The organism is Poseidonibacter ostreae, assembly GCF_009208075.1.
Taxonomy (GTDB): Bacteria; Campylobacterota; Campylobacteria; order Campylobacterales; family Arcobacteraceae; genus Poseidonibacter; species Poseidonibacter ostreae.
This window is the reverse complement of the sequence record NZ_WFKJ01000006.1, coordinates 1-84,004: the sequence shown is the minus strand read 5'-3', so window position 1 is coordinate 84,004 and position 84,004 is coordinate 1. Positions and strand designations below refer to the sequence as shown.

83 protein-coding genes and 4 tRNA genes are annotated in these 84,004 nt (G+C 27.4%); 46 read left to right on the top strand and 41 right to left on the bottom strand.

What is annotated here, in order from left to right:
* Window positions 1–167: 167 nt before the first annotated feature.
* The gene (locus GBG18_RS03565) at window positions 168–1,403 is read right to left on the bottom strand and encodes an argininosuccinate synthase (RefSeq protein ID WP_152188461.1); all 1,236 of its coding nucleotides are present in this window, start codon (window positions 1,401–1,403) and stop codon (window positions 168–170) included.
* Window positions 1,404–1,472: 69 nt separating this feature from the next.
* Between GBG18_RS03565 and GBG18_RS03560 the strand changes: the two genes are divergently transcribed.
* The 4 genes from GBG18_RS03560 to lptB are packed head-to-tail and all read left to right on the top strand — an operon-like array spanning window position 1,473 to window position 3,846.
* On the top strand, window positions 1,473–1,724 hold the full coding sequence (locus tag GBG18_RS03560; protein ID WP_152188465.1) for a S4 domain-containing protein: 252 nt from the start codon (window positions 1,473–1,475) through the stop codon (window positions 1,722–1,724).
* Window positions 1,725–1,728: 4 nt separating this feature from the next.
* Window positions 1,729–2,709, top strand: coding sequence for an anthranilate phosphoribosyltransferase (gene trpD / locus GBG18_RS03555; protein WP_152188460.1), 981 nt, complete (start codon window positions 1,729–1,731; stop codon window positions 2,707–2,709).
* An 8-nt stretch (window positions 2,710–2,717) separates the two neighbouring features.
* Window positions 2,718–3,131, top strand: a complete 414-nt coding sequence (gene tsaE / locus GBG18_RS03550) for a tRNA (adenosine(37)-N6)-threonylcarbamoyltransferase complex ATPase subunit type 1 TsaE (protein WP_152188459.1) — start codon at window positions 2,718–2,720, stop codon at window positions 3,129–3,131.
* Entirely contained in the window at window positions 3,124–3,846 is a 723-nt protein-coding gene (lptB, locus tag GBG18_RS03545) for an LPS export ABC transporter ATP-binding protein (RefSeq protein ID WP_152188458.1), read from the top strand. Before tsaE ends, lptB begins: the two co-directional genes overlap by 8 nt.
* 19 nt (window positions 3,847–3,865) lie before the next feature.
* On the opposite strand, the gene GBG18_RS03540 is transcribed toward lptB, so the two are convergent.
* The 3 genes from GBG18_RS03540 to kdsB form a co-directional block, all read right to left on the bottom strand.
* A complete protein-coding gene (locus tag GBG18_RS03540; RefSeq protein ID WP_152188457.1) occupies window positions 3,866–5,188 on the bottom strand; it encodes a GGDEF domain-containing response regulator in 1,323 nt (440 codons plus the stop codon).
* A complete protein-coding gene (locus GBG18_RS03535) occupies window positions 5,181–7,163 on the bottom strand; it encodes a GGDEF domain-containing phosphodiesterase (protein WP_152188456.1) in 1,983 nt (660 codons plus the stop codon). Before GBG18_RS03535 ends, GBG18_RS03540 begins: the two co-directional genes overlap by 8 nt.
* Before the next feature lie 101 nt (window positions 7,164–7,264).
* Window positions 7,265–7,990: a 3-deoxy-manno-octulosonate cytidylyltransferase gene (kdsB, locus tag GBG18_RS03530; protein WP_152188455.1), complete on the bottom strand. Its 726-nt coding sequence runs from the start codon at window positions 7,988–7,990 to the stop codon at window positions 7,265–7,267.
* Window positions 7,991–8,079: 89 nt separating this feature from the next.
* Here kdsB and polA point away from each other — a divergent pair, with 89 nt between their 5' ends.
* The 4 genes from polA to GBG18_RS03510 all read left to right on the top strand — a co-directional run bounded on the left by polA (window position 8,080) and on the right by GBG18_RS03510 (window position 12,063).
* Complete coding sequence (polA, locus tag GBG18_RS03525; RefSeq protein ID WP_152188454.1) at window positions 8,080–10,758, top strand: DNA polymerase I; 2,679 nt, start codon at window positions 8,080–8,082, stop codon at window positions 10,756–10,758.
* A gap of 103 nt (window positions 10,759–10,861) precedes the next feature.
* Window positions 10,862–11,566 (top strand): response regulator transcription factor, encoded by a 705-nt coding sequence (locus GBG18_RS03520; protein WP_152188452.1) that lies wholly within the window; start codon window positions 10,862–10,864, stop codon window positions 11,564–11,566.
* Window positions 11,567–11,605: 39 nt separating this feature from the next.
* Window positions 11,606–11,800 (top strand): hypothetical protein, encoded by a 195-nt coding sequence (locus GBG18_RS03515; RefSeq protein ID WP_152188450.1) that lies wholly within the window; start codon window positions 11,606–11,608, stop codon window positions 11,798–11,800.
* A 35-nt stretch (window positions 11,801–11,835) separates the two neighbouring features.
* Window positions 11,836–12,063 (top strand): hypothetical protein, encoded by a 228-nt coding sequence (locus tag GBG18_RS03510; RefSeq protein ID WP_444543867.1) that lies wholly within the window; start codon window positions 11,836–11,838, stop codon window positions 12,061–12,063.
* Between the two features lie 2 nt (window positions 12,064–12,065).
* Here GBG18_RS03510 and lgt read toward each other — a convergent pair whose 3' ends face one another.
* The 4 genes from lgt to argF form a co-directional block, all read right to left on the bottom strand.
* Window positions 12,066–12,902 (bottom strand): prolipoprotein diacylglyceryl transferase, encoded by an 837-nt coding sequence (lgt, locus tag GBG18_RS03505; RefSeq protein ID WP_152188446.1) that lies wholly within the window; start codon window positions 12,900–12,902, stop codon window positions 12,066–12,068.
* Between the two features lies 1 nt (window position 12,903).
* Window positions 12,904–14,199 (bottom strand): (Fe-S)-binding protein, encoded by a 1,296-nt coding sequence (locus tag GBG18_RS03500; RefSeq protein ID WP_152188444.1) that lies wholly within the window; start codon window positions 14,197–14,199, stop codon window positions 12,904–12,906.
* A 132-nt stretch (window positions 14,200–14,331) separates the two neighbouring features.
* Entirely contained in the window at window positions 14,332–15,699 is a 1,368-nt protein-coding gene (gene hemN / locus GBG18_RS03495) for an oxygen-independent coproporphyrinogen III oxidase (protein ID WP_152188443.1), read from the bottom strand.
* A 1-nt stretch (window position 15,700) separates the two neighbouring features.
* Window positions 15,701–16,627 carry an ornithine carbamoyltransferase gene (gene argF, locus GBG18_RS03490; RefSeq protein ID WP_152188441.1) on the bottom strand — a complete coding sequence of 309 codons (927 nt, stop codon included), beginning with the start codon at window positions 16,625–16,627 and terminating at the stop codon, window positions 15,701–15,703.
* Between the two features lie 211 nt (window positions 16,628–16,838).
* On the opposite strand from argF, the gene GBG18_RS03485 reads away from it, so the two are divergent.
* From GBG18_RS03485 to GBG18_RS03475, 3 genes are read left to right on the top strand one after another with little or no spacing between them, the layout of a single operon-like run.
* Window positions 16,839–18,905 carry a ribonucleoside triphosphate reductase gene (locus tag GBG18_RS03485; RefSeq protein WP_152188439.1) on the top strand — a complete coding sequence of 689 codons (2,067 nt, stop codon included), beginning with the start codon at window positions 16,839–16,841 and terminating at the stop codon, window positions 18,903–18,905.
* Window positions 18,883–19,047, top strand: a complete 165-nt coding sequence (gene nrdD / locus GBG18_RS15620; protein ID WP_152188437.1) for an anaerobic ribonucleoside-triphosphate reductase — start codon at window positions 18,883–18,885, stop codon at window positions 19,045–19,047. Before GBG18_RS03485 ends, nrdD begins: the two co-directional genes overlap by 23 nt.
* Window positions 19,025–19,702, top strand: coding sequence for an anaerobic ribonucleoside-triphosphate reductase activating protein (locus tag GBG18_RS03475; RefSeq protein WP_152188435.1), 678 nt, complete (start codon window positions 19,025–19,027; stop codon window positions 19,700–19,702). Before nrdD ends, GBG18_RS03475 begins: the two co-directional genes overlap by 23 nt.
* On the opposite strand, the gene GBG18_RS03470 is transcribed toward GBG18_RS03475, so the two are convergent.
* The 3 genes from GBG18_RS03470 to hemB are packed head-to-tail and all read right to left on the bottom strand — an operon-like array spanning window position 19,679 to window position 22,440.
* Window positions 19,679–20,359 (bottom strand): response regulator transcription factor, encoded by a 681-nt coding sequence (locus tag GBG18_RS03470; RefSeq protein ID WP_193311061.1) that lies wholly within the window; start codon window positions 20,357–20,359, stop codon window positions 19,679–19,681. The genes GBG18_RS03475 and GBG18_RS03470 overlap by 24 nt on opposite strands.
* Entirely contained in the window at window positions 20,356–21,453 is a 1,098-nt protein-coding gene (locus GBG18_RS03465) for a PAS domain-containing sensor histidine kinase (RefSeq protein ID WP_152188434.1), read from the bottom strand. The genes GBG18_RS03470 and GBG18_RS03465 overlap by 4 nt, the downstream gene beginning before the upstream one ends.
* Window positions 21,454–21,465: 12 nt before the next feature.
* Window positions 21,466–22,440, bottom strand: coding sequence for a porphobilinogen synthase (gene hemB, locus GBG18_RS03460; protein WP_152188432.1), 975 nt, complete (start codon window positions 22,438–22,440; stop codon window positions 21,466–21,468).
* Between the two features lie 59 nt (window positions 22,441–22,499).
* Between hemB and ribA the strand changes: the two genes are divergently transcribed.
* The 20 genes from ribA (at window position 22,500) to GBG18_RS03370 (ending at window position 39,977) form a co-directional block, all read left to right on the top strand.
* Window positions 22,500–23,075, top strand: a complete 576-nt coding sequence (gene ribA, locus GBG18_RS03455) for a GTP cyclohydrolase II (RefSeq protein WP_152188430.1) — start codon at window positions 22,500–22,502, stop codon at window positions 23,073–23,075.
* Window positions 23,075–23,662 carry a 16S rRNA (guanine(527)-N(7))-methyltransferase RsmG gene (gene rsmG / locus GBG18_RS03450; RefSeq protein ID WP_152188429.1) on the top strand — a complete coding sequence of 196 codons (588 nt, stop codon included), beginning with the start codon at window positions 23,075–23,077 and terminating at the stop codon, window positions 23,660–23,662. Before ribA ends, rsmG begins: the two co-directional genes overlap by 1 nt.
* Complete coding sequence (locus GBG18_RS03445) at window positions 23,662–23,880, top strand: PP0621 family protein (RefSeq protein ID WP_152188427.1); 219 nt, start codon at window positions 23,662–23,664, stop codon at window positions 23,878–23,880. The genes rsmG and GBG18_RS03445 overlap by 1 nt, the downstream gene beginning before the upstream one ends.
* A 9-nt stretch (window positions 23,881–23,889) precedes the next feature.
* Complete coding sequence (locus tag GBG18_RS03440; RefSeq protein ID WP_152188426.1) at window positions 23,890–24,261, top strand: hypothetical protein; 372 nt, start codon at window positions 23,890–23,892, stop codon at window positions 24,259–24,261.
* A 65-nt stretch (window positions 24,262–24,326) separates the two neighbouring features.
* Window positions 24,327–24,482: a hypothetical protein gene (locus GBG18_RS15285; RefSeq protein WP_193311060.1), complete on the top strand. Its 156-nt coding sequence runs from the start codon at window positions 24,327–24,329 to the stop codon at window positions 24,480–24,482.
* Window positions 24,475–26,490, top strand: coding sequence for a glycine--tRNA ligase subunit beta (gene glyS, locus GBG18_RS03435; protein WP_152188424.1), 2,016 nt, complete (start codon window positions 24,475–24,477; stop codon window positions 26,488–26,490). The genes GBG18_RS15285 and glyS overlap by 8 nt, the downstream gene beginning before the upstream one ends.
* A 166-nt stretch (window positions 26,491–26,656) precedes the next feature.
* Entirely contained in the window at window positions 26,657–28,129 is a 1,473-nt protein-coding gene (locus GBG18_RS03430; RefSeq protein ID WP_152188423.1) for a tyrosine-type recombinase/integrase, read from the top strand.
* The gene (locus GBG18_RS03425; protein WP_152188421.1) at window positions 28,126–29,046 is read left to right on the top strand and encodes a hypothetical protein; all 921 of its coding nucleotides are present in this window, start codon (window positions 28,126–28,128) and stop codon (window positions 29,044–29,046) included. Before GBG18_RS03430 ends, GBG18_RS03425 begins: the two co-directional genes overlap by 4 nt.
* 137 nt (window positions 29,047–29,183) lie before the next feature.
* Window positions 29,184–29,369: a MerR family transcriptional regulator gene (locus tag GBG18_RS03420; protein ID WP_152188419.1), complete on the top strand. Its 186-nt coding sequence runs from the start codon at window positions 29,184–29,186 to the stop codon at window positions 29,367–29,369.
* A 1-nt stretch (window position 29,370) separates the two neighbouring features.
* Entirely contained in the window at window positions 29,371–29,835 is a 465-nt protein-coding gene (locus tag GBG18_RS03415; protein WP_152188417.1) for a hypothetical protein, read from the top strand.
* On the top strand, window positions 29,825–31,810 hold the full coding sequence (locus GBG18_RS03410) for a P-loop NTPase family protein (protein ID WP_152188415.1): 1,986 nt from the start codon (window positions 29,825–29,827) through the stop codon (window positions 31,808–31,810). Before GBG18_RS03415 ends, GBG18_RS03410 begins: the two co-directional genes overlap by 11 nt.
* A gap of 295 nt (window positions 31,811–32,105) precedes the next feature.
* Entirely contained in the window at window positions 32,106–32,312 is a 207-nt protein-coding gene (locus tag GBG18_RS03405) for a hypothetical protein (RefSeq protein ID WP_152188414.1), read from the top strand.
* Window positions 32,309–32,812, top strand: a complete 504-nt coding sequence (locus tag GBG18_RS03400) for a hypothetical protein (protein ID WP_152188412.1) — start codon at window positions 32,309–32,311, stop codon at window positions 32,810–32,812. Before GBG18_RS03405 ends, GBG18_RS03400 begins: the two co-directional genes overlap by 4 nt.
* 127 nt (window positions 32,813–32,939) lie before the next feature.
* Window positions 32,940–33,524, top strand: coding sequence for a hypothetical protein (locus GBG18_RS03395; RefSeq protein ID WP_152188410.1), 585 nt, complete (start codon window positions 32,940–32,942; stop codon window positions 33,522–33,524).
* Between the two features lie 47 nt (window positions 33,525–33,571).
* Window positions 33,572–34,435 (top strand): hypothetical protein, encoded by an 864-nt coding sequence (locus GBG18_RS03390; RefSeq protein ID WP_152188408.1) that lies wholly within the window; start codon window positions 33,572–33,574, stop codon window positions 34,433–34,435.
* A complete protein-coding gene (locus GBG18_RS03385; protein ID WP_152188406.1) occupies window positions 34,432–35,367 on the top strand; it encodes a hypothetical protein in 936 nt (311 codons plus the stop codon). Before GBG18_RS03390 ends, GBG18_RS03385 begins: the two co-directional genes overlap by 4 nt.
* 724 nt (window positions 35,368–36,091) lie before the next feature.
* Complete coding sequence (locus GBG18_RS15280) at window positions 36,092–36,244, top strand: hypothetical protein (protein WP_193311059.1); 153 nt, start codon at window positions 36,092–36,094, stop codon at window positions 36,242–36,244.
* Between the two features lie 111 nt (window positions 36,245–36,355).
* A complete protein-coding gene (locus tag GBG18_RS15615; RefSeq protein ID WP_255467354.1) occupies window positions 36,356–36,481 on the top strand; it encodes a hypothetical protein in 126 nt (41 codons plus the stop codon).
* Complete coding sequence (locus GBG18_RS03375; RefSeq protein WP_152188404.1) at window positions 36,478–39,012, top strand: AAA domain-containing protein; 2,535 nt, start codon at window positions 36,478–36,480, stop codon at window positions 39,010–39,012. Before GBG18_RS15615 ends, GBG18_RS03375 begins: the two co-directional genes overlap by 4 nt.
* Window positions 39,013–39,038: 26 nt before the next feature.
* Window positions 39,039–39,977 (top strand): nuclease-related domain-containing protein, encoded by a 939-nt coding sequence (locus tag GBG18_RS03370; RefSeq protein ID WP_152188403.1) that lies wholly within the window; start codon window positions 39,039–39,041, stop codon window positions 39,975–39,977.
* A gap of 201 nt (window positions 39,978–40,178) precedes the next feature.
* Here GBG18_RS03370 and GBG18_RS03365 read toward each other — a convergent pair whose 3' ends face one another.
* Window positions 40,179–41,519: a DEAD/DEAH box helicase gene (locus tag GBG18_RS03365; RefSeq protein WP_152188401.1), complete on the bottom strand. Its 1,341-nt coding sequence runs from the start codon at window positions 41,517–41,519 to the stop codon at window positions 40,179–40,181.
* An 87-nt stretch (window positions 41,520–41,606) separates the two neighbouring features.
* Window positions 41,607–43,532 carry a hypothetical protein gene (locus tag GBG18_RS03360; RefSeq protein ID WP_193311058.1) on the bottom strand — a complete coding sequence of 642 codons (1,926 nt, stop codon included), beginning with the start codon at window positions 43,530–43,532 and terminating at the stop codon, window positions 41,607–41,609.
* 121 nt (window positions 43,533–43,653) lie between these two features.
* On the opposite strand from GBG18_RS03360, the gene GBG18_RS03355 reads away from it, so the two are divergent.
* The 4 genes from GBG18_RS03355 (at window position 43,654) to GBG18_RS03340 (ending at window position 47,747) form a co-directional block, all read left to right on the top strand.
* Window positions 43,654–45,375 (top strand): protein adenylyltransferase SelO, encoded by a 1,722-nt coding sequence (locus GBG18_RS03355; RefSeq protein WP_152188398.1) that lies wholly within the window; start codon window positions 43,654–43,656, stop codon window positions 45,373–45,375.
* Window positions 45,376–45,416: 41 nt separating this feature from the next.
* On the top strand, window positions 45,417–47,123 hold the full coding sequence (locus GBG18_RS03350) for an AAA family ATPase (protein WP_152188396.1): 1,707 nt from the start codon (window positions 45,417–45,419) through the stop codon (window positions 47,121–47,123).
* A 75-nt stretch (window positions 47,124–47,198) separates the two neighbouring features.
* A complete protein-coding gene (locus GBG18_RS03345; protein WP_152188394.1) occupies window positions 47,199–47,540 on the top strand; it encodes a hypothetical protein in 342 nt (113 codons plus the stop codon).
* A 9-nt stretch (window positions 47,541–47,549) separates the two neighbouring features.
* Window positions 47,550–47,747 (top strand): hypothetical protein, encoded by a 198-nt coding sequence (locus GBG18_RS03340; protein WP_152188392.1) that lies wholly within the window; start codon window positions 47,550–47,552, stop codon window positions 47,745–47,747.
* A gap of 42 nt (window positions 47,748–47,789) precedes the next feature.
* Here the strand turns inward: GBG18_RS03340 and GBG18_RS03335 are convergent.
* The 4 genes from GBG18_RS03335 to GBG18_RS03320 all read right to left on the bottom strand — a co-directional run bounded on the left by GBG18_RS03335 (window position 47,790) and on the right by GBG18_RS03320 (window position 48,189).
* Window positions 47,790–47,867, bottom strand: a tRNA-Thr gene (locus GBG18_RS03335).
* A 36-nt stretch (window positions 47,868–47,903) separates the two neighbouring features.
* A tRNA-Met gene (locus GBG18_RS03330) sits at window positions 47,904–47,980 on the bottom strand.
* A 15-nt stretch (window positions 47,981–47,995) separates the two neighbouring features.
* Window positions 47,996–48,072, bottom strand: a tRNA-Met gene (locus GBG18_RS03325).
* Between the two features lie 42 nt (window positions 48,073–48,114).
* A tRNA-Gln gene (locus tag GBG18_RS03320) sits at window positions 48,115–48,189 on the bottom strand.
* A gap of 119 nt (window positions 48,190–48,308) precedes the next feature.
* On the opposite strand from GBG18_RS03320, the gene GBG18_RS03315 reads away from it, so the two are divergent.
* The gene (locus tag GBG18_RS03315) at window positions 48,309–49,340 is read left to right on the top strand and encodes a bifunctional 3,4-dihydroxy-2-butanone 4-phosphate synthase/GTP cyclohydrolase II (protein WP_152188391.1); all 1,032 of its coding nucleotides are present in this window, start codon (window positions 48,309–48,311) and stop codon (window positions 49,338–49,340) included.
* A gap of 30 nt (window positions 49,341–49,370) precedes the next feature.
* On the opposite strand, the gene GBG18_RS03310 is transcribed toward GBG18_RS03315, so the two are convergent.
* The 5 genes from GBG18_RS03310 to GBG18_RS03290 all read right to left on the bottom strand — a co-directional run bounded on the left by GBG18_RS03310 (window position 49,371) and on the right by GBG18_RS03290 (window position 54,968).
* Entirely contained in the window at window positions 49,371–49,865 is a 495-nt protein-coding gene (locus GBG18_RS03310; RefSeq protein ID WP_152188390.1) for a hypothetical protein, read from the bottom strand.
* 84 nt (window positions 49,866–49,949) lie between these two features.
* Window positions 49,950–51,530 (bottom strand): phosphoenolpyruvate carboxykinase (ATP), encoded by a 1,581-nt coding sequence (gene pckA / locus GBG18_RS03305; RefSeq protein ID WP_152188388.1) that lies wholly within the window; start codon window positions 51,528–51,530, stop codon window positions 49,950–49,952.
* Between the two features lie 27 nt (window positions 51,531–51,557).
* Window positions 51,558–52,880 (bottom strand): sodium ion-translocating decarboxylase subunit beta, encoded by a 1,323-nt coding sequence (locus GBG18_RS03300; protein WP_152188386.1) that lies wholly within the window; start codon window positions 52,878–52,880, stop codon window positions 51,558–51,560.
* Window positions 52,881–52,899: 19 nt separating this feature from the next.
* Entirely contained in the window at window positions 52,900–54,720 is a 1,821-nt protein-coding gene (locus tag GBG18_RS03295) for a biotin/lipoyl-containing protein (RefSeq protein WP_152188385.1), read from the bottom strand.
* Between the two features lie 5 nt (window positions 54,721–54,725).
* Window positions 54,726–54,968, bottom strand: coding sequence for an OadG family protein (locus GBG18_RS03290; protein ID WP_152188383.1), 243 nt, complete (start codon window positions 54,966–54,968; stop codon window positions 54,726–54,728).
* Window positions 54,969–55,289: 321 nt separating this feature from the next.
* Here GBG18_RS03290 and GBG18_RS03285 point away from each other — a divergent pair, with 321 nt between their 5' ends.
* Entirely contained in the window at window positions 55,290–55,946 is a 657-nt protein-coding gene (locus GBG18_RS03285) for a S24 family peptidase (RefSeq protein ID WP_152188381.1), read from the top strand.
* A 16-nt stretch (window positions 55,947–55,962) separates the two neighbouring features.
* On the opposite strand, the gene GBG18_RS03280 is transcribed toward GBG18_RS03285, so the two are convergent.
* From GBG18_RS03280 to mobB, 5 genes are read right to left on the bottom strand one after another with little or no spacing between them, the layout of a single operon-like run.
* On the bottom strand, window positions 55,963–56,955 hold the full coding sequence (locus tag GBG18_RS03280; RefSeq protein ID WP_152188379.1) for a peptidoglycan synthetase: 993 nt from the start codon (window positions 56,953–56,955) through the stop codon (window positions 55,963–55,965).
* Window positions 56,955–58,910, bottom strand: coding sequence for a methionine--tRNA ligase (gene metG / locus GBG18_RS03275; RefSeq protein ID WP_152188365.1), 1,956 nt, complete (start codon window positions 58,908–58,910; stop codon window positions 56,955–56,957). The genes GBG18_RS03280 and metG overlap by 1 nt, the downstream gene beginning before the upstream one ends.
* Window positions 58,911–58,937: 27 nt before the next feature.
* Window positions 58,938–59,144 carry a hypothetical protein gene (locus GBG18_RS03270; protein WP_152188363.1) on the bottom strand — a complete coding sequence of 69 codons (207 nt, stop codon included), beginning with the start codon at window positions 59,142–59,144 and terminating at the stop codon, window positions 58,938–58,940.
* Window positions 59,137–59,979: a class 1 fructose-bisphosphatase gene (locus tag GBG18_RS03265; RefSeq protein WP_152188362.1), complete on the bottom strand. Its 843-nt coding sequence runs from the start codon at window positions 59,977–59,979 to the stop codon at window positions 59,137–59,139. The genes GBG18_RS03270 and GBG18_RS03265 overlap by 8 nt, the downstream gene beginning before the upstream one ends.
* A gap of 2 nt (window positions 59,980–59,981) precedes the next feature.
* Window positions 59,982–60,479: a molybdopterin-guanine dinucleotide biosynthesis protein B gene (mobB, locus tag GBG18_RS03260; protein WP_152188360.1), complete on the bottom strand. Its 498-nt coding sequence runs from the start codon at window positions 60,477–60,479 to the stop codon at window positions 59,982–59,984.
* A gap of 148 nt (window positions 60,480–60,627) precedes the next feature.
* Here mobB and GBG18_RS03255 point away from each other — a divergent pair, with 148 nt between their 5' ends.
* Together GBG18_RS03255 and GBG18_RS03250 are read left to right on the top strand one after the other, a co-directional pair.
* On the top strand, window positions 60,628–62,901 hold the full coding sequence (locus GBG18_RS03255) for a glutamine--tRNA ligase/YqeY domain fusion protein (RefSeq protein ID WP_152188359.1): 2,274 nt from the start codon (window positions 60,628–60,630) through the stop codon (window positions 62,899–62,901).
* Between the two features lie 19 nt (window positions 62,902–62,920).
* Window positions 62,921–63,400 (top strand): hypothetical protein, encoded by a 480-nt coding sequence (locus GBG18_RS03250; protein ID WP_152188357.1) that lies wholly within the window; start codon window positions 62,921–62,923, stop codon window positions 63,398–63,400.
* On the opposite strand, the gene GBG18_RS03245 is transcribed toward GBG18_RS03250, so the two are convergent.
* The 6 genes from GBG18_RS03245 to bamA all read right to left on the bottom strand — a co-directional run bounded on the left by GBG18_RS03245 (window position 63,369) and on the right by bamA (window position 71,186).
* Complete coding sequence (locus tag GBG18_RS03245) at window positions 63,369–65,021, bottom strand: lytic transglycosylase domain-containing protein (RefSeq protein WP_152188355.1); 1,653 nt, start codon at window positions 65,019–65,021, stop codon at window positions 63,369–63,371. The two genes, GBG18_RS03250 and GBG18_RS03245, sit on opposite strands and share 32 nt — an antisense overlap.
* A 9-nt stretch (window positions 65,022–65,030) precedes the next feature.
* Complete coding sequence (locus GBG18_RS03240) at window positions 65,031–65,303, bottom strand: YggT family protein (protein ID WP_152188354.1); 273 nt, start codon at window positions 65,301–65,303, stop codon at window positions 65,031–65,033.
* Entirely contained in the window at window positions 65,300–66,568 is a 1,269-nt protein-coding gene (gene gltX / locus GBG18_RS03235; RefSeq protein WP_152188352.1) for a glutamate--tRNA ligase, read from the bottom strand. Before gltX ends, GBG18_RS03240 begins: the two co-directional genes overlap by 4 nt.
* 1 nt (window position 66,569) lies before the next feature.
* Complete coding sequence (locus GBG18_RS03230) at window positions 66,570–67,808, bottom strand: M16 family metallopeptidase (RefSeq protein ID WP_152188350.1); 1,239 nt, start codon at window positions 67,806–67,808, stop codon at window positions 66,570–66,572.
* Between the two features lie 61 nt (window positions 67,809–67,869).
* A complete protein-coding gene (locus tag GBG18_RS03225) occupies window positions 67,870–68,940 on the bottom strand; it encodes a dehypoxanthine futalosine cyclase (protein WP_152188348.1) in 1,071 nt (356 codons plus the stop codon).
* A complete protein-coding gene (gene bamA, locus GBG18_RS03220) occupies window positions 68,940–71,186 on the bottom strand; it encodes an outer membrane protein assembly factor BamA (protein WP_226896373.1) in 2,247 nt (748 codons plus the stop codon). The genes GBG18_RS03225 and bamA overlap by 1 nt, the downstream gene beginning before the upstream one ends.
* Before the next feature lie 101 nt (window positions 71,187–71,287).
* Between bamA and GBG18_RS03215 the strand changes: the two genes are divergently transcribed.
* Window positions 71,288–72,118: a prephenate dehydrogenase gene (locus GBG18_RS03215; protein ID WP_152188345.1), complete on the top strand. Its 831-nt coding sequence runs from the start codon at window positions 71,288–71,290 to the stop codon at window positions 72,116–72,118.
* Between the two features lie 10 nt (window positions 72,119–72,128).
* On the opposite strand, the gene folP is transcribed toward GBG18_RS03215, so the two are convergent.
* The 5 genes from folP to GBG18_RS03190 are packed head-to-tail and all read right to left on the bottom strand — an operon-like array spanning window position 72,129 to window position 75,861.
* Window positions 72,129–72,932 carry a dihydropteroate synthase gene (gene folP, locus GBG18_RS03210; protein WP_152188343.1) on the bottom strand — a complete coding sequence of 268 codons (804 nt, stop codon included), beginning with the start codon at window positions 72,930–72,932 and terminating at the stop codon, window positions 72,129–72,131.
* Between the two features lie 16 nt (window positions 72,933–72,948).
* Window positions 72,949–73,581: a DNA polymerase III subunit delta' gene (locus GBG18_RS03205; RefSeq protein WP_152188341.1), complete on the bottom strand. Its 633-nt coding sequence runs from the start codon at window positions 73,579–73,581 to the stop codon at window positions 72,949–72,951.
* 2 nt (window positions 73,582–73,583) lie between these two features.
* The gene (locus GBG18_RS03200) at window positions 73,584–74,135 is read right to left on the bottom strand and encodes a HobA family DNA replication regulator (protein WP_152188339.1); all 552 of its coding nucleotides are present in this window, start codon (window positions 74,133–74,135) and stop codon (window positions 73,584–73,586) included.
* Between the two features lie 2 nt (window positions 74,136–74,137).
* Complete coding sequence (locus GBG18_RS03195) at window positions 74,138–75,349, bottom strand: aspartate kinase (RefSeq protein WP_152188337.1); 1,212 nt, start codon at window positions 75,347–75,349, stop codon at window positions 74,138–74,140.
* Window positions 75,350–75,366: 17 nt separating this feature from the next.
* Window positions 75,367–75,861, bottom strand: coding sequence for an RNA pyrophosphohydrolase (locus GBG18_RS03190; RefSeq protein ID WP_152188335.1), 495 nt, complete (start codon window positions 75,859–75,861; stop codon window positions 75,367–75,369).
* A gap of 55 nt (window positions 75,862–75,916) precedes the next feature.
* Here GBG18_RS03190 and hemW point away from each other — a divergent pair, with 55 nt between their 5' ends.
* The 6 genes from hemW (at window position 75,917) to GBG18_RS03160 (ending at window position 81,836) form a co-directional block, all read left to right on the top strand.
* A complete protein-coding gene (gene hemW / locus GBG18_RS03185; protein WP_152188333.1) occupies window positions 75,917–76,984 on the top strand; it encodes a radical SAM family heme chaperone HemW in 1,068 nt (355 codons plus the stop codon).
* Window positions 76,985–77,032: 48 nt separating this feature from the next.
* Entirely contained in the window at window positions 77,033–77,866 is an 834-nt protein-coding gene (gene prmC / locus GBG18_RS03180) for a peptide chain release factor N(5)-glutamine methyltransferase (protein WP_152188331.1), read from the top strand.
* 14 nt (window positions 77,867–77,880) lie between these two features.
* The gene (locus GBG18_RS03175) at window positions 77,881–79,848 is read left to right on the top strand and encodes a M3 family metallopeptidase (protein ID WP_152188329.1); all 1,968 of its coding nucleotides are present in this window, start codon (window positions 77,881–77,883) and stop codon (window positions 79,846–79,848) included.
* A 50-nt stretch (window positions 79,849–79,898) separates the two neighbouring features.
* Window positions 79,899–80,381 carry a hypothetical protein gene (locus tag GBG18_RS03170; protein ID WP_152188328.1) on the top strand — a complete coding sequence of 161 codons (483 nt, stop codon included), beginning with the start codon at window positions 79,899–79,901 and terminating at the stop codon, window positions 80,379–80,381.
* 11 nt (window positions 80,382–80,392) lie between these two features.
* Window positions 80,393–80,671, top strand: coding sequence for a hypothetical protein (locus GBG18_RS03165; protein ID WP_152188326.1), 279 nt, complete (start codon window positions 80,393–80,395; stop codon window positions 80,669–80,671).
* 112 nt (window positions 80,672–80,783) lie between these two features.
* Window positions 80,784–81,836: a tyrosine-type recombinase/integrase gene (locus GBG18_RS03160; protein ID WP_152188324.1), complete on the top strand. Its 1,053-nt coding sequence runs from the start codon at window positions 80,784–80,786 to the stop codon at window positions 81,834–81,836.
* 14 nt (window positions 81,837–81,850) lie between these two features.
* Here the strand turns inward: GBG18_RS03160 and GBG18_RS03155 are convergent, their stop codons facing one another.
* The 3 genes from GBG18_RS03155 to GBG18_RS03145 all read right to left on the bottom strand — a co-directional run.
* Window positions 81,851–82,504, bottom strand: coding sequence for a peroxiredoxin-like family protein (locus tag GBG18_RS03155; RefSeq protein WP_152188323.1), 654 nt, complete (start codon window positions 82,502–82,504; stop codon window positions 81,851–81,853).
* 103 nt (window positions 82,505–82,607) lie between these two features.
* Window positions 82,608–83,285 carry a haloacid dehalogenase type II gene (locus GBG18_RS03150; RefSeq protein ID WP_152188321.1) on the bottom strand — a complete coding sequence of 226 codons (678 nt, stop codon included), beginning with the start codon at window positions 83,283–83,285 and terminating at the stop codon, window positions 82,608–82,610.
* A 79-nt stretch (window positions 83,286–83,364) separates the two neighbouring features.
* Window positions 83,365–84,004, bottom strand: a 640-nt coding sequence (locus tag GBG18_RS03145) for a TetR/AcrR family transcriptional regulator (RefSeq protein WP_226898689.1), incomplete at its 5' end; no start/stop codon positions are given.

Genomic DNA, 84,004 nt, shown 5'->3' with positions numbered 1-84,004 from the left:
ATATTTAATCATATAAATATTTATTTTTTATTATAACGAAATAGTGGGATAAATGCAGAAGAAAAAAGACTAAAAAATGTCTTTTTTCTTAAGTTATATATAAGTTAGTGATTAATTGTATATTTTAATCGTAAATTAGTATTTTTTTATCATTTTATAAATGATATTTATTTTTTATTTTGTCCTGCAATTATAAATCTTAGTGCATTAAGTCTAATAAATCCTTCTGCATCTTTTTGATTATATACTTCATCTTCTTCAAAAGTTGAATGAGCTTCAGAGAATAATGATTTAGTAGATTCTCGTCCAACAACAATTACATTACCTTTATAAAGTTTAAGTCTTACATTTCCCTCAACATCTTTTTGAGTTGCATCAATTGCAGCTTGAAGCATTTCTCTTTCAGGTGAGAACCAGTAACCTTGGTAGATTAACTTAGCATATTTTGGCATCATCTCATCTTTTAAATGTGCAGCTTCTCTATCAAGTGTAATAGATTCAATTGCTCTGTGAGCTTTTAGCATAATAGTTCCACCTGGAGTTTCATAACAACCTCTAGCTTTCATACCTACATATCTATTTTCAACAATATCAATTCTTCCAATACCATGTTTATTACCATACTCATTAAGTGTTCTTAAAATTGTAGCAGGTGACATTTCTTTATCATTAATTGAGATTGGATCACCATTTTTATATCCAATTGTGATATATTCAGCCTTATCAGGTGCATTTTCAGGTGAAACTGACCATAACCACATAGACTCTTCAGGTTCTGCATTTGGATTTTCTAAACTTAAACCTTCATAAGAAATATGTAAAAGGTTAGCATCCATAGAATATGGACTAACTGCTGGGTTACCATCTTCATCTAGGTGTTTTTTATCAATTGTAATTCCATGTTCACTTGCATAAGAAAGTAATTTTTCTCTAGAATTTAAATCCCATTCTCTCCAAGGAGCAATAACAGTAATATCAGGATTTAATCCTAAATATCCTAGCTCAAATCTTACTTGGTCATTACCTTTTCCTGTAGCTCCATGTGATACAGCATCTGCACCCATTTTATTTGCAATTTCAATTTGTTTTTTTGAAATTAATGGACGAGCAATAGAAGTTCCTAATAAATATTCACCCTCATAAATTGCATTTGCTCTAAACATTGGGAATACATAATCTTTTACAAACTCTTCTTGTATATCTAATATAAAAATATTTTCAGGTTTAATACCCATTGCAAGTGCTTTTTCACGTGCAGGTTCAACTTCTTCACCTTGACCTAAATCAGCTGTAAATGTAATTACTTCTGCATTATATTCATCTTGAAGCCATTTTAAAATAACTGAAGTATCAAGCCCACCACTATAAGCTAGTACTACTTTTTTAACATCTTTTTTACTCATAAATTTATCCTATGATTATCATTATTTTTAAGGCTAATATTTTATCTAATGTTAGCTATAATCTTAATTATGAGAATAGATAAATTTTTAAACGCAGTTAATATTACAAAAAGAAGAGCAGTTGCTGAAGATATGTTAGAGCATAAAGTTGTTTTTATAAACAATCTTGCAGTTAAAAAAGCGAAAGAAGTAAAACTTGGAGATATTATAGAAATTAGATATCTTGAAAGAAGTGATAAGTTTAAAGTTTTACAAATACCAAACGTAAAATCTACACCAAAGTCCAAAATGGCTGAATATGTAGAAAAGATAGAAGGATAATTAAATGTTTAATACAGCAAAAATGAAATTTGATGATATCTTTGAAAATAGATTACCACAAGATGAAGTAAAAGAGTATTTAATAGAACTTTATGAAAGAGGTGAAACAGCTGCTGAAATCGCAGGAGCTGCAAGCGCTATGAGAGATCATTTAATTCCACTTCCAGTTCATTATGACTTAAAACAAAAGATTATTGATAATTGTGGAACAGGTGGAGATAAATCAAACTCTTTTAATATCTCAACAACAGTTTCAATTCTTTTATCAGCTTGTGGTTCGTATGTAGCTAAGCATGGAAATAGAAGTATTACAAGTAAATCAGGAAGTGCAGATATGCTTGAAGCTTTAGATATTAATCTTAATTTATCTTTAGCGAACTCTGCAAAAATGTTAGAAGAGACAGGTTTTACTTTTATGTTTGCACAAAATCATCATCCTGCAATGAAATATATTATGCCAATTAGAAAAAGTATACCACATAGAACTATTTTTAATATTTTAGGACCTTTGTCAAACCCTGCAACTGTTTCAAAACAATTAATTGGTGTATTTGATAAGTCATATATTAATAAAATTGCATCTGCTTTAGACTTGTTAGATACAAAAAGGTCTATAATCGTATCATCAAATGATGGTATGGATGAAATCTCTATATCAGATATCTCTTTTGGAACATCATTATTTAATGGTAAAATAGAAGATTTTGAAATCAATCCTGAAAATTATGGTTTAAAACTAGCACCTAAAGAGGAAGTAGTAGGTGGTGATGCTAAGTTTAATGCAAATATTACAAAAGAGCTTTTATCAAATAATATTACAGGAGCTAAACTAGATATTGTTTTAATAAATGCAGCAGCGGCTTTAATTGTTGATGAAAAAGCAAGAGATTTCCAAGATGGAATTGCAATGGCAAAAGAAGCAATCTTAAATGGAAAAGCAAAAGAAAAACTTGAACAAATTATAAAAGTTTCAAAACAATTATAGGTTTAATTTTGCAAAAAGAGTTTAATTTAGATTTAGAAAATATTAATATAGTTGTTGATGAATTAATAAATATTATAAATAAAGATACAATAATAATTTTAAGAGGGGATTTAGCAAGTGGTAAAACTACACTTGTTAAAAATTATGTAAAAACTTTAGGCTTAAATGATTTAGTTACCTCTCCTACATTTTCATTACAGTCAGTTTATTCAAACAATATTTATCATTATGATATATATAATAAGAGTTTAGATGAGTTTATAGCTCTTGGAATGCTTGAAGAGTTTGAACATAGTGGAACTCACTTTGTAGAGTGGGGTGATGAAAAATTACAAAATCTTTTGATTGAATATGGATATAATGTAATTTTAGTAGAAATAGAAAAAAGTGATAATAAAAGGTTGTATAAAATAAATGCATAAATTAAGAATAACAGATATAACAAAAGCAATCAAAAAAACACAAATATTACATGGAATTTCCCTAGAAGTTAATTCAGGTGAAATTGTTGGTCTATTAGGACCAAATGGTGCTGGAAAAACTACAACTTTTTATACAGTTTGTGGTTTAGTAAAACCAACATCTGGAGAGGTTTATTTTGATGATAAAGATATTACTAGTCTTCCTTTACATAAAAGAGCTTTAAGAGGAATAGGTTATTTACCACAAGAATCATCTATTTTTAAAGATTTATCAGTTGAAGACAATTTAATGTTAGCAGCTCAAATTGTAACAGATGATAAGGCTGAACAACATAAGCGTGTTGAAGAGTTACTTGAAGTTTTTAATATTGAACCAATACGTCAAAGAAAAGGTGTTTCTCTTTCAGGTGGTGAAAGACGTAGAACTGAAATAGCAAGAGCTTTAGTTTCTCATCCTAAGTTTTTACTACTTGATGAACCTTTTGCTGGAGTTGACCCAATTGCAGTTAAGGATATTCAAGAAATTATTGCACAATTAACAAAAATTAATATTGGAGTTTTAATTACAGATCATAATGTAAGAGAAACTTTAGAAATTTGTGATAGAGCTTATGTTATGAAAGCGGGAGCTTTACTTGCAAGTGGTACAAGTGAAGAAATTAGACAAGATAAAAAAGTAAGAGAACATTATTTAGGAGAAGATTTTAACTTCTAAAATAGACAAAAAGTAGTAATTATATTTTACTTACTACTTTATTTCTTCCTGTTCTTTTAGCTTCATATAAAGCTTCATCTGTTCTTGTAATAAAACTATCTTCATTATCATTTTGATTTAAAATAGATATTCCAAAACTTACTGTTATATTTAGATTCATTTTTGTTAATGAATTTTCATAAATTGTAGTTCTTATTTTTTCTGCAACAATACTAGCACCTTTAATATCTGTCTCAGGAAGTAAAATAAGGAATTCTTCACCACCCCATCTAACAACAGTATCATGCTCTCTTACACTTTTACTTACTATTGTAGAAATCTCTTTTAATACTTCATCTCCAATTTGATGCCCATATTTATCATTTACAACTTTAAATAAATCAATATCAAACAAAACTAAAGATAAACTAGTATTATACCGAAGGGCTCTTCTTATCTCTTTTCCAAATAAACTATTAAATTTATTTCTATTAAATAGACCCGTTAAGGTATCATGCGATGCTTGATATTCTAATAAATTAGATTTTTCTTTTAGTTCTGTAATATCAGTTAGTGATATCACATAAAAATCATTTATATCATCATAGTTATCAACATTTATTGTAAATATTCTTATTTCACCTTTAGAGTTTTTCATTTTGGTAACTCTATCAACTTCACGTAAATTTTTTATATATTCGTAATAGCATGTTTGCTTATCTAAAGTAGATTTTGAAATAAAACCATACTCTTCAATAAAATGATCAAAAATATTATCTGATAACTTAGTAAACTCTTCTATTGAATCTACCTCAAAAAACTCTAAAAACCTTTTATTTACATTTTTTATTGTTTCATTATTAGATAATATAACAATATTCTCTTGTGTATCAAGAATAGATTTTAATTTTTGTATTTCATTATCAACTCTTGTTTCTAAAGATATATTTAAATTTTCTAGTTTTCTTTTTAAATATATAGGTTCTATTGCTTTTATCATACTTTCAACAAGTTGATATAAATCTATTGGTTTCATGGCATAAGTATTAACACCAACACTAATAGCTTTTTTCAAAAAATTAGGGTCATTATGAGCACTAGTAATTACTATTGGTGTTTCTTTATTAATTTGTCTTATTTGTTCACACATTTCAAGACCATCCATTTTAGGCATATTAATATCAGAAACAATTAAATCAATAGTGTCTTTATTCTCTTTGAATTGCTTTAAACCTTCTAATCCATTTTCTGCTAAGTATACTTTTTTTACTAAAGAACTTAGTAGTTTTCCTGTAAATTCTCGTACATCCATTTCATCTTCTACATATAAAACAGAGATATTTTCTAATATTTCTTTATTCATAATTATCTCCCTTTATAAAGTGTGTTAACTTTGGATCAGCAATTGGTTCTGAGAAGTAATAGCCTTGTGAGAAATCAACTCCTAACTCTTTAGTTAATTCAAAAATCTCTTTATTCTCAACATATTCAGCAATAGTTTGTAAATTTAAATTTTTTGCAAACTCAACGATTGTTTTAGTAATCTTATATGAGTTTTCATCAGTTGCGATATTTTTAATTAAAGAGGCATCAATTTTTAAGTAATCAACATTCATTTTTAATAAGTGCTCAAAGTTTGAATATCCTGAACCAAAGTCATCAATTGCAACCTTACATCCTAAAGTTTTAATCTCATCAATAAAGGAAATTAGCAAACTGTAGTTTTTAACATTTTCATCTTCAAGTATTTCAAAAACTACTTTTTTAGCTATATCATATTCTGCTAACATCTCTTTAATAAATACTAAAAATTCAGGATCTTCAATATCTTCATATGAAATATTAACTGAAAATTCAAAAGGTAAATGTTCGAATTTTTTGAAAGATTTTTCTATAACAATTTTTGTTAATTTTGTATATTGATTAGATCTTTTTGATATATCTAAAAAGAAAAATGGTGCTACAACTTTTCCATCCTCATCTATTAATCTTACTAAACACTCATATTTATCAACTTTTAGCGTCTTATTATTTATCAAAGGTTGGAAATATACCTCAATATTATCCTTAACAAATGCAGATTTTAACTTTTTTGTCCATAGCATATTATTTTCATACTCTTGAAACTTATCTAGCTCATCATAGAAAATCATATAATCTTTGTGGTCTTTTTTAGCAGATTGTAAAGCAATATCAGCAGTAATTAGTTTATTGTTTTTATGAGAGAAAGACATACCAGCAGTTAATCTAACATCAATTTCATATTGATCAAAATTAAATACTGTTTTATAAGAAGTTTCTAATATTTTTTCTATTGTTTTTAAAAACTCTTCTTTATTGTTTTTTGTATTTGTAATACAATATGTATCAGATGGAAATTTATATAGTTTTAAATTTGAATACTCTTGCATATGCCTTTTTATAAGCTTTCCAAGTTCAATTAAAATTAAATCTCCAGCTTTATGACCATAAAAGTCATTTATCTCTTTAAAAGAGTTTATATCCAATATACATATTGAAGCTAGTATTAAATTCTTGTCATTTTGAAGCTCTTTAATTAACATTGACCTATTAGGTAAATCTGTTAAGTTATCCGTATAAAGAAGTCTATACAACTCTTTTTTGTGTTTTATTTCATGACTTATATCATTTAAAAGTATTATATCTGTGTTATTGTGAGTTAATGAAATTTTTTGTAATGCAAAAAAACTATTTTCATTTTCTTGATTTTCAATACATACATTTAAAGTTTGTAAAGAGCACTGTTCTAACCAGTTATTATTTAAATTAGTAAAACAGTTTTCATGTTCTATAAAGATGTTACCAATATCATTATATTTTTGATTAATCATATCTAAAGAGCTACAGTTTGTTAATTTATAAAAGTAGTCATTTGCAAAAAGTACTTTATTTCCATCTGTAGAAAAAATTGGATTTGTAATATTATTAATAATAGAGTTTGAAACTTCTTGTTCTTGCTTATAAATTATATCTTGTTTTAAGATATTTGTATATTCTTCTATTTTATATAATAATTCTGCATCATTTATTGGCTTATATACATAATCAATATATTTTGAATTTTTATTTAAATCAATGTTTTTATCTATTAATAAAATCACATAAATATTATTTTTCATACTATAGTTTACTATTTCGTTATAATTATCTAAATCTGTGTTTAGAACTATCAAGTCTAAATTTTCTATATCTTTTATTATTTTATCAGAGTCTATAGAAAAATTAATTGTTATATTTTTTAGTTTTTCATTTGAATAGCTTGTAAAATCATCCAAAGAGCTATAGTCTTCATCAGCTATTAATACATCAAAACGCATTTATTACCTTAATTATTTGTTATTTATAGATATAGTTTTACATAAATTTGCTTAAAATTAGTTGCTATAAAATATGTAGAGCTACATATTTAATAAATAAATTATTTATTAAATATTTTTAAAGCATTATTTAAATCTTCTTGAGTGTCAATTCCAAAAGATTTAGATTCTACTTTTACCATTGCAACTTTATATCCATTATCAATTGCTCTTAATTGTTCTAGTTTTTCAATGTTTTCTAATTTTGAAGCCTTTAAAGAACAAAATTTATTTAAAGATTTTTTTGTAAAACCATAAATTCCTAAATGTCCATTGTATAAAGAGTCCTCATAATGGTCTCTATGATAAGGAACTTTTGCCCGTGAGAAGTAAATTGCATTTGAATCTTCATCTAATATTACTTTTACATGATTTGGATCATCTGCTAATTCTGAAGAAATTTTCTTATGACAAGATACTATCATTGTTTCTTCATCATTTTCTTTTACTTTTTTCACACGATCAATTACAGCTTGAACAACTTGTGTTTCAATAAAAGGTTCATCAGCTTGTACATTTACAATTATTTCATTTTCATCTAAATTTAGCTTATTAACAGCCTCATTTATTCTATCTGTTCCACTATTATGTTCACTTGATGTCATAACAGCATCAAAGCCATGTTCTTTTGCTAAATCTATTACTTCTTGTGAATCTGTTGCAATTACAACTTTATCTAAAGAGCTTACTTGTTTTGCAGTTTTTATTACCATTGGTAAACCTAAAATATCAACTAATATTTTATTTGCAAATCTACTTGAATTTAATCTTGCTGGGATAATAATCATTATATATATTCCTTAGGTTATCAAACCTTGTTTTTAGTCATATTATTATATTATAAAATCTTTAAAGAAGAATATGAAAGAAGAATTTTATGAAAAAAACTATTACTGTTATTGATACCTTTGGCTTCTTATTTAGAAGTTTTTATGCCTTACCACCTTTAAAATCAAAAGATGGCTTCCCAACTGGACTTTTAACTGGATTTATGAATTTTATTTCAAATGTAGGAAAAGATTTCCAAACTGATTACATTGTATTTGCTCTTGATGCAAAAGGTCCTACATTTAGAAGTGATATATATACTGAATACAAATCTCATAGACCTGATGTGCCAGAAGATTTATTAAAACAACTTCCAATTGCTATTGATTGGATTGAAAAAATGGATTTTAAAACTGCAATTAGAACTGGTTTTGAAGCTGATGATATAGTTGCTTCAATTGCTAAAGATGCAAAAGAAAAAGGTTTAGAAGTTAGAATTGTTTCTCATGATAAAGATTTATATCAATTAATTGAAGAAGATATTTATTTATTTGACCCAATTAAAAAAAGTGTAATTGATGAAAAAACATGTTTTGACAAATATGGTGTTTATCCAAAACAATTTACAGATTATCAATCATTATTAGGTGATAGTGCTGATAATGTTCCAGGAGTTAAAGGAGTAGGGGCTAAAACTGCACAAGCTTTAATTGAACAATTTAATGACTTAGATAATATTTATGCAAATATTGACAATATTGAAAAGAAAAGATGGCAAACACTTTTAACTGAGGGTAAAGAGCTAGCTTATATTTCAAAAGAATTAGTAACTTTATCAAAAGATTGTCACTGTATTGATAATTTAGAAGAGTTTCATTTACCTGTAGAAAATCCAATACTAAGAATTTCTGATACTTTAATGGAGTATGGATTAAATAGGGTAATTGAAAGAGTTAATAAAGATGGATTAAACTATAAAACAGAACTTCCTAAACCAAAAGTTGAGTTAAAAACTGAATATATTTTGTTAAATGATGAAAAAGAGTTATTTAAGGTATTAAACCAAATTCCAAAAGATTCAATTGTAGCTTTTGATACAGAAACTACAAGTGTAGATACTATAAATGCACAAATTGTAGGTTTCTCTTTTTCTTATGAAGAAACAAAAGCATATTATGCACCAATTTCTCACTTTTACTTAGGAGCTCCAGAGCAAATATCAATAGATGCTGCTAAAAAAGCAATAAATATATTAAATGGATTTAAATTAGTTCTTCAAAACTTCAAATATGATTATGAAATCATAAAATTTAATTTAGATATTGAACTAAAATTATATGCTGATACTATGATTTTAGCTTGGCTTTTAAATACAAGTCAAAGAGTAGGTTTAGACTTTCAAATAGAAAAATATTTTGACCACAAAATGATAGCCTTTAAAGATGTAGTAAAAAAAGGTGAAAACTTTTCTAATGTAGAAGTAAGTAAAGCTTGTGAATATGCTGCAGAAGATGCATTAATGACATTAAAACTTTACAATAAACTTTTAGAAGAATTTAATGAAGAAGAAAACAAAATTTTATTAGATTTAGCAAAAAATGTAGAGTTTGATTTTATTTATGTATTAGCAAATATGTTTGAAAAGGGTATTAAAATTGATGTTAATAAACTAGAAGAGCTAAAAATATCAAATAATAAAACTATTCAAGAGTTAATATCAAAAATATATGAAGCAGCAGGAACTGAGTTTAATATTAATTCGCCTAAGCAATTAGGTATAGTTTTATTTGAACAGTTAAAACTACCACCATCAAAGAAAACAAAAACAGGATATAGTACAAATGAAGTTGTATTACACAAATTATATGACTCTCATGAAATTATTCCTTTATTACTAAAGTATAGAGAAGCTTTTAAACTACAATCAACATATATAGAGCCATTATTAGAGTTAGGACTTAAAAATGATGAGAATAGAATTTATACATCATTTTTACAAACAGGAACAGCAACAGGAAGATTAAGTTCTAAAAATCCTAATTTACAAAATATTCCAGTAAGAACTCAAGCAGGTGCAGAGATAAGATCAGCTTTTATACCAAAAGATGGTTATAAACTTGTGGGAATTGATTACTCTCAAATTGAGTTAAGACTTCTTGCTCATTTTAGTGAAGATAAAGCTTTAGTTGATGCTTTTAATTCTGGTGAAGATATACATTATCAAACTTCTGTAAAAATATTCGGAGAAGAACTTGCAAAAGAAAAAAGATCTGTTGCTAAATCTATAAACTTTGGTTTATTATATGGAATGGGTAGTAAAAAGCTTGCAGATACTTTAGGAATTACTACAAAAGAAGCAAAAACTTATATTGAATCTTATTTTGAAGCATTTGTTAGTGTAAAAGATTATTTAAAGTCAATTGAAGAGTATGCTTTTGAAAATGGGTATGTAGAAACTTTATTAAAAAGAAAAAGATTATTTGATTTTGACTCAGCAAATGGAATGCAAAAAGCTGCATATTTAAGAGAATCAGTTAATACTTTATTTCAAGGAAGCGCAGCTGATTTAATTAAATTATCAATGATAGAAATATACAAAAAATATAAAAATAATAATAAAATGAGTATGTTATTACAGATTCATGATGAACTTATTTTTGAAATTGAAGAAAATGAAGTAGAAAAAATAACGAAAGATTTAATTGAAATAATGGAAGGGGTTTATTCTCTAAATGTCCCATTAAAGGTCTCTAGCACCGTAGGTGAGTCATGGCAAGACTTAAAATAGTCTTAAGAATAGCTTAATATTGTAAAATATCTACAAATATTTTGACATATTAAGTTTTTTTTGTTATTATTATGTCTTAAATCAATATTTAAAGAGTCTAAAAATGTTAAAAACAGTAAGAAATATAAGAAAGCTATATAACGCAAAATTACTTTTTATTAGTAGTGATGAGACAATTCACGAAACAATAGAAAAAGAGTTTGATGATTATTTTAAAGAATTAAAAATTGCAACTAATATAAATGATGCTATGGATTTAGCATGTTCAAATACATATGATATGGTAATAATTGATACAAATATAAAAGGAGTTAGTTTTTCTGAATTATGTTCAGAGTTAGCTAACCTAGCTCCAACATTACCAAAAATTATTATTTCAGATTCTGATGATAATGAAGATATTGTTACAGCTATTAATTATAGTGCATATACTTTTTTATCAAAACCATTAAGAGCTAAAGATATTAAGCTATCAGTTATAATGTGTCTTAATCAGACAAAAAGAGGTGATAAGATTGAATTCCAAGGTGGAATTTACTTTGATGAGTATAGAGATCAGTTCTTTAAAGCAGGTGGTTTTTTAGTTGATTTTACAAGACTAGAAAAAGCCTTCTTAAAACTACTTATTTCAAAAAGAAGTGATGTTGTTGATTATGATTTAATCAAAGAAGTAGTATGGAAAGGTAAGGACATGTCAATTTATACAATGAGAAATATTGTTAATAAAATTAGACAAAAAACTTACTATGAAATTATTAGAAATCATTCTAATAAAGGTTATACTATTGATAATTTTAAGAACTCTTAATATTATCCATTTGCAATATGTCAATAAAAAAGTTATAATATGGAAGAATTGATCGTTTCAAAAGAAGAACTTATCCAAATGTTTGAAACTGAAGAGTTGAAAGACAGTGGAAAAGGCTGGATTATGAATGATGAAGAGATAGATATTATAGCTTTACATGACGTAGATCCTAAATTTCTTCAAGATATCACAAATGCGAAATTCTATAAACTAACATCAAAAGGTATTAAATAATGTCCCATTGTCCTTTTTGTAAAAAAAAGATAGCCATGAGTAAAGCATTTTGCTCTAGAAGTTGTAAAGAAAACTACTTTCAATTAATTGCAATTCAAGTGCCAAAACCATTCTTAAAAAGAATTTTTGTGTTTTGTACACCAGAACAAAGAGAAGTAGAAATTGAAAACTTTGCGAATAGACATGGTTGGAGATTAGATTTACTAAAAAATAAGATTAATGAATTAGCTATTGGAGCTGGATTTATAGAAGAAAATAGCTAATATTACTTAGCTATTTTTTTATCTTTACCTTTTTTTTCTTTTAAAATCACATATACAATCAAACTTATTAATAATACAACTGAAGATTGTAGTATTCCCATAGTTAACCAATCACTATAAATAAATCCTAATTGAATATCTGGTTGTCTAAAGAATTCAGCAATTATTCTCATAGCAGAATATAACACTCCATACATAAGTGCTAGTTGTCCATCAAAAGTTTTTCTTTTTCTGAAATATACTAAAATAGCAAAGACTACTAAACCCTCAAGTATTGCTTCATAAAGCTGTGAAGGATGTCTTAAACTCTCACCTACATAAATTCCCCAAGGAACATCAGTAACTCGTCCTATAAGCTCTTGATTAAAGAAGTTTCCAATTCTACCGAATACATAAGCTGCTGAAATACCAAGTATTGCAATATCTGTTATAAACCAAAAAGAAATTTTGTTTTTTCTGCAAAATAGAATAGATGCTATTATAAATCCAATAAATGCTCCATGATAACTCATTCCAGAAATTCCAGTATAAACACCATCTACATAAGGATTAAAAATTTGCCATGGTTTTGTAAGATAATACATTGCGTTAGTATCATAAAAAATGATATAGCCAAGTCTTGCACCTAAAATTACACCAATTTCAGCCCACCAAATATATGAATCAAATAAATCATTTGAAATATTTAGTTTATCATGTTTAATAAACCATTTAGCAATAAAAATAGCAGAGATTAAAGCAAGAGCATACATAATCCCGTACCAATGAACTGATACAGGACCTAAATTAAAAGCAACTGGTTCAAAATTAGAGTATATATTTTGCCAATACTCTTGCATTCTAATCTAGTGCCTCTGCAATTAGTTCAATTGGGTTTTTAAATTTAACATCTACATCTGATAGATATAAGGAGTTTGTAATTTGCATTCTACATGCAGAACACTCAGCACTTACAACTTGTGCTTTTGTTTCTTTTATCATTGCAGCTTTTGGAAGTCCAGCAGCTTTTGCAAAATCATATTTTTCAGTTTGCATTGTAACTCCACCAAAACCACAACATCTATTTGAATCACTCATTTCTGTTAAAACATAGTTTTGTTTTAATAAATTTCGTGGCTCTTTCCAAACACCTTGCATTTTTTTAGCATGACAAGGATCATGATATGTAACTGTTGTATCAATAGTTTTTTTACTTTGTGCTAATAATTCTCTTAATTGTGTATTATCATCAAGCCATTTTGTAGCCATAAATATTTTCTTAGATAACTTAACAGCTCTTAGCTGCCACTGGGGTTGATCATGTAAGAAATGCTCCCAATCTTGATTAATCATTGCTGAACATGTAGCTTCTGGAATAATTACAGCATCTACATCATCAATCCATGTTTCAAAATACTCAATATTTTTCTTTGTTAAGTAATCAACCGTATCAAAAGCACCAGTAAAATATGCAGGTGCTCCACAACATAGTTGTTTCTTAGGAATCATAATATCAAGTTCTAATTTCTTTAGAATTTTAACAAGAGAATCCCCTGTATTTGTATATGTATAATTACTCATACATCCAATAAAAATTGCAACTTTGTTTTTCTTATTCTCTTCAACTTTCTTGTTTTTTGCAAAAATATTTTGAGGATATTTATTTAGAAAACTTCTCATATCAGCAAATGGTAAAACTCTATCTTTTTTTACAATAGGAAGAGAAAATCTAGGTTCTGCTGATTGTTTATTACTATCAAGTTTTAATGCACATGTTTGAAACATCCATCCCATTCTTGATAACATATCCATAGTCTTTCTATGTCTTAAAAGCCAGAAAAATAGTCTTTTATACCAAGCAATACCATATTTTTTTGCAATATCTGCTCTTACTTGTTCAATTACCATATCAGTTGGTAAATCTATAGGACACTCTTCAACACAGTTTGTACATAAAAAACATGATTCAAAAATATCTTTTGCATTTTGATCTAGTTCTAATTCATCTCTTTCATAAGCCCCAAGTAAATCAATAAATCCTCTTGGACTTGTTGTTTCATCTTGATTTATATTAAAGATTGTACATACAGGTTTACATTTTCCACATTTTACACAGGCATCAGATACAGCTGTATAATTAAATTTATTTATTGACACTTATATAACCTTTTGTTAAAAAATTTTAATATTTATAATAAAAAGAAAATATACTGAAAAGTTGGTTAATAGTTGATAAAAAGGAGTTTAGATTCCTAAAAATAGGAAGGAGGGGAAGAGAAGGGACTAAGACTAAATAGTCTTAGAAAATCTTCTTTTATCTTCAGGTATTTTATTTAAATATGCATCAAAAGGCATACAAATATTTCTAATAAGCATTGTTCCAGTTTGTGAAACTTCTATTTTTTTATCAGATATTTCTACAAGTTGCGCTTCAACGAATTCTTGTAATGATTCAATTGCATCAGCGAAATACTCTTTAAAGTTTACATTAAATTCCTCTTCAACTCTTATTATATTTAATGAAAAGTTACTCATAAGTTCCATAATAACAAATTGTCTTAATTGGTCATCATCACTTAACCTATAACCTTTAAATGTAGGTAAATCACCATTATCTAAAGCTTTTTCATAAGTTGGAATATCTTTAAAGTTTTGAGCATAGTAATCAACTCCATTTCCAATAGATGTTAAACCAATTCCTATTAAATCAGCACCACCTTTTGTTGTATAACCTTGGAAGTTTCTATGTAATTCACCTTTTTCAATAGCTTTAAATAACTCATCTTCAGGTTTTGCGAAGTGATCCATTCCAACCATTTTATAGCCATTAGATGTAAAGAAATCAATTGTATCTTTTAGCATTTCTAATTTTTCTTCTGGTTTTGGGAAAGTTGATTCATCAAATTTTCTCATAGTTTTCATAAGCCATGGAACATGAGCATAATTAAATACAGCAAATCTGTCTGTATCTAAGGTAATCATTTTTTCTAAAGTCTTTTTAAAACTCTCTTTTGTTTGATGAGGAAGACCATAAATTAAATCTGTATTAACAGAATGAATTCCAGCATCACGTGCAATTTTAATTACATTTTGTGTTAATTCAAAAGGCTGAATTCTATGAATTGTTTTTTGTACTTGCTCATCTAAATCTTGCACACCAAAACTTAATCTATTACAACCACCTGCTTTTAAAACGTCCATATGCTCTTTTGTAAAGAATCTTGGATCAACTTCACATGAAACTTCAGCTTCTGGTGAAAAGTTAGGGAATACTTCTTTTACAGAATTAATTACATCTTCAAGTTGTTCTGGAGAGAAAAATGTTGGCGTTCCTCCTCCAAAGTGCATTTGAGTTACAATTCTATTAGTATTTAAATGATTTTTTAATATATTCAACTCTTTTTTTAAGTATGTGATATATTCAACTTTCTTTTCTTCTTTTGAAGTAAAAATTGTATTACATCCACAAAAATAACAAGCACTTCTACAAAATGGCATATGAATATAAATAGAAATAGCTCTATCATCACTTTGAGCTTTATAATAAGCTTTTAAATCATCTTGTGTAAATTCTTCGCTAAACTCTGGAGCTGTTGGGTAAGATGTATATCTAGGACCTGGTCTTGAATACTTTTCAAATTTTTTAAAATCAATCATATTATGAGTTTCTCTTTCTATCTAACCAAACCATTACACCTTTTTGTGCATGTAGTCTGTTTTCTGCTTCTTCAAAAATTAAACTTTGAGAGCCTTCCATTACTTCTTCACTAACTTCATAACCTCTGTAAGCTGGTAAACAGTGTAAGAAAATGGCATTACTTTGAGCTAAACTCATCATATTTTGATCAACTATATATCCATCGAAATCTTTAAGTCTTTGTTCTTTTTCATCTTCTTGTCCCATTGAAACCCATGTATCAGTTGTAACTACTGTTGAGCCTTGAACTGCCACTTTAGGATCATTACCAATTGAAATTTTTGCACCTGAAAGTTTAGCCATCTCTAAAGCACGATCAAGGATATTAGAATTTACCTCATAACCTTTTGGTGTTGCGATTCTTAGCTCAAAACCTAATTTTGCACATAAGTTTAGCCATGAATGAGCAAGATTATTTCCATCACCTACATATGCTACTACTAAGTCTTTATCTAGACCTGCTTCTTGAATTGTCATATAGTCAGCCATTAATTGAACAGGGTGATATTCAGTTGTTAAACCATTTATTACAGGAACTTTTGAATACTTTGTAAATTCTTCAATTTTTTCATGTCCGAAAGTTCTAATCATTACCATATCTACCATACTTGATATTACTCTTGAAGTATCACTTAAAGGTTCACCACGTCCAAGTTGAATATCATTTGAAGAAAGAAATAATCCTACTCCACCTAATTGATAAATACCTGTTTCAAAAGAGACTCTAGTTCTTGTAGAACTCTTTTCAAAAATCATTCCTAAAGTTTGCTTAGGCATATACTCTTTGAACTCTTTATTTTTAGTCTCTTTTTTGATTTGAGAAGCAAGTTCTAATATCTCAAGAATTTCTTCTTTTGTATAGTCTGCTAATGTTAAGAAATGTCTCATTTAATTTCCTCAGTAATTAATAAAAGCTGATATTCTATAGGATTTCGTATTATTACTAACTTAAATTTGACTTTACAAGACTAAAATATTTAAACTTTTTCTTTTCAAAAGAGGCTTTAAAGCCCTATATAATGACACTTTAGTGACACTATTCGTTATTTTGTATTAAGAAAATCTTACTTATACTTACGAATATTTTTAAGGAAAATGAATGATTGAAGAAATATTAAAAAGAGATGGTTTAAAACAGAAGTTTGAGTCATATAAGATTGAAGATGTAATTAAAAAAGCTTTTAAAAGTGTAAATATTGTTTATAGCCAAGCAGTTTTTTTTAATGTTATTGAAGCTTTAAAACAAAAAAGAGTCGTTGCAGTTGAAGATATACAAGATTTAATTGAAAAAGAGCTGTATAAAGCTAGATATTTTGAAGTTATGAAATCTTTTATGATGTATAGACATTTGCATAAAATTCAAAGAGAACAAATATTACAAATTGATTCTGATACAACATATATAAATTCAACACAAACTATTCAAGAGTATATAAATGGTAGTGATTGGCGTATAAAGGCTAATTCAAATACTGGATATTCTCATGCAGGTCTTATTAACAATAGTGCAGGAAAAGTGATTGCGAACTATTGGTTAGATAAGGTTTATTCAAAAGAAGAAGGATATGCTCACAGAAATGCTGATTATCATATTCATGATTTAGATTGTTTAAGTGGATATTGTGCAGGTTGGAGTTTAAGAGTTTTACTTGATGAGGGATTTAATGGAGTTAGAGGAAGAGTTGAAAGTGTTGCCCCTAATCATTTTAGAGAAGCATTAGGGCAAATGGCAAATTTCTTAGGAATATTACAAAGTGAATGGGCAGGAGCACAAGCTTTTTCATCTTTTGATACATATTTAGCACCTTATGTTTATAAAGATAAACTCTCATATAGTGAAATTAAAAAAGCTATTAGGTCTTTTATTTATAATTTAAATGTTCCAGCACGTTGGGGACAAAGTCCTTTTACAAATATTACGATAGATTGGACGGTTCCAGAGGATTTAAAAGATCAAATTCCAACAAGAAATCAAGAACATTTATTAAAAGATATAGATGAAACACTTACATATAAAGATTTTCAAAAAGAGATGAATCTAATAAACAAAGCTTATTATGAAGTAATGACAGAAGGTGATAAAACAGGTCAACCCTTTACTTTTCCAATTCCTACAGTAAATATAACAGAAGATTTTGATTGGTATGGCGAAAATACAGATGTGTTATTTGAAAATACAGCAAAAATTGGAAGCTCTTATTTCCAAAATTTTATAGGTAGTCAATATATAAAAGATGAAAATGGAAAACTAATACCTAATGATAAAGCGTATAAACCAGGGCATGTAAGATCAATGTGTTGTAGATTACAACTTGATTTAAGAGAGTTATTAAAGCGTGGTGGTGGTCTTTTTGGAAGTGCTGAAATGACTGGAAGTATTGGGGTTGTTACTATTAATATGGCAAGACTAGGCTTTTTGTATAAAAATGATGTAAATGCTTTATTAAAAAGATTAGAAGAGTTAATGGTTTTAGCTAAATCTACATTAGAGAAAAAAAGAGTTTTTGTGCAAGATATGTATGATAGAGGACTTTTCCCTTATACACAAAGATATTTACCAGGTTTTAACAATCATTTTTCAACTATTGGTGTAAATGGAATGAATGAAATGATTAAAAACTATTTTGGAGAAAATATTGATTTATCAAGTGAAATTGGAAATACTTTTTGTAATGAAATTTTAGATTTCATGAGAGATAAGATGGTTGAATTTCAAGAAGAAACAGGAAATCTTTATAACCTAGAAGCAACACCAGCTGAGGGTACTACATATAGGTTTGCTAAAGAAGATAAGAAAAGATTTAAAAATATTATTCAAGCTGGATTTGATGATAATATTTATTATACAAACTCATCACAATTACCTGTAGATTTCACAAATGATCCTTTTGAAGCTTTAGAACTTCAAGATGAGTTACAGTGTAAATATACAGGTGGTACTGTTTTACATCTTTATATGAGTGAGAGATTATCCTCTACTGATGCTTGTAGAAAGTTTGTAAAAAATAGTATCACAAACTTTAAATTGCCATATATAACTGTAACACCACTATTTTCAGTATGTGAAGTTCATGGATATTTAAACGGAGAACATGAATTCTGTCCAAAATGTGATGAAGAAATCTTAGAAAAGGAGTTGAAAAATGAAGAAACAAGAATTGCTTGAAAAAAACCATGATAGTAGAACAAGATGTATTGTTTATACAAGAGTTATGGGTTATCACAGACCAGTTGAGAGTTTTAATGTTGGGAAAAAAGCAGAACACAATCAAAGAGTAAAATTTGTTGAATCAAAAGATTGTATATAATCTTACAAAATTTACAAGTACAGATTACGTAGGACACTTGTCTTGCGTAGTTTGGTTTATTAAATGTAACTTTAGATGCCTTTATTGTTATAACGATGATTTAGTTTATTCAAAAGAGGGTAATTATTCATTAAATGAATGCTTAGAGTTTTTAAAAACAAGAGTAGGCTTATTAGATTCTGTTGTATTATCAGGTGGAGAAGCAACTATTCATGATTTAATACCTTTTTGCAATGAGATTAAAAAACTTGGATTTAAAATCAAATTAGATACAAATGCAACAAATCAAAAACAAATTAAAGAGTTAATAGAGTTAAATCTTATTGATTATATGGCTATAGATTTCAAAGCACCAAAAGATAAATTTTATGAAATTACAAAGAGTAAAAAATATGATGAATATATACAAACAATCAAGTATTTAATTGATATAGATTTTGATTTTGAGATTAGAACTACAATTCATTCAAAACTTTTAAGCTCAAAAGATATAAATAGCATGATAAGAACATTAGAAGAATTAGAGTATAAAAACACTTATTATTTACAAAATTATTTGCAAACCTCATCAAATATTGGGAATATTAATGAACAAAGTATTATAAATAAAGAGGATATAACTTCAAATAATTTAAATATAAGTTGGAGAAATTAAATATCCTTGCCCTGAAGCATTTTCAATTAAATCTTTAGAGGTTTTTAAACGTAATCTTTTAATAAACGTCCTTAATCTCTCATCATTTACTTCTTCTTCCCAAATTGTTTCTTTTATAAGTGAAGTTTCAACAACCTTATTTTGGTGTTTTAAAAGTAAGTAAAAAAACTCTTTCTCTCTTTTTGTAAGCTTTAACAAAATGCCATCCTTGTATAGCGATGTAGAATTATTATCAAAAACAAATCCATCTTTTAATTTAATTTTTTTTCTTTTATTTAATGTTGGAGCAATCTTATTTATATGCTCTAAAACCTCATCTGGATCAAAAGGTTTTATAAAGTATTTATTTATACCTATATCTATAGCTTCTAATAGTTTATCTTTATCAGAGTATGCACTTAATACTATAATAGGAACTAATTCATCTACTTCTTTAATATTCTTTGTCATTTCTAAGCCATTAGTTTTAGGCATCATAATATCAGTAATGATAATATCTGGTTTATTTGCTTTAAAACGTTTAAATCCTTCTTCTCCATCTTTAGCAATAACAACTGAGTGAAAATACTCTCCTATTGCTTCTTTTAGTAAAGAGGCTAATTTTGATTCATCTTCAACAATTAAAATTTTTAGAGTTTTTAATAAATTTATATTCATTTACTCTCCATAGATTTTGGTATAGAAATAGTAAACATTGAACCATTATCAATATTTTTATGGCTAATTTCTCCATCTAAACTTTTTTCTATAATCATTTTTGACATAAATAATCCTAAGCCTGTACCTTGCGATTTATGTTTAGTTGTAAAATAAGGTTCAAATATCTTATCTATACTCTCTTTATTTACACCTAGGGCATTATCTTTTATATAAATTGTTGCATACTCTTTATTCTCTATTATTTCATCTTTTAAAACAATTTCAATACTTCTATTTGTAAGATTATTTATTATAAAAGCATCTTTTGCATTTTGAACTAAGTTTATAATAACTTGAGATAATTCATTTGAAACACCTAAGACTTCAATATGACTATCAATGCTTAGGTTTAATTTTATCTCTTCTTTTTCAAGAACTTTTTTTAAAATTATTAATGCTTCTTCTACTGCATCTTTTAATAAAAAAAGTTTTTCTTCTTTTTGAGGATTAAAAAAGTTTGTAAAATCTTCAATAGTATTAGACATATTTAAAATTATATTCTTACTATCTTTATATAATTCATCAATCTTTTCATCATCATTATTTTTATGAGCTTTTTTCATATTAAATATAGTTAAGTTAAGCTCTGTAAGAGGTTGCCTCCACTGATGTGCAATATTACCAAGCATTTGTCCTAATGAGGCCATTCGTGATTGTAAGAAAAGTATTTTTTGTTTTTCTTCAAGTGTTTTTTGAAGTTCAATCTCTTTTGTAACATCATAACGAATAGCTATAAACTCTTTTATCTTTCCATTATCGTCTAGTATAGGAGTAATTGTAGTATTAAGATAAACTGTATTACCATTTTTAGAAAGATTTTTAACTGTAGATTTATATGGTTTTTTAGAAAGAATTGTATCCCATAAAGTTTTAAAATTTGAAGAAAGTGCATCTGGATGTCTTACGATATTATGGTTTTGACCCACAAGCTCATTGCGACTATATCCAGAGATTTTGCAAAACTCATCATTTACAAAAGTAATAATTCCATTTATATCTGTTTTAGATACTATATTAGAGTTTTCAATTGCTTCTTGATAAGTATTGCCCATTTTTAATTTAGCTTATGCTTTTCTCATTAATTCACAAGCTTCTTTAGCATGATATGTGATAATAATATTTGCACCAGCTCTTTTAAAGCCCATTAGTGTTTCCATCATTACTCTTTCATAATCAATAAGTCCTGCAGCACCTGCATTTTTAAGCATTGCATATTCACCACTTACGTTATATACACAAAGTGGTAATTTTGAAGCATTTCTAATATCTCTAATTACGTCTAAAAATGCTAAAGCTGGTTTAACCATTAAGATATCAGCTCCTTCTGCCTCATCTGCTAATGACTCTTCTATAGCTTCAAGTCTATTTGCTGGATTCATCTGATATGTTCTTCTATCTCCAAAAGATGGTGTTGATTCAGCAACATCTCTAAATGGTCCATAATATCCACTTGCAAATTTAGTAGAATATGCCATAATTGGTAAATTTTCATATCCATTCTCATCTAATGCAGTTCTAAGCGTTGTGATAATTCCATCCATCATTCCAGATGGTGCAATCATATCAGCACCAGCTTGTGCATGAATAATAGCTTGTTGTGCAGAAATTTCTAATGTTTTGTCATTATCAACTGTTTGTGTTTTAGGATCTAAGATTCCACAATGTCCGTGATCTGTATATTCACAAAAACATAAATCAGTAACAACAAACATTTGTGGGAACTTTTCTTTTATAGCTCTAATTGTTCTAGAAATTATACTTTCATTACATAAGCATTCACTACCAACTGAATCTTTTACATCAGGAATTGCAAAAAGAATAATTGATTTTAAATCAATACTTATTAAATATTCACACTCTTTTAGTATTTCATCAATACTCATTTGGAATACTCCAGGCATTGAAGAAACCTCGTTTTTAATTCCTTTTCCTTCACGTACAAACAATGGATATATAAAGTCATCTGGTGTTACCGTAGTCTCTTGCACTAGATTTCTTAAAGTTTCATTTATTCTTAGTCTTCTAAATCGTTTAAACATTCTATTTACCTCTTTTGGTTATAATCTGCGAATTATAACAATAATAAGGTTTAAAGACAATGAATATAATACAATCAAATATTGCAAACCTACCTACAAAACATGGAAATTTTAAAATAAAAGCTTATACACAGGACAATCAAGAACATTTAGCAATTATGAGTGAGGATTTTGAAAATATACAAATACCTTATGTAAGAGTTCACTCAGAATGCTTAACAGGTGATGCACTAGGAAGTTTAAAGTGTGATTGCCAGAATCAATTAAATTTGTCATTAGATTTTATTGCAAAAGAAGGTGGTTTAGTTATATACCATAGACAAGAAGGAAGAAATATAGGTTTACTTAATAAAGTAAATGCATATTGCTTACAAGATAAAGGCAGAAACACTATTGAAGCCAATTTAGAATTAGGCTTTAAAGAGGATGAGAGAAATTATAAAATAGTAAAACATATATTTAATGATTTAAATATTAAAAAAATTAAACTAATTACAAATAACCCTCATAAAATAGATTATATAAATAGTATTGGTGTTGAAATAGTTGAAAGAATTCCAGCTGTTACAGAGGTTAATGAACACAATATTGATTATCTAAATACAAAAAAAGACCAAATGGGGCATATGCTGTAATGAATTTACAAGAACTTCTAGAAGAAAACAATTTCGAATTTGATAAAAACTTTTATAAAGATTGTACAGTCTTTACAAAACTTTTACAGCAGTGGGGAAAGATACATAATTTAAGTGGAAGGTTAACTTTAGAAGATATAAACGAAAATATTTTAGATTCAATTTATCCTTTAAATTTTATTGATTCTTATGAAAGTTTTGCAGATATAGGAACAGGTGCTGGTTATCCTGGACTTTTACTTGCAATTGCTAGAAAAGATATGAAAGCATATCTAATAGAACCAAGAGTTAAAAGAGTAGCTTTTTTGAACTTTGTAAAAGCCTCGTTAAAACTTGATAATTTGACTATAATCTGTGATAGAGTTGAAAAAGTTAATGATTTAAAAGTTGATTTAGTAACTTCACGAGCTGTTACAAATACTTCATTGCTTTTAGATATTACAAAAGATATAGTTAATGAAAATGCTTCTTACTTATTTTATAAAGGTAGTATGCTAAACGAAGAACTAGAAGCAGTAAAAGTAAATAAAAACTATAAAATTGTAAATAGAAATGATAGAAACTATTTATATATAAAAGGTAAATAATGATTTTAAAAACTTTAGCAATAGCAGTAGTACTATTTATAGTATATATAGTCTTTTTTAAAAAGAATAGAGAAAAAAATATTGTAAAAAAGAAAGATATAAAATACGAAGACGAAATGGTTGAGTGTCCTACATGTCAAACTTATATTTCAACAAAAGAATCTGTTTTAAGCAATGGTAAATATTATTGCTCAAAAGATTGTTTAAAAAATAAATAAGGGTTTTGTATGATACTTATTGGGGATAAACTTATACCATATACAGATATTTGTAGTATTTCTACTGTTGAAGATATTAAAAATACAAAAGCAAATAGTTTTATTTCATTTGGTTACAACGAAAAGTTATTAACTTATTGCTTTGAAAATGACTTAGATTATGTAGTAATTGTTACTTCAATAAAAGAAGCAATTTATGCAAATAGTTTAAATGCAAGATATATAGTTTGTGAAAAAATATTAGCTAAAAGCATTCAAAAAATTGCTGATAACTATATGTTTGATTCAAAAGTTTTAGCGCTAATAGAATCAAGTGATGAGATAGAAGAGATAGCACTAAATGAAATAGATGGAATAATATATAAAAATGTACTTAATTAGTTTACGTAATAATAAGAGATTTTTAGATATTATAACTACTTTTATAAGAAAATATTAGGATAAATGTGAAAGATATATTAGATACAGTTATATTAATTATGTTCGTGATTATGGTTGCAATGTTTATTATTAATTTTAATAGACAGCAGATTAAAAAACATACAGATAAAGTGGCAAAGAACGAAGAGAAGAATAAAGCTAAGGATACGATAAATGAATAAACCATTATTAATTGAAATAGGTGTTGAAGAATTACCAGCAATTCCATTTTTAAAAGAGTTACCAAATATTGAAAAAAAATGGAGTGATATTCTAGAAAAGAATAGATTATTATGTGATTTTGAATTTTATTATACACCAAGAAGATTAGTATTATGGCACAAAAACTTCCAAGTTTCTCAAGAAGACTCTATTGTAGAACAATTTGGAGCTCCAGTTAAAATAGCATTTAAAGATGGAGAACCAACAGGTGCAGCTTTAGGATTTGCAAAGAAGTGTGGTGTTGATGTATCTGAACTTGATAAAATAGATCAAGGAAGAGGAGAGGTTCTTTACTTTAAAAAAGAAGTAAAAGGAAGTGATTCTTCTGATTTATTAAATGATATGGTAAATGAGTTTATGAACTCACTTAACTTTGGAAAGTCAATGAGATGGGGAGATAGAACTGATAGTTTTATTAGACCTATTAGATCTTTATCTATTATTTTAGGTGAGCAAATAGTTGAGGGTGAACTATTTGGTGTTAAATCATCTAACTTCTCATTTGCACATAGAATGGTTTCTTATGAGCCATTTACTTATAACTTTGCTGGTGATTACTTTGCAAAACTTGATAACAATGGTGTAATTTTATATCCAGATGAAAGAAGAGAAAGAATTCTTTCTCAGATGAAAGAAATTGAGCAAAGACATAGTGTTAAAATTGATATTGATATAGAGTTACTTGATGAAGTAGTTGCAATCACTGAATATCCAACTGCTTTAATTGGTCAATTTGATGTTGAATTCTTAGAGTTACCAGAAGAAGTTATTGTTACATCTATGAAAGAACATCAAAGATACTTTGCAGTATATAAAGATGGTGTTTTAACTAACAACTTTATCGTTGTATCAAACTCTAAAACAGATGATTTTGGTTTTATTATTTCAGGAAATGAGAAAGTATTAAGACCAAGACTTGCTGATGGTATGTTTTTCTATAAAAATGATATTGCAAATGGCCTTAGCAATGAAGGATTAAAGAAACTTACTTTCGTAGAAGGTTTAGGTTCTATGGATGAAAAGTCGGAACGTGAAGCAAAAATAGCAGCTCATTTAGCAGATATTTTTGATGTACCTAAAAAAGAATTAGTAGAAAAAGCTGTAATGCTTTCTAAAGCAGACTTAATGTCTGAAATGGTGTTTGAATTTACTGAACTTCAAGGTCTAATGGGATATTACTACGCAAAATTAGCTAAAGAAGACGAATTAGTTTATACAGCACTAAAAGAGCAGTATTTACCAGATGGTGAAGATTCTGAATTACCATCAAATACATTTTCATCTGTAATTGCTTTATCATATAAACTTGATAACTTAATGGGATTATTCTCTGTAGGAAAAATTCCAACTGGTTCAAAAGATCCATTTGGTCTAAGACGTGCAGCAGCTGGTATTGTAAAAATTGCAATGGAACATAAATTAGCAATTGATTTACCTAAAATAATAGATGCTTTAGAGTCAAACTATAAAGGTTTAGATAAAAAACAATTAATAGAATTCTTTAATGAAAGATTATTCAAAATATTTGATGTTAATCCATCAGTATTAAAAGCAGTATTAGGAAGTGGCGAAACTGATATTTATAAAATATCTCAAAAGCTATGTGCTTTAAACCCTATCGTTCAAAGTGATAACTTCAAAGAATCAGCAGCTACATTTAAAAGAGTTGCAAATATCATCAAAGACTTAGATATCAACTCTACTTTAACTATTGATGAGTCTTTACTTGAAGAGGATGCAGAAAAAGAACTAGTAAGTAAATACAATGAAGTAACTTCAAAGTCATATGCTACTTATGATGAAGAATTAGAAGCTTTATTTGCTATGAAGCCACAACTTGATAACTTCTTTGAAAAAGTTTTTGTAAATCATGAAGATGAAAAAATCAAAACAAACAGAAAAAATACAATCGGACTTGTATATCAAGCATTTAGAAAAATCGCTGATATTAAAGAAATCACGATATAATACAAATACAACTTACTACAAATACTTATAAAATCCCTTAACTAGGGGTTTTATAATCTTCATATAACTACATTTTAGATACAATAATATATAAATAAATACAACTATCCCTACTTATAAGCTAAAAAATACATAAAAGTAGGGATTTACTTCAAGGGTAGTAATTATGGGTACTTCAGAAGATAAACGATTAGATACAGTTCAAACTGGTTTTAATGTAATAGATGCTTTAACAGATGGTTCTGCTAAAGCTAATGATGCAAGTGTAAAAGAGGCAATAGTAGCTATTAAAGAACAGAACTATAAACAAAGAAAAATAGTACCATCTAAGATTAACTCTAACAGCAAAACTAAACCATATAAAATAAAATTAGCTGCAGGTGACAAGCGTTCACAAGGGATGTATTTACTCTTAGAACCAAAAGAAGTGAAATATACTTCTAAAGGTATCACAGCACCACCTAATAGAACTTATCAAATACAAGTAGCAGTTGAAGTTATGTACAACAATAAAAGATGTAGAGGGAAAAGAACTTTCAATATTCCAAAAGGTACTAGTATTACAAAAGCTGTAGAATCAATAATACCTAAAAAAAGTAATATGATTGAAGCACTAAAAACTAAAGGTACTTTAAAAATTGAAAAGATTACCAAAGTAGAATCTAAACCAGATGGTGATTTAGATTACTGTTTTGAAAAGTATATCAATAAACTGAAAGCACAAGGTAGAAAACCTAACACACTTAGAGTATATGGATTAAACTACAGAAACTATATATCAATAGCTATTGGTTCAAAGAAACCATCAGAAGTAACTGAGGATGATGTACAAGCAATAATTACTGATGCAAAAAATGCTGCTAAAGCCAACAATACTATTGCTGGTATTAAACGAATACTAAAACCACTACTGGAACAAAATGATAGGGTATTGAACTGGAAAAAGATAGGAATGCCTAAGGTTGAAACTGGTAATAGAAAATACAATAAACCAGTAGAAGTAACTGCAAAGATTGTTGAAGCATTAATAAATTATCAACATAAGAAAGCCAATGGAGTTTTTAGGTTTTTACTAACCGGTAGAAGAGTGAATGAAGTATTGTATTTGGAACATGAACAAATTAATTATGAAAAAGGTACATATACCATACTTTCAAAATATGCTAAAACCAATAGAAATTTTACATTTAAACTAACTCCAGCACTTATAACTGCAATAAAAGCACAAGATACGAAGAGTGGTAGAATCTTTAGAATTGAAAGTAGACAGATGCTAGAACACTTTAAGAATGCAATGAGGAGTATAGGCATCTATGATATGGTTTTGCATGATATTCGTTCTATGGTAGCACAAACAGCACTTGATGCCGGTGCAGATATTTATGAAGTTTCCAAGATGCTATCACATCAAAAGGTCTCTACTACAGAGGCATCTTATGCAGAAGGTGGTGCTAATCAAGCTATTAAAGCACAACAAAAGTTTGAACAAACATTATTGATACAAGATGATATTATTGACTTAGATGTTCTAGAACAAACTAAAGCCAATACTACAAGACTTAAAGAAATGTATCCTAAAGCTAGTAATGAGGTTATAGCATATGCAATAGATGTTTTAGAAGGGAGAAAATTAAAATGACAATAATGCAGATTGAAGAGATACTTTTAGAACCTAATGATTTTATTTATGAACTTGAAGCAAAAATAATAGATACACAATATCATGATTGGAATAGTAAAGAGGGATTAACTGTATATGAAATAGCATTTATTGATTTCTTTGATTTAATGCAAGTTGAAACATATAGTTTAGAAGATTTACTTAATAGTCCATATCAAATTAAATTAAAATCAATTAATAATCCAAATAGAAAAAAAGGAATTGAAAAAGCAATAGAAAAAATTAACTCTATTTATAAAAAACTATATGAAAAAGACCTAATTCGCAATACTTTAGACGCAATGATTCCAGAATGTCCTAATATGGAATATCAGGATATGGATTTTAAAGATGAACTTATAAATAAACTCACTAGAAGAACTGCTATCACTAACATTTTGGAAGTTTATCTCCTATACCATTACGTAGATTATGAAAGTATAGTATCAACAATAAGAGATGATTTAAAAACATTTAGATTTTTGGATGTTAAAAATCATTCAAGAGATGCTAAAAAGGCAATAGAGAAAATGAATATTGATGATGTATGCTTAAAAGGTGTGGAAATAAAGATTGGTTCATTACCCTTTAAGAAATATATTCAATCTTATTCTTTGTATATAACATATTTAAGTGATGGTTCATTAAGACTCACACGATACAAAATACCATTAGTAAGAAGTTTAAAATATTTTGAGTGTAACGATAAGTATATTTTTAACCTCAACAATAGTAAAATATTCATAAATAGACCACTTAGTAAAGAAAAAAGGATATTCGAACCGTTAAGAGATGAGATAGAAAATAGACTTGTATTAATTGGAACTAAACTGTCAAATGCGAAAGAAATTGCAGGGATACTTCTTCAAACCTATAAAAAACTTCTAAAAAACTAAATATAACCTTGCCTGAGGGTATATTTTCTACAATTCTACATACTCCAACTTTTTATAATTAGTCATATCAAAAGATAAACCAGACAAGCTAGTTATCTTGATTGATACTAATAATACCATGATATAAAGGAGTTATTATGGAAAATAAAATTCGTCCAATCAAAGAACAATCTGAAAGAAAAGGTATCAGTGTACCTATGATTAAAAAATTAATATTCAATAAGAAACTTGAATATGTAAAAGTCGGTGCAAAAGTATTTATCAGTGATGCTGTTATTGAGGATTATATTCAATCTAATACAGTGAAAGTAGAAGAGGTGTAAGATGAGTAATAAATTAGAATTCACAAATTACATCACAAGTATGAGTGATTGGGAATTTAAAGTATTTGATGCTTTTAGACCTAGAATAAGATTTGGAACAATCAAAATTAACTCTAACACTTATAATGCACTTCAAATGTTCTACAATAATCCAGATGATGCCGTTGCACAACTGCTTGTTTCAAACGAAATGTTTAAATGGAGACCTTGTGGATTAGATAAATTTGCAAAACTAGTTGAACTAAGTTTAGATGGTAGAAGTGATGAGATTGTTGCCGCAATTCATAAAGCCTCTACCATTAATAAGAAAGCATTTAGACAAGAATATCCAACAGTTAGTAATATTACTCCATTAAGTATTCTAGAGACAATCTTATTTGTGGATTATAGCATATCTTTAAAAATAGAACCAACAGATACAGTTAAAGCTTATGATGGTTTAAGAGAACATAGTGATGAGTTTTAATAACTTTATAGATATTTGGTCAGAGGAATATCCTCCGACCATTGTAGCAATTCATTCAAAAGAAAAAAAAGGTACTCCTGTAATTGATGTAACAAACATTGAGAAATACAACAACAAAGATTACAACATATACTTTAGTGTTAATGCAGTTGTTAATGAAGTAAAGCAAAAACCTAAAAAATCTGATATTGTTGAGATACTATATGCACATCTTGATTTAGACCCAGTTGCTGATGGTAAATTTTCACAAGAAATGAGACGCAAATTACTTGAATTAGCAGATGATATTGATTGTACTTTTGCAATTGATAGTGGCAATGGTATTGGATTGTTTTGGAGACTTAGTGAACAGTTAAACCAAGAAGAAGTAGAAACAATAAATAAAGGTTTGATAAACTATTTTAGGGAGTATGGTGCTGATAAAGGTACTCATAATGTTGATAGAATAATGAGATTACCAAATACTTTTAACTATCCAACACTAAAAAAACTAGCAAAAGGTTATTCTAAAGAACCAACCAAGGCAAAACTAATTAAAAATACTGATTCAAAATACAATGCAGAATATTTTAATAATGAATTTGGAATTGATATTTATGGTGAAGAAGATGATATTTTTTCAAATGTAGATTTTCCACAAGTGAATAATAGTATTGCTACGAATGAGATTAAAACAATTGTTGATAACATTGAACTAATTGATACTGATGATATGAGTTCAATTGATTTTGCATTTATATCTGATTTTATCCAAGAAACTAGAACTAATACTAAAAATCTTGATTGTGTTCCTACAATAGAAGAAGTTAGAACTGCTATTAAGCTAAAAGGTTTACATGAAATAAGAGTTTCAAAAAGTACAGATAATCCTAATAAATATGATAGAGATGATTACATCAAAAGAACTATTAAAAAAGCAGTTGAAAAACTATTTAATGTTAATGATTTTGATGTTGCAAATAATAGCAAACCATTTGTTAACAGTATTTCTTCATTGATTAATAAATACAGTATGAGTAAGGAAAGACTAAAAAATATGGAAAAAAATGAAATAAATATTGTGGATGAAATTTTATTTAAAGGTCATATTACTGTAATTGTTGCAAGACCGAATGGTGGTAAAACTCTACTTGCTAAACATTGGGCAAAGCAAATTGCACAAAATGGATATCAATTATTATATATCTTCGAAGATGCAAATATGAACAACTATAAAGATATGTCAGAAACTGGTTTTAAATGCGGCTTTGATGTAATGGCATCATTTGCCAATGTTGGAGTTTCAGCAGAAGACATATTAAAAGATATCAGTAACTTAGCAGATACAGAAGAAAATCTGTCTAAATTAGTATTAGTAGTAGATACCTTTAAAAAGTTTGTTGATGTTCTTGGTAAGGACTCTGTAAAAAGATTTTACAACATCATGAGAAAGATTACAGCAAAAGGTGGAACAGTACTAACTTTAGCACACGCAAATAAACATCTAAATGAAGATGGTAATTTAGTTTATGATGGTACTAATGATGTAAAAGCTGATTGTGACACACTCTACTACTTGTATGATGATGGAGATATTCATGCTTCCACAAGATATGCAACATTAGAGGGAGATAAAGTAAGGGCAGTTAATGGTGCTAAAATATTGAGTTTTAAGTTTGATAGAGATAACTATACTGCTGAAAAAATTGATAATGTTATTGATACAAGATTATTATTAAAAAGAAATATCTTAGTACAAGCAAATCAAACTTTAGTAGAAGATGTTAATGATGCAATTATGAATGGAACAACATCACAAAAGGCATTAGTTGAATTTATACAAGATAATTCATCTATGGGTAGAGACAAGGCTAGAGGTTTCTTAGTTACTCTAATAAATCACTGTTGGCAAAGAACTAAAATCACAAGTTCAGATGGGAAAAACCAATACAGTTACAGTTTAATTCCACAAGAAGATTTTAGCTTCTTAGACTAATTATTGAGTAAGTGTATTTTTTATACTTACTCCCCTAAATATCTGTATTTTTAGATTTTTAAGTATTTATAGTATCTTTAGTATTTTCAGCACTTTACCTATTTGTGGTACTTGTGGAACTTATTGTGTAAATATTAGCGGTACTTTATCTATTGAAATATTTTAAAAGTCTGAAAAATCTAAAACTTACTAAGAATACTAAAAAAACAGATTTACAGCCCACTAAAAATGCTATTACAAACCACTTAAATACATATAAAATATGTTATAATACTATATTATATGGAGACTTAAAATGATTGAATATAGATACTTTAAAGCACTTAATGAACAGAACAAAAAGAAAGTGGTTGACTTATTAAACTATCAACTTAAAAACTTACTAGATAGCGATGTAGTAGATAGTGAAGATTACTTTTATTTAGAAGATGATTTTCATCATCTAATTTGTGAGTTACTTCAAGAACAATCAACAGTCAATAATAAGTTTAAGAAACATTGAGTATTTACACTGCACCATTTAGACAACCTAGTTATATCCTACTTAACCAAAAAGAACATGACCTAATTAATGCTAATAAACAGCAAGGATGCAAAACACTCTCCTATGGTTATTGTAAGGTATGCCAAAAGCCTTTAAACTTTAGATATAAAGAATTATGTTCCCCTTGCAGAAATCATCTTATTAGAGGTACTTTATTCACACAATATACTGGTGACTTAAGAGTTATAGGTGATGAATGGAAAAAGTTCTATCCACTTGTTACAGAACACTTAGTTAATCAAATTGACCTTATCATGAATGGCAAATTTAAAACTAAAAGATATAAAGCAAAAACTGCAAAACTTTTATATATAATGGATAAATACATTAAAGCTAATGGTGATATTTATTCTGATGTTTGCTACAGAAGATTGAGGTATTATGCAGATAGTTCAAGTCGTGATAACCTACAGCTGACGTTAAAAATTGGGAAAAAAATATTTGAAAAAATAATATAAAATAAATTGAGTGTTAATATATTCTATTACCATACTTAGTTAATAATCACTAGTAAAGAAATAATATTATAGAATATGAAAATAAAATCAATTAGAAATTAACATGAATAATTATTAGGATGTTGTAATGAAGAAATTTTTTTTATTTTTAATTTTAATTAATTTAGTTTATGGAAGTGAATATCCTAATGATGTATTAGGTGTGAAACTAAGTGAAAAAGCTAAAATCTGGAATAGCATGGAACAAAGGTATGGTTTCTCCGATGCAGATACTGTAGATACTTATTTATTAAAACCTATTACTTATAACAAAATGTTTGAGAGTTTGATATTTGATGTTTCAAAAAAAAGTAATAAAGTATTTAGAATTAAAGCATTTAGTATTAAATTTAATAGCATAGAAGAATGTTCTAGTGCAAATAAAATGATAGAAAATACTTTAATGCAAAAATATAAAAAACTTAAACGCGTAAAGTCTCTACCCTATGTGAGATTTGAATTTAAAACTAAAAATAAACATATACAAGTCTACACAGGTTGTTCGGGTCACAAAAATACTTTTAATGAAGAGTATAATTTTACCTATGGTCTTATTGATAAAAATTTAGAAAAAGAAGTTAAAATTTTTGAGAAAGAACTAAAGCAGAAAAAGCTAGAAGAAAAAAACAAAGAAAACAAAGAGAAATTAAAAGGTTTTCTAAATAAAATATGATTAAACTCATTAATTTTACTTAGCATATTTAAAATAAGGAATAAATTATGGGGAAAAAAGTAAAAATAAGTATTGGACTACTTCTATTATTAGTTATATTAAGTGTCCTAATAATTAATAATATTGGTGAAAATATTGCACTTCTTTTCTCCATTGTTACATTTACAATTTGTTGTTTATTTTTTCTTTTTGATTTATTATTAAATAAAATGGGCTATTTCAATCTAGACAATAACTCAAGTATTCCAAACTCTAAAACAAGAATAAAGTATTATTTATCAATATTATTTATATTGTTTATTATTCCTTCAAATTTGTATCTTTTATTAAAATACTACATGACAAAAATAGATAAAGACTATTCATACATAGAAAATAGTAAAAATTTGTTTAATAAATTAATTACTGTTTCAATTGCATTAATTGGATTGGCCTATATTATAATATATTTTGTAGAGACTGATAGATACTACATGTATGAAAAAGAAAGGTATACATTTACCGAGAGATGTCTTGTTTATGATATAGATAAATTTGATAAGTATAACTATAGTTATCAGAAAAGAAATACAGATTGCGATTATGGCAAAAAAGAACTTTATGAAAATGAAAATCTTTTTTGGCAATTTCGTAATAGTTTAAATTTTGTAAGTATTTTTTACCCTGAAATAACGAATAAACTTTATGATTATGAAAGTAAAAATATTAACAGAAAAGAGTTATATTTATTACAATTATTATCAGAGAAAGTTAACTATACAATTTATTACTTTAGTATTTTTTCATTAATATTATCAATGATTTTAAGTACAATTATTTTAAGTTATTATGTTAAAAAAATAGTTTCTACATACTTTAAAATACAAGAAAAATATTTTGATTTCTATTTTGAAAAAAAGAAATTATCATGAAATATATAACTATAGAAAAATTAAAAATTCTTAAATATATATTTTTATTTTGTTTGATTTCAAATAATCTATTATATGCATATGACAAATACCAAATGACCAAAGACTTTAGTTTAAGTTTCCAAAAAATGTTGCCATTACAACTTACACCAAATTTATCTATTACAAGAGTTTTTGCAATAAAAGATACTCTTAATATCGTCGCTGCAACTTCTTTAAATTTAAATAGCTATGAAGAACAGCAGAAGCTTGGTAATGAAATGGTCATAAATAATTATAAAAAATTAAAAAATTTAGCAAAAGTACAAATGTTAAAAACTAATTGTCTTAAAACTGACACAAGAGAACTTTTATATTTGGGTATGAAGCAAAATATACAATATATTTCGAATGATAAATTTCCTTTATTTTCTTTTATATTAGAAGAAAAAGATTGTGTAAAGAATAGTTTTAATCCAAAAGAAAAGATGCTATCAAAACCATTCTTATTTCAACTAAAAGAATTCAATCTAAATGTTGTTGAGAAAGTTTTAAGTATGTCTGATAATGATAATAGAAGATTTGTATATGGGTTAAAAAATTCTATTATATCAGAGGCACTTAAAAATATGAAAAAAATAAAAAATAGGAAAGAAAGAGATTTACTATTAGATAATTTGACGATGTCTATTCTTTTATTGGAAAAGCTTGCAAAAGAAGATAAAGTTAAGCAACAATATAAAGAACTATATGAAAATTATCTTGATATAAAATTTGATGTTATAGATACAAAAAAACTAATAGAAGAAGAAACTAAAATAAATGAAAACTTACGAAAGTTCAAAAAAGATATTTCAGATGAACAATTTTTTAAAATTTATGGAAAAGACATGTATTACACATATAATTTGATTGAAAAGATTAGTAGGGAAAGTAATAAAAATAAATATTAATACTTAAAATATCAAAAATTCTTAGAAAAATTGAGTCTTTGTATTATGTATATTTAGTTTACTACTTTTCCAATATAAGTAAAAACAAATTCTAAACTTAATGTTACCTAAGGTGCTTAAATTTATTGTGTAAAACTACGGGGTTATCTATCACTATGAAGATTTTCAATTCCCCCCCCCATAGGGTTCTAGCAGTAATATAGCTTTAATTGTATAGGGATGAAAATATCATTGCTAGTATGTGATAAGCTTATCTTGTACAGCTTTTGATGGAATAGTTCACTTTAAATTATCCCTACTTTTATTTCTAAATTCTATTAAAAGTAGGGTATATATTAGTTTTATAACATCGATATAGTGGCTATCTTGATACTATTAATACTGATATTAAAGAAATCACTATATAAACTAACTAATATTCATTTAAAGTACCATTTTTTGGTACTTTAAAGTTTCCTCCTCAACTTTATTCTTACAATCTATAAAATTTAGACAATCATAAATAAATATACTAATTGTTGATTATTCATAGCCTTTAGATATAAGTAAATGTACATATTACATATACTAATATTTTCAATTTTTTAACACTATACAAACTACTAAAAATATTCTAATTCGATATTATTTTTTAATAATTAAAAGAGTAAACTTATATAAATAATATAATAATTCAAAATATTTAGAAATATTATAAAAACTCATAAATTTATTTAAGGTTATAATGAAAGTATTACATACGTCTGACTGGCATTTTGGTCAAAAGTTTATGGGAAAGAGCAGAGAAGAAGAACACAAAGCTTTTCTATCTTGGGTTTATGAAATAATAAAAAAAGAAAATAATCTTAAATACAATGACTACAAAACTAATAGATGATAATACTAGGTAACTCAATATATGAATAGAATTTATTCTATCAAGTATGTAGTACCAGAGTTAGGAAAAGTATACAAAGAACTAAGTGGTGTATAAAATGGAAACCAAGCCATGAATGCCTTTGCAAATATGAGTAAGATGGAAGATGGTAAGAAAAGTAAAATGAGAGCATCGCTTATTGAGTATTGTAAGCAGGATACTTTAACAATTGTGAATATATTGGAAAAGTTAAAATGAAGTTACATGGAAATCTAATATTTATAAATGGTTTAAATAAAACAGATGAGATTGAAAGTATCTCATCTTTAGAAGAAGAAAAAGTAAAAATCAAATTTTATAAAAATAATACTGTATATAGTTATACAAGAAGAAACGTTACGATAGAAAAAAATATATTAAATAATAAGAATGCAAGTAATGTATTGGAATATTTAAAACGACTAGCTCAGAATATTGACACTGAGAATGATTTTTTATTTAATCAATACGAAAAAATGACACAACTGAGTGAAAAGAGTGCTCTCTCTAAGTATCTAAATCAAGCTAAAATAGATTCATTTGAAAACAAATCTCCAATTATATTTCCTTTTGGTTTTAATTTGAGTCAAGAATTTGCTATTTCAAAAGCTTTAACAAATCAAGTTAGTATAATAGAAGGGCCTCCTGGTACGGGTAAAACTCAGACTATACTTAACATAATAGCAAATGTTTCCATGCAAAATAAAACTGTTGCCATTGTTTCCAATAACAATGCAGCAACGATGAATGTCTTTGATAAACTAACAAAATATGATTTATCATTTATATCTGCTTTTTTAGGAAATAATAAAAATAAAGATGAGTTCTTTGCTAATCAAAATCTTACTTATCCACAATTTGATGAATTAAATAATAGTAATATTACGTTTGAAGATTTAGAAAAAGAAGTTATAAAGGATACTCATTCTTTAAAAGAAATGTTATCTGCACAAAACGAAGTAGCATTATTAAAGCAAGAATTTGAAGAATTAGAACTTGAGAAAAAATATTTTTCAGAATTCTATGAAAAGAGGGAAATCAAAGCTAAGAAATATGCAAATTTAGAAAAATTTGATTATTCTAAAATATTATCTTTATGGGCTGATTTTGAGTATCTTCAAACTAGAAATAAAAAAATATCATTTTTTTTTAAATTGAAAAATATATTTAAATATGGAATATTATCTTTTTCATTTTATAATTATTCTATTGACACCATAATTGCATTGTTACAAAGTACATTCTACATAGTAAAAGAAAAAGCATTAAAAAAACAAATAACAATTTTAGAGAAGAAGTTACAAGAGTTTAATTTTGAAACTAACATGGATTTACATAGTAAGAAATCAATGCACTTATTTAAATCATATTTATCAAAACGATATAAATTGTCTAATAAACGAAAAAGATTTGATAAAGATATTTTATGGAAAGACTTTAAAACTTTTATTGAAGAGTATCCAATTATACTTAGTACAACTCATTCTTTGCGAAATAGTACGGGTAAAGGTTTTCTATATGATTATTTGATAATAGATGAATCATCTCAAGTTGATATTGTTGCTGGTTCTTTAGCCTTATCATGTGCTAAAAATGTTGTTATTGTGGGTGATTTAAAACAATTACCTCATATTGTAAGTAGTGAAACATCAGTAATAATAAATTCAATCTATAATAAATATAAGTTAAATCCATTTTATCATTATAATAATAATCTATTATTATCTATTACAAATATTTTAAAAGATGCTCCAAAAACTTTATTGAAAGAACATTATCGTTGTCATCCAAAAATTATAGGTTTTTGTAACAAGAAGTTTTATAATAATGAATTGATAATATTAACAAAAGCTAGGATAGAAAATGATATTCCATTAGTTTTATATAATACTGTTGTAGGAAATCATGCAAGAGGAACATATAATCAGAGACAAATCGATGTAATTACAAATGAAATTTTACCTTATATTGGCAACAATAACGTTGGAATTGTATCTCCTTTTAGAAAACAAGTTAACGAGCTAATTAAAGAAGTTAATAAGAATTCAGGGATTGAAGTTGATACAGTACATAAATTTCAAGGACGAGAAAAAAATACTATTATTATTACAACTGTTGTTGATGGTAAAAATGAATTTGCAGATGATTTAAACCTTCTTAATGTTGCTATTTCAAGAGCAATTGATAAGCTTTATGTTGTATTATCAGATAATGAAGAGAATAAAAATATGAAAGATCTAATAGATTATATTAAATATAACAATTTTGATATTAAAGAAAGTAGAATATATTCTATATTTGATTTACTTTATAAAAATTATGCTCCATATTTAAACAATTATTTAGAAAAAATGAAACATGTCTCAGCCTATAAATCAGAAAACCTAATGAATATTGTGATTGAAAATATTTTAAAGAAGATAGAGTTTCAACACCTTCGGTTTGTATTGAATATTTCATTAAATAGAATAATTAAGGATACTAGTTTATTAAATGAAGAAGAGTTAACTTTTGTAAAAAATCCATGGTCACATATTGATTTTATAATATATAGTACAATCACTAAACTACCTATACTAGCTATTGAAGTTGATGGATATGCTTTTCATGAAAACAATTCAAAGCAACTAAAGAGAGATAAAATAAAAAATTGTATTTTAAGAAAAAGTAATATACCTTTAATTAGATTTCCAACAAATGGAAGTCAAGAAGAAGAAAAATTATTTAAACTTCTAAAAGAATTAGTTTAGATGAATAGAGTAAAAAGGAAACCAAAGTGTTATTAAAAGAGATTGATAAAAGAAAAGAAGAAGATATCAAATGCTTAAAGAAAAAGCTTGAACTTTCAGATAATGAAAAACAAAAATATATAATTAGACAAGAGTTAACAAAATTAGAATCAGGATTAAGAGGAGAAAAAGAAACGGCTTATTTTATAGATTTTAATTTAAAGGATAGTGAAAACTATATGATACTACATGATTTAAGATTTGAACTAGATGGACTAACTGCTCAGATTGACCACTTATTAATAAATGTAGCAGTAGGTGTCATATTGGTTGAAACAAAAAATACAAAAGCTGAAGTAACAATAAATGATGATGGAACGATGTTATACTCTTATCCTAAAGAGTCACACAATCTTCCAAATCCTTTAGCTCAATCACACAGACATGCTTTAGTATTAGAAGAAATTTTTAAAAAATACAATATGAAAATGGATATTATGTCTTATGTTGTTTTTTTACCAGATGTTAAGATTAAAAATAAAGTTCTTCCTAAAAAGTTTTGTCGCGCAGATACATTTATTGAAGATATTAGAACTAACTTTATAAGAAGCCCTTTAAAAATTTTATCTGCTGCTACAAAAATGATAACTAATAACTTACCAAGCACTAAAAATATAGAAAATATTGGAAAGATTCTTATAAATGAGCATAAACCTATTTTAATTGATTATGATAAAAAATACAGAATAAAAGGTGTAAGGACTAAAGAGAGTATTCTAGATATACCTAGTAAAGAAGAAAAAATTGATATTATTTCAAAGTTAAATCCAAAGAATTTAAATAAATTTAAAGATATTCAATCTTCAAAAAAATATATGGGACATGAAATGCTAAGTTTTATCTGTATAAACTGTAATACCATACAAAGAAAAGGTTTAAATACATTTACACAAAAAGAAGTTTTTTGTAAAAGTTGTGGAAATTAAAAAGAGATTATAGTTGAGGAAAAGTATTAACATTTTTAAAGAAAATAAAAAAGTTTTTTAAATACTTAGAAGTACATAAAGTCATATATAAAAAGCTTGACTAGTAGTTATAATCCATTTTTACTCTTTTGTCTAAAATATTATACATTATAATATTAATATTAAATAATGTCAAATATATTAGTCACTAAAAATTACTTTTTAATTTATAATTGGTTTAACATTATTAACCACAATATCAAAAACTTCATTTTTCTTTTTATTTATCCAGCCTGTTGTTTCATCATTATAGATAATTATATTTGCTGTATTTTTATCTTTAAACGGTCTCATGGCTCTTCCTATGATTTGTTGTAAACGTGCTGTATCTTCAAAAGGAGGGTAAGCTGGACTTGCACAAAATACATTTTTAATAGAAGGAATATCAGTACCTTCTCCTAGAAGTTTTGAAGTTCCTATTAATACGTAATCAGTGATTTTATTTTCAGTCAAGTCAGAAAATATTTCATTTCTTTCTTTTGCTTTTGTACTTGCATCAATATATAATACATTATATAAAGTTGATAACTCTTCTTTTAAAGTCAGTCCTAATTCAAGGGTATTTACTAAAATAACCGATTGATTAGCCTTAAACTTGTTTCTTTCAAGCTCTAGAGCTTTTTTAATATCATTTAGTATTAATAATTTTCTCTTTTTTGATTTATCAATATTTTTCTTAAGCATTCCTAGTTTTATATTAAAATCTAATGTTCGCAAGTATTCTTGTTCTATATCGATTTTATAATTTGTATTTTTAAATCTTATATTGGGTTGTACTAAAAAGCCATTTTTATATAAATCAGATATATCAACACTTGCCCTCTCTTCTCCAACTAAATCATAAAGTCTTTGCTCATTTTTAATATTATTTCTATATGGTGTTGCAGTAAGACCGTGTTTATACATGGCTGGAATTGAAGACACAACGTCATAATAAACACTTGCACTAGCTTTATGCATCTCATCACAAATAATCTGTGAGTATTTATCTTCTTTAACTCTTTGTAATGTTGCTTTATTGTTTAATGATTGCCATGTAGTGATTAATATAGGAGCTCCAAACTCTTTTTTTGAAGAGCTAAGTTCACCTATCATTGATGGATCAATATCTAAAATATCTTGAAATCTTTTTTTTGTTTGTTTTACTAAGTCATACTTAGGAACAATAAAAAGTGTTCTTATGTTTCTTTTTGCAATTAAATATGCAGCTATATTTGTCTTTCCAGAACCTGTAGGAGCGTAAATATAACCCGTAAGTGTAGTTCGTGTAAATTTATCAATACAAACTTGTTGAAAATCTCGTGCTTTAAAATTTTTAATATTAATCGTTTCTTGATTTTCTATAATTTTACACTTATCTCTTGCAGGAACATTTACATTCCATTTTATATCACTACAAATATTCTTAAATTTACTTAGCAATTGCAAAACTTCTCCATAAGGAAAGATTTTTTCAATAGTTCCATCTATAAGTTTAACTTGTGATCCTATTATTAATTGCATTATATCTCCTAAGAATATTTAATTTCTGTAAGAGTATATATAAAGATTTTCTAATATTCTAAATTGATGACAATTTGTAATGTTTTTTTAGAAATCAAAAAGAGATTCTTGTTTTTGATTAAATGGTTCTATGAGTTTATAAGCCTCTTTTACATAATAATCAAAGTCTAAAAACTCATAAGAAAAGTCTTCTATATTATTGCAAAGCTCTACTTTGTATCCTACGTTTATTCCTATTACTCTTTGCTGCGAATCTTTATTTAAAGCTGGAAGAATCTTTTTTAGAGGATATCCATTTCTACTTATAAAATATCTAATAGTATTAGGTAATGGCATATAGGATTTTTGTAGTGAGTAAATTTTTTCAAGAACTAAATCTATATTTTTTGTAGCTTTGAAGTTTAATAAAAAGTCATATTTATTTCTATGATTATATATAAAATCTTCAATTTTAATACCTTTTATTAGATATGCTTCAACTGCTTTTTGAACAACAAGTGAAGAATGATTTTGATTCCATGCAAGATTGTATTTATATGCACCTATTTTTTTAGCTTCACCATTTTCCTTCAAAGCTATATAATTGTTTACATCTCTAATCCAAAGCTTTTCATATATTATCTCTTCTAGTTCTAATCCTGTAAAATCTTGCCATTTTTTTGAGATATCTTCATATCTTGACTTGTCTTTTTTAGCAATTCTAAAAGTAAGACCATCAGTATTTGCTTGAATTAAAGATACCGTTTTTATTTGCATAAGTTTTTCAGCAAGCATACACAACATCAACTGTCCATTTATAGTAATATCCAAAGTCATCTTGAAGTCATAAAAAGGACTAAATTGATTGTTTGTATCTCCATAAGTTGAGTTTAGAGCTAGTTTTAGCATTTTGTTTTGAGAAGTACCTTTTTTATAAGAAAATCTCAAATCTCGAATCTCTTTATATATATCAACAAACTCAATTCCTAGGTGTTCAGGATAAAGATTATTTTGAATTACAATTGATGGATAATAGCTAGCCACATCAACATCTATGATTAAAAAATCTTCATTTTTATCATAAAACTTGCTTTCAACACTTCCATGTAAACCACCAGTTCCTAGATAAAAAGTAAAATCTTTGTAGTTTAAATGTAAAGATTGAGCTTCATTTTTAGAGTTTAGTGTGCAATATGAACCGAGTTCCTCTAAGTTTTCTTTACTGATATTTGAAAAAACTTCATTCATAGAGTTTGAATATTGCTTTTTAAGATACTTAAGTAGGCTTTGAAACTCTACTGTTTCAAAATTAATATAGTCAAAAATAATTTTGTTAAAGTCCAAAAAGTTTCTAATGGTTTGTTTGGGTTTGCCATTTAAATAACATATATCTTTTCCAAGCTTTTCTTCAAGATTACGTATAAAGTACCTTTTACCTATTTTTGTATCACTGTAATTGAGCATATTTTCATTGTATTTTAAACTTAAATCTTCTCTAAACTCTATTGCTTCCTTTGAATGCTCAAAGAATAATAAAGTAGCTTCAACATCGTGTTTATTGTATTTAATTAGATTGCCAAACTGCTCTGTTTTTATATTTTCGCCTATTTTAAAATCCAAATCTTCAATAGAATCCATACACATATTTACTTCTAAAACTTTTAGACTTACTCTTGTAGCTTTATAATCAAAGTTGTAAATTTTCATAAGGTCAAGTTGACTTATTTTTAAAGTATTTTTATCTTCTTTATAAATGATATTATTTTTTATAAGTCCATCTGCAAAAAGAAATATTTGATAAACTAGTTCTTTTAGTTCATAGTTTTTTGCATTCTTGTAAATAAATTGTAGTACTGCATAATCAAAGTTTAGATTATTATATCCTACTAATATTTTTTCATTTTTACTTAGCCATTCAAGTGTTTTTAGAAACTTTGTTAAGTCATTTTCTCTTGTGCTTAATTCAAATACTCTTAACTCTTTACTTTTGGTATTTTGTATAACACAAGTAAATATATTGGGAAAGGTTTCCAAATCGTAGATATAATATTTCATAGTCTTGAATTATATTTAATATGTACTGTAGAGTTTCTTTATAAATAGTTTAATTTAAATACTTTTAGGTAAGATTGCAGTATAAATATAAAGGCACAAAATGGAAGGTATCCCTAAAACAGGAATTGAAAATAAACAAAACTCAAAATCTATAGAAACGCTGAATGATTTAGCAAAACTCGTAGATTACTCGTTTATGAATACTCTTAATAAAGACTTACAATCAACAGCAGATGGAATAGACCACAATCCTCGACAAGTTTTTTCAGGTCATTATGTTCCTGTAAAACCAACACCAATTAAAAATCCAAAATACATTGCACATAGCAAGAACTTATTTAAAGAATTAGGCTTTGCGAATAGTTTAGTAAAATCACCTGACTTTGTTAGTATGTTTTCAGGAGATATATCAAATGTACCAGAACCTATGAGCAAAGTAGGTTGGGCGTGTGGATATGCACTTTCTATTTATGGTAATGAGTATTATCAACAATGTCCTTTTGGTACTGGAAATGGATATGGAGATGGTAGAGCAGTTTCAGTATTAGAAGCTGTAATAAATGGTAAACGTTGGGAAATGCAATTAAAAGGTGGAGGGCGAACGCCATATTGTAGAGGTGCTGATGGAAGAGCAGTTTTAAGATCAAGTATACGTGAGTTTTTAGCACAAGAACATATGCACTCTCTTGGCGTTGCAACATCACGCTCTTTAAGTCTGTTTACTTCAAACTCTGAAAAAGTTGATAGACCATGGTATTCACATGGTTCACATTCAAAAGATCCTGACATGATGATTTCAGAAGATATTGCTATTTCAACACGTGTTGCACCATCATTTATTCGTGTTGGTCAAATAGAACTTTTTGCACGTCGTGCTCGAAAAAACGAACATTCAAAAGCTATGGAAGAGCTAGAAAAGATTGTCTTACATTTAATTGAGCGTGAATATAGTGATGTTATTGATGAAAAGTTAAGTATAGAAGAAAAAGTAATATTATTAGCAAATGAGTTTCGTTCACGTCTTACAAAACTTGTAGCGAATTGGATTCGTGTAGGATTTTGTCAAGGTAACTTCAACAGTGATAACTGTGCAGCTGGTGGCTACACATTAGATTATGGGCCTTTTGGTTTCTTGGATTTATTTGACCCTTATTATCAACCATGGAGTAGTAGTGGAGATCATTTTTCTTTTTTAAATCAACCAATAGCAGCAGAACAAAACTTTCATATGTTTTATACTGCTTTAAAAACTTTATTAAACTCAAAAGAAAAGTATTTAGATGAGTTAGAAGAAATTAGAAGTGGTTTTGCTGAAGTAATGCAAAATAAAATGGAAATGATGTGGACTTCTAAACTTGGTCTTAGTACATTTGATAAAGAGTTATTTAATGAACTTTTATTTCTTATGGTTAAAACTTCAGTTGATTATACTGTTTTCTTTCGAGAGTTATCAAATATACCAAAAGATATAAATGCACTTAAAAAAAGTTTTTATGAATCAGTGCTTGATAAAAAGATAGAAAAACGTTGGGAGAAATGGTTAATAAAATGGAAATCTCTTATTGATACTGCTAAAACAAAAGAAGATTTATCTTCACAAATGAAACTTGTAAATCCAAAATACACTTTAAGAGAGTGGTTTTTAGTGCCAGCATATTTACATGCACAAGAAGAAGATTATTCTTTAATAGAAGAACTTCAAGAAATAATGACAAATCCATATTCTGAGCAATCAGATGAGATAAACAACAAATATTATAAATTAAAGCCATTAGAACTCTTTGAAGTTGGTGGAATATCTCATGTAAGTTGTTCCTCATAATAAACTATAATCCAAAACAAAATTAAGTAAATAGGTAAACAATGCAAGAAACAGCTCTTAAAATATTGAAAACTGGTCAAAATGTTTTTTTAACAGGATCAGCAGGTACAGGTAAAACACATATATTAAATGAATTTGTTTTATATCTAAAGTCACGAAAAATTATTCCAACTATTGTTGCACCAACGGGAATTGCAGCATCACATTTAAATGGACAAACTATTCATTCTTATTTTAGCTTAGGAATTAGAGATAGTATTGATGAAAGTTTTATTTCAAATTTATTAGATAAAAAGTATCTTCAAACTAGATTTAAAAAACTAAAAATATTAATCATCGATGAAATCTCTATGGTAAGTCCTAATATTTTTAGCTCAATTGATAAAATTCTTAAAGCCTTTAAGCAAACTAATAAGCCATTTGGTGGTATTCAAGTGATTCTTTCAGGTGACTTTTTCCAGTTACCTCCAATATCAAAAAATATTGATGGAAAAAGATTTGCATGGCAAAGTCCATCGTGGAAAGAGTTAGATTTACAGACTTGTTATCTAGAAAAAAAGTTTAGACAAGATGATAATCAACTTATTTTTGTTTTAGATGAAATAAGAAATGGTCAAGTATCACAAAAAAGTCATGATATTTTAAATGCTAGACTACAAAAAGATTTAGATATAGATTTTACACCTACAAAACTTTATACTCATAATATGGATGTTGATAGAATTAATAATGATGAATTAAGAAGTATTGATAAGGAATCACAACTTTTTAAATATACAAGCGAGGGTGCAAAAGGTAATATTGAAAAGTTATTTAAATCAGCTTTAGTTCAAGAAGAATTAATACTTAAAAAAGATGCTGTTGTAATGTTTATTAAAAACAACCCTGAAAAATATTATATAAATGGAACAACTGGTGTAGTAATTGATTTTACAAAAGATGAACAAAAACTTCCAATTGTAAAACTTTCAAATGGTTATGTCGTAAAAGTAGAATATGAAGATTGGTCAATAGAAAATGATTCAGGAAAAGTTCAAGCAAAAATATCTCAAATACCTCTAAAACTTGCTTGGGCTATTACTATTCATAAATCTCAAGGTATGACACTTGATGCTGCACAAATAGATTTATCAAAGACTTTTGAAGTAGGGCAAGGTTATGTAGCTTTATCAAGAATTAAAAATATTGAAGGGTTAAAACTCATGGGATTTAATGATAATGCCCTAAGTGTTGACCCATTGATATTAAGTATTGATCCTAGAATAAAACAAGCATCAGTAAAAGCAGCAAATAAAATAGAAGCTTTTGAAGAAAATCAACTAAATGCGATGCAATTATCATACATACAAAAACTTGGTGGAACAATAGACAAGAAAGAGATATATAAAGAAAAAGTATTATTAAGTAAAGAGCCTAAAATAGAAGAAAAAATAGCAAATCATATTAAGACAAAAAACCTAGTTGAAACATCTTCAAATCTTGAAGATTTAGCAAAAAATGCTGGCTTTACAGTAACAACAATTATGAATCATTTAAGTTTAATTAAAAAAGAGGATATTGATTTTGATATGTCAAAATATATGCCAAGTCTAAATACAATTAACCTAGTTAATAAAGCTATTGAGCAAATTAAAGAAACAAATCATGATGAAGATTTTTCAGAAGATGGAAAAATTAGATTAAAAGCAATATTTACTAAACTTGATGAAAAAATAACTTATAATGATATTAAAATGGCTATTTTATAGAAAAGCCCAAATAAGCCTTAAAGAACTTTTGTTGTACACTTTTATACTAAAAACGTCATATAGAGGAAATATAGAGTGAAAAAAATTTTACTTACAAGTTCAATAATAGCAGCAGCCTTATTTTTTAATGGTTGTGAAGAAAAACAAAATAAAATAAATAGATACTTACAAAACTGGACAGGTGTAAATGGTGTACTTGAAGTTTATGCTGGTGAGAAGTTAATAAAAAGATTTATAAAAATTGATAAGCTTTCAACTGCAATTTCAACTGATGGTAAAGAGTCAAGAGCATATAGATATGGATATGGTTTCCTAGATGAAAATCTTGATTTTAAAAAAGATGCAAATGAAAAGAAAGTTTATTTTGAAGTTTCTGATTATTCAACTTATGTATTCTTTGAAAACCCAAATCCGTAGGTAATGCAAATGAAAAAATATTTATTTTTAATTTTATGTTCATTGTTTTTTTCTTCATGTGCAACATGGACAGGAATAAAACAAGATAGTTCAACTGCATGGGAAGTTATAAAGGATTTATCATCTGATACTTGGGAAGTTACAAAAGACACTTCTTCTGATATTTATAATGGAACAAAAGAAAAAGCAGATGAGTTAATGAAGTAGTTAAATTTATTAATCTTAACTTTTTTAAAAAGTTTTGATTAATGGAGCTGGTGAAGGGACTTGAACCCCCGACCTGCTGATTACAAATCAGCTGCTCTAGCCAAGCTGAGCTACACCAGCATAAATTCTAAAAAATAGAATTAAGTGTATAAAAAGTGGTGTCAAGAGAGGGACTCGAACCCTCGACCTCCGGCTTATGAGACCAGCGCTCTAGCCAGCTGAGCTACCTTGACTTAACACACTAAAATTGGTTGCGGAAACTGGATTTGAACCAGTGACCTTCGGGTTATGAGCCCGACGAGCTACCGTGCTGCTCTATTCCGCGAGCAATAATTTTTAGATATAAAAATTAAAAATATCTACTTAATGGATGGGGTAGAAGGATTCGAACCTTCGAATGACGGCACCAAAAGCCGTTGCCTTACCACTTGGCGATACCCCAATCGTTTAAGTGCCGAAATTATAGTAAAAAAGCATATTTTTGTCAAGAGGTTTTAGATTAAATTTCAATATTTTTGATATAATAATAAAAATATTAAATACTATATAAAAAGAAGAAAAATGAACGCAATACAAAGAGTAAAAGAAGCAATTATAGAGATTCAAAAAGGTAATATGGTTATTATGCTTGATGATGAAGATAGAGAGAATGAAGGTGATTTAGTTTATGCTGCAGCGCTAAGTACTCCAGAAAAAGTAAATTTTATGGCTACTCATGCAAAGGGATTAATTTGTGTATCAGTTACTAAAGAAACTGCAAACAAATTAGATTTAAATCCAATGGTTAGCTCAAACACATCATCTTATGAAACAGCATTTACAGTTTCAGTAGATGCAACTGATGCTTTAACGGGAATTAGTGCAGGGGAAAGAGATGATACTATTAGAATTTTAGCTAATCCAATTTCAAAAGCACAAGAGCTTGTACGACCTGGACATATATTTCCTTTAATTGCTAAAGATGGTGGAGTACTTGTTCGAACAGGACATACTGAGGGAAGTGTTGATTTATGTAAATTAGCAGGTCTTAATGGTGAAGCTGTAATTTGTGAAATCATGAAAGAAGATGGAACAATGGCAAGACGTGATGATTTAGATATTTTTGCACAAAAACATGATATGAAGCAAATTTATATATCTGATTTAGTTGAATATAGATTATCACATGAAAATCTTGTTGAAAATATTTCAAGAGATGAAATTACTTTTTTTGGAACAAAAGCAATAAAAAAAGAGTTTAAAGATCATATTGGAAATATTCATACTGCAATTATTTTTGGAGAATTAAGTGAAGTTACACATGTAAAATTTCATACAGTAATTCCAGATATAAAACTATTTTTAAATGATGAAAAACTTCACTCAATGCTAAAAACAATTAATTTCCTTCAATCAAAAAGTGGAATATTAATATTCTTAAGTGATGATATGCAATCAAAAGAGTCTCAAAAAGATTATGGAATAGGGGCACAAATTCTTAATTCATTAAATATAAAACAAATTAAACTTATGACAAGTGGTGGAAAACATTCATTTGTTGGATTAAATGGTTTTGGTTTAGAAATTATAGAAGAGATACAAATAGAGTGTTAAAAACCCTATTTGTATAAAGTAAAATTATAATTAAGAAGCTTTAGCTGCTGATTTAATTAAATCTAATGTTCTTTGAGGAATGATTAAATCATTTGATAATGTAATTTTATTATCATTAAAATACTTAGATTCTAAAATTGTATTAATTTTATCTTCAAACTTTTGAATTACTGTTTCTTGAGTATCTTTATCTTCAATATCTAAAAATTGAGCAGGTTCTTGATTTACTACTCGTGCTAATCTAAAGTCAAATAAATACTTATTATCATGCTCTTCATTAAACTTACTACACATAGTTTTATAAACATCATTTAAATCAGCTTCATATTTTTTATATATTATTCCAGCAGAATCATTTAACAATTTAGAAAAATTGTTATAATTAACAAACATTTCTTTTAATTCATCGTCATTTATTGAATCATTTTCAACATCAAATTTCTTTGATAATAAGTGATTACAACAGTAATACACTACCTCTTCTTCATTCTCTTTGATATCTTCTAAAAAGCTTGATAATTTCATTGTTTCTCCTATTTTTTTAGTTAAAAAAAGGAGTGAAAATTAATCCACTCCTTTTAACAGTAAATTTATTAGGAAAATTATACCTTATAAAGTTGGTCCTGCAGCTGTAAAATCATATTCACTTTCTAAAGTTAAGTATTTTTTAAAGTTTTCAATATACATACCAGCTAATTTCTTAGTAGTTTCATCATATTCAGCTTTATTATCCCATGTATTTCTAGGGTTTAATACTTCAGTTTCAACACCATCTAGTGTTTTTGGAATTCTTAAATTAAATACAGGTAATGTTTCGAATTCAGAGTTTTCAATTGAACCATCTAAAATTCCATTAATACAAGCTCTAGTATTTTTAATACTCATTCTTTTACCAACACCATAAGCTCCACCTGTCCATCCTGTGTTAACAAAATAAACATTTACATTATGCTTATCGATTTTTTGACCTAATAATTCTGCATAAACTGTAGGATTTAAAGGTAAAAATGCTTCTCCAAAACATGAAGAGAATGTTGCAACTGGTTCAGTAATACCTCTTTCAGTTCCTGCAACTTTTGCAGTATATCCACTTAGGAAGTAATACATTGCTTGTTGCTTATCAAGTTTTGCAACAGGAGGAAGTACTCCAAATGCATCTGCACATAGGAAAATTATATTAGTAGGGTGACCACCTTTCATATCAGGTGTGTGATTTTCAATATGATCTAAAGGATAAGAAACTCTAGTGTTTTCTGTTTTTGAACCATCAGAGTAATCAACTACTCCATTTTCATCATAAACAACATTTTCTAAAATTGCACCTTTTTTAATCGCACCAAAAATTTCTGGTTCAGAATCTTTATCAAGATTAATAACTTTTGCATAACAACCACCTTCGAAGTTAAATACACCATTATCATCCCAACCATGTTCATCATCACCAATTAAAGCTCTTTTAGGATCAGTTGAAAGTGTAGTTTTACCAGTTCCTGATAAACCAAAGAATAATGCAGTATCTCCATCTTCTCCAATATTTGCAGAACAATGCATTGCAAGTTTACCATCTAATGGCAACCAGTAATTCATCATTGAGAAAACACCTTTTTTCATTTCACCTGCATACCAAGTTCCACCAATCATTGCAATATTTTCTTCAACATTAAATACTACATATACTTCTGAATGTAAATTATGACTAGCATATGCCATATCAACAGTTTTACAAGCATTATATATTGTGAAATCAGGTTCAAAGTTATCTAACTCTTCTTGAGTTTGAGGAACAATAAACATATTTCTAATAAAGTGTGCTTGCCAAGCAACTTCAGTAATAAATCTAACAGACTTTCTAGAATCTAAAGATGCACCACAATATACATCTGTTACATATAAGTCTTTATTACTTAATTGTTTTTTTGAAGTAACTAATAACTCTTCATAAACTTCAGTAGATACTTTTTTATTAATATCTCCCCAAGCAATATATTTATTTGATGGATCTTGATTAACAAAAAACTTATCTTTTGGACTTCTTCCTGTGAAGATACCTGTATCTATCATAAGTGCACCAGTTGAAGATATTTTAGCACCTTCATTTTCTACTGCGTGATTCATAAGAGTATCTACATCAAGATTTCTTCTAACCGTTCCAACATTTTCTAAACCTAAAGAGTCTTTAATCTCAGACATAATTTAATTCTTCCTACTAATTAATTTTTATTTAAATATTGATAAAAGAACACCCGCTGCAACGGCTGATCCAATTACTCCAGCAACATTAGGTCCCATCGCATGCATTAATAAAATGTTCGATGAGTCATACTGTTGACCTTCTTTACTTACAACCCTTGCTGCCATAGGAACTGCTGATACTCCAGCAGCACCTATTAAAGGATTGATTTGATTGTCTTTTGAACTTAATAAGTTCATTGTTTTTGCCATTAAAACACCCATTGCAGTACCTGCAGCGAATGCTAATAGTCCAATTGCCATAATACCCATAGTTTCAGCTACTAAGAATTGTTCTGCTGCTAGTTTTGAACCAACACCTAATCCTAAGAAGATAGTAACTATATTGATTAATGAATTCTGCATTGTATCAGAAAGTCTATCAACAACTCCTGATTCTTTAGCAAAGTTACCTAAACATAATGCTCCAATTAGAGGAGATGCATCTGGTAAAATTAATAAAGTTAATGTAACTACAACTAGAGGAAATACTATTTTCTCTAATTTAGAAACTTTTCTTGTACTTTTCATTCTTATTTTTCTTTCAGTTACAGTTGTTAACGCTCTCATAATTGGAGGTTGAATAACTGGCACTAATGCCATATAAGAATAAGCAGCAACTGCAATTGCACCTAATAATTCAGGAGCTAAAGCAGAAGCTATAAATATTGACGTTGGACCATCAGCCCCACCAATAATAGAAATTGCTGCTGCTTGTTCTAAACTAAATTCAATACCTGGAACATATTGAGAAAGAACAACTGCTGCAACTAGTGAACCAAAAATACCAAATTGTGCTGCACCACCAAGTAATGCAGTTTTAGGATTTGCTAATAATGGACCAAAGTCAGTCATAGCTCCAACTCCCATAAAAATCAGAAGTGGAAAAAACCCATTTGTAATACCCATATTATAGATAATTCCTAGCATTCCATCAGCACCTGCAATTTCTGCAATTGGAATATTGGCTAAAATTCCACCAAATCCAATAGGAATTAGAAGTAATGGTTCAAAACCTTTTCTAATAGCTAAATAGAATAAGATTAAACAAATTATAATCATAATAACTCTACCATAGCTTTGTGCGAATACTGTTAATTCTTCACCATGAGGCCCTTTTAATCCTTCTTGAGGATCAATAATCGCTTTTATACCAGTTGTGCTATAAAACGAATCAACTAATTCTGACATTGATTTTGATACATACTCTTTTTTTTCTTCTGTTACTTCAGCAGGTGCTGATGCGGCAAAAGAGTTTACTGAAAATACAGCTAAAAGAGTAAATAAAATTAAAAATAAACTTTTTTTCATTATTGCTCCAATAAAACTATTAACCAATAATGGCTAAAGTTTGTCCTTCCTCAACTGCTGCATTAGGTGTAACAAGAATTTCTTTTATAGTTCCAGATTCTGGAGCGTTAATATCAATTTCCATTTTCATTGCTTCTAAAATCATGATTTGTTGATCTTTTTCAACTTTATCACCAACTTTTACAAGAATTTTCCAAACTGCACCATTTACAACAGCAGGAACTTCTACACCTTCACCATTTGAAGCAACAGGAGCTGTGGCTGCAGGTGCTTCATTTGAAGAAGCAACAGGAGTTACTTGAATATCAGCATTACCTTCAGCAATTGATACATTAAACTTTTGACCATCTACTACTACTGTATAGTTTCCATTTGCATTACTCATACTATTATTTTCTCCTAAATTACATTCTTTATCATTTTCACATGTAGAATCATTTTTTCTAATGTTTAATGGTGATTCACCTTTTAAGAAAGCGATACCTTTTTCATCACACGCAGCAGCTATAAAGATATTTTCTTCACTAGCTTCAATACCTTCAAGTTCTAATCTTTGTTTCCATACAGAGATTTTTTTCTTTTCATCTCTATCTGCAATATCTAAAGGATTTTCTTTTGTTGGTTCCATTTTTAATTTTTCAGCTGCAAGTGCAACAATTTCTTCATCTGGTGCTACTGGAGTTTTACCAAAGTAACCAAGTACCATTTTCCCATAACCTGGAGCTATTTGTTTCCATGGTCCAAACATAACGTTTGCGTATGCTTGTTGCCAATAAAATTGAGAAACAGGAGTTACAGATGTACCATATCCACCTTTTTCAACAACTTCTCTCATAGCTTTAATTACTTCAGGGAATTTATTTAAAGTTCCATTATCTCTCATCATTTGAGTGTTAGCAGTTAATGCTCCACCTGGCATTGGTGAGAAAGGAATTAAAGGAGATACTTGTGTTGCTTCTGGTGGAATAAAGTAATCTTTTAAACAATCAGTTAAAACTTCTTCATACTTTAATACTTTTTCAATATCAAGACCACCTAAATCGTAGTTCTTACCTTTAACTGCATGTAACATTGTTAAAATATCTGGTTGTGAAGTTCCACCTGAAACGGGACTTGCTGCTAAATCAATACCATCAGCTCCAGCTTCTAATGCAGCTAAATAACAAGATACAGAAACTCCAGCTGTTTCATGAGTATGTAATCTAATATGAGTATCATTTCCAACTAGTTTTCTAGCCATTTGAATAGTTTCATATACTTTTTGAGGTGATGCAGTTCCTGAAGCATCTTTAAAACAAAGTGAATCATGAGGAACCCCACTATCAAGAATTTGTCTTAAAGTCTTTTCATAAAATGCTACATCATGTGCACCTGTACACCCTGGAGGTAAATCCATTAAAGTTACAACTACTTCATGATTTAAACCATATTTCTTAATACACTCAGCAGAGTATTCTAAGTTTTGAACATCATTTAAAGCATCAAAATTTCGGATTGTTGTTGTACCATGTTTTGCAAACATTTTTGCATGTAAGTCGATTAGTTCTCTAGAACCTGTATCTAACATTACCGTGTTGATACCACGTGCAAGAGTTTGTAAGTTTGCATCTGGACCAACAATTTCTCTGAATTTGTCCATCATTTCAAATGCATTTTCTTGTAAGTAGAAAAATAAAGATTGGAACCTAGCTCCACCACCAAACTCAAAATGAGTTATACCCGCATCTTTTGCAGCTTCTACAGCTGGAAAGAAGTCGTTCATTAAAACTCTACCACCAAAGACAGATTGGAATCCATCCCTAAATGTAGTATCCATTACATCTATATACTTTTTCGCCATTAACATTAACCTTTTAGATTTTTGTGATGCTGTACAGCTGCGACAATAGCAGCTACTTTTGCAGTTTCATTAGATGATGCATTTGTATTTGGCCTTTTTACTGGCTCTATTTTCTTTTCAGGAAAATATTTTGTTAATAATGCAGCCTGAGCTTTAAGCACAAAAATCATAATAATTAAAAATGAGAATACAACACCCATTCCTAATGCCATAAATTTCAATGCTTCCGTAACTAAGTTTATTTCCATAACTTTCTCCGTGGTTACCACAATGTGATTATTAGTGTAATAATATATTAAACTAGCTTTATTAACATTTATACTTATCTTTGATTTTTATTAAATTGTTAAATTTGAATTTTTTATAATACTTTATCTCCAAACTGGTAAATTAAAGTGTCAACTTTATGAAAAAAATTCATAACGTTATTTCTTGTTTCAATAATTTTTCTTGCCATTTTGTGTCCTTTTGTATTTAATATTTCAAATTCTATAATATTTTCCAAAAGTACTTGAAAAATATTGCATTTTGTAATATAATTATGTAAAGACTATGTAAAAGGATTTAAAATGCTTATTGTAAGTGAAATCATAGATAAATTAAAAGATATACTAAGTGCTGATGGAGTAAATGGAAAAATATTCGATAAAGATGTGGCAACTTCTTTAGAATTATCGCAAGCAAATTTTGCAACAATGAAAAATAGAGGGAAGATTCCATACTCTAATATATTAAATTTTTGTGCAAAAAAGAAAATATCAATAAATTGGCTTCTTTACAACCAAAATCCAGGTTCATTAGTAGATAGTACAGACAAATACTGGATAAAGTATTTTCCTGAAGTTGCTGTTAGTGCTGGTGGCGGTGCATATGAAAATGATGATGATTTTGAATCTTTAGAAGTTCCTGCATATTTTATTGATAGATTAGGTGGAAAAGATAATTTAAAAAATATTGATGCAATAAATGTAGTAGGGGACTCAATGGAACCTACACTAAACGATGATAATATCATATTTTTAGATAAAACAAAAAATGATTGTTCAAGAGATGGAATATATGCATTTACTACTGTTCATGGATTATTTGTAAAAAGAATACAAAAAAGAGTTGATGGTAACCTAGATATCATTTCAGATAATAAAGACTATCCATCACAAGTATTAAATAATTCTGATATTAAAATTGTAGGAAAAGTAATAAGTACTTTTGGAACAATATATTAGAAAATTGATTTCAAATCTAGAAAAGAGTTAGCTCTTTTTCTACTTTTGATAAATTTTCTTCAATATTTACAGAATCAAACCCAAAGATATAAGAAGCATTAAAAGAGTTCTTTTTAAAAATATTTTTTATTTCAGAAATATCTTTTAAGATAATTTGCTCTTTTGGTAAACATTCATTATAAGAAGAAGTTATATAAATTATCTTTCCATAAGTAAATCTACTTTTTAAATAAGAAATCTCTTTTTCTACTAAAGAGATATTATTTGATGTAATAATAAATTTATCTGATTTCCCAAATTCAACAATATTAAAATTCTTATCTAAAAATATTGTTTTAAAAAGATTAATATTTTTCAATTTTGAATCATCAAACTCCTTTATATCTAAAAAATTATAAACTCTTATAAAACTTTCAATATAAATACTTGGAATTTTAACTCTTTGGAAATACTTATTTTTAAATGTGAAAGAGGTTTCAAAAAGTGAATGCTTAAGTAAATTTGAGACTAAAAAATCTTCATTTTCAAACTTTAAGTTATTTGGGTATATTTTATCTAATACTTCATTATTACTTGAAAATAGGATTGTTTCATCATCAATATCTTCAAGTATAGGAACAAAACCTTTTAAATTTTTTGGAATAATTTTTATTTTTTTATTTGATAAAGAAGAAAAGTTTTTTAGAAATTCATTACTTATTTCATCACAAAAAAAAGCTTCTAAATTAAAATGTGCAAGTTTATATCTAATTAGTTTTATTACAGAGGTATTAAGACTATCTACTTTTATCCAAGCAATTTCTTTATCGACAATAGGATAAATATTTTCTACTATTATTGCAAAAGCACCTTTTTGGATAGCTAATTGGATATCATCCAAATTATAAGCTATAAAAAGGTCACCTTCTTTTACTTTTGATACATTAGTTTTAAAAGAGTATATAAAAGATATTGATGGAGAATTTAAAAGTTTTCCATCAATAATATCTATAATAGAAGTGATTTTCACTAGCTTATTTTAGTTCCAATTTCTTTTGGAGCTTCTGGTCTTATTAAAGATAAACCATTTTCATCTTTTGCAGCCATTAACATTCCTTCACTTAGCATTCCCATTAATTTAGCTGGCTTTAAATTTGCAACAACACATGCTTGTGTTCCTACTAAATCATCTGCATTATAAAACTCTTTTATACCTGCTAAGATTTGTCTATTTCTTCCTTCACCTAAATCAACTTGTAATTTTAAAAGTTTTTTAGATTTTGGAACTTCTTGGGCTTCTACAATAGTTCCTATTTTTAAAGATGTTTCAAAAAACTTATCAATTGTGATTAAGTTATCATCTTCTTCAACTTTATCTTCTTTTTTTGAAGCTTTAACTTCTGCAACAGCTTTTTCAACAACTGCAGGTTTTGCTTGTTCTAAAAGAATTTCTTCAATTCTAGGGAAAAGTTGCTCAACTTTTGTAATAGTTGTATCAGCTATTAATTCTTTATTTAATATTAAAGATGTATAAGTTTTATTATCAATAGTAATTCCTAAAGAAGCTGCAATTTTAGCAATCTTATCAGGCATTACAGAATCTAAAAGAAGTGAAACTCTAGCCATGATATTTGTAATTAAAGCAACTAAGGCCATAGCTTCATCACTTTTACCTTCTTTCATTAAGTTCCAAGGTTCATAATCACCAATTGCTTTATTTGCAATAGTTAATACTTTCCAAATATCTTCCAAATATCTATTTAATTGCATTTTGTATAGATATTCTTCTATATTTTCAAAAATTTCTTCTACTTCATCTAACTCTTTTTGATGGAACTTTTTAACATCTTTTGAAGATACTTTAAAGTCAAAATATTTTCCACTCATTCCAGAAATTCTGTTTAATAAGTTTCCTAAATCATTTCCTAAGTCAGAGTTGATTCTATCCATTAAAGCTTTTTGTGAAAAGTCACCATCTTGACCAAAAGGAACTTCTCTTAGCATGAAGTATCTAAATGCATCTAAACCGTAAGCATCAGCTACAAGTTTTGGATCAACTACATTACCTTTTGATTTAGACATTTTCTCACCATCTCGAGTCCACCATCCATGAGCTGCAATATGCTTTGGTAATGGTAAGTCTAAAGACATTAAGAATGCTGGCCAATAAATAGCATGGAATCGTAAAATATCTTTTCCTACTAGATGAGTAGAAGCAGGCCAGTGTCCCATCTCTTTTTCATCAGTTCCGTATCCAAGTGCAGTAATATAGTTCATTAAAGCATCAAGCCAAACATACATAACATGCTTTGGCTCATTCATAGCTTCAGGAAGTTTAACACCCCAATCAAAAGAAGTTCTAGAGATTGATAAGTCTCTTAATCCACCTTGAACAAAGTTTACAATTTCATTTTTCTTAGATCTTGGAAGAATACAGTCTTCATTCTCTTCATACCACTTAATTAGTTTATCTTCATAAGCAGATAATTTAAAGAAATAACTCTCTTCTTTTACAATATTTGTAGGCTTTCCACAATCAGGACAAAACTGCTCATCAACTAACTGTTTTTCAGTAAAGAATGTCTCACATGATACACAGTAATAACCTTCATAATCACCTTTATAAATGTCACCTTTATCATACATCTTTTGGAATGCTGCTTGAACACCAGTTTTATGCTCATCATCTGTAGTTCTAATAAACTTATCATAAGAAATATCAAAATCATCCCATAAAGCTTTGAACTTTCCAGAAACTTCATCAGCATACTCTTTAGGAGTTTTTCCTCTTTGTTCTGCACTTTGTGCAATCTTTTGACCATGCTCATCAGTTCCAGTTAAAAAATAAGTATTCGCACCTGTTAATCTTGAATATCTAGCTAGCATATCTGCTATAATCGTTGTATAAGCGTGTCCTATATGTGCTATATCATTTACATAATATATTGGTGTTGTTATATAAACATTTTTACAAGATTCTTCCATTATTTACCTCTTTTATAAATTATAATATTAAAATTCAAAGCCACCGCCAGCACCTTTATTCATTGATGAATAAACAGCCAGGACGTATTTCTTTCTTAAGTCACAGTCAAAAAACTTATCACATGGAGTACATGACTCTAAGGAATTACTTGTTTGACACTCTTTTATTTCAACTAGTTTTTGATCAAGCTTTATTTCCCACTCGTCAATAACTATGTCGTTTGTTTTATCCATTCTTTTTATAAACTTCTAAAACTCTATTAATCTCAGTATTTGAACCAAAGAAACAAGGAGTTGTATCATGGATATGTGTAGTTTCAACTTCTAAAGCTCTTTTAAAACCATCAACTGCTTGACCATTTGCTTTTTCATAAGTATAAGCAAATGGGAATACTTCAAATAATTGTCTTAATTTACCTTTTGGTCTATCTGTAGTTCCTGGATAAGAGAATAAACCACCACCTTTAAGTAAAATCTGGTGTAAATCAGGAACCATACCACCAGAGTATCTTAATCTGTAACCATCATTAAAAATATCATCAATTAATTGTTTATGAAAAGGAGCCCAACAGTTTTGTGTTGAACCTGGTGCATTAAGCTTTCCTTTTTCATCTAAAGTAATAGTTTGAATAAATTCAAATTTTCCTTTTTTTAATCTATACATTTTAACATCATCAATAGCAACTACCATTTCAACTCGTGGACCAAATACAACATAAACAGAAGCTATAATACTTTTAGCATCAAAATTATCTTTATAAATTCCGTAAATAGAACCAACAGATAAATTTACATCTACTAAAGATGAACCATCTAATGGATCGTAAGCAATTAAATATTCACCATTTTCATTTAAATTAACAATCTCTTCTTGTTCTTCAGAAACAATAGCTTTAATACTTGGAATTGTTTTAAATATATCTTCAATAATTACATCACTTGCAATATCAAGTTTTAATTGAGTATCACCAGTTGAATTTTCTTGTTCACTTTTTCCTGTATCACCAGTTTCAATTAACTCTTTAATCTTAATACTTGCTTCTTCTATTGCTTTAATTATATCTTGCATATTTATACTCTCTTTGCGTTTTTATCAATCCAGATAATCATATCTTCTGGAGAGTTTAAGTTTAATCTGTCAATTGTTGATGGAATATCATCATCATTAATAGTATCATCGCTAGCTATTGCATCTGTTACTTTAAAGTAATCTTCATTTAAACTATTTCTAAAAATAGAAATTCTAGGTAAGTCTAAAGTTTTTAAACCCTCAACTAATAAGTAATCAAAATCATCAAATAAATCAATCATTTCATCAATTGTTGAAGTTTGTTTTTTTAATAAAGTAGTTTTATTTGGACTTACAACTGCAACATCTGCACCTGTTTCCCCAAATTTAAACGAATCTTTTCCTGGTCTATCAAACATAGCTTTATCTTTTGGATCATGTTTAATAATACAAACTTTAAAACCTCTATCTTGTAGAATATTTGACACTTTTACTATTGCTGTTGTTTTTCCACTATTTGATGGTCCTGAGAAGGCCACTACTAATCTTTTTTTATTCATAAAATGGATTTTATCTAAAGTAGGGTTAAAGTATATTTATATAGCAGTTTATTTTATTATTCTAATGCTAAATCCTTAGATTATATAAGCACAAATAAGATAAAATACAACTCTTAAAAAAGTATCAAAATCAAAAGGTTTAATAAGAATGAGTGAAAATAAAGATTTTTTACATGCAATAGTAAATGAGGACTTAAACTCTGGCAAATATAAAGAAGTTATTACTAGATTTCCACCTGAGCCAAATGGCTTTCCTCACATAGGGCATGCAAAATCTATTTGTATAAATTTTGGTATTGCATCAGACTTCAAGGGTCATTGTAATCTTAGAATGGACGATACAAACCCAACTAAAGAAGATACGAAATATGTAGAAGCTTTAAAAGATGCTGTTTCTTGGCTTGGATTTGATTGGGGAGAAAACGTATGTTTTACTTCTGATTATTTTGATAAAATATATGATTATGCTGTTAAACTTATTAAAATCAATAAGGCATATGTTGATAGCGTAAATGAAGAACAAATGCGTGAGAATAGGGGAACTGTTACACAAGCAGGAGTTCGAAGTAAATTTGCTAATAGAACTATTGAAGAAAACTTAGACCTTTTTGAAAGAATGAAAAATGGCGAATTTAAAGATGGAGAACATGTATTAAGAGCAAAAATTGATATGGGTGCTGCTAATATGAAGCTTAGAGATCCTCTTTTATATCGTATTAGACATGCTCATCATTTTAGAGCAGGGGATAAATGGTGTATTTATCCAATGTATGATTTTGCTCATTGTTTATCTGATTATATTGAAAATGTTTCTCACTCTATTTGTACGCTAGAGTTTGAAAATAACCGTGATATTTATAACTGGGTATTAGATACTTTAAAACTAGAATTACCTCGACCATACCAACATGAATTTGCTCGTCTTGGAATAAACTATACAGTAATGAGTAAAAGAAAACTTTTAGAATTAGTTGATGGTAAATATGTAAATGGTTGGGATGATCCAAGAATGCCTACAATCGCTGGATACAAAAGAAAAGGGTATACAAAAGAATCTATTTTAAATTTTTGTGATCAAATTGGAGTTGCTAAAGCTAATTCAATGGTTGATGTTGCACAACTAGAATTTTGTATTAGAGATGATTTAAATAAAAAAGTACCTAGAGTATTAACAGTACTTGACCCACTTAAAGTTACAATAGAAAACTATGAAGGTAGTGAAGAACTTGATGCTTCATACTATCCACATGATGTTCCAAAAGAGGGTTCAAGAAAAGTACCTTTCTCACGTGAGATTTTTATTGAACGTGATGATTTTTCCCAAAATCCTGAAAAAGGATATTTTCGTTTAACTCCTACACAAGCAGTTCGACTTAGACATGGATATATAATCTCTTGCAAAGAAGTTATAAAAGACTCAGATGGAAATATTACAGAAATAAAAGCTGAATATTATCCTAATTCTAAAAGTGGAAGTGATACTAGTGGAATTAAAGTAAAAAGTGCTATTCAATGGGTATGTTCAAAAGCAGCAAAAAAAGTTGAAGTAAGACTTTATGATAGATTATTTAAAAATGAAGCTCCTGAGGGAATTGAAGATTTAAATCCTAATTCATTAAAAGTTATTAAAAATGCACTTATTGAGCCTGCTGTTATACTTGAAAAAATAGATGAAAGATTCCAGTTTGAAAGACAAGGGTATTTTTATGCTGATCCAATTGATTATAGTGATGAAAAACCTGTCTTTAATAAAATAGTTGGACTTAAAGACTCTTGGGGTAAAAAAACAAAAGTTGAAAAACCTGAGCAAAAAAACAAAGAAAATACTCAAGTAAAAATACAAGCTAAAAATGAACAAATAGTTGGAGAAGTTACAGCTATGAGTGATGAAGAAAAAGCATTATTTGAAAAGTATTCAAAAGAGTTTGGATTAAATAATGAAGTAGCAAATATTTTAGCACGGGATGAAAAGCTTTCATCATTTTATCAAGAGTGTTTAACAACATTAAATAGTCCTATTAGTTTAGCAAATATTGTTGTAACAGAAGTAGCAAGAGAGTTAAAAGAAAAAGATACATCTGAACTTAAATTTACAGCAAGTCAAATATCTCAACTTGTAAAAATCCTTGATGATGGCACGATATCGAGTAAAATTGCAAAACAAGTATTTGAAGAAATGGTAAAAAGTGGAGAAAACCCAACAAAAATAGTTGAAGATAAAGGACTTGTACAAATTAGTGACCCTGCTATAATTTCACCAATTATCGATGAAATTATTGAAAAAAATCCAGATAATGTTGCTAAATTTAAAAATGGAAATACAAAGCTTTTAGGTTTCTTTGTTGGTCAAGTATTAAAAAGTACTGGCGGAAAAGCAAACCCACAAGTAGTTAATAAGCTTGTAGCACAAAAGTTAAAATAATAAATAAAAAGGTTAATATATGTACAAAACTTTATCTATATCAATATTATCAACAATATTTATAGGATGCTCATCAACTACTGCCTTAAAGCATTTTAATAAAAATGAAATTGAAGCTAAAGCTATGCAGTATACTAAAAAAGCTGATGTAATCATAAATAAAGAGCAAAAAGCTCTTTTATGGGCAACTTACTTAAATAATACAGATATTAAAGAGTTTAATTCTAAAGATGAAGTGTTTGTTACATCTGTATATTTTGTTAATCAAGATAATCAAGATATAAATGAAAATGGATACTCTTTTACTTTAAATGAACAAAAGCCAAAATCTATTGAAGAAATAGCAGCTAATGATGAAAGATATAAAGATATATTATCAAAAAACACTTGGGGAAAATACTACCTTGTAAAGTTTAATCAAGTAGAAAATACTTATAACTTAACGCTTACATTAAGTAATAAAAACTCTAATTCGGCAAAATTAACTTTTGAAAAATAGAAGATAAAGTTACTTTATTTTCTTCATTTAGATGGTTGTTATAAATATAATAGTTTGATAAAACTTTTTTTCCATATTTTCTAGTTTCTGCATAGGAAATTTGTTCTATACTCATAAATGGTTCAAATCTATTTTTTTCTTTAAAAAGACCACGTTTAAATTGACTTCTTGTATAACCTGGACCTCCATTATATGCATAAGCTATAAATAAAGGGTTGTTATCAAATTGTTTAGTTAAAGAATCAAGATGTTTATTTGCATACTTTAAATTTACTTCTGGCAAAAACTGTTCATAAATATTATATGGCTCTTTTAATTGTTTTGCTAAGGCTTTTGATAAAAACGGCATGATTTGCATTACACCTTGTGCAGTTGCAAAAGAGACAGCAGATTGAATAAATCTACTCTCTTGTCTTCCAATTGCATACATTAAAACCTGTTTACTAAGGTCATAATTTTTCATAGTAGCTCTAAAAGGTTTTATATAATATTGCTTTTTATATTTAGAGTGTCTTTCTAATACATAAGCATAATGAGGTAAAGTTGATACATCTGTAAAAAGGTTTTCATATTTTAAAAGTTTATTATCATCAAAGTTTTTCTTTGTATCTTCTTCAACTTTAATCCATTCAAATTGATCTAATGTATTATATGAACTTGGCGTATTTGGAATATCAATATCATAATAAATATTATCTATTTTTACTTCTAATAACTCTTTTGCATATAATGAGTAGAGGTTATTATCCCAACTTTGAGCAGTTTGATTTAAAAATGTTTTATTTTGAGTTAATAAATAAATCCAAAAAAGTGCTCTATCTTTATCTGATTGTAAATATGACTTATTATAGGCTTTATTCAAATAGTTTAATGCAACTGTTTCTTCATTATGATTAATAGCATTTAAAGCTAATGAGAAAAAAGTTTGATTTGTAATTTTATTATTATTCTTAACATTAAATAAAGACTTTTGCAGCTTTTTTAATTCTCCTCGATGAACAACATAAGATATAAATCTATTAAAAGTATCTTCTTGTGATAACTTATCAATAAAACTTTGAGGTATTAAATTATTTAGAATATTAAAACGATAAGTATCTCTTGAGTCAAAAAATAATCTATAAAATCTACTTGTATTTGAATTTATTAAAGCATCAAAAGGATTATTATCTGCAAAAACTTTTAAATCATTTGCTAAAGTAGGGTAGTCTTTAATCTTTTGGATTGCAATTTTTAGGTTTTCTTTTGACATTTTAGTTGCATCAAAAATACTCAATCCTAAAGCTATACATCTAGAGTTCTCTTTTAATAACTCTTTAGAACTTGCCCGATAACATCGTAAATCTTTATTTGGAATTTTTGAAAACCTTTTATTAAAAGCTTTTTTAACTCTTCCTTTTTTTGCTCTTGACATATCATAAGCTATTTGAGCATCAACTTCACTAATATCTTTTTGATTTAAGTATTGAATTATAAAGAAATCTTTTGCGTAAGATTTAGGCTTTTCATCAAGCCAATCTAGTGTAACTTTAAAACCCTTATCTGTAATATTAACAGCTTCAATATTTGCATTAAGATTTAATGATACAAGACAAAATAGTGAAGCTAATAATTTTTTCATAATATTCTACTAGAAGAATAAGTTTTTTAAGAAAATCTCTAAGAACATTAATCCAAAGATTAATATAATTGGAGCTAAATCCATTCCACCAAAAACAGTAGGAATATATTTTCGCACTAAGGCATAAGCTGGTTCTGTTAATCTATATAACATTTGTACAATAGGATTATTTGGATCAGGTCTAACCCATGTTAGTAACGCTGAGATTATAATAACCCATTTATATAAAGATATAATCGTTAAGACTACAGTAAGTACTGAAGTAATGAAGGCATCTATCATTTTACAATTTCTCCTAAATAATTTTTGATTAATGGATAAATATTAGAAATATCTGGTCCACTTTTACTTCCAGTTAAAATGAATCTTAAAGGTTTGTCTAAAGAATCATCTTTTAATTGTGTTTTTTCTATGATATATTTTTTTAAATCATCAAAATTATCATAATAAGGTGCATTTTGTAAACACTCTTTTAACTTTGCAAACTCTTCATCAAAACCAGGACATGTTGTTTTAGCTTCAAAAATAGTATCTATTTTATTTTTTAACTCTTTAAGTGTACTTAACTCTTCTAAATAAATCTTTCCAAGTTTACCAATATCTAAATCAGCAAATCCTAATAACTTAGATAATCTCATTTCATCCATTTGTTCTAAATGTTTTTTATTAATAAATCTTAATTTATCAATATCAAATTTAACTGCTTCTTTTGAAATATCTTCAAGATTAAACCACTTTATAGCTTCTTCTAAAGTAAAGATTTCTTTAGGAGTTTTATTTCCTAAAAGAACTAAATAGTTTGCAATTGCACTAGGAAGAAAGCCATCATCAATTAAATCTTTTACAGAATTTGAAACATTAGAAATATTAGCTAAGTGTGCATACTTTATCTCTTTTGTATATCCTAAAGAGTTTCTAATATGTATTTGTTTTGCAGTACTTGCAATATGTTTTTTATTTCTAATTACAAGCGAAATATCCATTAACATATCATCAACTGCACAGGCATAATCATATGTTGGTGTTTTGTCATGTTTTAAAATATTAAAAGCGTCAATTTCATCAGGTGTTATATCAAAATCACCTTGTAAACTATCAGTAAACTTGATATTTTCTTTTGGTTTACTAATTCTTACAGTAAAAGGTGCATTTACTTCTAAAATAGCTTCATCTGATAAAGTTTCACAAAAACCATCATATACAAATGGTTTGTTTTTTGCTTTTGCTTCATTTTCTAACTCTTGAAGTTTAGCATCTCCACAAAAACAAGAAAAAGCTTTCTTTTTAGTAAGAAGTTGCATAGCCATTTTTTGATGATATTTTAAAGAGTCACTTTGATGTGCTGCAGTTAAATAATCAATTGAAAAAAGACTTAAAATTTCTAAAATTTCTTTATCTTTTCCATCAATATTTTTTTCTTTATCTATATCCTCAATTCTTATTACTAAATCTTCATTTAATTGTTTTGCAATTATATAGTTAAATATTGCAACTCTTAAACTTTCAATATCCATATCCGACGTAGGACTTGGTGCAAATCTTAACAAACTATTTCCTTACTATTGCAAATGTTAAATTATTAATCTCTTCATGAGATTTTATAAATTCATTTAAATCTTCTAATTTTAAATCTTGAATTAAATCTAGTTCTCTTTGTGGGTAACCTTGATCTAAACCTCTATAATAAAGAGTAAAAGCCTTATTTAATCTTTGTGATAAAACTTCATTTCTTAAAGGTTCACTTCCTGTTAAAAAGTTTTTTGCAGCTTTTAATTCATCTTTTGTAACACCTTTTTTTACAAACTCTTTAATAATCTCTTTTACTAAAGCTTGTGCTTCTTTTGCTGTTTCATTTTTAGTTTGTAAATAACCACTAAAGAATGTATGAGATTTATTAATTGATACTGAACCATAAGCACTATAAGCTAAGCCTCTTTTTACTCTAATTTCTTCCATAAGTCTTGAACCAAAACCTGAACCACCTAAAATAAATGAAGCAACTTTTGCGATATATCTATCCTTATCACTTGCACTTACTTTATATGAACTACCAAAATAAATATATGCTTGTTCAGTTTCTTTAATTAGTGTTTCTTCTTCATCTTTAGATACAAAATTAATCTCTTCTAATTCTCTTTTAGTACCTGGTTTTAAAACATCTAAAACTGGTTTAATTAACTTTGCAAACTCTTTATAAGAAAAATCTCCACCTGCAACAATAATTAAATTATTTAAATTAACTGTATTATTGATAAAGGTCTTTATATCTTTAAGTTTAATATCTTCAATTGATTCTAAACTACCAGAACTAGGGTTTGCTAAAGCAGTACCTTTGAAAAGATTTGCTTTTAATAAATTCTTTGCAGTATAATCAAAATCATTCTCTTTTCTTTTTAATTCACCTGTTTTTAATGTCTTTAACTTTGCAAGTGTATCTTCACTATAGTTAGGTGATTTAATTAATTTAGCTAATAACTCAATTGATTTATTTGATACATCTTTTAAGTTTGATAACTCAATAACAAAAGTTTCAAAACCATTTGAAGTATGTAATGAAATTGCATTTTCTTCTAGTTTTTGTGCAAACTTTGTAGAACCTAACTCTTTTGTTCCCTCATTTAATAGTTTTGAAGAAAAACTAGCTAAGCCACTTTTCTCTTTATCTTGTATATAACCTGAATTTTGAAAAACTAATTGTAAATTTAAAATTGGTAAACTATTTTGTTTTTCAAAAACTACTGGAACTTTAATTCCTTTTATCTCTATATGCTTTATAGTAGCACTCATTAAACTTCCTTGTAAAATTACTAATGCAAATAAATATTTTTTAAATTTTTTAATCAAAGGATTAATACCTCTCAAGTATCTCATAAGCTGTATTTCTTTTTGCTGGTTTTTCTCCAACATCTTTAATAAGCCTAATCATCTCTTCTTGATTCATTCTATTTGAAGCTCCTGCAGCTTTAACTACATTTTCTTCCATCATTGTACTTCCTAAATCATTTGCTCCAAAATTTAAAGCTAATTGACCTATATAAGAGCCTTGTGTAACCCAAGAACTTTGCATATTCATAAAATTATCTAAATAAAGTCTTGAAACTGCAAGTAATCTTAAGTATCTATTTGAAGATTGAGGTTTAATATCTGGAATCTCTTTTAAAAGTGTTGTATTAGCACCTTGGAAAGACCACATAATAAAAGCTCTAAAGCCACCAGTTCTATCTTGTAAATCTCTTAAAAGTTCCCAATGTTCAATAATCTCTTCATCAGTTTCAACTGTTCCAAACATCATTGTTGCTGTTGTTTTCATCCCAATTGAATGTGCAAGCTCATGAACTTCAATCCATTCAAGACTATCCATTTTATTAGGTGCAATAATATCTCTTACTCTATCTGATAATATTTCTGCACCAGCGCCTGGAATTGAACTTAAACCTTTATCTTGAAGTCTTTTTAAAACTTCTAAGATTGTAATTTTAGATACTTTTGCTATATATTTAATCTCAATTGCAGAAAAACCATGAATAGTTATTTGAGGATATTTTGTATGAATATGTGAAACTAACTCTTCATAATAATCAATTTTCAATTTTGGATGAACTCCACCTTGGAAAAGGATTTGAGTTCCCCCAATTTCTAATAATTCATCAATTTTTGCATCAATTTCATCAAACTTTAATACATAAGAATCATCATCTCTTCCATGTCTAAAAAAGGCACAAAATTTACAATCTACCCAACATACATTTGTATAATTAATATTTCTATCAACTATAAAAGATGTTGTCTTATCAGGATGTAACTCTAACTTTCTTTTAGTTGCTAATTCACCTAATTCTAATAATGAAGCATTTTGGATTAAATCTAATGCTTCTTCATTTGTTATTCTTCTATTTAATAAATCCATTTTCTTAACCATTAGAAACTACTCCCAAGTGAAAATTCAAATGACGATGTTTCATCATCAGCTTCTGCATCTAAAGCTTTTGCAAAAATAAGTTGTAATGGTCCTAAAGGCGATATCCACTCTAATACAGCACCTGTACTTGATCTTGCTACATCACTAAAGTTATCTTCACCAATCATTCCATAATCATAGAATAATGCCCATCTCATTTTAGCATTCGGAATTAAAGGGAAACTCATTTCAACAGAATTTGCCCAAGATCTTTTATAAGGATCTGTAACATATCCAGTTGTATTTGTAGGGAAGGCATAAGAAGAATATCCTCTTAAACTTTTAACACCACCTAAATATAATGAATCACCTTGATTTATTTGTCCATTATCGATTAAAGCACTTATTCTAGTTCTAAATCTAAAAATCCAATCTAATTCAGCATAATCATTTAAACTATTAAAATATTTTAAATATGTACTTGATTTCAGATATTTTGAATCACCACCAACACCAGCATATTCTAAAGATGTTCCAGCTTTAATACCTTCTCTTGGTAATTGATAATTATCTGTATTATCAAAGCTTAAATATGGAGTTAATGAACTTGATATATATTCAGCATCTTGGAATCTACTAGCATCTGGAACAGTTGAATCATCATCATATGTATACTCTTCTTGAATAAAGTCAAGTTTATATCTTAATCCACCTCTTAAGTTTCTAAGAATCTCTCGACCAACACCAATAGAAAAACCTTTTGTATTTTTGTCTAAATCATATACACTTTTACTAATTTCTGCATCACTATTATGTGCTTCAATATCACCATTGAATTTACTATCATTAATAGCTGGATTACTTAAGTTTACAGAAAACTCAGTTTTATTAGCAGATAAATCAGCACTAATTCCTACACCTAATCCTGAACCAAAGATATTTGAATCTTTAACAGAACCACTAACCATTAATTTATCATAAGAACCATATCCACCACCAAGAGTTAATGCACCTGTTGCTGCTTCAACTACTTCAATTAAGATGTCAATTTTATCTTCACTAACTCTTTTTTGTTCAACTTTTACTTTTTCGAAATAAGAAGATCTACTTAATTTTGATTTTGTATCAGTAAAATCTGTTTCATTATATAAATCTCCAGGAGCTAAATAAACATCTCTTCTAATAACTCTATCAAGTGTTCTTGAGTTTCCAGAAATTTTTACATCATTAATATAAACTTTTTTACCAGGAATTACATTATGTACAATATCAACTTTTGAGTTTTTTGTATCTTTTTTAACATCAAATTTAACTTGAGCATAAGCATAACCCTTGTTAGCAACTTGTGTTTTAATATAAGCTTGGTCAAGTCTAAGTTTTTTAATATTAAATGTATTTCCAACAATTAAATCTAATTCTGGGTAAATGTCTTTTGCATCTACTATTGAAGAATCCACATAAATTTTAATATCATTTGTAATATATTTAGTACCTTCTTTAATAAAGAAGTCTAAATTTGCTTGATTTGAAGCAAAATCAATATTTAAAAAAGGTTCTTTAACTTGTGCATCAAGATATCCTTTTTCAAAATATAATTCATTTATTCTTCTTGCATCATATTTTAATTGATCAATTTTAACTTCACCATCATTTTGACCAAACCACCAAGAAGCTACTTCTTTTTCTTTATTTGCTGTAACATTATCAAAATCATCTTGGTCTAATTCACTAGCTCCATAATAATTTGCTTTTTTAATAATGATTTCATCACCTTTATTTACATTAAATGTAAGTTTTAGTGAGTGTTCATTAATAGTTTCAATTTCTGTTTCAACAACTGAGTTGATATATCCATCATTTTCTAAAAGATCTAATAATACTTTTTTCGCATCTTTAACTCTTTTTTCAGTGTACATCGAACCTTTTTTAAGTTTAATCATTGTTTTTAATGATTCAATATCATCTGTACGAGACTTATAACCTTGTATATCAATATTGGCTATTGAAGGTTTTTCTTTAAAGTTTAATTGTAATTTTCCGTTATCATTAATAACAACTATATCATCAAAGTAGCCGAATTTATAAAACTCTTTTATTGCATTGTTTATTTTATAATCATTGAATTCATCACCTGGTTTCATATCAAGTGTTTCATTTACTATTTTTTGAGATATCTTATTTAAATTATTATATTCTATAGATTGTATTGTATCTGCGCATAGTGCTGTTGCACATGCTAAAGAAAATAGGATTACTTTATTTTTCACGACTTTCCTTAATTTCATAATTAGGCATTAATATAGCTAAATTCTCTTTATATGAATATTAAGATATAATCACAAAATTAATTTACAAAAAAGGTGTTAACTTGAATATAGGAATAGTTGGTTTAGGACTAATGGGTGGTTCTTTAGCAAAAGCAGTTAAAAAATATGGAATAGCTAAAAAAGTTTATGGCTATGCAAGAAGTGAAAAGTCAAAAAAAGAGATTCAAGAACTAGGTTTAGTAGATGAGCTAGTTGATATTCAAACATTAAAAGACTCGTGTGATTTAATTGTTTTAGCAATTCCTGTTGATAATATTATATCTTTTTTACCAAACCTTCTAGATATAGATAAAAATACTACTATCATGGACTTAGGTTCTACAAAAGAGTTTATTGTAAAAAATATTCCAGAGCAAATAAAAGAAAATTTTATAGCAGCTCATCCTATGTGTGGTTCTGAGAAGTTTGGACCAAAAGCATCTATGGATAACTTATACGAAGGAAAGACAGTCGTATTATGTGATTTAGAAAATAATATAGACCTTCATAAAAATAGGGCGATTAAAGTGTTTCAAGATATTGGAATGAGACTTGTTTTTATGGATTCACACAATCATGATGTTCATGCTTGTTATATGTCTCATCTTCCTCATGCTATTTCTTTTTCTTTAGCAAATACAGTAATGAATCATGAAGACCCAAAATCTATTATTGCACTTGCTGCTGGTGGTTTTACGGATATGAGTAGAATTGCTAAATCAAGTCCTAATATGTGGACTGATATTTTTAAACAAAATAGAGAAAACTTACTAAACTCAATTGATTTATTTGAAGATCATATGAAAAAAGTAAGAGAAATGGTTGAAAAAGAAGAGTATGAAAAACTAGAAGAATGGATGAAAAAAGCTAATACTTTACACGAGATTTTATAGTAAAATTAACTCAAGAAATTGAGTTAATTGCTTCTTGAACTTTTAAAGCTTGATAATGTTCATAAACATCATGACATCTAATAATTGAAGCACCTCTATTAACTGACTCTAAGTGAATTGCTAAAGTTCCAGGTAATCTATCTTTTATTTCACAGGGCGTAATCATATCAATCATAGATTTTCTACTCGCACCTATTAATAATTCATATCCAAAATGTTTAAAATACTCTAGTTTATTTAAAAGCAATAAGTTATGTTCTAAAGTTTTTCCAAAACCAATACCAACATCTAAAGCTATATCTTTGATTCCAAAACTTTTTGCTTTTTGAATTTGCTTTTTAAAATATTCATCAATATCTAAAACAACATTCTTATATTCTGGTTTTTCTTGCATATTAGATGGTTTATTTTGCATGTGCATTATGATTACTTTTGCATTATACTTAGCACTTATTTTACAAACTTCATCATTTGCTAAACCTGTAATATCATTTACTATTTTAAAACCTTTATTTAAAACATAATCAATAACTAAAGGAGAATAAGAATCAATAGAAAAATCTATTTTTTCAAAGTATCTTTCTTTATAAATAGTGTCAACAATATTTTTTAAACGCTCTAATTCTACTTTTTCATCTACTTCAATACTACCAGGCTTACTAGAAACTGCACCAATATCAATAATATTTGCACCATTTTCAATCATCTTTTCAATTTTAAAACTAGCTTCCTTGATATCAAATCTACTCTCTTTAAAAAAAGAGTCTTCATTTGCATTTAAAACACCCATGATTTTTGTTTTGCAAGTTTGCATTTTTTAAACCTTAGTTTTAGATTTTTGTTTTTTGATTTGCTAAAGATAAAAGTAGAGTAGTTAGAATATTAATCGGTCTTGAGTTTAACTCTAAAAGTTTTAAGGCTTTTGAGAATAAATCTAACTGTGAAGTTGATAATTTCATATTTTGTTTGTTAGCTTTTAGTAAAATAGATTCAACTACATTTTTTGCTTCATTTTTAGATATTTTTTGATTCTCTTTTAAAAACATATAAATATCTTTTAAATCTAATTTTGAAATATCTAAAGAAATCTCTTCTTTTAATAATGAAGTTTTCATATATTTATAAGGCATTCGAGAATATATTGTTGGTAAGATTGAAGATTTCGAGTTTGTAAGAATAATAAATATTACATTTCGAGGAGGTTCTTCTAAGACTTTTAATAAAGAGTTTTGAGCCTCTTTTCTAAAAGTACTTCCGCATAAAAAGATATATTTATTTTCATTTGAAGCAATATACGCTTCTTTTATAGCCTGAGTTGCTTGTAGAAGTTGAAATTCATCTTTCTCTTCATTTTTAATTATTCTAATATTATGAGGAGAATAAAAAGCTAATAAATCATTTAATGTTTTTTCTATATCATTAACTATTAAAATAGTTGATTTATCAATTTTTTTATCAATCATTTTTAGTTTTCTACGTTAATTTCTGCAAAAAGTGCTGAACTTACAGTTTTATTATATAGTCTAAACATTTGTAAAAGTTTCATATCTAAAGCTTCATCATTTGATCTTAAATTAAAAGCATCTTGTATCTCTTCATCAAAAAGCCATAAAAAAGAGTTTTTAGAAACTTTTGGAATAACAGCACGAACATCTTGACTTTTCCCTATATACCAAAAACAGTAACCATTAGGAAAAGATATATTTAGCATATCTTTTATATATGAAATATCATCATCAGATTTTATATTATCCATATATTTGTAAAAAGATTTAAAATCATAAAAGGGTAAAAATGGTCTATTTAATTTAGGAGAATTAACATTTGATAAAACATACTCTAAAAACCATTCTCTATCTCTATCTGTTAATACAATTACAGAAGCACCTTTTTCTAATAAATTTACAATATTTTTAGAAACTAATGGAGTCCATTCGTACTTTTTTTCTTCCAACCAAGGAGAAATCAATCTATCTTCCCTGATTGTATCAACTGTCCAGTTTAAAAATTCTTGCACGCTTACTTATCCAGATTATAAGCTTCGTGTAATGCTCTTACTGCTAATTCTGCATATTTTACTTCAATAATCATTGAAATTTTTATTTCAGAAGTTGATATGATTCTAATATTGATATTCTCTTTAGCTAATGAAGAAAAAGCTTTTGAAGCAACACCTGTATGTGATTTCATTCCAACACCTACAATTGATACCTTACAAATGGCATCATTATAGTCAATTTTTTTAGAGTCTTCTTTAAATCTAGCCATCACTTCTTTACAAGCTTCAAAATCACCAGTAGGAATTGTAAAATCTAAATCTGTTGCACCATCAACACCAACAGTTTGTACAATCATATCAACATTAATATCAGCATCAGCAAGTGATGTAAAAATTGATGCAGCAATGCCTGGCTGATCAGTTACTCCATACATTCCAACTCTGATTTGATTTTTGTCTAATGCGATTCCACTTACTACTGGTTTTTCCATAATATTCTCTTCCTTTGTTATTAACGTACCTTCAACTTCTGGTGTGAAGCTAGATCTTGATACTAAGTTTACATTTAATTTTTTTGCCATTTCTACAGATCTGTTTTGTAAAACTTTTGCTCCTAAAGAAGCTAGTTCTAACATTTCATCATAAGAAATTTTTTCTAATTTTTTTGCTTTTGGTTCAATTCTAGGATCTGTAGTATAAATACCATCAACATCTGTATATATCTCACAAATATCAGCTTTAATAGCACCAGCAATTGCAACTGCTGTTAAATCACTACCACCACGACCAAGTGTTGATACTCTTTTTGTATCAATTGTAACACCTTGGAAACCTGCAACTATAACAGTCTTACCATTTGCAATTGCATCTTTAAGATTTGTTGTATCAATATCTTCAATTCTAGCTTTAGTATGTGCATTATCTGTAATAATTCCAGCTTCTCTACCACTCATTGATGTAGCTTTGTAACCTTGCTCATTTAAAGCAATTGATAATAGTGCAGATGTAACTCTCTCACCTGAACTTAATAACATATCCATTTCAGCAGGGTTTGCTTGTGCTGAAAAACTCTCTGCATATTCAATTAGTTTGTTTGTTTCACCACTCATTGCAGAAACTACTGCAATTACATCATGACCCTCATCTTTAATTTTTTTTATAATATTCGCAACATTTTGGATTCGCTCAAGTGTACCAACACTCGTACCTCCAAATTTTAATACTTTTAACATTTACTCATAATTCCTTTTTAAATATAACCTTCAGTTTTAAAATATTTTAGAACTTGTTTATAAACTGTTCTTTTAAAGAAAGTTATATAGTCATAAATATTTTTTGTTGGTACAAATTTGTATTCGCTGAACTCAGGGATTTCAGTTTCAATATTAACTTTTGCACCTTTTTTTAATTTTACTAAATAATATTTTTGTATTTGCCCATCGTAAGGCTGCATCTTTTTTGCAATTGCTGGAGGGAAGTCATAAGATACCCATTGTGGATATTCAGCAATTATTTCTACCTCTCTTGTTCCTATTTCTTCTTCAAGCTCTCTATATAAAGCTTCTTTTGCATTTTCACCTTCATCAATTCCACCTTGTGGGAATTGCCAAGCATTATCAACATCAGTTCTTGATGCAATAAATATTTCACAAGTATGTGGGTATTTTGCTGATAGTACAATCGCTGCTACATTGGGTCTATAATTTTTAGTATTATCTTTTGTGATTTCATTTTTATCAGTCATAAATATGTTTTCCCTTATAATTAGCCAAATATTTTACAGAAATTAGGATTAAAAATTGCTTTTATATATACATATACCTTTTTGCGATAGCAAATGTTTTTACTGTGCATTTAATTCATATACTGATAAGTTTCATTTAAAACTTGAGTATATGAAAGCATTAAAGAAACAATTAAAAAATGAACTAGATAATTATGTTTTAAAACATAATAAAGAAATAGAAACAGTATTTATAGGAGGAGGAACTCCATCTTGTGTAAAAGCCCAAGAGTATGAAGAAGTTCTAAATATGATAAAACCATATTTAATAAAAGACGCTGAAATTACAACAGAAGCAAATCCAAATTCTGCTTCTTATGAATGGCTTGAAACTATGCATAAGTATGGAGTTAATAGAGTTAGTTTTGGAGTACAAAGTTTTAACAATGATAAGCTAAAATTTCTAGGACGTTCACATAAGAGTAAAAGTGCTATAAATGCTATACAAAATGCAAAAAGTATAGGTTTTAATGGTATTAACTGCGATATCATATATGGAGTTCAAGGTGATACTTTAGAGAGTATGAAAGAAGATTTTAAACAAGCTTTCTCACTTCCAATTACACATTTAAGTGCCTACTCATTAATGATAGAAGAAGGTACAAAATTCTTTGATAGATCATCAGTTAAAATTGATGATGAAGAGCTATCTTATGAAATATTTGATTTTATTAAAGAACATAATTTTACGCAATATGAGATATCAAATTTTGCAAGAGAAAAGAAATATGAATCAAAACATAATTATGGCTATTGGGAACATAAAGAATATTTAGGAATTGGAGCAGGTGCAGTTGGCTATGTAAATAAAAGAAGATATTATCCATCAAAGAGTATTGAAGAATATATAGAAAATCCTTTGAAAATGGATTATGAAGCAATAGATTTAGAGGATATTAAAACAGAAAAAATACTTCTTGGTTTTAGGTGCTCAAATGGAGTTGCATTATCCTTATTTACGCAAAAAGAATTAGAAAAAGTGAATCATTTAATAGAAAATGATAAAGTTTTGCAAAAAAATCAAAGAATTTATAATAAAAACTTTTTATTATCAGATGAATTAGCTTTATATATTTTAGAGTAATAACAATTTAACTATAATATCAAGTTTAAAAAGAGGTTTATACATAATATGACAATAAAAGATACGATAAGAAAATATACAAATGATTTAAAATTTGTAACACATATACCAGCTAAAGAAGTTGAGATGTTAATGATGTATTTACTTGAAAAGAATACTATATGGTTACATCTTAATTATAATAAAGAGTTTGAACAAGAAAAAGAGCTTGGAAAATTAATAAAAAAAAGAGCAACAAATTATCCAATGGAGTATATAATAAATAAAGCCTCATTTTATGGAGAAGTTTTTATAGTCCAAGAGGGTGTTTTAATTCCAAGACCAGAAACAGAGCTGTTAATTGATAGTGCACTTGAGATTATAAAAACTATGGATAATAATAAAAGAATTAATGTACTTGAAATTGGTACAGGTTCAGGAATAATTTCAGTTATGCTAGCTTTATTAATTGAAGATATTAAAATTATTGCTGTTGATATAAATGAAAAGGCATTAGAACTTGCAAAGAAAAATGCAGTAAAACATGGTGTTGAAGATAAAATTGAATTTAGACTTAGTAATTTATATGAAAATATAAATGAAACAAATATAGATTTAACAATATCAAATCCACCATATATTGCAAATGATTATAAATTACCTGATAATGTTAAATTTGAACCTTCAAATGCATTATTTGGTGGAAGAGTAGGTGATGAATTATTAAAAGATATAATTGATCAAACAAATGAAAGAAATATCGAATATTTACTTTGTGAAATGGGATATGATCAAAAAAATCCTTTAACAAACTATTTACAAAATTTTGATATAAAAAGTTTTTCATTCTATCAAGACTATGAAAAGTTTGATAGAGGATTTACAATACAATTTAAAAAATAAAAAGGAATATATAAATGTTTAAAGAATTTAATTTAGAAGAATTAACACAGTCAAAAGTATTATTAGAAAAATTATTAGAACAATCAAAAAATGAAATATTAGAACTTATGAAAATAGAAGAGAAAACATATGAGAATTTTGTAATGCCTTATGAAGAAATAGGGGAGAGCATAAATGATTTTCTTACTCCAATTTTTCATATTGATTCAGTAAAAAATTCTGAAGTTACAGGAAAAGTTTATGAAGAATGCCTTCCTGTTATATCAAAATATGAAACTTGGATATCTCAAAATGAAAGTATTTATATAGCTTTAAAAGCTATACAGTCTAACTATAAAACTAGTTTAAATGATATACAAAATAAAGTATTAGAAAATGAGATAAGAGACTTTATTCTTTCTGGATGCCACTTAGATAATGATAAAAAGAAAAGATTAGAAGATATCAATTTAACTCTAAGTGAGTTATCTCATAAGTTTTCACAAAACTTACTTGATGCAACAAATGAATTTGAAATGATTATTGAAAATGAAGAAGATATAAAAGAAATACCTGTTTCAGATTTAGAGTTAGCAAAGTTTGAAGAAGATGGTAAAACAAAATATAAGTTTACTTTACAAATACCTTCTTATATGGCTTATATAACATATGGAACATCAAGAGATAGAAGAGAAGAGATTTATAAAGCATATTGTACAAAAGCTCCTCAAAATGGAAAGATTATAGAACAAATACTTAAATTAAAAAATGAAAAAGTGAAAATCTTAGGATTTAACTCTTATTCAGAATACTCTTTACAAACTAAAATGGCTTCAAAAGAAGAAGAGGTAGTAACATTCTTAGAAGAGTTAGGACATAAGGGAAAAGCTAAAGCAATTGAAGAGTTAGAAGAAATCAAACAATTAGCTAGTAAAGATGGAATAAATGATTTTAGATCATCTGATATGGCTTATTATTCTGAAAAGCTTAAGAAAGCTAAATATGACTTAGATGAAGAGTATTATAGACCTTATTTTGAACAAGAATCAGTATTAAATGGTTTCTTTGACTTCTTATATCAAATGTTTGATATCAAGTTTGTTCAAACAGATGCAAAAGCTTGGGATGACAAGGTAAGAGTTTATAATCTTTTATCAAATGAAAAAGAAATTGCAAGAATATATATTGACCTAGAAGCTAGAAAAGATAAAAGAGGAGGGGCTTGGATGAATAACTGGCACTCTCATTATGTAGATTCAAAAGGAGAAAAACATCTTCCTACTGCTTTTATTGTATGTAATTTTCCACAATCTACTGATACTACACCATCATTATTAAGACACTCAGATGTTGTAACACTTTTTCATGAAATGGGACATGCACTACACCATTTAGTTAGTGATATCGAAGATCCATATGTAAGTGGAATTTCAGGTGTTGCTTGGGATACAGTTGAGTTTCCATCACAGTTTTTAGAATACTTTTCATACGATAAAGATGTATTAAAACTATTTGCAAAACATTATAAAACTCAAGAAGTACTTGATGATGAAGCAATTAACAGAATTATTAAAGCTAAAAACTTTCAATCTTCACTATCTTTAGTAAGACAAGTAGAGTTTGCTTTGTTTGACTTTAAACTATATCAAGACTTATACAATAGTGAAGAAGAAGTACAAAATTTACTAGATGAAGTAAGAAAAGAATTTGCAGCAATAATACCACCTTCTTATAACAAATTTCAAAATGGTTTCTCTCATATTTTTGCAGGAGGATATTCAGCAGGGTATTACTCATATAAATGGGCAGAAGTACTTAGTGCCGATGCTTTCTATATGTTTATTGACTCAGGAAATATCTTTAATAAAGAGCTTGCTTTAAAATATAAAGAGACTATTTTATCAAAAGGTGGTTCATCAAATATGGATCAATTATTTTACAATTTTGCACAAAGAAAGCCAAGTATTGATTCTTTATTAAAAATTGATGGAATTATTAGCTAAATTTAGCAATAATAACAAATAATAATAATATCAGTGAGGATTTAATAAAAATGACAAATGCAGAAACAATTTCAAAACTAAACAATGCTTTAAATACTTTGATAAAAGCCTATGAAGAACTTGAAGAAAAAAACACTAAATTAGAAAACAGAATTACTGAACTAGAAGATGAAGTTCTTGAATTAGAGACTGTTAAAGAAGATTTAGAAGTAAATGTAAATGACTTCAAAACAAATACTGAAGAAGATAATTCTAATATTTCTTCAATGTTAGGTAAAATTGAAGGTTTATTAAATAAAAAAGTTTCAGGAGATAATACACAAAATAGTTCTTCTGATAATACTTTAAATGAAATTAAAACTGCAGAAGAGGTTCCTTCTAAAGTAGAAGAAGAAACTACTGAAGGTAATATCTTCTCTAATAATACTAATAACAATGAAAACGATGAAAAAAAACCTGATGAGAATAAGTCTGAGGATAACAAAATAGATTTAAATAGAATGGCCTCACTTTTAAATGGATTTAACAACTAGAAACTATAATAATGATTACATTATTAAATAAAACATCTTTGTATAACACTTTTGGTGTTGATGATTTTAACTCAATTGAGGGTGCTATTGATAATATGGCACCTTCTATGGTGGAATACCATTTATCGGACTTAAGTCAATATTGTGAAGACATTTATTTAAACAAAAGAGATATAGAGAAAACTGTCTCAATAGGGGATTATAGTTTATACATTGATTATAGTGATAACATCTACTTAGAATTAGAAGACAATAATAACACTAGCTGTGAAACTGCAACTTTTTGGTAAAACTTTTTTAATTATATACAGTTATATTCATCTCAAAGTAAAGATATAATATAATTTGGAAATTATAGTTTCCAAAAGTAAAATATATTTTAAAGTATAAAGAAGGTTAAAATTGAAATATCCATTAGATTGTGAAGATACATTTAGTAAAACGTATTTATTCTGGTTATCAAGGTTTATTAGAAATAAGATTACATCTCTTTCAAATAGACAAGTAAAAAATAAAGATAGACTTGCTCTTATACTACAAGAACTTACAATTGGTTTTGATTCAATTGAGAGCTTAAAACTAACTATTAAAGAAGTACGTAATATTGGGGTTAATAGTATTCATGTATACTTTATACCCCTTGAAAAGCTATACAACTTTATGATTAACTATGGTCCTAGTTCTATGAAAGAAATGGATGAAGAGCTTTTACGAGATTTTTTAATTACACAAACTAGTAAATTATCTGATGCAACAAAGAAAAACTATAGAATTTCACTAGTGACTTTCTTTGGATATATTGATAAGCAAAATGAAGAAACAAATGGTTTTGTTTATAGATATGGTATTGAACTTAAAAATTGGGGAGGTTTAAGTGGTAAAAGTGGTACTAAACTACCCTCTTTTATGAAAAAAGATGAAGTTAGAGTTTTTATTGAAGCAATTGACCTTTATCCCTTTAGTGCAAAAATAGCAGCAAGAAATAGACTTGTTATCAAAATTATCCTTTACACAGGTATTAGAGTTAGTGAAGCTATAAATATTGAGTTAAAAGACTTTAATAAAGATGGTGATGTTTTTATAATTCAAGTTAGAGGTAAGGGTAATAAACCTAGAGTAGTAATGATTAAAGCTAATATTATTGCAAAAGATTTAAATGAATGGAATGAAGTTAAACCAAATAATAACACCCTACTTTTATGCAATCAAAAAGCTAAGGCTCTAAGTCAAGCATATATTAGTAGTATTGTTGAAAAAATATTACTAAGTATTGGGATAAGAAAAGAAAAAAATGGTGCGCATATGTTAAGACATACATTTGCTACAATGCTTTATCAAAAAAGTAAAGACTTAATATTAGTACAAGAATCTCTAGGACATGCTGATATTAATACTTCTAGAATATATACTCATTTTGATAAAGATCAGTTAGAACGTACTACTGATATATTTTAGTACGTTCTTTATACTTATTTGTGCTTTTTAATTGCATCAATAATATCTTGAGGTTCACATCTTTTAGTGTAATCTTCATCAATAAATGCAAATATAATTTCTTTATTTTTATTTATTACATAAGTTGCTGGCATTGGTAATTCATAAGAATCATCATCATTACTTGCTGGAATATCAATATTAAAACTTTTATAAATAGGTCTTAACTCTTCAGCTAATGAGAATACTAAACCATAATCTTTAGCAACTTTATTATTTGCATCACTTAATACTTCAAACTGTAAGTCATGTTTCTCTTTTGTACTCAAACTTGCATCTGGAGATTGAGGAGATATTGCAATTAATTTTGCACCTAATTGTTTTAATTCATCATTTCTTTCTTGTAAAGCTTTTAATTCAAAGTTACAATATGCACACCATGTTCCTCTATAAAAACTTACTACTGCAAAATCATTATTTTCTAAAGTATCAAATAAAGAAACTTCTTTTCCAATTGCATTTGGTAATTTAATTTCACTTGCTTTACTTCCAATTTTTAATGCATTTTTACTAATATTACCATCTTCTAATTTTTTTGTTGCTTTTAACATTATATCTTGTATCTCTAAAGGAGCCTTTTTTTTAAATGCTACTTGGTACTCTTTTATTGAATCTATTAATCTTGACATTTTTATTCCTTAACTTTATTAATTTAATTAGCCAATTTTTGGCACCATTTCTATATATTCTTATAGAATATTAATTCTATAACTACAAAAAAATTAGATTCTTTTAATCTCTAATTTTTTTTGTGAAATCTAGTAAAGAGTTTACAACTAAAGTAGGTTTAATTTCCCATGGATCAAAAATCATATCACTTGATCTTTGAACCCATGCTGATTTCATTCCTGCTGATATCGAGCCTGTTACATCAAAAGAGTTAGAGGAAATTAACCAAGCTTCTTCTCCTTTTACATCTGCTTGTCTTAAAAAATGTGCATATGCTCCTGGTGTTGGTTTAAAAGTTTTAATATCATCAACACTTACAATACCTAAGAATAAATCCTTTATATTTGCATTATCAAGTAACTTTTCAAGTGTAGCTTTTTCTCCATTTGAGAAAGCAAATATTCTAAAACCATCTTTTTTTAATTCAGTCAAAGCTTCTTTTACTTCATCAAAAGCAGGTAAAACTTTACAAATTGACATTAATTCATCTTTCTGTTCTTTTGATAATGAAACATTATAATATTTACATGTATATTCAAGTGCATATAAAGTACAAGTAGCAAAAGTTACATAGTTTACCATTGCGGCTCGTCTAAAAGAGTATTCTAATTGTTTCTCTCTCCATGTTTGAGAAAAGCTTTTTGCTTTATCTGCTATTAACTGTTCTAAAAGTACTAAAACTCCATTTGTATCAATTAATGTACCATATACATCAAATGCAAGTGTTATATTCTTTGACATAAAATCTCCTTTTATATAGTTATAGAACATTAATTCTAAAACCATAGATTAAATTTAAAATTTATTACTAATTTTTAAATTATCTTATCATACTCAATATATTATTTATTATAATATCACTATCTTTTTGAGAGTGATTATATTTACCATATACATGAAAGCCATGAATAAATGTGATAATAGTAAGAGCCATTGCCTTTGGATCTGCACTAAATTCACCTAATTTTGTAGCTTCTTTAAGATTTGTTTCCATTTGAGAACATATATGATCAAAATATTGTTTTGGAATACTATATGTCTCTTCATCCATAAACTGTTTTTCTCTCATGGTGTTAGAGAATAAACAACCTTTAAAATTATCTCTAAATTTAAAACTTTGAAAAAATAACTCAATTCCTTTTTTACCAGGGTTGCTTTTTAATATATTCAATTTTTGTGATGACCATTTAATATAATAATTATCTAATGAATCTTTAAAAAGTCCTTGTTTATCTTTAAATAAAGAATACATAGTTCTACGATTTAAACCTGTGTGCGAAACTAATTGGGCCATAGATACACCTTCATATCCTTTTTCCCAAAATATTTCCATTGCACTATCAAGTACTTTTTCTAAATCATATTCTACAGGTCTCGCCATTATTCTATCTCCATTTACACTATTATAGAATATTGATTCTATAATGTCAAGTGTTTTATGTATTTTATTAAAAAGATTT

Coding starts and splice junctions, on each gene's coding strand:
- GBG18_RS03565 (WP_152188461.1), bottom strand. CDS start 1,403: ATGAGTAAAAAAGATGTTAAAAAAGTAGTACTAGCTTATAGTGGTGGG.
- GBG18_RS03560 (WP_152188465.1), top strand. CDS start 1,473: ATGAGAATAGATAAATTTTTAAACGCAGTTAATATTACAAAAAGAAGA.
- trpD (WP_152188460.1), top strand. CDS start 1,729: ATGTTTAATACAGCAAAAATGAAATTTGATGATATCTTTGAAAATAGA.
- lptB (WP_152188458.1), top strand. CDS start 3,124: ATGCATAAATTAAGAATAACAGATATAACAAAAGCAATCAAAAAAACA.
- GBG18_RS03540 (WP_152188457.1), bottom strand. CDS start 5,188: ATGAATAAAGAAATATTAGAAAATATCTCTGTTTTATATGTAGAAGAT.
- GBG18_RS03535 (WP_152188456.1), bottom strand. CDS start 7,163: ATGCGTTTTGATGTATTAATAGCTGATGAAGACTATAGCTCTTTGGAT.
- kdsB (WP_152188455.1), bottom strand. CDS start 7,990: ATGATTATTATCCCAGCAAGATTAAATTCAAGTAGATTTGCAAATAAA.
- polA (WP_152188454.1), top strand. CDS start 8,080: ATGAAAAAAACTATTACTGTTATTGATACCTTTGGCTTCTTATTTAGA.
- GBG18_RS03520 (WP_152188452.1), top strand. CDS start 10,862: ATGTTAAAAACAGTAAGAAATATAAGAAAGCTATATAACGCAAAATTA.
- GBG18_RS03515 (WP_152188450.1), top strand. CDS start 11,606: ATGGAAGAATTGATCGTTTCAAAAGAAGAACTTATCCAAATGTTTGAA.
- GBG18_RS03510 (WP_444543867.1), top strand. CDS start 11,836: ATGAGTAAAGCATTTTGCTCTAGAAGTTGTAAAGAAAACTACTTTCAA.
- lgt (WP_152188446.1), bottom strand. CDS start 12,902: ATGCAAGAGTATTGGCAAAATATATACTCTAATTTTGAACCAGTTGCT.
- hemN (WP_152188443.1), bottom strand. CDS start 15,699: ATGATTGATTTTAAAAAATTTGAAAAGTATTCAAGACCAGGTCCTAGA.
- argF (WP_152188441.1), bottom strand. CDS start 16,627: ATGAGACATTTCTTAACATTAGCAGACTATACAAAAGAAGAAATTCTT.
- GBG18_RS03485 (WP_152188439.1), top strand. CDS start 16,839: ATGATTGAAGAAATATTAAAAAGAGATGGTTTAAAACAGAAGTTTGAG.
- nrdD (WP_152188437.1), top strand. CDS start 18,883: ATGAAGAAACAAGAATTGCTTGAAAAAAACCATGATAGTAGAACAAGA.
- GBG18_RS03470 (WP_193311061.1), bottom strand. CDS start 20,359: ATGAATATAAATTTATTAAAAACTCTAAAAATTTTAATTGTTGAAGAT.
- GBG18_RS03465 (WP_152188434.1), bottom strand. CDS start 21,453: ATGGGCAATACTTATCAAGAAGCAATTGAAAACTCTAATATAGTATCT.
- hemB (WP_152188432.1), bottom strand. CDS start 22,440: ATGTTTAAACGATTTAGAAGACTAAGAATAAATGAAACTTTAAGAAAT.
- ribA (WP_152188430.1), top strand. CDS start 22,500: ATGAATATAATACAATCAAATATTGCAAACCTACCTACAAAACATGGA.
- rsmG (WP_152188429.1), top strand. CDS start 23,075: ATGAATTTACAAGAACTTCTAGAAGAAAACAATTTCGAATTTGATAAA.
- GBG18_RS03445 (WP_152188427.1), top strand. CDS start 23,662: ATGATTTTAAAAACTTTAGCAATAGCAGTAGTACTATTTATAGTATAT.
- GBG18_RS03440 (WP_152188426.1), top strand. CDS start 23,890: ATGATACTTATTGGGGATAAACTTATACCATATACAGATATTTGTAGT.
- glyS (WP_152188424.1), top strand. CDS start 24,475: ATGAATAAACCATTATTAATTGAAATAGGTGTTGAAGAATTACCAGCA.
- GBG18_RS03430 (WP_152188423.1), top strand. CDS start 26,657: ATGGGTACTTCAGAAGATAAACGATTAGATACAGTTCAAACTGGTTTT.
- GBG18_RS03425 (WP_152188421.1), top strand. CDS start 28,126: ATGACAATAATGCAGATTGAAGAGATACTTTTAGAACCTAATGATTTT.
- GBG18_RS03420 (WP_152188419.1), top strand. CDS start 29,184: ATGGAAAATAAAATTCGTCCAATCAAAGAACAATCTGAAAGAAAAGGT.
- GBG18_RS03415 (WP_152188417.1), top strand. CDS start 29,371: ATGAGTAATAAATTAGAATTCACAAATTACATCACAAGTATGAGTGAT.
- GBG18_RS03410 (WP_152188415.1), top strand. CDS start 29,825: ATGAGTTTTAATAACTTTATAGATATTTGGTCAGAGGAATATCCTCCG.
- GBG18_RS03405 (WP_152188414.1), top strand. CDS start 32,106: ATGATTGAATATAGATACTTTAAAGCACTTAATGAACAGAACAAAAAG.
- GBG18_RS03395 (WP_152188410.1), top strand. CDS start 32,940: ATGAAGAAATTTTTTTTATTTTTAATTTTAATTAATTTAGTTTATGGA.
- GBG18_RS03390 (WP_152188408.1), top strand. CDS start 33,572: ATGGGGAAAAAAGTAAAAATAAGTATTGGACTACTTCTATTATTAGTT.
- GBG18_RS03385 (WP_152188406.1), top strand. CDS start 34,432: ATGAAATATATAACTATAGAAAAATTAAAAATTCTTAAATATATATTT.
- GBG18_RS15280 (WP_193311059.1), top strand. CDS start 36,092: ATGAAAGTATTACATACGTCTGACTGGCATTTTGGTCAAAAGTTTATG.
- GBG18_RS15615 (WP_255467354.1), top strand. CDS start 36,356: ATGAATGCCTTTGCAAATATGAGTAAGATGGAAGATGGTAAGAAAAGT.
- GBG18_RS03375 (WP_152188404.1), top strand. CDS start 36,478: ATGAAGTTACATGGAAATCTAATATTTATAAATGGTTTAAATAAAACA.
- GBG18_RS03365 (WP_152188401.1), bottom strand. CDS start 41,519: ATGCAATTAATAATAGGATCACAAGTTAAACTTATAGATGGAACTATT.
- GBG18_RS03355 (WP_152188398.1), top strand. CDS start 43,654: ATGGAAGGTATCCCTAAAACAGGAATTGAAAATAAACAAAACTCAAAA.
- GBG18_RS03350 (WP_152188396.1), top strand. CDS start 45,417: ATGCAAGAAACAGCTCTTAAAATATTGAAAACTGGTCAAAATGTTTTT.
- GBG18_RS03340 (WP_152188392.1), top strand. CDS start 47,550: ATGAAAAAATATTTATTTTTAATTTTATGTTCATTGTTTTTTTCTTCA.
- GBG18_RS03315 (WP_152188391.1), top strand. CDS start 48,309: ATGAACGCAATACAAAGAGTAAAAGAAGCAATTATAGAGATTCAAAAA.
- GBG18_RS03310 (WP_152188390.1), bottom strand. CDS start 49,865: ATGAAATTATCAAGCTTTTTAGAAGATATCAAAGAGAATGAAGAAGAG.
- pckA (WP_152188388.1), bottom strand. CDS start 51,530: ATGTCTGAGATTAAAGACTCTTTAGGTTTAGAAAATGTTGGAACGGTT.
- GBG18_RS03300 (WP_152188386.1), bottom strand. CDS start 52,880: ATGAAAAAAAGTTTATTTTTAATTTTATTTACTCTTTTAGCTGTATTT.
- GBG18_RS03295 (WP_152188385.1), bottom strand. CDS start 54,720: ATGGCGAAAAAGTATATAGATGTAATGGATACTACATTTAGGGATGGA.
- GBG18_RS03290 (WP_152188383.1), bottom strand. CDS start 54,968: ATGGAAATAAACTTAGTTACGGAAGCATTGAAATTTATGGCATTAGGA.
- GBG18_RS03285 (WP_152188381.1), top strand. CDS start 55,290: ATGCTTATTGTAAGTGAAATCATAGATAAATTAAAAGATATACTAAGT.
- metG (WP_152188365.1), bottom strand. CDS start 58,910: ATGGAAGAATCTTGTAAAAATGTTTATATAACAACACCAATATATTAT.
- GBG18_RS03270 (WP_152188363.1), bottom strand. CDS start 59,144: ATGGATAAAACAAACGACATAGTTATTGACGAGTGGGAAATAAAGCTT.
- GBG18_RS03265 (WP_152188362.1), bottom strand. CDS start 59,979: ATGCAAGATATAATTAAAGCAATAGAAGAAGCAAGTATTAAGATTAAA.
- mobB (WP_152188360.1), bottom strand. CDS start 60,479: ATGAATAAAAAAAGATTAGTAGTGGCCTTCTCAGGACCATCAAATAGT.
- GBG18_RS03255 (WP_152188359.1), top strand. CDS start 60,628: ATGAGTGAAAATAAAGATTTTTTACATGCAATAGTAAATGAGGACTTA.
- GBG18_RS03250 (WP_152188357.1), top strand. CDS start 62,921: ATGTACAAAACTTTATCTATATCAATATTATCAACAATATTTATAGGA.
- GBG18_RS03245 (WP_152188355.1), bottom strand. CDS start 65,021: ATGAAAAAATTATTAGCTTCACTATTTTGTCTTGTATCATTAAATCTT.
- GBG18_RS03240 (WP_152188354.1), bottom strand. CDS start 65,303: ATGATAGATGCCTTCATTACTTCAGTACTTACTGTAGTCTTAACGATT.
- GBG18_RS03230 (WP_152188350.1), bottom strand. CDS start 67,808: ATGAGTGCTACTATAAAGCATATAGAGATAAAAGGAATTAAAGTTCCA.
- GBG18_RS03225 (WP_152188348.1), bottom strand. CDS start 68,940: ATGGTTAAGAAAATGGATTTATTAAATAGAAGAATAACAAATGAAGAA.
- folP (WP_152188343.1), bottom strand. CDS start 72,932: ATGCAAACTTGCAAAACAAAAATCATGGGTGTTTTAAATGCAAATGAA.
- GBG18_RS03205 (WP_152188341.1), bottom strand. CDS start 73,581: ATGATTGATAAAAAAATTGATAAATCAACTATTTTAATAGTTAATGAT.
- GBG18_RS03195 (WP_152188337.1), bottom strand. CDS start 75,349: ATGTTAAAAGTATTAAAATTTGGAGGTACGAGTGTTGGTACACTTGAG.
- GBG18_RS03190 (WP_152188335.1), bottom strand. CDS start 75,861: ATGACTGATAAAAATGAAATCACAAAAGATAATACTAAAAATTATAGA.
- prmC (WP_152188331.1), top strand. CDS start 77,033: ATGACAATAAAAGATACGATAAGAAAATATACAAATGATTTAAAATTT.
- GBG18_RS03175 (WP_152188329.1), top strand. CDS start 77,881: ATGTTTAAAGAATTTAATTTAGAAGAATTAACACAGTCAAAAGTATTA.
- GBG18_RS03170 (WP_152188328.1), top strand. CDS start 79,899: ATGACAAATGCAGAAACAATTTCAAAACTAAACAATGCTTTAAATACT.
- GBG18_RS03165 (WP_152188326.1), top strand. CDS start 80,393: ATGATTACATTATTAAATAAAACATCTTTGTATAACACTTTTGGTGTT.
- GBG18_RS03155 (WP_152188323.1), bottom strand. CDS start 82,504: ATGTCAAGATTAATAGATTCAATAAAAGAGTACCAAGTAGCATTTAAA.
- GBG18_RS03150 (WP_152188321.1), bottom strand. CDS start 83,285: ATGTCAAAGAATATAACACTTGCATTTGATGTATATGGTACATTAATT.